107 protein-coding genes (2 of these 107 only partly in view) are annotated in these 113,548 nt (G+C 60.4%); 65 read left to right on the top strand and 42 right to left on the bottom strand.

What is annotated here, in order from left to right; all coding sequences use genetic code 11:
- From MJP36_RS24005 to MJP36_RS23970, 8 genes are all read left to right on the top strand, one after another.
- Positions 1–617 carry the 3' portion of a response regulator gene (locus MJP36_RS24005; RefSeq protein WP_060754003.1) on the top strand. 385 nt of this gene lie to the left of the window's left edge, so the window shows 617 of its 1,002 coding nt (coding positions 386–1,002); its start codon lies beyond the left edge, outside the window; its stop codon occupies positions 615–617.
- 110 nt (positions 618–727) lie between these two features.
- Positions 728–1,823 (top strand): peptide chain release factor 2 gene (gene prfB / locus MJP36_RS24000; RefSeq protein ID WP_104995687.1). Its coding sequence is split into 2 segments (ribosomal slippage): positions 728–799 and positions 801–1,823, totalling 1,095 coding nucleotides; the frame shifts between segments, so codons are not numbered across the junction.
- Between the two features lie 63 nt (positions 1,824–1,886).
- The gene (lysS, locus tag MJP36_RS23995) at positions 1,887–3,389 is read left to right on the top strand and encodes a lysine--tRNA ligase (RefSeq protein ID WP_104995688.1); all 1,503 of its coding nucleotides are present in this window, start codon (positions 1,887–1,889) and stop codon (positions 3,387–3,389) included.
- 106 nt (positions 3,390–3,495) lie between these two features.
- On the top strand, positions 3,496–4,212 hold the full coding sequence (locus MJP36_RS23990; RefSeq protein WP_174554022.1) for a TetR/AcrR family transcriptional regulator: 717 nt from the start codon (positions 3,496–3,498) through the stop codon (positions 4,210–4,212).
- Positions 4,213–4,285: 73 nt separating this feature from the next.
- Complete coding sequence (locus MJP36_RS23985; RefSeq protein WP_060754006.1) at positions 4,286–5,563, top strand: flavohemoglobin expression-modulating QEGLA motif protein; 1,278 nt, start codon at positions 4,286–4,288, stop codon at positions 5,561–5,563.
- A 27-nt stretch (positions 5,564–5,590) separates the two neighbouring features.
- Entirely contained in the window at positions 5,591–6,496 is a 906-nt protein-coding gene (locus MJP36_RS23980) for an alpha/beta hydrolase (RefSeq protein WP_104995689.1), read from the top strand.
- The gene (locus tag MJP36_RS23975) at positions 6,493–6,819 is read left to right on the top strand and encodes a PA3694 family proteiin (RefSeq protein ID WP_244384135.1); all 327 of its coding nucleotides are present in this window, start codon (positions 6,493–6,495) and stop codon (positions 6,817–6,819) included. The genes MJP36_RS23980 and MJP36_RS23975 overlap by 4 nt, the downstream gene beginning before the upstream one ends.
- A gap of 152 nt (positions 6,820–6,971) precedes the next feature.
- On the top strand, positions 6,972–7,112 hold the full coding sequence (locus MJP36_RS23970; protein WP_161549869.1) for a hypothetical protein: 141 nt from the start codon (positions 6,972–6,974) through the stop codon (positions 7,110–7,112).
- 50 nt (positions 7,113–7,162) lie between these two features.
- On the opposite strand, the gene lptF is transcribed toward MJP36_RS23970, so the two are convergent.
- The 3 genes from lptF to MJP36_RS23955 all read right to left on the bottom strand — a co-directional run bounded on the left by lptF (position 7,163) and on the right by MJP36_RS23955 (position 9,058).
- Positions 7,163–7,948, bottom strand: a complete 786-nt coding sequence (gene lptF, locus MJP36_RS23965) for a lipotoxin F family OmpA-related lipoprotein LptF (RefSeq protein ID WP_060754009.1) — start codon at positions 7,946–7,948, stop codon at positions 7,163–7,165.
- A 56-nt stretch (positions 7,949–8,004) separates the two neighbouring features.
- The gene (locus MJP36_RS23960; protein ID WP_090366425.1) at positions 8,005–8,430 is read right to left on the bottom strand and encodes a DUF4398 domain-containing protein; all 426 of its coding nucleotides are present in this window, start codon (positions 8,428–8,430) and stop codon (positions 8,005–8,007) included.
- 283 nt (positions 8,431–8,713) lie between these two features.
- Positions 8,714–9,058 carry a hypothetical protein gene (locus tag MJP36_RS23955; protein WP_060754011.1) on the bottom strand — a complete coding sequence of 115 codons (345 nt, stop codon included), beginning with the start codon at positions 9,056–9,058 and terminating at the stop codon, positions 8,714–8,716.
- A 183-nt stretch (positions 9,059–9,241) separates the two neighbouring features.
- On the opposite strand from MJP36_RS23955, the gene ppc reads away from it, so the two are divergent.
- From ppc to MJP36_RS23925, 6 genes are all read left to right on the top strand, one after another.
- A complete protein-coding gene (gene ppc / locus MJP36_RS23950) occupies positions 9,242–11,869 on the top strand; it encodes a phosphoenolpyruvate carboxylase (RefSeq protein ID WP_244384134.1) in 2,628 nt (875 codons plus the stop codon).
- A 297-nt stretch (positions 11,870–12,166) separates the two neighbouring features.
- Positions 12,167–12,814, top strand: coding sequence for an adenylate kinase (adk, locus tag MJP36_RS23945; protein ID WP_010212617.1), 648 nt, complete (start codon positions 12,167–12,169; stop codon positions 12,812–12,814).
- Positions 12,815–12,904: 90 nt separating this feature from the next.
- Positions 12,905–13,591 carry a tRNA (adenosine(37)-N6)-threonylcarbamoyltransferase complex dimerization subunit type 1 TsaB gene (gene tsaB, locus MJP36_RS23940; RefSeq protein ID WP_104995692.1) on the top strand — a complete coding sequence of 229 codons (687 nt, stop codon included), beginning with the start codon at positions 12,905–12,907 and terminating at the stop codon, positions 13,589–13,591.
- Positions 13,592–13,751: 160 nt separating this feature from the next.
- Positions 13,752–14,054, top strand: coding sequence for a hypothetical protein (locus MJP36_RS23935; protein ID WP_060754014.1), 303 nt, complete (start codon positions 13,752–13,754; stop codon positions 14,052–14,054).
- The gene (locus MJP36_RS23930) at positions 14,054–14,914 is read left to right on the top strand and encodes a DUF72 domain-containing protein (RefSeq protein ID WP_244384133.1); all 861 of its coding nucleotides are present in this window, start codon (positions 14,054–14,056) and stop codon (positions 14,912–14,914) included. The genes MJP36_RS23935 and MJP36_RS23930 overlap by 1 nt, the downstream gene beginning before the upstream one ends.
- A 27-nt stretch (positions 14,915–14,941) precedes the next feature.
- Positions 14,942–15,769 carry an isocitrate lyase/PEP mutase family protein gene (locus MJP36_RS23925; protein WP_244384132.1) on the top strand — a complete coding sequence of 276 codons (828 nt, stop codon included), beginning with the start codon at positions 14,942–14,944 and terminating at the stop codon, positions 15,767–15,769.
- 1 nt (position 15,770) lies between these two features.
- Here MJP36_RS23925 and MJP36_RS23920 read toward each other — a convergent pair whose 3' ends face one another.
- Entirely contained in the window at positions 15,771–16,391 is a 621-nt protein-coding gene (locus MJP36_RS23920) for an energy transducer TonB (RefSeq protein ID WP_244384130.1), read from the bottom strand.
- Positions 16,392–16,487: 96 nt separating this feature from the next.
- On the opposite strand from MJP36_RS23920, the gene MJP36_RS23915 reads away from it, so the two are divergent.
- Positions 16,488–17,270: a class I SAM-dependent methyltransferase gene (locus MJP36_RS23915; RefSeq protein ID WP_244384129.1), complete on the top strand. Its 783-nt coding sequence runs from the start codon at positions 16,488–16,490 to the stop codon at positions 17,268–17,270.
- A gap of 121 nt (positions 17,271–17,391) precedes the next feature.
- Here MJP36_RS23915 and MJP36_RS23910 read toward each other — a convergent pair whose 3' ends face one another.
- Complete coding sequence (locus MJP36_RS23910) at positions 17,392–18,027, bottom strand: TetR/AcrR family transcriptional regulator (protein WP_060754019.1); 636 nt, start codon at positions 18,025–18,027, stop codon at positions 17,392–17,394.
- A gap of 93 nt (positions 18,028–18,120) precedes the next feature.
- Here MJP36_RS23910 and MJP36_RS23905 point away from each other — a divergent pair, with 93 nt between their 5' ends.
- Positions 18,121–19,221 carry an efflux RND transporter periplasmic adaptor subunit gene (locus MJP36_RS23905; RefSeq protein WP_060754020.1) on the top strand — a complete coding sequence of 367 codons (1,101 nt, stop codon included), beginning with the start codon at positions 18,121–18,123 and terminating at the stop codon, positions 19,219–19,221.
- Positions 19,222–19,227: 6 nt separating this feature from the next.
- On the top strand, positions 19,228–22,293 hold the full coding sequence (locus tag MJP36_RS23900) for an efflux RND transporter permease subunit (protein WP_244384128.1): 3,066 nt from the start codon (positions 19,228–19,230) through the stop codon (positions 22,291–22,293).
- Between the two features lie 108 nt (positions 22,294–22,401).
- On the opposite strand, the gene MJP36_RS23895 is transcribed toward MJP36_RS23900, so the two are convergent.
- Complete coding sequence (locus tag MJP36_RS23895; protein WP_244384127.1) at positions 22,402–22,971, bottom strand: Lrp/AsnC family transcriptional regulator; 570 nt, start codon at positions 22,969–22,971, stop codon at positions 22,402–22,404.
- Positions 22,972–23,049: 78 nt separating this feature from the next.
- Between MJP36_RS23895 and MJP36_RS23890 the strand changes: the two genes are divergently transcribed.
- From MJP36_RS23890 to MJP36_RS23875, 4 genes are read left to right on the top strand one after another with little or no spacing between them, the layout of a single operon-like run.
- On the top strand, positions 23,050–23,787 hold the full coding sequence (locus MJP36_RS23890) for a HalD/BesD family halogenase (RefSeq protein WP_244384125.1): 738 nt from the start codon (positions 23,050–23,052) through the stop codon (positions 23,785–23,787).
- Positions 23,788–23,813: 26 nt separating this feature from the next.
- Positions 23,814–25,130: a serine hydroxymethyltransferase gene (locus MJP36_RS23885; protein ID WP_244384123.1), complete on the top strand. Its 1,317-nt coding sequence runs from the start codon at positions 23,814–23,816 to the stop codon at positions 25,128–25,130.
- 33 nt (positions 25,131–25,163) lie between these two features.
- Entirely contained in the window at positions 25,164–25,778 is a 615-nt protein-coding gene (locus tag MJP36_RS23880) for a LysE family translocator (RefSeq protein ID WP_244384121.1), read from the top strand.
- Between the two features lie 51 nt (positions 25,779–25,829).
- The gene (locus MJP36_RS23875) at positions 25,830–26,423 is read left to right on the top strand and encodes a LysE family translocator (protein WP_244384119.1); all 594 of its coding nucleotides are present in this window, start codon (positions 25,830–25,832) and stop codon (positions 26,421–26,423) included.
- Between the two features lie 63 nt (positions 26,424–26,486).
- Here the strand turns inward: MJP36_RS23875 and MJP36_RS23870 are convergent, their stop codons facing one another.
- Genes MJP36_RS23870 through plsB form a run of 3 tightly spaced genes read right to left on the bottom strand, consistent with a single transcriptional unit; the run spans position 26,487 to position 30,158 of the window.
- Complete coding sequence (locus MJP36_RS23870; protein ID WP_090366411.1) at positions 26,487–27,176, bottom strand: DUF4197 domain-containing protein; 690 nt, start codon at positions 27,174–27,176, stop codon at positions 26,487–26,489.
- Positions 27,177–27,199: 23 nt separating this feature from the next.
- Positions 27,200–27,601, bottom strand: coding sequence for a YbaY family lipoprotein (locus tag MJP36_RS23865; protein ID WP_161549862.1), 402 nt, complete (start codon positions 27,599–27,601; stop codon positions 27,200–27,202).
- A 52-nt stretch (positions 27,602–27,653) separates the two neighbouring features.
- Complete coding sequence (gene plsB / locus MJP36_RS23860) at positions 27,654–30,158, bottom strand: glycerol-3-phosphate 1-O-acyltransferase PlsB (protein ID WP_244384117.1); 2,505 nt, start codon at positions 30,156–30,158, stop codon at positions 27,654–27,656.
- Between the two features lie 180 nt (positions 30,159–30,338).
- Between plsB and MJP36_RS23855 the strand changes: the two genes are divergently transcribed.
- The gene (locus MJP36_RS23855) at positions 30,339–30,548 is read left to right on the top strand and encodes a cold-shock protein (protein WP_017844724.1); all 210 of its coding nucleotides are present in this window, start codon (positions 30,339–30,341) and stop codon (positions 30,546–30,548) included.
- 132 nt (positions 30,549–30,680) lie between these two features.
- On the opposite strand, the gene MJP36_RS23850 is transcribed toward MJP36_RS23855, so the two are convergent.
- The 4 genes from MJP36_RS23850 to MJP36_RS23835 all read right to left on the bottom strand — a co-directional run bounded on the left by MJP36_RS23850 (position 30,681) and on the right by MJP36_RS23835 (position 35,923).
- A complete protein-coding gene (locus tag MJP36_RS23850) occupies positions 30,681–31,058 on the bottom strand; it encodes a hypothetical protein (protein ID WP_060754025.1) in 378 nt (125 codons plus the stop codon).
- Positions 31,059–31,113: 55 nt separating this feature from the next.
- On the bottom strand, positions 31,114–31,923 hold the full coding sequence (locus MJP36_RS23845) for a putative RNA methyltransferase (RefSeq protein WP_060754026.1): 810 nt from the start codon (positions 31,921–31,923) through the stop codon (positions 31,114–31,116).
- Positions 31,923–33,074 (bottom strand): succinyl-diaminopimelate desuccinylase, encoded by a 1,152-nt coding sequence (gene dapE, locus MJP36_RS23840; protein WP_161549860.1) that lies wholly within the window; start codon positions 33,072–33,074, stop codon positions 31,923–31,925. Before dapE ends, MJP36_RS23845 begins: the two co-directional genes overlap by 1 nt.
- 257 nt (positions 33,075–33,331) lie before the next feature.
- Complete coding sequence (locus MJP36_RS23835) at positions 33,332–35,923, bottom strand: glycosyltransferase (RefSeq protein ID WP_244384116.1); 2,592 nt, start codon at positions 35,921–35,923, stop codon at positions 33,332–33,334.
- A 211-nt stretch (positions 35,924–36,134) separates the two neighbouring features.
- On the opposite strand from MJP36_RS23835, the gene tcdA reads away from it, so the two are divergent.
- Positions 36,135–36,950, top strand: coding sequence for a tRNA cyclic N6-threonylcarbamoyladenosine(37) synthase TcdA (tcdA, locus tag MJP36_RS23830; protein ID WP_244384115.1), 816 nt, complete (start codon positions 36,135–36,137; stop codon positions 36,948–36,950).
- A gap of 85 nt (positions 36,951–37,035) precedes the next feature.
- On the opposite strand, the gene MJP36_RS23825 is transcribed toward tcdA, so the two are convergent.
- The 4 genes from MJP36_RS23825 to MJP36_RS23810 form a co-directional block, all read right to left on the bottom strand.
- Entirely contained in the window at positions 37,036–37,461 is a 426-nt protein-coding gene (locus tag MJP36_RS23825; protein ID WP_244384114.1) for a SufE family protein, read from the bottom strand.
- Entirely contained in the window at positions 37,458–38,663 is a 1,206-nt protein-coding gene (locus tag MJP36_RS23820) for an aminotransferase class V-fold PLP-dependent enzyme (RefSeq protein ID WP_244384113.1), read from the bottom strand. Before MJP36_RS23820 ends, MJP36_RS23825 begins: the two co-directional genes overlap by 4 nt.
- A gap of 69 nt (positions 38,664–38,732) precedes the next feature.
- Positions 38,733–39,767: a 2,3,4,5-tetrahydropyridine-2,6-dicarboxylate N-succinyltransferase gene (dapD, locus tag MJP36_RS23815; protein WP_060754031.1), complete on the bottom strand. Its 1,035-nt coding sequence runs from the start codon at positions 39,765–39,767 to the stop codon at positions 38,733–38,735.
- A 32-nt stretch (positions 39,768–39,799) separates the two neighbouring features.
- Entirely contained in the window at positions 39,800–40,108 is a 309-nt protein-coding gene (locus tag MJP36_RS23810) for an arsenate reductase (protein ID WP_232965865.1), read from the bottom strand.
- A gap of 267 nt (positions 40,109–40,375) precedes the next feature.
- On the opposite strand from MJP36_RS23810, the gene MJP36_RS23805 reads away from it, so the two are divergent.
- Positions 40,376–42,019 carry a Na+/H+ antiporter gene (locus MJP36_RS23805; protein WP_205344425.1) on the top strand — a complete coding sequence of 548 codons (1,644 nt, stop codon included), beginning with the start codon at positions 40,376–40,378 and terminating at the stop codon, positions 42,017–42,019.
- Between the two features lie 12 nt (positions 42,020–42,031).
- Here the strand turns inward: MJP36_RS23805 and dapC are convergent, their stop codons facing one another.
- The 3 genes from dapC to map form a co-directional block, all read right to left on the bottom strand.
- Positions 42,032–43,231, bottom strand: coding sequence for a succinyldiaminopimelate transaminase (dapC, locus tag MJP36_RS23800; protein WP_104995703.1), 1,200 nt, complete (start codon positions 43,229–43,231; stop codon positions 42,032–42,034).
- Between the two features lie 58 nt (positions 43,232–43,289).
- Positions 43,290–45,992: a [protein-PII] uridylyltransferase gene (locus tag MJP36_RS23795; RefSeq protein ID WP_060754034.1), complete on the bottom strand. Its 2,703-nt coding sequence runs from the start codon at positions 45,990–45,992 to the stop codon at positions 43,290–43,292.
- A gap of 64 nt (positions 45,993–46,056) precedes the next feature.
- Positions 46,057–46,839 (bottom strand): type I methionyl aminopeptidase, encoded by a 783-nt coding sequence (gene map / locus MJP36_RS23790; RefSeq protein WP_060754035.1) that lies wholly within the window; start codon positions 46,837–46,839, stop codon positions 46,057–46,059.
- A 388-nt stretch (positions 46,840–47,227) separates the two neighbouring features.
- Here map and rpsB point away from each other — a divergent pair, with 388 nt between their 5' ends.
- From rpsB to ispD, 23 genes are all read left to right on the top strand, one after another.
- Positions 47,228–47,965 carry a 30S ribosomal protein S2 gene (rpsB, locus tag MJP36_RS23785; protein ID WP_003172263.1) on the top strand — a complete coding sequence of 246 codons (738 nt, stop codon included), beginning with the start codon at positions 47,228–47,230 and terminating at the stop codon, positions 47,963–47,965.
- A 203-nt stretch (positions 47,966–48,168) separates the two neighbouring features.
- Entirely contained in the window at positions 48,169–49,032 is an 864-nt protein-coding gene (tsf, locus tag MJP36_RS23780) for a translation elongation factor Ts (protein WP_060754036.1), read from the top strand.
- Between the two features lie 211 nt (positions 49,033–49,243).
- Positions 49,244–49,987 (top strand): UMP kinase, encoded by a 744-nt coding sequence (gene pyrH / locus MJP36_RS23775; RefSeq protein ID WP_060754037.1) that lies wholly within the window; start codon positions 49,244–49,246, stop codon positions 49,985–49,987.
- Positions 49,984–50,541 (top strand): ribosome recycling factor, encoded by a 558-nt coding sequence (frr, locus tag MJP36_RS23770; protein ID WP_016974404.1) that lies wholly within the window; start codon positions 49,984–49,986, stop codon positions 50,539–50,541. Before pyrH ends, frr begins: the two co-directional genes overlap by 4 nt.
- Before the next feature lie 17 nt (positions 50,542–50,558).
- Positions 50,559–51,314 carry a polyprenyl diphosphate synthase gene (uppS, locus tag MJP36_RS23765; RefSeq protein WP_060754038.1) on the top strand — a complete coding sequence of 252 codons (756 nt, stop codon included), beginning with the start codon at positions 50,559–50,561 and terminating at the stop codon, positions 51,312–51,314.
- Complete coding sequence (locus MJP36_RS23760) at positions 51,315–52,124, top strand: phosphatidate cytidylyltransferase (RefSeq protein WP_090366395.1); 810 nt, start codon at positions 51,315–51,317, stop codon at positions 52,122–52,124. It abuts the gene before it with no gap.
- A complete protein-coding gene (gene ispC, locus MJP36_RS23755) occupies positions 52,121–53,311 on the top strand; it encodes a 1-deoxy-D-xylulose-5-phosphate reductoisomerase (protein WP_244384112.1) in 1,191 nt (396 codons plus the stop codon). The genes MJP36_RS23760 and ispC overlap by 4 nt, the downstream gene beginning before the upstream one ends.
- Positions 53,312–53,364: 53 nt before the next feature.
- Positions 53,365–54,717 carry a sigma E protease regulator RseP gene (rseP, locus tag MJP36_RS23750; RefSeq protein ID WP_060754041.1) on the top strand — a complete coding sequence of 451 codons (1,353 nt, stop codon included), beginning with the start codon at positions 53,365–53,367 and terminating at the stop codon, positions 54,715–54,717.
- Between the two features lie 74 nt (positions 54,718–54,791).
- Positions 54,792–57,179 (top strand): outer membrane protein assembly factor BamA, encoded by a 2,388-nt coding sequence (gene bamA, locus MJP36_RS23745; protein WP_104995708.1) that lies wholly within the window; start codon positions 54,792–54,794, stop codon positions 57,177–57,179.
- 45 nt (positions 57,180–57,224) lie between these two features.
- Positions 57,225–57,728 carry an OmpH/Skp family outer membrane protein gene (locus MJP36_RS23740; RefSeq protein ID WP_060754043.1) on the top strand — a complete coding sequence of 168 codons (504 nt, stop codon included), beginning with the start codon at positions 57,225–57,227 and terminating at the stop codon, positions 57,726–57,728.
- A gap of 3 nt (positions 57,729–57,731) precedes the next feature.
- On the top strand, positions 57,732–58,787 hold the full coding sequence (gene lpxD, locus MJP36_RS23735) for a UDP-3-O-(3-hydroxymyristoyl)glucosamine N-acyltransferase (RefSeq protein ID WP_244384111.1): 1,056 nt from the start codon (positions 57,732–57,734) through the stop codon (positions 58,785–58,787).
- Between the two features lie 111 nt (positions 58,788–58,898).
- Positions 58,899–59,339, top strand: coding sequence for a 3-hydroxyacyl-ACP dehydratase FabZ (gene fabZ / locus MJP36_RS23730; RefSeq protein ID WP_003172281.1), 441 nt, complete (start codon positions 58,899–58,901; stop codon positions 59,337–59,339).
- Positions 59,336–60,112 carry an acyl-ACP--UDP-N-acetylglucosamine O-acyltransferase gene (gene lpxA / locus MJP36_RS23725; protein WP_060754045.1) on the top strand — a complete coding sequence of 259 codons (777 nt, stop codon included), beginning with the start codon at positions 59,336–59,338 and terminating at the stop codon, positions 60,110–60,112. Before fabZ ends, lpxA begins: the two co-directional genes overlap by 4 nt.
- A gap of 2 nt (positions 60,113–60,114) precedes the next feature.
- A complete protein-coding gene (gene lpxB, locus MJP36_RS23720; RefSeq protein WP_060754046.1) occupies positions 60,115–61,254 on the top strand; it encodes a lipid-A-disaccharide synthase in 1,140 nt (379 codons plus the stop codon).
- A complete protein-coding gene (rnhB, locus tag MJP36_RS23715) occupies positions 61,251–61,883 on the top strand; it encodes a ribonuclease HII (RefSeq protein ID WP_060754047.1) in 633 nt (210 codons plus the stop codon). The genes lpxB and rnhB overlap by 4 nt, the downstream gene beginning before the upstream one ends.
- 76 nt (positions 61,884–61,959) lie before the next feature.
- Positions 61,960–65,481 (top strand): DNA polymerase III subunit alpha, encoded by a 3,522-nt coding sequence (gene dnaE, locus MJP36_RS23710; protein ID WP_244384110.1) that lies wholly within the window; start codon positions 61,960–61,962, stop codon positions 65,479–65,481.
- A gap of 128 nt (positions 65,482–65,609) precedes the next feature.
- A complete protein-coding gene (locus MJP36_RS23705) occupies positions 65,610–66,557 on the top strand; it encodes an acetyl-CoA carboxylase carboxyltransferase subunit alpha (RefSeq protein WP_060754049.1) in 948 nt (315 codons plus the stop codon).
- A gap of 162 nt (positions 66,558–66,719) precedes the next feature.
- Entirely contained in the window at positions 66,720–68,039 is a 1,320-nt protein-coding gene (tilS, locus tag MJP36_RS23700; protein ID WP_244384109.1) for a tRNA lysidine(34) synthetase TilS, read from the top strand.
- A gap of 273 nt (positions 68,040–68,312) precedes the next feature.
- Positions 68,313–69,944 (top strand): CTP synthase, encoded by a 1,632-nt coding sequence (locus MJP36_RS23695; RefSeq protein WP_060754051.1) that lies wholly within the window; start codon positions 68,313–68,315, stop codon positions 69,942–69,944.
- A 5-nt stretch (positions 69,945–69,949) separates the two neighbouring features.
- Complete coding sequence (kdsA, locus tag MJP36_RS23690) at positions 69,950–70,795, top strand: 3-deoxy-8-phosphooctulonate synthase (RefSeq protein ID WP_060754052.1); 846 nt, start codon at positions 69,950–69,952, stop codon at positions 70,793–70,795.
- Between the two features lie 157 nt (positions 70,796–70,952).
- On the top strand, positions 70,953–72,242 hold the full coding sequence (gene eno / locus MJP36_RS23685) for a phosphopyruvate hydratase (protein ID WP_060754053.1): 1,290 nt from the start codon (positions 70,953–70,955) through the stop codon (positions 72,240–72,242).
- A 184-nt stretch (positions 72,243–72,426) separates the two neighbouring features.
- Positions 72,427–72,705, top strand: a complete 279-nt coding sequence (ftsB, locus tag MJP36_RS23680; RefSeq protein WP_057723188.1) for a cell division protein FtsB — start codon at positions 72,427–72,429, stop codon at positions 72,703–72,705.
- Positions 72,702–73,409, top strand: coding sequence for a 2-C-methyl-D-erythritol 4-phosphate cytidylyltransferase (ispD, locus tag MJP36_RS23675; RefSeq protein ID WP_104995712.1), 708 nt, complete (start codon positions 72,702–72,704; stop codon positions 73,407–73,409). The genes ftsB and ispD overlap by 4 nt, the downstream gene beginning before the upstream one ends.
- A 113-nt stretch (positions 73,410–73,522) precedes the next feature.
- Here the strand turns inward: ispD and MJP36_RS23670 are convergent, their stop codons facing one another.
- On the bottom strand, positions 73,523–74,419 hold the full coding sequence (locus MJP36_RS23670; protein WP_104995713.1) for a LysR substrate-binding domain-containing protein: 897 nt from the start codon (positions 74,417–74,419) through the stop codon (positions 73,523–73,525).
- A 108-nt stretch (positions 74,420–74,527) separates the two neighbouring features.
- Here MJP36_RS23670 and MJP36_RS23665 point away from each other — a divergent pair, with 108 nt between their 5' ends.
- From MJP36_RS23665 to rpoS, 8 genes are all read left to right on the top strand, one after another.
- Positions 74,528–75,640, top strand: a complete 1,113-nt coding sequence (locus MJP36_RS23665; RefSeq protein ID WP_025855143.1) for an S-(hydroxymethyl)glutathione dehydrogenase/class III alcohol dehydrogenase — start codon at positions 74,528–74,530, stop codon at positions 75,638–75,640.
- A gap of 8 nt (positions 75,641–75,648) precedes the next feature.
- Positions 75,649–76,494, top strand: a complete 846-nt coding sequence (fghA, locus tag MJP36_RS23660) for an S-formylglutathione hydrolase (protein WP_060754056.1) — start codon at positions 75,649–75,651, stop codon at positions 76,492–76,494.
- A 54-nt stretch (positions 76,495–76,548) separates the two neighbouring features.
- Entirely contained in the window at positions 76,549–77,022 is a 474-nt protein-coding gene (gene ispF / locus MJP36_RS23655) for a 2-C-methyl-D-erythritol 2,4-cyclodiphosphate synthase (RefSeq protein ID WP_060754057.1), read from the top strand.
- Positions 77,019–78,077 carry a tRNA pseudouridine(13) synthase TruD gene (truD, locus tag MJP36_RS23650; protein WP_244384108.1) on the top strand — a complete coding sequence of 353 codons (1,059 nt, stop codon included), beginning with the start codon at positions 77,019–77,021 and terminating at the stop codon, positions 78,075–78,077. The genes ispF and truD overlap by 4 nt, the downstream gene beginning before the upstream one ends.
- A complete protein-coding gene (surE, locus tag MJP36_RS23645) occupies positions 78,065–78,814 on the top strand; it encodes a 5'/3'-nucleotidase SurE (RefSeq protein WP_060754059.1) in 750 nt (249 codons plus the stop codon). Before truD ends, surE begins: the two co-directional genes overlap by 13 nt.
- A 41-nt stretch (positions 78,815–78,855) precedes the next feature.
- Positions 78,856–79,491 (top strand): protein-L-isoaspartate(D-aspartate) O-methyltransferase, encoded by a 636-nt coding sequence (locus tag MJP36_RS23640; protein ID WP_169850588.1) that lies wholly within the window; start codon positions 78,856–78,858, stop codon positions 79,489–79,491.
- Between the two features lie 209 nt (positions 79,492–79,700).
- A complete protein-coding gene (locus tag MJP36_RS23635; RefSeq protein WP_060754060.1) occupies positions 79,701–80,540 on the top strand; it encodes a peptidoglycan DD-metalloendopeptidase family protein in 840 nt (279 codons plus the stop codon).
- Positions 80,541–80,646: 106 nt separating this feature from the next.
- Complete coding sequence (gene rpoS / locus MJP36_RS23630) at positions 80,647–81,660, top strand: RNA polymerase sigma factor RpoS (RefSeq protein WP_060754061.1); 1,014 nt, start codon at positions 80,647–80,649, stop codon at positions 81,658–81,660.
- Between the two features lie 200 nt (positions 81,661–81,860).
- On the opposite strand, the gene MJP36_RS23625 is transcribed toward rpoS, so the two are convergent.
- Positions 81,861–82,070, bottom strand: a complete 210-nt coding sequence (locus MJP36_RS23625; protein WP_002554837.1) for a cold-shock protein — start codon at positions 82,068–82,070, stop codon at positions 81,861–81,863.
- 402 nt (positions 82,071–82,472) lie between these two features.
- Between MJP36_RS23625 and dcd the strand changes: the two genes are divergently transcribed.
- Positions 82,473–83,039 carry a dCTP deaminase gene (dcd, locus tag MJP36_RS23620; protein WP_016973172.1) on the top strand — a complete coding sequence of 189 codons (567 nt, stop codon included), beginning with the start codon at positions 82,473–82,475 and terminating at the stop codon, positions 83,037–83,039.
- Positions 83,040–83,146: 107 nt separating this feature from the next.
- The gene (locus MJP36_RS23615; protein ID WP_060754062.1) at positions 83,147–83,353 is read left to right on the top strand and encodes a hypothetical protein; all 207 of its coding nucleotides are present in this window, start codon (positions 83,147–83,149) and stop codon (positions 83,351–83,353) included.
- Positions 83,354–83,369: 16 nt separating this feature from the next.
- Here MJP36_RS23615 and pdeM read toward each other — a convergent pair whose 3' ends face one another.
- From pdeM to MJP36_RS23540, 15 genes are all read right to left on the bottom strand, one after another.
- Positions 83,370–84,020 (bottom strand): ligase-associated DNA damage response endonuclease PdeM, encoded by a 651-nt coding sequence (gene pdeM / locus MJP36_RS23610; RefSeq protein WP_244384107.1) that lies wholly within the window; start codon positions 84,018–84,020, stop codon positions 83,370–83,372.
- A complete protein-coding gene (locus MJP36_RS23605; protein WP_244384106.1) occupies positions 84,020–86,500 on the bottom strand; it encodes a ligase-associated DNA damage response DEXH box helicase in 2,481 nt (826 codons plus the stop codon). Before MJP36_RS23605 ends, pdeM begins: the two co-directional genes overlap by 1 nt.
- A gap of 54 nt (positions 86,501–86,554) precedes the next feature.
- Positions 86,555–87,319: an ABC transporter ATP-binding protein gene (locus MJP36_RS23600; protein WP_060754065.1), complete on the bottom strand. Its 765-nt coding sequence runs from the start codon at positions 87,317–87,319 to the stop codon at positions 86,555–86,557.
- Between the two features lie 13 nt (positions 87,320–87,332).
- The gene (locus MJP36_RS23595) at positions 87,333–88,451 is read right to left on the bottom strand and encodes a succinylglutamate desuccinylase/aspartoacylase family protein (protein WP_161549842.1); all 1,119 of its coding nucleotides are present in this window, start codon (positions 88,449–88,451) and stop codon (positions 87,333–87,335) included.
- Positions 88,452–88,477: 26 nt separating this feature from the next.
- Entirely contained in the window at positions 88,478–89,188 is a 711-nt protein-coding gene (locus MJP36_RS23590; protein WP_060754067.1) for an ABC transporter permease, read from the bottom strand.
- Positions 89,185–89,913 (bottom strand): ABC transporter permease, encoded by a 729-nt coding sequence (locus MJP36_RS23585; protein WP_060754068.1) that lies wholly within the window; start codon positions 89,911–89,913, stop codon positions 89,185–89,187. The genes MJP36_RS23590 and MJP36_RS23585 overlap by 4 nt, the downstream gene beginning before the upstream one ends.
- A gap of 59 nt (positions 89,914–89,972) precedes the next feature.
- On the bottom strand, positions 89,973–90,752 hold the full coding sequence (locus MJP36_RS23580) for a transporter substrate-binding domain-containing protein (protein WP_060754069.1): 780 nt from the start codon (positions 90,750–90,752) through the stop codon (positions 89,973–89,975).
- A 216-nt stretch (positions 90,753–90,968) separates the two neighbouring features.
- Positions 90,969–92,603 carry an ATP-dependent DNA ligase gene (locus MJP36_RS23575; protein WP_244384105.1) on the bottom strand — a complete coding sequence of 545 codons (1,635 nt, stop codon included), beginning with the start codon at positions 92,601–92,603 and terminating at the stop codon, positions 90,969–90,971.
- The gene (locus MJP36_RS23570; protein WP_244384104.1) at positions 92,600–93,604 is read right to left on the bottom strand and encodes a ligase-associated DNA damage response exonuclease; all 1,005 of its coding nucleotides are present in this window, start codon (positions 93,602–93,604) and stop codon (positions 92,600–92,602) included. Before MJP36_RS23570 ends, MJP36_RS23575 begins: the two co-directional genes overlap by 4 nt.
- A gap of 299 nt (positions 93,605–93,903) precedes the next feature.
- The gene (locus tag MJP36_RS23565; RefSeq protein ID WP_104995719.1) at positions 93,904–96,345 is read right to left on the bottom strand and encodes a penicillin acylase family protein; all 2,442 of its coding nucleotides are present in this window, start codon (positions 96,343–96,345) and stop codon (positions 93,904–93,906) included.
- Between the two features lie 194 nt (positions 96,346–96,539).
- Positions 96,540–97,184: a glutathione binding-like protein gene (locus MJP36_RS23560; protein WP_090366367.1), complete on the bottom strand. Its 645-nt coding sequence runs from the start codon at positions 97,182–97,184 to the stop codon at positions 96,540–96,542.
- Between the two features lie 106 nt (positions 97,185–97,290).
- The gene (locus tag MJP36_RS23555; RefSeq protein WP_244384103.1) at positions 97,291–98,076 is read right to left on the bottom strand and encodes an ABC transporter ATP-binding protein; all 786 of its coding nucleotides are present in this window, start codon (positions 98,074–98,076) and stop codon (positions 97,291–97,293) included.
- Positions 98,073–99,131 (bottom strand): FecCD family ABC transporter permease, encoded by a 1,059-nt coding sequence (locus MJP36_RS23550; RefSeq protein WP_161550411.1) that lies wholly within the window; start codon positions 99,129–99,131, stop codon positions 98,073–98,075. The genes MJP36_RS23555 and MJP36_RS23550 overlap by 4 nt, the downstream gene beginning before the upstream one ends.
- A gap of 129 nt (positions 99,132–99,260) precedes the next feature.
- The gene (locus MJP36_RS23545) at positions 99,261–100,388 is read right to left on the bottom strand and encodes an ABC transporter substrate-binding protein (protein WP_244384102.1); all 1,128 of its coding nucleotides are present in this window, start codon (positions 100,386–100,388) and stop codon (positions 99,261–99,263) included.
- 25 nt (positions 100,389–100,413) lie between these two features.
- Positions 100,414–100,713: a hypothetical protein gene (locus MJP36_RS23540; protein WP_244384101.1), complete on the bottom strand. Its 300-nt coding sequence runs from the start codon at positions 100,711–100,713 to the stop codon at positions 100,414–100,416.
- 198 nt (positions 100,714–100,911) lie between these two features.
- Here MJP36_RS23540 and MJP36_RS23535 point away from each other — a divergent pair, with 198 nt between their 5' ends.
- Both MJP36_RS23535 and MJP36_RS23530 read left to right on the top strand, forming a co-directional pair.
- The gene (locus tag MJP36_RS23535; RefSeq protein WP_060753826.1) at positions 100,912–101,622 is read left to right on the top strand and encodes a response regulator; all 711 of its coding nucleotides are present in this window, start codon (positions 100,912–100,914) and stop codon (positions 101,620–101,622) included.
- The gene (locus tag MJP36_RS23530; protein WP_244384100.1) at positions 101,619–103,004 is read left to right on the top strand and encodes an ATP-binding protein; all 1,386 of its coding nucleotides are present in this window, start codon (positions 101,619–101,621) and stop codon (positions 103,002–103,004) included. Before MJP36_RS23535 ends, MJP36_RS23530 begins: the two co-directional genes overlap by 4 nt.
- A gap of 149 nt (positions 103,005–103,153) precedes the next feature.
- Here the strand turns inward: MJP36_RS23530 and MJP36_RS23525 are convergent, their stop codons facing one another.
- The 4 genes from MJP36_RS23525 to MJP36_RS23510 are packed head-to-tail and all read right to left on the bottom strand — an operon-like array spanning position 103,154 to position 104,821.
- Positions 103,154–103,348, bottom strand: a complete 195-nt coding sequence (locus tag MJP36_RS23525) for an SEC-C metal-binding domain-containing protein (RefSeq protein ID WP_134658085.1) — start codon at positions 103,346–103,348, stop codon at positions 103,154–103,156.
- Entirely contained in the window at positions 103,345–103,827 is a 483-nt protein-coding gene (locus MJP36_RS23520; RefSeq protein ID WP_060753824.1) for an LEA/WHy family protein, read from the bottom strand. The genes MJP36_RS23525 and MJP36_RS23520 overlap by 4 nt, the downstream gene beginning before the upstream one ends.
- Positions 103,828–103,848: 21 nt before the next feature.
- Positions 103,849–104,319: a YchJ family protein gene (locus MJP36_RS23515; protein ID WP_090366358.1), complete on the bottom strand. Its 471-nt coding sequence runs from the start codon at positions 104,317–104,319 to the stop codon at positions 103,849–103,851.
- Between the two features lie 4 nt (positions 104,320–104,323).
- The gene (locus tag MJP36_RS23510) at positions 104,324–104,821 is read right to left on the bottom strand and encodes a DUF6231 family protein (RefSeq protein WP_060753822.1); all 498 of its coding nucleotides are present in this window, start codon (positions 104,819–104,821) and stop codon (positions 104,324–104,326) included.
- Between the two features lie 190 nt (positions 104,822–105,011).
- Between MJP36_RS23510 and MJP36_RS23505 the strand changes: the two genes are divergently transcribed.
- Both MJP36_RS23505 and MJP36_RS23500 read left to right on the top strand, forming a co-directional pair.
- Positions 105,012–105,707 (top strand): PA1041 family peptidoglycan-binding anchor lipoprotein, encoded by a 696-nt coding sequence (locus MJP36_RS23505; protein WP_060753821.1) that lies wholly within the window; start codon positions 105,012–105,014, stop codon positions 105,705–105,707.
- Positions 105,708–105,848: 141 nt separating this feature from the next.
- Positions 105,849–106,607, top strand: coding sequence for a hypothetical protein (locus MJP36_RS23500; protein WP_060753820.1), 759 nt, complete (start codon positions 105,849–105,851; stop codon positions 106,605–106,607).
- A 124-nt stretch (positions 106,608–106,731) separates the two neighbouring features.
- Here MJP36_RS23500 and MJP36_RS23495 read toward each other — a convergent pair whose 3' ends face one another.
- Positions 106,732–107,196, bottom strand: coding sequence for a CopD family protein (locus MJP36_RS23495; RefSeq protein ID WP_060753819.1), 465 nt, complete (start codon positions 107,194–107,196; stop codon positions 106,732–106,734).
- A 99-nt stretch (positions 107,197–107,295) separates the two neighbouring features.
- Between MJP36_RS23495 and dinG the strand changes: the two genes are divergently transcribed.
- From dinG to MJP36_RS23475, 4 genes are all read left to right on the top strand, one after another.
- Complete coding sequence (gene dinG / locus MJP36_RS23490; RefSeq protein ID WP_060753818.1) at positions 107,296–109,440, top strand: ATP-dependent DNA helicase DinG; 2,145 nt, start codon at positions 107,296–107,298, stop codon at positions 109,438–109,440.
- A 97-nt stretch (positions 109,441–109,537) separates the two neighbouring features.
- A complete protein-coding gene (locus MJP36_RS23485) occupies positions 109,538–111,835 on the top strand; it encodes a beta-galactosidase (RefSeq protein WP_244384099.1) in 2,298 nt (765 codons plus the stop codon).
- A gap of 82 nt (positions 111,836–111,917) precedes the next feature.
- Positions 111,918–113,063 (top strand): serine hydrolase domain-containing protein, encoded by a 1,146-nt coding sequence (locus tag MJP36_RS23480; RefSeq protein ID WP_090372239.1) that lies wholly within the window; start codon positions 111,918–111,920, stop codon positions 113,061–113,063.
- A gap of 143 nt (positions 113,064–113,206) precedes the next feature.
- Positions 113,207–113,548 carry the start of an OmpA family protein gene (locus MJP36_RS23475; protein ID WP_244384098.1) on the top strand. 813 nt of this gene lie beyond the right edge of the window, so 342 of the gene's 1,155 nt are visible here — the first part of the coding sequence; the start codon lies at positions 113,207–113,209; the stop codon falls past the right edge of the window.

The raw sequence follows: 113,548 nt of genomic DNA, 5'->3' as shown, positions 1-113,548 counted from the left end.
GCATTCGCTATCACTCGCGCTCCTACATGACGCTGCTGCAACGGGATGCGGCCTACCGTGCGCTGCGGGTCAGCCAGCAACAGTTGCTGGACACCAACCTGGTGCTGCAACGCCTGATGAACTCCGATGGCCTCACCGGGCTGTCCAACCGTCGCCACTTCGACGAATACCTGGAGCTGGAGTGGCGCCGTGCCATGCGTGACCAGACCCAGCTCTCGCTGCTGATGATCGACGTGGACTTTTTCAAGAGCTACAACGACAACTTCGGCCATGTCGAAGGCGATGAAGCCCTGCGCAAGGTCGCTGCCACCATTCGTGAGGCCAGCAGTCGTCCTTCGGATTTGCCGGCGCGTTATGGTGGTGAAGAATTTGCCCTGGTGCTGCCGAGCACCTCGCCGGGCGGCGCCCGACTGGTCGCGGAAAAGCTGCGCATGGCGGTGGCGGCCCTGAAAATCCCGCACATCGCGCCGACCGAGGGATCGTGCCTGACCATCAGCATCGGCCTGTCGACCCTGACGCCCAAGCAGGGCACGGATTATCGGCAGTTGATCATGGCGGCGGACAAGGGGTTGTATATGGCCAAGCACAACGGGCGCAATCAGGTCGGTATCGAATAACCGGGTGGCAGGGAGCAAACCCTGCCTTTTCGCCAAGCGGGCTGCCGTTTCAGCCCGATTGCCGTTATACTCGCCGGCTTTCAAAAGTTCGCCAACGAGTGCTGCCCGCCATGGAAATCAACCCGATCCTTAACACCATCAAGGACCTGTCCGAGCGCTCCGAAACTATTCGGGGGTATCTTTGACTACGATCAAAAGCATGAGCGTCTGACCGAAGTCAATCGCGAGCTTGAAGATCCGAGTGTCTGGAACAAACCTGAATACGCCCAGGAACTGGGTCGCGAGCGCGCTGCGCTGGCGCAGATCGTCGACACCCTCGACGAATTGAATGCCGGTCTGGCCGATTGCCGAGACCTGCTGGACATGGCCGTCGAAGAAAACGACGAAGGCGCAGTGGGCGATGTCGTCGCCGAGCTGGCCCGTCTCGAGGAAAACCTCGCCAAGCTTGAATTCCGTCGCATGTTCAGCCACGAAATGGATCCGAACAACGCCTACCTGGATATCCAGGCCGGTTCCGGCGGCACCGAAGCCCAGGACTGGGCCAACATCCTGTTGCGCATGTACCTGCGCTGGGCCGACAAACGCGGTTTCGACGCCACCATCATGGAATTGTCGGCCGGTGAAGTCGCCGGTATCAAGGGCGCGACCGTGCATATCAAGGGCGAATACGCCTTTGGTTGGCTGCGTACCGAGATCGGCGTGCACCGCCTGGTGCGCAAGAGCCCGTTCGACTCCGGCAACCGTCGCCATACTTCGTTCTCTGCGGTGTTCGTCTCGCCGGAGATCGATGACAAGGTGGAAATCGAGATCAACCCGGCCGACCTGCGGATCGACACCTATCGTTCCTCCGGCGCCGGTGGCCAGCACGTAAACACCACCGACTCGGCCGTGCGTATCACCCATGTGCCGACCAACACGGTGGTCAGCTGCCAGAACGAACGTTCCCAGCACGCGAACAAGGACACCGCCATGAAAATGCTGCGGGCCAAGTTGTACGAGCAGGAAATGCAGAAGCGCAACGCCGCTTCCCAGGCGCTGGAAGACACCAAGTCGGATATCGGCTGGGGTCACCAGATCCGCTCCTATGTGCTCGACGCGTCGCGGATCAAGGATCTGCGCACCAACATCGAACGCAGCGATTGTGACAAGGTGCTCGACGGTGATATCGACGAATACCTGGAAGCCAGCCTGAAATCCGGCCTGTAATCCCTTGCCGGCGATCCCCGGCCGCAGGCCGGGGACAACGAACCTGATGGAAGATTTAAAGACATGAGCGACCAACAACTCGACCCGCAAGCCCTGCAACAGGAAGAAAACTCCCTGATCGCCCTGCGCAAGGAAAAGCTTGCTGCCGAGCGCGCCAAGGGCAATGCCTTCCCCAACGACTTCCGCCGCGACAACTACTGCGATGCCTTACAGAAACAGTACGCGGACAAGACCAAGGAAGAGCTGGCAGAGGCTGCAATCCCGGTCAAGGTTGCCGGTCGCATCATGCTCGACCGTGGCTCGTTCCTGGTGATCCAGGACATGACCGGGCGTATCCAGGTCTACGTCAACCGCAAGACCTTGCCTGCCGAAACCCTGGCCGCGGTGAAAACCTGGGACATGGGCGACATCATCGCCGCTGAAGGTACCCTGGCCCGTTCCGGCAAGGGTGACCTGTACGTCGAAATGACCAGCGTGCGCCTGCTGACCAAATCCCTGCGCCCGCTGCCGGACAAGCACCACGGCCTGACCGACACCGAACAGCGCTACCGCCAGCGCTACGTTGACCTGATCGTCAACGAAGACGTGCGCCAGACCTTCCGCGTGCGTTCGCAAGTCATCGCGCACATCCGCAGCTTCCTGATGAAGCGCGACTTCCTCGAAGTCGAAACGCCGATGTTGCAGACCATTCCTGGCGGCGCTGCAGCCAAGCCGTTCGAAACCCATCACAATGCGCTGGACATGGAAATGTTCCTGCGTATTGCCCCCGAGCTGTACCTCAAGCGCCTGGTGGTGGGCGGCTTCGAGAAAGTTTTCGAGATCAACCGCAACTTCCGTAACGAAGGCGTTTCGACTCGTCACAACCCAGAATTCACCATGTTGGAGTTCTACCAGGCTTACGCCGACTACGAAGACAACATGGACCTGACCGAAGAGCTGTTCCGCGAGCTGGCGCAGTTGGTCCTGGGCAGCACCGACGTACCGTACGGCGACAAGGTGTTTCACTTCGGCGAGCCGTTCGTGCGCCTGTCGGTGTTCGATTCGATCCTCAAGTACAACCCTGAGTTGACCGCTGACGACCTGAACGACATCGACAAGGCCCGTGCCATTGCCAAGAAAGCCGGCGCCAAGGTGCTGGGTTTCGAAGGCCTGGGCAAACTGCAGGTGATGATTTTCGAGGAGCTGGTGGAGCACAAGCTCGAACAGCCGCACTTCATTACCCAGTACCCGTTCGAAGTGTCGCCGCTGGCCCGTCGCAACGACGACAACCCGAACGTCACCGACCGTTTCGAGCTGTTCATCGGCGGCCGCGAAATCGCCAACGCTTACTCCGAGCTTAACGACGCGCAAGACCAGGCCGAGCGCTTCATGGCCCAGGTGGCCGACAAGGACGCCGGCGACGACGAAGCCATGCACTACGACGCCGATTTTGTCCGCGCCCTGGAGTACGGCATGCCGCCGACGGCGGGCGAAGGTATCGGCATCGACCGCCTGGTGATGTTGTTGACCAACTCACCGTCGATCCGCGATGTGATCTTGTTCCCGCACATGCGGCCACAAGCGTGACCGTAGCGTAATCCGAAGCCGCCTTATATAAGGCGGCTTTTTTATGCGGCGTCTATAAGCGTCAAGCGAACAGCGCCAGATTTTGATCAATGCAAGGATGTGTGTGGTGAACCGCGTAATGGCTCAAGAAGGCGCCGCCGGCATTGCGGCTGCCGTGGCTGAAAGTGTCCAGTACCAGGGCCGCAAGGCCAGTCGCCGGGGCAGCGAGCAACGTCGGCAAGACATTCTCGATGCAGCGATGCGCATCGTGGTGCGTGACGGCGTGCGCGCCGTGCGCCATCGCGCCGTGGCGGCGGAGGCGGGTGTGCCGCTGTCCGCAACCACCTATTACTTCAAGGATATCGATGATCTGCTCACCGACACGTTTGCCCAATACGTCGAACGCAGCGCGGCCTACATGGGCAAGTTGTGGGTGCGCAATGAGGGCCTGCTGCGCGAAATGGTCGCTTATGGTGACGGCAGCCCCGAATCCCGTTCGCAATTGGCCGATGATATTGCGCGGCTGACCGCCGATTACGTCTTGCGCCAGTTGACCAACCGTCGCGAGTACCTGATGGCCGAGCAGGCGTTTCGTCAGGAAGCGCTGCTCAACCCGCGCCTGGCCGAGCTGGTGCGTTCCCACCAGCAGATTCTGTTGCAGGGCACCGGGCAGTTTTTCCAGGTACTGGGCTCTCGCGAGCCGCAACAGGATGCCAAAGTGTTGACGGCGATTATCGGTCGGATGGAGTATCAGGGCCTGCTTGACGGTCTGGAGCCGCTGACCGGTGAAGAGATGCTCGCGATTCTCAAACGATACATGCATTTGGTGTTGGCCTCGGTCTGACACTACGCTCCAGGTAAAACTCACCTTGCACCTGCAGCGCGCGAGCCGATAACGTTTATAGAGGAAGCACCAGGTGGACGATTACCAGCAGACGATACGCACCTTGTCTGATCGCATTGTGCTGGCGCAAACACCGATTCGCGTCCTTGACGCCGTGAAGTGGGACGAAAATATTCGCCAGGGGTTTCTCAAGGCCAAGGGCAAGGCCATGCCTGCCGTGGATCGTGATTACTACCTCAACCGACCGTTGTCGTTCGATTCCAGCGCCGTGAAGCTGGAGTTCCAGAACATCGAGCGGGATATTACCCGCCGTCTCGGCCAATTCAGCCCGGTCGGGCAGATCATGCGCCGCATGTGCCGCGAGTACCGCATGGTCGTGCGCATGCTCGAAGCCCGCGGCACCGAGGATTTCGGCCTGATTTCCCAGGAGCTGTACGGCGCCGCCTCCGATGCGTTCCATGCCGGCGACCCGACCCTGGCGGACCTCGGCCTGATGCTCTCCGACTACCTGAACAATATCGACGGCCGTGGCGACCTCAAGGACGAAGCCAAGACCCTGACGGCCAAGGATGCCGTCGCCTTGCTGCAAACCCGCTTGAATAAAGTGTTTGGCGAGGCCGAGGAAACCATCCGTGTGTTCGAGTCCGACGGTATCGTCGCCGACGCTGCGGCGGGGGCCGACTACATCAAGATCCGCGCCGACGCGATGTTCAACGAGCGCGATGTGCGCGCCCTGGAGGTGCATGAAGGTCTGGTCCACGTCGGCACCACCCTTAACGGCCTGAACCAGCCGATCTGCACGTTCCTGTCCAAGGGCCCGCCGTCGTCCACCGTGACCCAGGAAGGCTTGGCGATTCTGATGGAAATCATCACCTTCGCCTCTTACCCAAGCCGCTTGCGTAAATTGACCAACCGCACCCGCGCCATCCATATGGTGGAAGAGGGCGCCGACTTCCTGCAGGTGTTCGAGTTCTTCCGCGAGCAGGGCTTTGAGATGGCTGAAAGCTACGGCAATGCCAGCCGGGTGTTCCGAGGTTCGGTGCCGACCGGCTTACCGTTTACCAAGGATCTGTCCTACCTCAAGGGCTTTATCATGGTCTACAACTACATCCAGCTCGCCGTGCGCAAAGGCAAGCTGGAACAAGTGCCGCTGCTGTTCTGCGGCAAGACCACCCTGGAAGACATGCGCACCTTGCGCCAACTGGTCGACGAAGGCCTGGTGGTACCGCCCAAATACCTGCCCGAGCAGTTTCGCGACATGAACGCGTTGGCGGCCTGGATGTGCTTTTCCAACTTCCTCAACCACTTGAGCCTGGACCGGATCGAGGCCGATTACTCCAATATTCTTTAGGGTATTGGCCTGTGGAGGCTTTAACGGATGAGAGTCCTCGGCATTCTGTGCCTGTTACTGACATTGAGCGGCTGCAGTTCGCTGCTGTTCTATCCCGAACCCGGCCTGCCGTTCACGCCGGAAAAAGCGCACCTGCACTACCGTGACGTCACCCTCACGACCGCTGACGGGGTAAAACTTCACGCCTGGTGGTTGCCGGCCAAGCCCGGCGTGCCGCTCAAGGGCACGGTGCTTCACCTGCACGGCAATGGCGGCAACCTGGCCTGGCACCTCGGTGGCAGTTGGTGGTTGCCGGAGCAGGGCTATCAGGTGTTGATGCTCGACTACCGTGGCTACGGGTTATCGGAGGGTAAACCGTCATTGCCGGCGATTTACCAGGATATCGATGCGGCCTGGCAATGGCTCGATCAAGCGCCTGAAACCCGGGGCCAACCCCTGGTTATCCTGGGGCAAAGCCTGGGCGGTGCGCTGGCGGTGCATTACTTGGCCGCGCACCCGGAGCGTCAAACCCAACTGAAGGCCTTGGTGCTGGATGGCGTGCCCGCCAGTTATCGTGACGTAGGGCAATTCGCCTTGAGCACTTCCTGGTTAACATGGCCATTCCAGGTGCCGCTGTCCTGGCTGGTGCCCGACGCCGACAGTGCGATCAACGCCATGCCGGCACTGACCGGTGTACCCAAGCTGCTGTTCCATAGCCTGGATGACCCGATTGTGCCGCTGGCCAACGGTATCCGCTTGTATCAGGCCGCGCCGCCGCCGCGTGTATTGCAACTGACCCGTGGCGATCATGTGCAGACCTTTGCCGACACGACCTGGCAGACCGTGATGCTGCGTTATCTGGACGACCCGCAGCACTTCAACGGCCTGCGCCGCCTGGGCGAGATCCCGAATTATCCGACTCCTAAAGTTGATTCATCAGAGAGCCCGCAATGAGTGAAGAACGCAACATGATCCCACTGATCCTCACCGGTATCGGCACCATCATCGGTACCGTCGGTTGCCTGTGGTTTTATGGCTACCTGCATTTCGCCAAGCCGGAGGACGCATTGCTTCTGAGCGATTTCACGATGCTCAAGACCGTGCCGGGAGAGGATTACAAAGTCTCCCTGACCCCGGCCGCGCAAGTGGCGCAGTGCGTTGACGGTGTGCTGGTGATGTTCGACACCGATCAGAAGGGCCTCAGCGGCGTGCTGGTCAACAACAAGAAACAGGCTGTGCGCTGCCTCGGCCAGGAAACACCGCAACTTCAGCAGTAAATCGCTCCAATTAACCGTTTCTGAAATATCTGGAACCGTATTCCGTAAGACGCCACTCAATGCCCAGTCAGCGGTGCTGACGGGTAACTTACGAATAGTCAGCCAGGGGGGAAGTCACGGTGAATATCGGTGCGATCAGTAGGATGTTGGACATGGCCCGGGCGCAGCAGATTCTGGATGAGTGCAGCGAGTGCGAGGCTGAGTCGCCCCTCGCGAAGCGAGATGAACTGAAGCGCAAGCTGGAGTTTGATCCTTTCGGCGCCGACGAAAATAAACCCCAGATCCAGTACTGAACGAAAAAACCCACCGTCTCCGGTGGGTTTTTTTATCCAGCTTCAATCAATCAGTTAGCCAGGCTGGAGCGCGGCTTGACTGGCTGGTTGTCGTTGGAGATGGTCACTTCAACGCGACGGTTCATGGCACGGCCCGATGCGCTGCCGTTGTCGGCAACCGGGTATTCCTTGCCGTAACCCTGGGTCACGATGCGCGAGATATCCACGCCTTGTTGCGCCAGTGCACGTTGTACCGAAGCGGCACGACGCTCGGACAGGCTCTGGTTGTACGAATCGGAACCGGTGCTGTCGGTGTAGCCTTCGACGATCACTTTACGGTCCGGGTTATCGCGCAGGAACTGCGCCAGTTTGGTGATGTTGACCAGGCCGCTGGATTTCAGGTCGGACTTGTTGGTGGCGAACAGCACGTCACCGAAAGTCACCAGGGTGCCACGATCGGTCTGCTTGGCGTTCAGGCTGTCTTGCAGTTGCTTGATCTGCGCATCACGGGCTTGCAGCAGGGCGCGGGCACGTTCGTCACCGGCGTTTTTCAGCTTGGCTTCGGATTCACGCAGCACGATGGTGTCTTTGGCCACTTCAACGCGCTGGTTGGTCAGGTAGGCCAACTGGTCGACTTTCTTCTCGTCTTCCTTGTCACGGTAGGCTTTTTCAGCCTTGTCCAGCCAATCGCTGGCGTCCTTGGTTTCCAGGGCCGCCAACTTGGTGGCTTGCGGGTTGGTCTGCAAAGCCGCGAAATTGGTCTTGGCGTTTTCCAGGTTCTGGTTCGGTGGGGTGGAGCAGGCCGCCAGAGCAACGCTCATTGCCAACAGGGCAGGGATCATCAGTTGTTTACGCATAATCGTGTCGTCCTTTCAGTTCGATTTCGGGTGCAATGCAATCAGGGGCAGCGGGCTTATTTCTGCTGGATAACAGCCGGGCGCATACCTTCCTGACGCAGCTCCTGAACAGCTTTCTGGGAATCCTTCACGGCCTGTTGAGCCTTGGCTGCCTGGGCCTTGCGCTCTGCAACGCGAGCGTCCCATTCGGCTTGTTCAGCCAACTGACGGGCTTTGTCGTAGTTCTTGTCGTGCATGGCGATTTCGGCTTCTTTGAGCTTGTCCTGGGCCGATTTCATTTCCACAGCCGCGAACTCGGTACCGCCAGCGCTGACTGCGCTGTTAACAGCCGATTGAGTCACCGCGTATTGCTCAGTCGGAGGGTTGCCTGCGCAACCCGCCAGTACGAAGCTGGTGCCGATCGCCAGCGCGGCCAATTTGAGCCCGCGCAGGTGGTTAAACGAGGATTTGGCAGTGCTGGTTTTCATCGTCTTCAACTCCATTGGATAACTCCTGAAAAACATCAAAATCCACTTCGTTGGTCAGCGGTTGGGGCCCGGCGGTAAAGCTCGAAATGCCCTTTCAAACGGCCGTTCCAAGTTGATGGCTTACTGGCTGTGACCTGAGGCTTTTTTCAAAAGTTCAGAGAAGATGGCGATTTGCCTAAAAAAATATTTGACTGACTGGTCAGCGTTTTGAAGAGGGAACTTTCGTCGCGCGCAGCGGTACTCCGAGCCTGTGAAAGGCCCGGAATACAAAGGGTTTACCAGTTTTTAGAGTGGATCGTCAGTGCTTCTGTTTATCGGCACTCGCTGAAAAATCATGCAGATAGCGCCGCGACAGGCTGAGAAAACGTGGGGTAGGGCCGACGTCCTCATACAACGGATCGCCCTCTTCATCGGTGGCAATCACCTGTTGACCCTTGATGTACGGAAAGCTGGCTTCGAGCTCTTCAAGGGCGGCGCCGATCAGTTCGCCGAGCAGTTCTTCGGTGTGGCGCTTGGGGTACATCTCGGCAATGGCGGCCAGTCTCGCGGCGGCCTCCACATCCAGATGGATCGCGTATTCGGTTTTGGTCATGCGACCCTTGGCGGTTTCTTCCCAATGCTGGGCCAGTTCTCGAATTTTCATGGCTACCTCAATATGCTCGCGGGTTGCGGGCGCTGATGAGTGACCAGTCGCCGATGTGGATAACACGGCGACTCATAGTTGAGACTAGCTGCAATTGATAAGGTTTAAAGCCTTGTCAGAAACCGACGTCGGCGGCACTCTTGAACCCCTGCGCGTCCCGGATTTCTGGCTGGAGATTGGCTGATGAGTGATATCGATGCACGCTTGCGCGAGGATGTTCACCTGCTGGGTGAGCTGTTGGGCAACACCATTCGAGAGCAGTACGGTGATGATTTTCTCGACAAGATCGAGCAGATCCGCAAAGGCGCCAAGGCTGACCGGCGAGGGGCTGGCGATGAATTGAGCGCCAGCCTGAACCAGTTGCAGGAAAATGAACTGCTGCCTGTAGCGCGAGCCTTCAACCAGTTCCTTAACCTGGCCAACATCGCCGAGCAGTACCAGCTGATTCATCGACGCGATGAGTCGCAGCCGGCACCCTTCGAGTCCCGGGTGCTCCCGCAATTGCTGGCCCGCCTGCAACGCGAAGGTCACAGCAACGAGTCCCTGGCCCGCCAATTGGCGCGGCTGGAGATCGAACTGGTGCTCACGGCCCACCCCACCGAAGTCGCCCGTCGTACCCTGATCCAGAAGTACGATGCGATTGCCGCGCAACTGGCCCTGCAGGATCACCGTGATCTCACCACGGCCGAGCGCGAGCAGATCCGCGAGCGCCTGCAACGGCTGATCGCTGAAGCCTGGCACACCGAAGAAATCCGCCGCGTACGACCCACCCCGGTGGATGAGGCCAAATGGGGCTTTGCGGTGATCGAACATTCGTTGTGGCACGCCATTCCCAATTATCTGCGCAAGGCCGACAAGGCGTTATTCGCCGCTACCGGATTGCATCTGCCCCTGGAGGCGGCGCCGATTCGTTTTGCCTCGTGGATGGGCGGGGATCGCGACGGTAACCCCAACGTCACCGCACCGGTCACCCGTGAAGTGCTGCTGCTGGCACGCTGGATGGCGGCCGATCTGTATCTGCGTGATGTCGATCACCTGGCCTCGGAGCTGTCGATGCAACAAGCCAGCCCGGCATTGCAAGCCAGGGTCGGTGACAGCGTCGAACCCTATCGCGCCTTGCTCAAGCAACTGCGTGAACGGCTGCGCGCCACGCGCCAATGGGCGCACACCGCGTTGACGGCCGCCACGCCGGCCACCGCCGAAGTGCTGCAAAACAACCGCGAGCTGCTGGAGCCGTTGGAGCTGTGCTACCAGTCGCTGCATGAGTGCGGCATGGGCGTGATCGCCGATGGACCGCTGCTCGATTGCCTGCGCCGTGCGGTGACATTCGGCTTGTTCCTGGTGCGTCTCGATGTGCGTCAGGATTCCAGTCGCCATTCGGCGGCCATGACCGAAATCACCGATTACCTTGGCCTGGGTCGTTATGAGGACTGGGACGAAGAGGCCCGTATCGCCTTCCTGATGAAGGAGTTGGCCAATCGCCGGCCCTTGTTGCCGGGCTACTTCAAACCCTCTGCGGAGACCGCTGAGGTGTTGAATACGTGCAAGGAAATCGCTGCCGCCCCGGCGGCGTCGCTGGGCTCCTATGTCATCTCCATGGCGGGCGCCGCGTCGGATGTGCTGGCGGTGCAGTTGCTGCTCAAGGAGTCGGGCGTTCAACGCCCGATGCGTGTGGTGCCGCTGTTTGAGACCCTGGCCGACCTGGATAACGCCGGGCCGGTGATGGCAACGCTGTTGCAGTTGCCGGGCTACAGGGCGCGCCTGCAAGGGCCGCAGGAAGTGATGATCGGCTACTCGGACTCGGCCAAGGACGCGGGCACCACAGCCGCTGCCTGGGCGCAGTACCGGGCGCAGGAACGCCTGGTGGATATCTGCCGCGAGCAACAGGTGGAACTTCTGTTGTTCCATGGTCGCGGCGGCACCGTCGGCCGTGGCGGCGGCCCGGCTCACGAGGCGATTCTGTCGCAGCCGCCGGGTTCGGTGGCGGGGCGCTTTCGCACCACTGAACAAGGCGAAATGATCCGCTTCAAGTTCGGCCTGCCCGACATTGCCGAGCAAAACCTCAACCTTTACCTGGCGGCCGTACTGGAAGCCACCCTGCTGCCTCCGCCGCCACCCGAGCCTGCCTGGCGTGATTTGATGGACGAACTGGCCGCCGACGGTGTCAGCGCCTACCGCGCCGTAGTGCGGGAAAATCCGCAGTTCGTCGAGTACTTCCGCCAATCCACGCCGGAGCAGGAGCTGGGGCGTCTGCCACTGGGCAGTCGCCCGGCCAAACGGCGTGCGGGGGGCATTGAAAGCCTGCGCGCCATTCCGTGGATCTTCGGCTGGACCCAGACCCGCCTGATGTTGCCGGCCTGGCTGGGCTGGGAGGCCGCCTTGAGCAAGGCGCTGGAACGCGGCGAAGGTGAGTTGCTGGGGCAGATGCGCGAACAGTGGCCGTTCTTCCGCACGCGCATCGACATGCTGGAAATGGTGCTGGCCAAGGCCGATGCCGACATTGCCCGCCTGTATGACGAGCGTTTGGTGCAGCCTGACCTGTTGCCGCTGGGTGCGCACTTACGCGACCTATTGTCGCAGGCATGCAGCGTGGTACTTGGCCTGACCGGTCAGTCGCAACTGCTGGCCCATAGCCCGGACACCCTGGAGTTCATCCGTCTGCGTAACACCTACCTCGACCCTCTGCACCTGCTGCAGGCCGAGTTGCTGGCACGCTCGCGTCAACAGGAAGCCGAGCAAGACAGCCCTCTGGAACAGGCGCTGCTGGTGTCCGTGGCCGGTATTGCCGCCGGCTTGCGCAATACCGGCTGAAGTTTTCCAAGTGTTCTCAACGGCTTGCAGATGAACCACGACGGCCGCCCGGAAAGGGGCGGTCGGCGTTTGTGCCGGCGGGTTGCACTCAGGCATACCCTACCTATGACGCATGTCCGGCGCGGGTTCCTGCGACTTTTGGCGGCTTGTATGGTGACGGCCCGCTGTGTATCTTGATCAGCCTTTGGCCGTTTGATTCGGCCTGGACCCACATATTCAAGCTTCATATTTCTACGAGATTTGCCCCTACGCGGCGAATCCGGGCACCATCTCTATAAAAAATTGAGGAGCACATCGATGCGCGTCATTCTGCTGGGAGCTCCCGGGGCCGGTAAAGGTACTCAGGCGAAGTTCATCACTGAGAAGTTCGGCATTCCACAAATCTCCACCGGCGACATGCTGCGTGCTGCCGTCAAGGCCGGCACCGAGCTGGGCCTGATCGCCAAGAGCGTGATGGACAGCGGCGGCCTGGTCTCCGATGACCTGATCATCAACCTGGTCAAGGAACGCATCAGCCAGGAAGATTGCAAGAACGGTTTTCTGTTCGACGGCTTCCCGCGCACCATTCCCCAGGCTGAAGCCTTGGTGAAGGCCGGCGTAGAGCTGGACGCGGTGGTTGAAATCGCCGTCGAGGACGAAGAGATCGTGCAACGTATCGCCGGTCGTCGCGTTCACGAAGCCTCGGGTCGCGTGTACCACACCGTCTACAACCCGCCCAAGGTTGAAGGCAAGGACGATGTCACCGGCGAAGACCTGGTGCAGCGCAAGGACGATACGGAAGAAACCGTGCGCCATCGTCTCTCGGTCTACCATTCCCAGACCAAACCGCTGGTGGATTTCTACCAGAAGCTGTCCGCTGCACAGGGCAAGCCGAAGTACAGCCACATCCCTGGCGTCGGTTCGGTAGAAGCCATCACCGCCAAGGTGCTGCAGGCTCTGAGCTGATTCATTGATCAGCTTCATCTACAACGGCCCGCTTGCGGGCCGTTGTTGTTTATACTGGCGCACTTTTTTTCGACTTGGACACCCACACCGATGAGCACCCTGCTGGCCTTGGACACCGCGACTGAAGCTTGCTCCGTCGCCTTGCTGCACGATGGCAAGGTAACGAGCCACTACGAGGTGATCCCGCGCCTGCATGCGCAGAAGCTGTTGCCGATGATCAAGCAACTGCTTGAGGAGGCGGGCACCACGCTTGCTGCCGTGGATGCCATCGCCTTCGGCCGTGGCCCTGGTGCATTCACTGGCGTGCGTATTGCCATCGGCGTGGTACAGGGCCTGGCGTTTGCGTTGGAGCGCCCGGTGTTACCGGTTTCCAATCTCGCGGTGCTGGCCCAGCGCGCGCTGCGTGAGCACGGTGCGACCCAGGTCGCGGCGGCCATTGATGCGCGCATGGATGAAGTGTATTGGGGATGCTATCGCGAAACCGCCGGGGAAATGCGTCTGGTGGGGAGTGAAGTGGTTCAGGCACCAGAGGCGTCCGTATTGCCCGATGATGCCCAAGGCGATTGGTTCGGTGCCGGCACCGGCTGGGGTTACGGTGAGCGTCTGGGCGTGAAGACCGCCGGCCAGGCCGCCGATATGTTGCCCCATGCACAAGACTTGCTGACCCTGGCGCGTTTCGCTTTCGAGCGCGGCGAAGCGATCCCGGCCGATCAGGCGGCACCGGTTTATCTTCGCGATAAAGTGGCGCAGACCAAGGCCGAACGCGGGATTATTTGACGTCAAAAAGGCGGGATTTGGCCGACAAATTTCGCCAATCGTCAGAATTTGCGCGGGTTTCTAAACCTTTTACAAATTATGTGTTCTAGTTAGCACCAGAGCATTTGCGCGCCATGGAAAGTGCCGCTAAATTGCCATCATCGATTCCGAGTCTGCATGTATGCGTATAGACGGATTTTCCTCACAGTCCTACCCCATCAAGCGCAAGCCACGTAAGGCGAGCGTGACGGTAGACGAGTCCGTTGAAGATTCGCCGGACTTCATTGAGTTACAGTCCGACTCGCCCTCCAACGCCCAGGGTTCCACAGGCTCGCGTATCGGCGGTCTGCCTGCCCGCCAGCAAGACATGGTCTTCCCGCGCTCCATGAGCAAAAGCGTCGCCACCGCCCTGGCCAGCTACTTGACCACCGCCGGCTTTGTCGAATGGGATATGGAAGTGCTGGGTCTCGATATCCACATCTGATGCGCCTGCCTTACTACATCGGTTGCCCTTCCTGGAGCGAAAATGCCTGGCGCGAGTACCTGTACCCGGCCGATGCGCGTTCCGGCGATTACCTCGCGCTGTACTCCCAGGTTTTCAACGCCGTTGAAGGCAACACCACATTTTATGCCCGCCCCTCGGCCGCCACGGTGCAACGCTGGGCTGAAATCATGCCTGCGGATTTTCGCTTCACCGCCAAGTTCCCCGGCGATATCAGCCACGGTGGTGACTTGCGTGAGCAATTGCCGGCGGCGGAAAGCTTTGTCGGCTTGATGAGCTCGTTGGGCGAGCGCATTTCACCGTTGTGGCTGCAACTGCCGGCGACCTTTTCGCCACAGCGCCTGGGTGAGTTGGCCGGCTTTATTGATGGCCTGGAGCGCCCGCTGGCGGTGGAAGTGCGTCATCCGGAATTCTTCGCCAAGGGTGATGCCGAGCGGATGCTCAACCGTTTGTTGCGTGACCGTGGTGTCGAGCGTATCTGCCTGGATCCCCGCGCCCTGTTCAGTTGCACCTCCACCTCGGCCGCGGTGCTGCATGCCCAATCGAAAAAGCCCAAGGTGCCACCGCGCCCGGCGGCGCTCACCCAGTTTCCTCAAGTGCGGTTTATCGGCCATCCGGAACTGGAGGCCAATGACCCGTTCCTGGTCCCTTGGCTGGAAAAGGTCGCCGGCTGGATCGAGGAAGGACGCACGCCCTACGTGTTTCTGCACACGTCGGATAATCGCCTGGCCGCGCAACTGGCACTGCGTTTTCACGCCAAATTGATGGTGCGCCTGCCAGGCATGCCGCCTTTGCCGACCTTGCATCGAGAACCCGCAGCGGAGCAACTGGGGTTACTCTAAGGCTCCTTTTTCCGACAGGAGTGAGCCATGGACGCACAAGCCCTGCGCGCCGATACCTTCAAGGCCCTGCATGAACGTGATCGCGCCTTCGTCATGCCCAATCCGTGGGACGCCGGTTCCGCCATCATGCTTGCCAGCCTGGGTTTTGAAGCCTTGGCCACGACCAGTGCCGGGTTTGCGTTCAGCCTGGGACGGCCGGATGCCGAGGGCGCGCTATCGCTGGAAGACACCCTTGGCAATGCTTCAATGATTGTCCGGGCGACTTCCCTGCCGGTGGCGGCCGACCTCGAAAACGGCTTCAGCGACACCCCCGAAGGCTGCGCCCAAACCATTTTGCGGGCGGCGGCCACTGGCATCGTCGGTGGCTCTATCGAAGACGCCACCGGCATCGCGGCCGACCCGATCTACCCATTCGATTTATCGGTTGAGCGTGTTGAGGCGGCTGCCGCGGCTGCGCGCAGCTTGCCCTATGCCTTCACGCTGACGGCTCGCGCAGAAAACCTCCTGCACGGGCGCCTGGATCTGCCTGACACCATTCGCCGCCTGCAAGCCTACGCCGAAGCCGGCGCCGATGTGTTGTATGCCCCGGCGTTGCGCACAGCCCAAGAGGTGTTGGCAGTGGTCAAGGCGGTCGCGCCCAAGCCGGTGAATGTGTTGATGTCCGGTGGCTTGAAATTGAGCGTGGCGCAGTTGAGCGAGATGGGAGTGCGGCGTATCAGCGTCGGTTCGGCTTTGGCCCTGGCGGCCTATGGCGAGTTCTACCGGGCGGCGCAGGAAGTGTATGGGGCGGGCACGTTCGAGTTCACCGAACGCAAGATGCCGTTCAGCCAGGCCAATGGGTTTTTCAAGCGTTGAATCAGGCGGCCAGGCGCAGGTTGTTGAGGATCAGTGGGCGCGCCCAGTGGTAATCGAAGTCCAGCGCCTTCTGTTGCGCCTCCAGCTCTTGCGGTGGGTACGGCGTGGCTGGCGGTGGCAGCAGGTCCAGTTCGAACTCGGCAATCGGCAGGTGCAGTGGGCGCGGTTGCGGTGCGGGGCCAGGTTCAGGCAGTGGTTGGCCGGCGTTCAGCACGAGCGGGCGAACCCAGCCGCTGTCGAAATTCTGTTGGCGCTGCTGGGCGACAATTTCTTCTGGCGCAAAGGGCGTGGCGGGGGGCGGCAGCAACTCGGTTTCGAATTCGGCGATCGGCAGGAACAGCGGCTCAGGTGGGGCGATTTCGGTGTCTTTTACTTCGCATTCACGCTGGGTGAGGATCTGCGCCAACAGATCGGCGCCTTCGCTGGGTTCTACCGCAGGGTCCAGGGTTGCAGGCGCCTTGATGGCCAGCGCGTTCGGTGAATCACCAAGCTGTTCGGCCAACGCGCGGGCGAAGAAGTCCTGCCACACATGACTCACCCCGGCCAGCGCTTGAGTATTGCGCAGGCCGTAATGGTTGTGGGTCGGCAGTACACCGATGGTTAGGGGAAGAATGTCTGACATTTTTCTCGGTCGACGCTCAGCTCTGGCAAAATACCTGACTGTTGGTTTTATCGGCCAGTGTTGGCCGATCCTTAATATTTTTGAGCGTAGCGATTGATGAGCGAACAACCAGCGGCCAGCCGCATTCGGGTCGAGGCCTTGGCCGAAGGTTTCCAGGCGCGTGCCGAGCAATGGGCTGAGCAGCTTGGGCTGCCGTTGCAGCTGGAGGAGGCGGACTTTTCCCTGCAGGTCGGGGAACAGGGACTGCAACTGCAACAGCTTGGGCCCGACGCACCGGGGCCGGTGCGTGTGGATTTTGTCGAAGGCGGCGCGGCGCACCGGCGCTTATATGGCGGTGGCAGTGGGCAGATGATCGCCAAGGCCGTGGGCATCGCCCAGGGCGTGCGCCCGCGTGTGCTGGATGCCACGGCCGGGCTGGGCAAGGATGCGTTCGTACTGGCGAGCCTGGGCTGCGAGATGAGCCTGATCGAGCGTCAACCGCTGATCGGCGCTTTGCTCGAAGATGGCCTGGCACGTGGCGCGGATGATTTCGAGGTGGCGCCGATCGTGGCGCGCATGCAGTTGCTCAAGGGCAACTCCATCGACGTGATGCTCAATTGGCAAGGCGAGCCACCCCAGGTGATCTACCTGGACCCGATGTTCCCCCACCGTGAGAAAACTGCCCTGGTAAAGAAAGAAATGCGCCTGTTCCGCCCCTTGGTGGGCGATGATCCGGACGCGCCGGCGTTGCTCGCGGCCGCACTGGCCCTGGCCAGCCACCGTGTGGTGGTCAAGCGCCCACGCAAGGCGCCGTGTATTGAGGGGCCCAAGCCGAGCCATGCGTTGGATGGCAAGTCCAGCCGGTATGATATTTACCCGAAGAAAGCGCTCAAGCCCTGACTCTTCATTGGCCTTGAGGGCCTCATCGGGAGCAAGCCCCCTCCCACACTTGAGTGTATTCACAAATCAAATGTGGGAGGGGGACTGCCCCCCGATGAGGCCACCCGGATAACACCCGGGCTCAGGCCCGATAAGCCCGCATAAACAACCCCACCACTTCCTGCACATGGGCTTCGGCGGCTTCCTCGCTCAGTTGTCCGCCGCAGCCGTATAGCAAACAGAAGTTCGCCGTGCCCTTGAGCAGGCAGAAGAAATGTTCGGCTGCCGTAAACGGCTTATCGATGCTCAGGGCGCCGCTCTGGTCGATCTTGCCGAGCAGGCGCTCCATCCCCTGGAGCATGCGCATGGGGCCGGCTTCGAAGAAGATCTGTGAGAGTTTCACGTCCTGATTGCCGGTGGTCATCATCAGGCGGTGCAGGTTCACCGATTCTGCGCTGTTGATCAGCCGATGAAAGCCCCGTGCGATGTTCAGCAGCACGGTCTCCACGGGCACACCTTTGGGGAGCTCGAAATACATCACCGGTAACTGTTCTTCGCACGTGGCCACCACGGCAGCGGTGAACAGGGTTTCTTTGTCGGTGAAATGGCTATACACGGTCAATTTTGACACGCCGGCCTCAAGGGCCACGGCATCCATGCTGGTACTGGTGTAGCCATTGCTCAGAAACAGGGTTTTCGCTGCTTCGAGGATTGCCTGGCGTTTTGCCATGTCCTTGGGACGCCCGGGGCTATTGGTGTTCACAGGATTGTCGGACATTTTCACCTTTAATACTGGACTGGCGAGTTTGGTATTAATAACATACTGGCCAGTATAATTATTCCTAGCTTCATTTGCGAAAGGTCCTTCAGCATGCGCAGCACTTTCCTGCCCCTTGCGTTGCCTGCCAGCCTGGCCTTCCTGTTGGCCGCCTGCGGCCATGAGGAAGCGGCCCAAACCACCATCCGCCCGGCCATGGTGGTGCAACCACAGCCATCCGCACAGGCGATGGAAAGTTATCCGGGTGAAGTGCGTGCCCGTTACGAGCCGGACCTGGCCTTTCGCATCGGCGGTAAAGTCAGCAAACGCCTGGTGGAGGAGGGTGAGCGGGTCAAGGCCAATCAACCCCTGGCCGAACTCGACCCCCAGGACGTGCGCCTGCAACTGGAAGCCACCCGCGCCCAGGTGGCCGCCGCCGAGGCCAACCTGAGCCTGGTGCGTGCCGAGCGTGATCGCTACAAGACCCTGATGGATCGTCAGATGGTCAGCCGCTCACAGTACGACAATGCCGAAAACCTCTACCGATCCGGTGAGGCGCGCCTCAAGCAGATCAAGGCCGAGTTCGACGTGTCCAGTAACCAGGCCGGTTACGCCGTGTTGCGCGCGCCGCAGGACGGTGTGGTCGCCAAGCGTGCAGTGGAAGTCGGGCAAGTGGTGTCAGCCGGCCAGACCGTGTTCACCCTGGCCACCGATGGCGAGCGCGAAGTGTTGATCAGCCTGCCTGAACAAGGCTTTGGCCGGTTCAAGATCGGTCAGCCGGTGTCGGTCGAATTGTGGAGCCAGCCGGACCAACGCTTCACCGGGCACATCCGTGAACTGTCCCCCGCTGCAGACCCCAAGTCGCGGACCTTCGCCGCCCGTGTTGCCTTCACCGGCGGCAAAGTCCCGGCCGAATTGGGCCAGAGCGCTCGCGTTTTCATCCAGGCCGAGGGCGCGGTCGCGCTGTCGGTGCCGTTGTCGGCCCTCAGTGCAGAGAATGGCGCCTCCTACGTCTGGCGCGTGCAACCCGACAACACCCTTAAGCGTACTCCGGTGCGCATCGGTGCCTTCGGCGAAAAAACCGTACCGGTGCTGGAAGGCCTGGCGCCCACCGATTGGGTGATTGCGGCGGGCGTGCATGTCCTTCATGAGGGCCAGCAAGTGCGCCCGGTGGACCGCTCCAACCGCGTTGTGAATCTGGCGACCAAGGAGTAGTCCCCGATGGGTTTCAATCTTTCCGAATGGGCGTTGCGTAATCGCCAGATCGTACTGTTCCTGATGATCCTGCTGGCGGTGGTCGGCACCCTGTCCTACACCAAGCTGGGGCAAAGCGAAGACCCGCCGTTTACCTTCAAGGCCATGGTGATCAAGACCAACTGGCCCGGGGCCACGGCCCAGGAGGTTTCGCGGCAGGTCACCGAGCGCATCGAGAAAAAACTGATGGAGACCGGCGACTATGAGCGCATTGTCTCGTTCTCGCGCCCCGGCGAGTCCCAGGTCACCTTTATGGCCCGCGACTCGATGCACTCCGCGCAGATTCCGGAGTTGTGGTATCAGGTGCGCAAGAAGATCAGCGACATTCGCCAGACGTTGCCGCCGGATATCCAGGGGCCGTTTTTCAACGATGAATTCGGCACTACTTTCGGCAACATCTACGCGCTGACCGGCGACGGCTTCGACTATGCCGTGCTCAAGGACTACGCCGACCGTATCCAGATTCAACTGCAACGCGTGCCGGATGTGGGCAAGGTCGAGCTGCTGGGCCTGCAGGACGAGAAAATCTGGATCGAGCTGTCCAACCTCAAGCTCGCCACCCTCGGCCTGCCCTTGGCGGCAGTGCAGCAAGCCTTGCAGGAGCAGAATGCGGTCTCCACGGCGGGCTTCTTTGAAACCCCGACCGAGCGCGTACAGCTGCGAGTGTCAGGCAACTTCAAGACCGTGGAGGAGATTCGCAACTTCCCGATTCGCGTCGGTGACCGTACCTTCCGTATTGGTGACGTGGCCGACATCCACCGCGGCTTCAACGATCCACCGGCGCCGCGTATGCGCTACATGGGCGCCGACGCGATCGGCCTGGCCGTGGCCATGCGTGACGGCGGCGACATTCTGGTACTGGGCAAGGCCCTCGAAGGGGAGTTCGCGCGCCTGCAGAAGAACCTTCCCGCAGGTATGGAACTGCGCAAGGTGTCGGACCAGCCGGCGGCGGTGAAAACCAGCGTCGGCGAATTCGTCCAAGTGTTGGCCGAGGCATTGGCCATTGTATTGCTGGTGAGCTTTTTCTCCCTTGGTCTGCGTACCGGCATGGTGGTGGCCCTGGCGATTCCGCTGGTGTTGGCGATGACCTTTGCCACCATGTATTACCTCGGCATCGGCCTGCACAAGATCTCCCTTGGCGCTCTGGTACTGGCGCTGGGCTTGCTGGTGGACGACGCGATCATCGCCGTGGAAATGATGGCGATCAAAATGGAGCAGGGCTACGACCGGCTCAAGGCGGCGAGCTTTGCCTGGACCAGCACGGCGTTTCCGATGCTTACGGGCACGTTGATCACGGCGGCGGGCTTCCTGCCGATTGCCACTGCGCAATCGAGTACTGGCGAATACACCCGCTCGATCTTCCAGGTGGTGACCATCGCACTGTTGGCGTCATGGGTCGCCGCCGTGGTGTTTGTGCCGTACCTGGGGGAAAAGCTCCTGCCGGACCTGGCAAAGATTCACGCAGCCAAACACGGCGCCGATGGCCCTGATCCCTACGGCACACCCTTCTACCAACGCGTAAGAGGTCTGGTTGAGTGGTGTGTGCGTAGGCGCAAAACCGTGATCGTCCTGACCTTGCTGCTGTTTATCGGCTCGGTTGCGTTGTTCCGCTTCGTGCCGCAGCAGTTCTTTCCGGCTTCGGGGCGCCTGGAGCTGATGGTCGACTTGAAACTGGCCGAAGGCGCGTCCCTGAGCAACACGGCCGACCAGGTCAAACGCCTGGAAGCCTTGCTCAAGGGCCACGCCGGCATCGACAACTATGTGGCCTATATCGGCACCGGTTCGCCGCGTTTCTACCTGCCGCTGGACCAGCAATTGCCGGCGGCCAGCTTTGCGCAATTTGTGGTGTTGGCCAATACCATCGAAGAACGTGAAACCCTGCGCACCTGGCTGATCGAAACCCTCAACGAACAATTCCCCGAGCTGCGTTCGCGGGTCACACGCCTGGAGAACGGCCCGCCCGTGGGGTACCCGGTCCAGTTTCGCGTGACGGGCGAGCACATCGAAGAAGTGCGTGCCCTGGCGCGCAAAGTCGCCGCCAAGGTTCGCGAAAACACCCACGTGGTCAATGTGCACCTGGACTGGGAAGAGCCAAGCAAGATCGTCTACCTCAACATCGATCAGGACCGCGCCCGTGCGCTCGGTGTCAGCACCGCCAACTTGTCGAAGTTCCTGCAGAGTTCGCTGACTGGTTCCACCGTCAGCCAGTACCGTGAGGACAACGAGTTGATCGAAATCCTCCTGCGCGGCACCGTGCATGAACGCACCGAACTGTCGTTGCTGCCCAGCCTGGCGGTGCCGACCGACAACGGCAAAAGCGTAGCATTGTCGCAGATCGCCACCCTTGAATATGGCTTTGAAGAGGGCGTCATCTGGCACCGCAACCGCCTGCCGACCGTGACCATCCGTGCCGACATCTATGGCAAGGAACAACCTGCGACCCTGGTCCAGCAAATCCTGCCGACCCTTGAGGGTGTGCGTGCCGAACTGCCGGATGGTTACCTGCTCGAAGTGGGCGGCACCGTTGAAGACTCCGCCCGTGGCCAGAACTCGGTGAAGGCCGGCGTGCCGTTGTTCATCGTAGTGGTGCTGACCTTGCTGATGTTGCAGCTGCGCAGTTTCTCACGCACCGCCATGGTGTTTCTGACGGCGCCACTGGGCTTGATCGGCGTGACGCTGTTCCTGCTGGTATTCCGCCAGCCCTTCGGCTTCGTGGCCATGCTGGGCACCATCGCCCTGTCGGGGATGATCATGCGTAACTCGGTGATCCTGGTGGACCAGATCGAACAGGACATCAAGGCGGGTCTCGCGCCGTGGCAGGCGATCATCGAAGCTACCGTGCGACGCTTCCGACCGATTGTACTGACTGCGCTGGCGGCAGTCCTGGCGATGATCCCGCTATCGCGCAGCGTGTTCTTCGGGCCAATGGCCGTGGCGATCATGGGCGGGTTGATAGTGGCGACGGCGTTGACACTGTTGTTTCTGCCGGCCCTTTACGCGGCTTGGTTCCGTGTGAAAAAGGACGTCCGATAATTAATAATGGAATGACGTGAAGGCTTTTTCAGATGAGGATGAAGGGTGTGGGAAAAGCCTGAAATCCGATAGCTGCTGTTAAAGCCTGAATGTCTCCCACCGCGTTACTTAAAATGCAGGTAATTTCTTTTCGACGGTTTTTATAATCGACGTATTGGTGTCTGCCAGTGGTGTTATTTTTTGCAACGTCTGGTCGAGGTGACTGACAGAGTCTGTGTAGAGATGGCAGACAAAACTGTCTTCGCCGGTGATTTTATAGCACACAACACATTCCACCATCTGTGAAAGTAACTGTTCAACTTCCTGGAACTTTCCTGTCAGCGGTTTCACCCGCACAAGTGCTTGTAAGGCAAACCCCAATGCTTGGGCGTCCAACTCTACGCTGAAGCTGCTGATGACCCCCGCAACTTCCAGACGCTTCAGGCGTTCACTGCAACCTGGAGCGGACAATCCCACCTGGCGGCCGAGTGCGCGGATCGATGCGCGGGCATTCTGGTGCAAAGCAGTAATCAGCGCACGGTCAATCGGGTCGAGTTTGTGATCGGTTTTTGTAAGCCTTTTCATTAGATGGACCTTACGAACATTGATGAAATAGCGCAAAAATATTACATACCACAGATCCATGAAAAAAGAATGGATTTTTCGAATTTCCCTCTCTATCGTTCTGCCTGCAGTCATATGCAGTACTGTGTCGTAATTTCAACTTGATCTATTTGTCGAGGGATTGAAATAAACTACGTACTTGATGGGGCCTGTTTGCAAGAACATCTTGATAATAACTTTCCTGAAGAGAGGCTTTTTTCACTGCGTCATGAATTTTTCCGCAATGGGTTTATAAAGTTGCGGGACGTTGTCGATAATGATTTGCGCGGAAAGATTATCCGTGAAGTACACAGCCTGATTGATCGCCAATTGGAACGTCGAGATTTACATTTGGCCACCACCGATAATACGCCGCGTTTCATGAGTGTGGTACGCAGCGAATTCATCGCTGAAAACAGTCCACTGATCAATACGCTATCAAAGTCCGATGTACTACTCGGCACATTGGCCAAGATTGCAGATACACGGATTGTGGCGTCGGTTTCCAAAGACGAGGAGTACCTGATCACCAAGCAGGAGCGAAAAGGTGACACCCACGGTTGGCATTGGGGGGATTACAGTTTTGCACTGATCTGGATCATCGAAACGCCGCCCATCGCCAAAGGCGGCATGCTGCAATGCGTGCCGCACACCTCATGGGATAAAACCAATCCCAGGATTCACGAGTTGCTGTGCAGTAACCCCATTGCAACCTACGGCTTTGAGACGGGCGATATCTATTTCCTGCGTACGGACACCACTCTGCACCGAACCATTCCCCTCAATCAAGACGCCACCCGGATCATTCTCAACATGACATGGGCCGCTGAAAAAGATCTTTCTCGAGGTTTGCACGGTAATGATCGCTGGTGGGAAAACCAGCATGCCGAGGCTGCCAAAAGTCTGACTTAGGTACGTTAACCCGCGGGAGGATGATCATGCATGATATTCAGTGTCTCCAGCGCGCCAGTACGTTGCTCAAGCAGGCGCAATCACACGCAGCCATGGCTGACCTGGTCAGGGCGGCAGTCATTCGTAATGAGCGGTGGCGGGCACAGCAATGTATCAATCTCGTGGCCGCCGAGTCCCCTACCAGCCCTTCCGTGCGCGCGCTGCTGTCCAGTGAAGTCGGCACGCGCGCATCGGGTGGGCATATCGGGCGGGACAACCGTTTTTTTTCAGGCATGAAAAATATCGACGAGTTGGAATCGCTCTGTGTTGAATTGTTGAAAATCACGCTGCGCGCCCAGCATGCCGACCATCGACTGATGGGCGGTATGGCAGCAGTGCTTGCAGCCTACACGGCTCTGGCCCGCCCCGAAGACAATGTCATGACTGTGCCGGTGATCAGGGGCGGTGACACCAGCAATCGCACCAACGGCCCGCCTGGTGTGCGTGGGCTCAAGGTCTGGGACATTCCCTTTGTGCACAAAACCGCAGACATCGATCTTACGCGTTTCAGTGAGGTCGCCCGAACACTGAAGCCGGCGGTGATTGGGTTGGGCATGACGCTGACCCTGTTTCCGCTGCCGGTGGCCGACATCAAGGGCATCGTTTCGCCTTGGGGGGGCAAAGTCTATTTCGACGCTGCCCATCAATTGGGTTTGATCAGTGCCGGATTGTTCCAAGATCCGTTGGCGGAGGGGGCTGACCTGATGACGGGATCTTCCGGGAAGACCTTCAGCGGCCCTCAGGGCGGGGTGGTTGTATGGAACGACGCAACATTGACCTCGGCGCTGCATGACACCATTTTTCCCACACTGACCGGCAGCCATCAGATTAACCGCGTGGCGGCGCTCGCTGTCGCCGCCACCGAAATGCTGGAGTACGGGCAAATTTATATGAAGCAGGTGGTCAGCAACGCACAAGCGCTGGCTATTCAATTGGAACGCAGGGGGGTGACTGTCTTTTATCGAGAACAGGGGTACACCCGCACCCATCAGATCGTAATCGATTCAAAGCCCAATACCTGTGGTCGCGAGGCGGTACAGCGTTTGGAGGCGGCCAACATCATTGCCAATGAAATGCCGTTGCCCTGGGACACGGACCCCTATAAGGAAACGGGTATCCGGCTCGGTACCGTCGAGGTCACTCGGCTGGGTATGAAAGAGCCGGAGATGGCTTGGATTGCCGAGCAGATAGCCAAGGTGTTGTTGCACAAAGAAGACCCGATGGCGATCGCCAATGGCGTGATCGACTTCATGAAAAACCATCGGACTGTCTATTACTGCCATGAAAATGGGCTGCCTCGCTAAGTCGTCGCGAACACTGTTGTAGAGGAGGCTTGTATGCCCGACGCCGTGCTTTCCATTTACCAGGCGACACTCACTTTTGCCATCGCCGCCATCGCCTTGCTCGCCAGTCCAGGCCCGGCAACCTTGGCGCTGGCGGCGAGCGGTGCGGCCTATGGCATGAAGCGCTCGACAGGGTTTTTCGCCGGGATCACTTTGGGGCTGATAATTGCCATGACACTGGTCGCCACGGGGCTGTACGTGGTCTTGCACAGCTTCCCAGCATTGGCCGCGGCACTGACAGTGATCTCCGTTGTTTATATTTTTTGGCTGGCTTACCGCATTGGCACCGCCCCTCCCATCAAGGATGAGCAATCCTTGGTTACGCCGGGCTGGGGCGCCGGGTTTGTGTTAGGGGTGGCGAACATCAAAGCTTATGCAGCGTTTGCGGCGTTACTTGGCAGTTTCACCTTGGGCACGCCGCCCGCCTGGGAGCAGGGGGTGAAAGCGCTGATCTGCCTGTTGGTGTGTGTGGTGTTCGATTTTTTATGGTTGTTTGCAGGCAGTCGGATGCGCAAGTTGTTCATTCATCCGATTTGGAACCGACGACTTAACGTAAGCTTCGCGATTTTGATGGTGGCGACCGTTGCGTGGTCGTTCACTCTGTCGTGATTGTGCCGGCGCCGCAAAGTCATTGCTCATGCCCAGCAGAGGATAACCTTCATGTTTGCAACCGTTTGCGTGCTGGTGCTGCTATTGGTTGTGCCAGGGCCGACGAACACCCTGTTAATGCGTGCGGGAATGTTGTTCGGATTTGTTGCTTCGTGGCGCATGGCCCTTATCGAGTGCCTGGCTTATCTGCTTCAGATCTCGCTCTGGGGTGTGGCGTTGATCTATCTATCGGCGTGGTCGCCGTGGGCCGTGAAAGCTACGCAGTTGGCTGCAGTCTGTTACCTGCTCAAACTGTCCTTCACGTTGTGGCAGCACAAGAACAGTGCCGTCGATCAGAGGCGTGACCGTTTCTCCGGACTGTATTTCTTCTGGCTTACCGTAATGAACCCCAAAGGGCTGTTGATTGTTTCGTTTATCGCCCCGGCCAGTGCATTCGCCACGCTGCCGGGGTATATCGCGTTCATGGGCTCATTCGCGCTGGTGGTGATACCCGTGGGCTTTGCCTGGATCGCGTTAGGCAGTCGTTTCGAAGGGATTCAAAAAACCTGGCTGACACCGTTGAAGATCAATCGCGCAACTTCAGTCGCTATCGGCTGCTTCGCCACGCTGATGATGGGACGGTTGGCTGATTCGGTCATTCATTAAACCGTTTGCTTTAAACAGCTACGCCCTGGCCAATGACAGGGCCTGGGCGCAGCCAGGGGGACGTTACAGCGCGCCGAACACCTTCTTCGCCAAACTGGTGGCTGCTGCCGCCGGGTTCTTGCGGATGGTTTCTTCCTGCTGCGCAATCATCTTGAACAGCCCGTCCAGCGCCTGCTCGGTCACGTAGTTTTCAACGTTGGCATTCTTGGCATCGAGCGCGCCGAAGGCCGCGGCCTTGCCGGCCAGGGCGTTGTACTGTTGGGCCACGCCCACCTTGTCGGTGGCGGCCTTGACGATCGGCAGGAACTTGGCACGGATCTGGTCACGGCTGCTTTTGTTCAGGTACTGAGTCGCCGAATCCTGGCCGCCGGTGAGGATGCCTTTGGCGTCGGTCACGCTCATGTTCTTCACCGCATTGACCAGGATCGGCTGCGCCTGGGTCACGGCGGTTTCTGCCGCCTTGTTCATGCTGGTTTCCAGTTGCGTGACCTGATCACCCATGCCGAACATCTTCAGCTTATCGGCGACTTTGCCGAGCTTGCCGGGCAGGCCGATCCTGACTTCAGGGTTGTTGCTGAAACCACCGGGTACGCCCAGTTGTTTCACGGCGATCTGTGCACCCTGGGTCAGTGCGTCCTTGAGGCCGCCGTTGGCGTCGCCCTGGGACAGGCTGCCAAGGTCCAGGGCCATGGCGTTGGCACCGAGCAGCAGGCCGGCACACAGGGCGGTAAGGCGAAGGGAGTTACGGAGCATGGGCGCTTCCTTGAGTTCGTGAATCAGTGGGCGACGGCATCAACACGCAGGCGCAGCGGTGGTTGAGCCTGGCCGTCGAGCTGTACGGCGTGCCGCTCGGTGGTGACAAACAGTAGCTTGCCCTCCAGTTCGATGCGAGCGCTGACCGAGTAACTGTGGCCCGGCTTGACTTGCGCAGGGTCGTAGCTCAGGTGAAAGGGCAGCGGGACCTGGCCTTTGACCGGGCCTTTCTGTTCGGCGAGCGTCACGGCCGGGGCGTCCATCAGGGACACGTCTTGCAGGCTCACGCTCAAGGTGGCCGCAGGCGGCAAGGCAATGCGTTGCAGGTAGAACACTTCGCCGTCGAGGCTGGCCTTGGGGGCTGGGGTCATGGACTGGCAGGCTCCGAGCAGGGCGGTGAGGCCCAGGAGGATGATTTTTTTCATGGTGCAGCTCCTTTTTCAACGGCGCCGGAAACCGCCCGGCGCCTGATTCAATCTAGCGGGTTTCTGGCGTGTCGACGGATGCCTCGGCCGCGCCGTCAACCCGATGCAGGGCCACTTGCCGGATCGACAGGCGAATGTCTGCCGGCAGCACGCGTTTCGCCGCGCCTTCGGCCAACTCACCGAGCAGGTCGTGGTAACTCAACTTGCCTGCCTCATCACGGCGCAGCACATCTTGCTCCAGCAATGTCTGGATGAAATGTCGGAAAAGGCTTTTGTCGAAGAATTCCGGAGCGTTCAGGCCATGCAGGATCGACAGGCGCTGGGCCATGATCGTGCACAGGTCTTCCAGTTCTTCGGCGCTGATGCTGTTCTGGCCGCTGTTGAGCAGCAGCGAGATGGCCATGTAGAAGCGCTGCAGGGTCTGGGCAATGCTTTTGGACAGCAGTGTCAGCAGCACAAAGTGCCGTGAACTCGGGGCCGGGCGCAGGTAGACGGCGTTCTCGAAGCGCAGCAGGCCCTGTTCCACAAACGCTAGCAGCCATTGATCGACGACGGCGTCCAGCTCTTCCAGTGACCAGCGGATAAACAGCTCCGATTGCAGGTACGGATAGAGCGCGCGGGTGTAGCGCAGGATCTGTTCGCGGCTCATCCGCGAGCTGCTCTGGAAGAAGCTGGCCAGCAATGCCGGCAGGGCGAAGATGTGCAGCACGTTATTGCGGTAGTAGGTCATCAGGACGGCGTTCTGTTCGTCCAGATACAGGATCTTGCCCAGGGCGTCGCTCTGCTCCGACAACAGGGCCATGTCCTTGACGTGCTTGATCAATGCCAGGCCGTTGCCCTCGGGCAGGGTGGTGTGGGGCGAGTAGGGCACGCTGCGCAGCAACGCCAGGTACAGGTCCAGTTGGCGCGCCATGGCCTGTTCATCCAGGGCCAGGCGCGTGGTGGACAGCAGTGCCAGGGCCACCAGGTTCACCGGATTCACCGCCGCAGCTTCGTTCAAGTGGCGCGCCACCTGTTCACCTAGGCGGTGCGTGGTTTCATTGAGCCATGCCGGTTTGTAGTTCGGGCCCAGTTCCTGGGCGCGCCAGTCCGGTTGCTCGCCGTCGAGGAACTCGGCCAATTTGATCGGCTCGCCGAAGTTGACCGCGACCTGGCCGAAACGCTGCTTGAGCGCGCCGACGACTTTGAAAATATCGAAGATCGACTCTTTTTTCTTGCTCGCCCCACGCAGTTCGCCCAGGTAAGTACGGCCTTCGAGCACACGTTCGTAGCCGATGTACACCGGTACGAAGACGATCGGCGTGCGTGATGAACGCAAGAAACTGCGCAGGGTGATCGCCAGCATCCCGGTTTTCGGTTGCAGCATGCGCCCCGTACGTGAACGACCACCTTCGACGAAGTATTCCACCGGGAAGCCTTTGGTAAACAAGGTATGCAGGTACTCGTTGAACACGGCGGTGTACAGCGGGTTGCCCTTGAAGGTGCGGCGCATGAAAAACGCACCGCCACGGCGCAGCAGGCTGCCGATCACCGGCATGTTCAGGTTGATGCCGGCGGCGATGTGCGGCGGGGTCAGGCCGTTCTTGAACAGCAGGTACGACAGCAGCAGATAGTCGATATGGCTGCGGTGGCAAGGCACGTAGATGACCTCGTAGCCCTGGGCAACCTTTTGCACGCCTTCGATGTTGTTGACCTTGATGCCATCGTAGATTTTGTTCCAGAACCAACTGAGCACCACTTCCAGGAAGCGGATCGCGGTGTAGGTGTAGTCCGAGGCGATTTCGTTGCCATAGTGCAGGGCCAGTGCCTTGGCTTTTTCCGGGGCTATTTTTTCCCGCTCGGCTTCTTCCGCAATGGCTTGGCGCACCAGCGGCATATTGACCAAACCCTTCACCAGGTTACGGCGGTGGGACAGATCGGGGCCGATCACGGCGGTCTTCAGGTTACGAAAGTGCACACGCAGGATGCGTTGAGCCATGCGTACGGTGCGTTCGTGACCTTTATTGTGCTCGATCAATTCACGCAGGTTAATTGGCGCAGAGAATTGCACACGGGTCTTGCGACCGAGGATCAGGATGCTCAGCAGCCGGCGCAGACGCCCGGTGACGGCCCAACTGTCGGCAAACAGCAGCTTCCACGGGCTGGACTCGCTCTCGGGCGATTGGCCCCAGAACACGCTGACCGGAATGATTTGTGCATCTTCCTCGGCGCGTTCGCTCAGGGTATCGACCAGCCGGGTCAGGGTCGGCGGTGCGCCTCGCTTGTCCTGGCGGCCGAGCCAGTCGGGGTCCGGCGTGAGGTAGAAGAACGCGGCGGGTTCGATCAGTGGGCCTACCGAGACCGGCAGCACCGGGCGCGGCAGGCCGGCCTTGGTGCATTCGGCATCGACCACGGCCAATTCGGTGAGAGAAGGCGATTGCAGGACATAGAACACTGGCCGGCTGCGGTCGAGGTTAAGGGTTAGGGACGACTGGTTGATCGTCTCCGAGCGAACCCAGAGGTACAACAGTCGGCGCAAGGTGCCAAACACCAGACGGCGGAACGGGGAGCGGGTCATAGGCGTGCTGCTTCAAGTGGGAAAAACCGAGCAGATGCTCGGGCGGGTAGTGTGCCGTATTCGCCGAAAATCGGCAAAAAGCGGCTAAATAAACTTGAGTTGAAGCTTTTTGAGCCTGCCATATACTCGGCAGTTCAATGCGGCTCACTCAACAATAAAAAGCATGTGGGAGAAAAACAGATGACAACGCGCGAAACCGGCAATGTGAAGTGGTTCAACGATGCCAAGGGCTATGGTTTTATCCAACGCGAAGATGGCAAGGATGTGTTTGTGCACTACCGCGCCATTCGGGGTGAAGGCCACCGCTCCCTGGCTGAAGGCCAGCAGGTGGAATACGCCGTCGTGAGCGGCGAGAAAGGCTTGCAGGCAGAGGATGTGGTCGGCCTCTAAGCCCACCGCTGAACAACTGTGGGAGGGGGCTTGCTCCCGATAGCGATGGGCCTGTCAGCTTAATGTGCAACTGACCCACTGCAATCGGGAGCAAGCCCCCTCCCACTTTTTGATTCGGTTCACACTGGCGGATCAGGCCGTTTTCCAAGTGATCTGCTCTTCACCGTCGGCGCTGATGCGAATCCAGGTGTCGGCGCTTTCCTCACCTTCTTCCTCAACCCAGGTGCCCGGTGCACAACGCACTTCCACGTTCAGCGCGGCAAAGGCTGCGCGGGCGCAGGCAATGTCGTCGTCCCAGGGTGTCTGGTCGCTTTCCAGGTACAGGCTGTTCCATTTGCCCACGGCTTTGGGCAGCCAGGTCACGGGTACAGTGCCGGCTTTGCACTTGTAAGTCTGACCTTTCTGGACCCAGTCGGTGCATGGGCCCAGGGCGGCGCCCAGCCAGGCGGCAATGGCCTTGTGGTCGACGTCGGCGTCCTTCAGGTAAATCTCGATATCAGGTTGGCGCATGGATGTTCCTCGTTGCGGGATTTAAAAAATCCATTCGCGGATACTAAAAAGTCGGTTATTGAAGCACGAAATAATCGTAGCGCATTGACACCGTCACCTGCAGCGGCTCGGCCGCCTCGATCACCTGTGCGCGGCGCTCGGCGCTGGCGCGCCAGCCGTGTGGCGTCATGGCCAGCAGGTTGGCACGGTCTTCGGGCCTGGCCAGGCTCAGGGTGAACGTCAGGGTTTCGCTGTGCGCCAGGTGCATGCCGTCCGGCACCAGGGCCAGATGCTTGTCGTCGGTGTACTCGCGCACTTCGTCATACAGGCGCTCGCGCAGCTCCATCAAGTGGCCGCTGGTCGGGCCGACCTTCATCAGGCCGCCGCCAGGGCTGAGCAGGCGTTTGGCTTCCTGCCAGTCCAGCGGGCTGAACACGCTGGCGAGGAACTGGCAACTGGCGTCCGCCAACGGCACGCGAGCCATGCTGGCGATCAACCAGGTCAGCGCCGGGTTGCGCTTGCAGGCACGTTTGACGGCTTCCTTGGAGATATCCAGCGCGTAGCCGTCGGCATGCGGCAGCGCCTCGGCGATCTGCGCGGTGTAGTAACCCTCGCCGCAACCGATGTCGACCCAGCGTTGCGGCGCCCGTTCGGCGGCCAACTCGGCCAGGCGCCTGGCGACCGGCGCATAGTGCCCGGCGTTGAGGAAGTCGCGGCGCGCCTCGACCATGGCCAGGTTGTCGCCAGGGTCGCGGCTGTTCTTGTGCTGTACCGGTAGCAGGTTCAGGTAACCCTGGCGCGCACGGTCGAAGCGGTGCCCGGCCGGGCAGGCCACGCCGTTGTCCACCGCGTTGAGCGGTGCGCTGCAAATGGGGCAGGCGAGCATCAGGCGAGCAACTTGATCAGGGTCTGGTAATAGATTTCGGTCAGCACGTCGAGGTCACTGGCCAGGATGCGCTCGTTGACCTGGTGAATGGTCGCGTTGACCGGGCCCAGTTCGACGACTTGAGTGCCGAGCGTTGCAATGAAGCGCCCGTCCGATGTACCACCGCTGGTGGACGCCTGGGTGTCGCGCCCGGTAATCGCCTTGATGCTGGCTGAGACCGCATCCAGCAAGGCACCCGGTTCGGTCAGGAACGGCAGGCCCGACAAGGCCCAGTCCACATGCCAGTCCAGCGCGTGCTTGTCGAGGATGGCCGCCACGCGTTGTTGCAAGCCTTCGACGGTGGATTCGGTGGAGAAACGGAAGTTGAACACCGCCTTCAGCTCACCTGGGATCACGTTGGTGGCACCGGTGCCGGAGTTGAGGTTGGAAATCTGAAAGCTGGTCGGCGGGAAAAACGCATTGCCGTCATCCCAGTGCTCGGCAGCCAATTCGGCCAGGGCCGGAGCCGCCAGGTGAATCGGGTTCTTCGCCAGGTGCGGGTAAGCCACGTGACCTTGTACGCCGCGCACGGTCAGGGTAGCGCCGAGGGAACCACGACGGCCGTTCTTGACCACATCGCCCACCAGCGTGGTGCTCGACGGTTCGCCGACGATGCACCAGTCCAGGCGTTCCTTGCGGGCCGCCAGACGTTCGATCACGGCCTTGGTGCCGTGGTGCGCCGGGCCTTCTTCATCGCTGGTGATCAGGAAGGCCACCGAGCCCTTGTGGTCCGGGTAGTCGGTGACGAAGCGCTCGGAGGCCACGAGCATGGCCGCCAGGCTGCCTTTCATGTCTGCCGCGCCACGGCCGCAGAGCATGCCGTCTTCGTCGATCAGCGCATCGAACGGGTCATTCTGCCAGGCCTGCACCGGGCCGGTTGGCACCACATCGGTGTGACCGGCAAAACACAGCACCGGGCCGTCGTGCTTGCCATGGGTGGCCCAGAAGTTGTCCACGTCTTCAATGCGCATCGGCTCAAGCTTGAAACCGGCGTCACCCAGGCGCTGCATCATCAGCTTCTGGCAGTCGGCATCGATCGGTGTGACCGAGGGGCGACGGATCAGGTCGATTGCGAGTTGAAGGGTCGGCGAAAGGTCGGCATGGGCCGTCATGGGAAAACTCCGGAAGCGTGTCGTGGCGCAGAACGAATGTGAAATACGGCACCGATTCAGTGTGGGGGGGCGGTGCGACGATTCGACTTGCTCCCGATTGAGGGGTGTCAGTCGCTGTCTATGTTGACCGGTACACCGCTATCGGGAGCAAGCCCCCTCCCACATAAAGCATTGGCGCAAGGCTGGCGCATAAAACGGCCGTTATCTTATAGCAAAACGGCGGCCAGAGGCCGCCGTTTAGTGCATTGCGCAAGTTTTTACGCGGCCGGCGCGGGTTCCGGTTTCGGCGCAGGTTTTGGCAACGAAGACAGGAACGCCATGATCAAGGCCGCCACATACGGCAGCGATTGCACCAGCAGCATCAACACCCAGAAGCGCATGTCATTGCTCGGCAGGCCCTGCACCAGGTAGATCCCCAGCGCCGCGCCCCACAACAGCAGCATGATGAACATCTCTTCACGGGCTTCCGAGATCGCGACCCAGAAGCCGTGGTTATCCGCGTTTTTCGGTGTACGAAAGAACGGAATACTGCTGGTGAAGAAACCATACAGCACCGCCTTGGCGATGGTATGGGACAACGCCAGGCCGGCCAGGGCTGCGCAGAACGCGTCCTTGAGGTTCACGCCTACCGCACGGCGGTAGAGGAAGATGATCTTGCCGACCTTGAACACGAACAACGCCAACGGCGGGATCGCGAAAATCAGCAACGGCGGGTCGACCCGCGTCGGCACGATGATCATCGCGGCCGACCACAACAGCGCGCCGACGGTGAAGAAGATGTTCATGCCATCCGCCACCCACGGCAACCAGCCCGCGAGGAAGTGGTAGCGCTGGCCACGGGTCAGCTCGGTATCCTTGCCGCGCAACAGGCTGGCGGTGTGACGCTTGATGATCTGGATCGCGCCATAGGCCCAGCGGAAACGCTGTTTCTTGAAGTCGATAAAGGTATCCGGCATCAAGCCTTTGCCGTAGCTGTCGTGGTAGTACGCGGCCGACAGACCTTTTTCGAACACCCGCAGGCCCAGTTCGGCGTCTTCACAGATGCACCAGTCGGCCCAGCCCAGCTCTTCGAGCACCGAGCGACGGGTCATGGTCATGGTGCCGTGCTGGATGATCGCGTCGCGGTCGTTGCGGGTGACCATGCCAATATGGAAGAAACCCTTGTATTCGGCATAGCAGAGCTTCTTGAAGGTGCTTTCGTTCTGGTCGCGGTAATCCTGCGGCGACTGCACCACGGCGATTTTCGGGTCGGCGAAGTGCGGCACCATGTGCTTGAGCCAGTTGGGCGACACGCAGTAGTCCGAGTCGATCACCGCGATCACTTCGGCATCCTTGGCGGTATGCGGGATCAGGTAATTCAATGCGCCGCCCTTGAAACCGGCCAGGGGCGAGACATGGAAGAACTTGAAGCGCGGGCCCAGGGTTTCGCAGTAGTCGCGCACCGGCTCCCACACCGCCGGGTCCTTGGTGTTGTTGTCGATGATCAGGACTTCGTAGTCCGGGTAATCGAGGGCGGCCAGGGCGTCGAGGGTCTGTTTGACCATCTCCGGCGGCTCGTTGTAGCACGGCACGTGGATCGATACTTTCGGGCGGTAGTGCGAATCCCCTTCCACCGGCAGGAATTCACGCCGACGCTTGTGGGTCCATACCGCTTCGGCCAGTTCGTGGGCCTCGGTCAGCAACACGATAAACACGCCGAGTGCACCGAGTGCCAGCAAGATACCGACGGTCACGCTGAACCAGGTGCTGTATTGCTGGCTGTAGTCGTAGCCGATCCATACCAGCACCGAACCGCACAGGAACGCGATAAAGGTCAGGAAGGTACGGCCACGCTGGCGCAGGGCCGAGCCGTCGATCATCAGCAGGGTGAGGGACAACAGCGCAAGCACCACCGAGCCGATGGCCAGAACGCGCCATTGCGGGATCGCCACGACCGGGCCTTCGAAATTGAATTTCTGCTGGCGTGCCGCGTTATAAACGCCCCAATAGGCGCCCGCCGAACCTTCGTCGCTGACTTTCCACGGCTGATCGAAGGCCTCGATCACGAAGTAGTTGTAGCCTTGGCGGTTCAGCTTGTTCACCAGGGTGCGCAGGTAGATGGCCTGGTCCGCCGGGGACGTTTCGTTGCCACCGCGCATGCGTCCGTTACTCGGCCAGCCAACCTCCGACAGCAGCAGCGGCTTTTTCGGGAACAGTTTCTTCAGGTCCCGGGCACGGTCGAGTACGTACTGGCCAGCCTTGTCCATCGGAATAAATTCCCAGAACGGCAGGATGTGCGCGGCGATCAGGTCGACGTGCTTGGCCAGTTGCGGGTTCTTCTCCCAGATGTGCCATTGCTCGGAGGTGGTCACCGGCACTTTCACGGCGGCGCGCACCCGGTCCAGCAGCACGATCAGTGCTTGCGGGGTGATTTCCTCGCGGAACAACGCCTCGTTACCGACCACTACGCGCACGACACTGCGCGAGCTGTTGGCAATCTCGATGGCGCGCTGGATTTCGCGTTCGTTACGCTCAAGGTCCGGGCTGATCCAGATCCCCAACGTCACGCGCAGGCCGAATTCTTCGGCCAGTTTGGGGATGTCGCCCAAGGTGCCGTCGACCGAGTAAGTACGGATGTTGTCCGTCAGCTTGCTCATGATCGCCAGATCCTGGCGCATCTGGTCGTCGGTCGGGTACTGGTCTTTCTGTGGGAACTGGCCTTGCTGGAACGGCGAGTAAGAGAACCCGGAGATCTGTTCAGGCCAGTTGGGGGTAGTGACCGGGCGATTGATCAGCGCCCAGAAGCCGGTGAACAGCGCGGCAATTGCCAGCACTACCACCAGGTTGAGTCCAAATTTACGCGATGACATGGCGGTTTCGGGTTCCAAAGGCTGTGGAACGAAAAGAGGTGTCGGCCAACGCCGAACGGCGCGCATCCTACACTGGCACTTCCCTGAGCGTACAGCGGACAGAGAAAAGCCGGACGTTAGTCAGCGAAAGCCCTCCTAAGTTCTTTACTTGTAGCTTGTCGCTTCGAACTTGTCGCTGCGTAGTCCATAATGCGCGCCGGTTTTTGGGGTAATGGTCATGAGTACAGAAGATCCGCGGTTTGCAGGCGTCGCCCGCTTGTATGGCATTGAGGGCCTGGAACGCTTGAAGGCGGCCCATGTGGCCATTGTCGGCGTGGGCGGCGTTGGCTCCTGGGCGGCGGAAGCCATGGCCCGTTGCGGGGTGGGCGAAATATCGCTGTTTGACCTGGACGATGTCTGCGTGAGTAACAGCAACCGCCAGTTGCATGCCCTGGACAGCACCGTGGGCAAGCCCAAGGTCGAGGTAATGGCTGAGCGCCTGCGCGGTATCAACCCGCACTGCACGGTCCATGCGGTGGCCGACTTCGTGACCCGCGACACCATGGCCGAGTACATCACCCCGCAGATCGATTGCGTGATCGACTGCATCGACGCCGTCAACGCCAAGGCTGCGCTCATTGCCTGGTGCAAGCGCCGCAAGATCCAGATCATCACCACCGGTGGCGCCGGCGGGCAGATCGACCCGACGTTGATCCAGGTATGCGATTTGAACCGCACGTTCAACGATCCGCTGGCCTCCAAGGTTCGCTCCACCTTGCGCCGCGACTACGGGTTCTCGCGTACCGTGACCCGCCATTACAGCGTGCCGTGCGTGTTTTCCACCGAGCAACTGCGCTATCCCAAGCCGGATGGCAGCATCTGTTTGCAGAAGAGCTTCGTCGGGGATGGGGTCAAGCTGGACTGCGCCGGTGGGTTCGGCGCGGTGATGATGGTCACGGCCACGTTCGGGATGGTGGCGGCGACCAAGGCAGTGGACAAGATTGTGGCCGGGGTACGCCGGCCTTCCGAGCGGACCAAACCCACTTAGCGTTCACTGCTAAAAAAGTGTTCAGTGTGGGAGGGGGCTTGCTCCCGATAGCGGTGGATCAGCCAATATATCGAGTGACTGACACTCAGCAATCAGCAGCAAGCCCCCTGCCACAAAGTTCGCGCATACGTTGCAACACCGCATTCAAGCCGTTGCTGCGCGACGGTGAAAGTTGACGGGAAAGCCCCAACTGGTTGAACCAGTCGGGTAGGTCTACCGTTTGCAACTCTGCCGCCGACAAGCCATTGACCCGCACCAGCAGCAAGGCCACCAAGCCACGGATCATGCGCGCATCGCTGCTCGCGGCAAATTGCCAATGCCCATGCTCCAAGCGTCCCACCAACCACACCAGGCTCTCACAGCCCTGCACCAGGTTGGCCTCGACCTTGTCCTCATCTGCCAATGCGGGCAGCCGCTCGCCCCATTGCATCAGCATCCGCGCGCGCTGTTCCCAGCTGCCGACCGACTGAAAGGCTTCCAGCGCAGCCAGCGCTGCCACCGGCATGCTCATCGCAACATATCCAGCGCCTGGTCCAACGCTTCAAAAAAGCGCTCCAGGTCATCCGAGTCGTTGTACAGCGCCAGGGATACACGGATCGCCCCGGACAAGTGCATCTCCTTGAGCAGCGGCATCGCGCAGTGGTGCCCGGCGCGCACGGCGATGCCCTGCTCGGTCAGCAGGTGCGCCAGGTCGGCGTTGTGCACGCCGTCCACGACAAAGCTGACCAGCGCGACCTGCGGTGCTCCGAGCACGCGCACGCCGTTTCGCGCTTTCAGCCCGCGCAACAGATAGTCATGCAGCGCGGCCTCATGGGCGAGCACTGCCGGTTGATCCAGCGAACTCAGGTAATCCAGGCTGGCGCCCAGGCCGATCACACCGGCAATCGGTGGCGTGCCGGCTTCAAACCCCAGCGGTGCGCTGCGAAAGCTCGCGCTGTGGTAGTCCGCCTGTTGCACCATCTCGCCGCCAAACTGCCAGTGGCGCAGGTGATGCAGGGCTTCATTGCGCCCGAACAACACCCCGACACCGTCCGGGCCGTACAGCTTGTGACTGGAAAAAACGTAGAAGTCGCAGCCCAGTGCCTGCACGTCATGACGGCCATGGACGATCCCTTGGGCGCCATCCACCACGGTCAGTGCGCCGTGTGGGTTGGCCAGTGCCAGCAGGGCTTGCAGTGGCTGCCAGGCGCCGAGCACGTTGGACAGCTGGCTTACCGCCAGCAGCCGCGTGCGTGGGCCGATCAGTTCGGCGGCGGCTTGCAGGTCGATCACGCCATCATCGTCCAGCGGCAAGACCACCAGGGTGAGTGCGCGGCGCTTGGCCAGTTGCTGCCAAGGCAGCAGGTTGGCGTGATGTTCCAGGGCGCTGATGACTATCTCATCGCCCGCATTGAATAAGTGCTCCAGGCCGTAGGCCAGGAGGTTCAGCGCAGCAGTCGCGCCATGGGTAAACACGATTTGCCCGCTGTCACCTGCGTTCAACCACTGTGCGACTTTGCTGCGGCTGTCTTCGAAAGCCTGCGTCGCATGGGCGCCGGGCAAATGCTGGGCTCGATGCACATTGGCTGCGCCGTTGGCGTAGTAATGGCTGATGGCATCCAGCAAGGCCTGGGGTTTTTGTGTGGTGGCGGCGTTGTCCAGATAGGTCTGGTCTTGCCGTTGCAGGGTGGCGATGGCCGGGAAATCGGCGCGCCAGGGAGAGGGCACAAGCATGGTGTTCAAGACTCGTATAAGCGAGCCGCAACCCGAAGGCGCGGCCCGCTAGTGGCATCGAGTGGCTGCTTAGTTGTGAGCGTGCAGCGCTTCGTTCAGTTCGATGGCCGATTTGTGGGTTTTGCACTCCACGGCACCGGTCTCGGAGTTGCGGCGGAACAACAGGTCCGGCTGGCCGGCCAGCTCGCGAGCCTTGACCACCTTGACCAGTTGGTTGTGCTCGTCCAGCAGGGCAACCTTGGTCCCGGCGGTCACGTAGAGGCCCGACTCCACGGTGTTGCGGTCGCCCAACGGGATGCCGATACCGGCGTTGGCACCGATCAGGCAGCCTTCGCCGACCTTGATCACGATGTTGCCGCCACCCGACAGGGTGCCCATGGTCGAGCAACCGCCGCCCAGGTCCGAGCCTTTGCCGACGAACACGCCTGCCGAGACGCGACCTTCGATCATGCCCGGGCCTTCGGTGCCGGCGTTGAAGTTGACGAAACCTTCGTGCATCACGGTGGTGCCTTCGCCCACGTAGGCGCCCAGGCGCAGGCGTGCCGCGTCAGCGATACGTACGCCGCTCGGCACCACGTAGTCGGTCATTTTCGGGAACTTGTCCACCGAGAACACTTCCAGCAGTTCGCCACGCAGGCGCGCTTCCAGTTGGCGTTCGGCCAGCTCGTTGATGTCGATGGCGCCCTGGCTGGTCCAGGCCACGTTCGGCAGCTGTGGGAACACGCCGGCCAGGCTCAGGCCATGCGGCTTGACCAGACGGTGGGACAGCAGGTGCAGCTTGAGGTATGCCTCAGGCGTGGAGGTCAGCGCAGCGTCTTCGGCCAGCAGGGTGGCAACCAGCGGAGTGTGGCTTTCCGCCAAGCGGTTGAGCAGCGCAGCTTGGGTCGCATCGACATTCTTCAGCGCATCGGCCAGTTGCAGCGCTTGGCTGATGGTGAAGCTGATCGCCTGGTTGCCGCCGGTGTAACCCAGGATCGGTTTGATGGCGGCGACGATTTCGGCCGATGGGTTGAGCAGTGGCTGTGCGTAAAACACTTCCAGCCAGGCGCCTTGACGGTTTTGAGTGCCGACGCCGAAGCCCAGGCTGAACAGGGAATTGGACATGCTGTTACCTCTACAAAAATGGAAGGGCTGGCCTACTTCAGGGCCGCCGAATAACTATCTGGCTTGAAGCCAATCAGGGTTCTGTCTCCGAGATCCAGCACCGGGCGCTTGATCATCGAGGGTTGCGCGAGCATCAATTCAATGGCTTTCGACTGATCGAGATCGGCTTTGCATTCGTCTTCGAGTTTGCGAAAGGTGGTACCCGCACGGTTCAAAACCACCTGCCAACCGTGCTCGTTGCACCATTGGGTCAAGTGTTCGCGGTCGATACCGGCCGTTTTGTAGTCGTGGAACTCATAGCTCACCCCGTGCTCGTCGAGCCAGGTGCGCGCTTTTTTCATGGTGTCGCAGGCTTTGATGCCGAAAAGGTGCAACGTTTTGCTTGAAACGGTCAAGGAATTGCCCCCTTTGAGCGTGTGAAAACGGAAGGTCACGGATTATGCCACGACCAGCGGCCTCTGGTGCCCCTCGTCGTGCTGACGTGCGACTTATGGGCAAATGCCGGTGACGGCATAGGTGCGTACCATAGCGGGGTAATATGGCACTTCAACGGCCAGTTGTTGCCTGATGTGTGTCGTTGCAAGTCGATTGTCCGGGAACCCCGCGTTATGCAAACCGCCTACACCGTTCTTATCCTGCTGATGCTGGTCAGCGTTTCGCGTCTTGTCGGGCGTGTCATTCCCCTGCCGTTACCCTTGGTGCAGATTGCCGCCGGAGCCCTGCTGGCCTGGCCTACGCTGGGGTTGCACGTGGCACTGGACCCGGAGCTGTTCCTGTTTCTGTTCCTGCCACCGTTGTTGTTCTCCGATGGCTGGCGCATGCCCAAGCGTGAGTTGTGGCGGCTGCGTGGCCCGATCCTCACGTTGGCGGTGGGGCTGGTGCTCTTCACCGTGGTGGGTGCCGGATACTTTATTCATTGGCTATTGCCTTCGATCCCGCTGCCGGTGGCCTTTGCCCTGGCGGCCGTATTGTCGCCAACGGATGCCGTGGCGGTGTCGGCCATTGCCCAGAACCGTTTACCCAAGCCGCTGATGCACATGCTGCAGGGCGAAGCCTTGATGAATGATGCTTCGGGTCTGGTGACGTTCAAATTCGCCCTGGCGGCGGCATTGACGGGGGTGTTTTCCCTGGCGGATGCCAGCCTGACGTTCGTCCTGGTGGCCTTGGGTGGCCTGGCGATTGGTGTGGCGTTGAGCTGGCTGGTGGGGCGCCTGCGCGCCTGGATGATCGCGCGAGGCTGGGATGACCCGGCCACCCACGTGGTGTTCATGTTGCTGCTGCCATTTGCAGCTTATGTGCTGGCCGAGCGGCTAGGCGCGTCGGGCATTTTGTCGGCGGTGGCGGCGGGCATGATGCAAAGCTGGCTCGACCTGTTGCCGCGCCAGACCAGCACCCGCTTGCTCAATCGCAGTGTCTGGTCGCTGCTGGAATTTGCCTTCAACGGTTTGATCTTCCTGCTGCTGGGTCTGCAATTGCCGGACATCATCAAGGCGGTGGTGAGCCATGAACCGACGCTATGGCCGACGTTGCTGTATCGCTGCCTGGATGTGGCCGCGATCTTTCTGGTGCTGGTGATCCTGCGATTCATCTGGGTGCAGAGCATCTGGCGGTTGTCGGGCTTGTTGCGCAGGCTGCGTGGGAAAAGCGAACTGACCCTGGTACCTACAGCCCGCTCCTGCTGGTTGCTGACCGTCGGTGGGGTACGCGGTGCGGTGACCTTGGCCGGTGTGATGTCGGTGCCTTTACTGCTGGCGCCGGGGCAAGACTTCCCTGAGCGTGACCTGCTGATCTTTATCGCCGCCGGCGTGATCCTGCTCTCATTGGTCGCTGCCTGCATTGCCTTGCCGTTGCTGCTGCGCGGCATCGAGCAGAGTCCCGATGAAAAGCGCCATCGCGAAGTGCGTGAGGCTTGGAAGAAGACCGCTGTGGCGGCGATTCATGCCCTGGAAGCCGAGGAACCGACAGAAGCCGCGGCTCCCGACGCTGCCCAGGCGGCGCTGGCTACGGAACTCAAGGCGCGGCTGATGTCGGAATATCGCCACCAGTTGGAGGTCTTCAACGACTCAGCCGAAGCCCAGGCGTTGGCGCAGCAGATGGACTTGCTGGAGCGCAAGTTGCGGCTCAAGGCCTTGCGGGCGCAGCGGTTGGAGTTGTACAGCTTGAGCCGTCATCACCAGATAGGTGATGACGTGTTGAGGGAGGTGTTGGCGGATCTGGATATGAGTGAGGCGAACCTGGGCCATGTGAAATGACCCAGAAAGCGCTTAGCGTCGACGCTGGATGAACGCGCGAATCCGCTCGGCGGCTTCCACACACTCCGCCAACGGCGCAACCAGCGCCATGCGCACACGGCCGGCGCCGGGGTTGAAGCCTTGCACTTCGCGTGACAGGTAGGAGCCCGGTACTACGGTCACATGTTCTTCCATGAACAAGTCACGGCAGAATGCGGCATCGTCGCCGTTCACGTTCGGCCACAGGTAGAAACCGCCATCCGGACTTTGCACGTCCAGCACCGGCTTGAGAATCGCCAGCACGGCATCGAATTTCTCACGATACAGGTCGCGGTTGGCCTGCACATGGGCTTCATCCTGCCAGGCGGCAATGCTCGCCAGCTGGGTTTGTACCGGCATTGCGCAGCCGTGGTAGGTACGGTACAGCAGGAAGGCCTTGAGAATGTCGGCGTCGCCGGCCACGAAACCGGAACGCAGGCCCGGCAGGTTGGAGCGCTTGGACAGGCTGTGGAACACCACGCAGCGTTTGAAGTCCTGGCGGCCCAGCTCGACGCAGGCGCTCAGCAGGCCCGGCGGCGGGGTTTGTTCATCGAAGTACAGTTCGCTGTAGCACTCGTCTGCGGCGATGACGAAGTCGTATTCGTCTGCCAGGGCGATGAGTTTTTTCAGGGTTTCGACGGGGATCAACGCGCCAGTCGGGTTGCCGGGCGAGCACAGGAACAGGATCTGGCAGCGCTTCCAGATGTCCGGCGTCACGGCATCGAAGTCCGGATTGAAACCGTTGGCGTCCAGGCACGGCAGGTAGTGCGGTTTGGCACCGGCCAGGAACGCAGCGCCTTCGTAGATCTGGTAGAACGGGTTCGGGCTGACCACCAGGGCGTCGTCACCGCGGTTGACCACGGTTTGGGTGAAGGCGAACAGCGCTTCACGAGTACCGTTCACCGGCAGGATATTGCGCGCCGGGTCCAGCCAGCCCTTGGGCACGTTGAAGCGCCGCTCGCACCACGCGCCGATGGCCTCGCGCAGGGCCGGGATGCCCAGGGTGGTCGGGTAGACCGCCATCTGGTCGAGGTTGTCAGCCAGGGCCTTGGCCACGAATTCCGGGGACTTGTGCTTGGGCTCGCCGATGGACAACGCAATCGGGCGCTTGTCCGGGTTCGGCGTGACGCTGCCCAGCAAGGCGCGCAGTTTCTCGAACGGGTAGGGCTGCAACTGGTTCAGGGCGTTGTTCATGTAAGCCTCAATCACCGTAAACACCGACCTGTGGGATCGTGTTCACAAAGTTAAAAATTCAAAAGGTCAGGCGTGTCAGTTCGACACCGGGTTCCTGGGTCACGCTCAGTTGCTGCACGATGGCTTCCTGCAAGCGCAGGCACAGCTCGGGGTCGGACAGCGGGTGGTTGTCGGCATCGGTGATGAAGAACACGTCTTCCACGCGTTCGCCCAGGGTCGCAATCTTGGCGTTCTGCAGCGACAGGTCGAACTCCAGGAAAATCCCGCCGATACGTGCCAGCAGACCGGGACGGTCCGGCGCGCTGAGCTCCAGTACGGTGACCGGGCGCTGGGCGTCGTTGGAGATGGTGACCTGGGGTGCAAAGGCAAAGTGCTTGAGCTGGCGCGGTACCCGGCGCTGGATGATCGTCGGGTAGTCGGCAGGGTTGCGCAGGGCTTCGGTCAGGCCTTCGCGGATCTTTTTCACTCGCACCGGGTTATCGCCAATCGAGTCGCCATCGGTATCGAGCACGATGTAGGTGTCGAGGGTGAACTGGCTGCTGGAGGTGATGACCCGGGCGTCATGGATGTTCAGGTTGAGCTGGTCCATGGCGGCCACCGTCACGGCGAAGAAGTCGTGTTGGTCCGGCGCATAGATGAAGATCTGTGTGCCGCCTTCGAATTCGCGCTGGGTGGTTTCCTTGATCAGCACCAGCGGGCCGCCATCGGCCGGCTGCTGCAGGATGGCGTCGGTGTGCCAGGCCACATCACCGGCGGTGTGGCGCAGGAAATAATCATCGCCCAGTTGCGACCAGAGCTGCTCGACGTCGTCGGGGTCGTTGCCACCGCGCACCAGGATGTCCAGGGCCGCGCTTTGGGTGCGGCGGATCTGTTCTTCGCGGTCCACCGGGTTTTCCAGGCCACGGCGCAGGGCGCGCTTGGTCTCGGTGTACAACTGGCGCAGCAGGCTGGCGCGCCACGAGTTCCACAACGTGGGGTTGGTGGCATTGATGTCGGAGACGGTCAGCACATAGAGGTAGTCGAGGCGAGTTTCATCACCCACGATGCCGGCGAAGTCGTGGATCACCTGCGGGTCGGACAAGTCCTTGCGTTGGGCCGTGGTCGACATGACCAGGTGGTTCTGCACCAGCCAGACGATCAGGCGGCTGTCCCACAGCGGCAATTGGTGGCGCTGGCAAAAAGCCTCGGCATCCACTGCACCGATTTCCGAGTGATCGCCATGCCGGCCCTTGCCGATGTCGTGGTACAGGCCCGCCAGGTAGATCAACTCGGGCTTGGGCAGCTTGGCCATGAGCTTGCTGGCCAGCGGGAATTTCTCCGACACCTGAGTGTACTGCAGCTTACGCAAGTGCTTGATCAGGTTCAGGGTGTGGGCGTCTACCGTATAAATGTGGAACAGGTCATGCTGCATCTGCCCGACGATAAAACCGAACTCCGGCAGATAGCGCCCGAGAATGCCGTAACGGTTCATCCGGCGCAGGTTGCGGTGGATGCCGATCTTGCACTTGAACAGTTCGATAAACAGGCTGGTGTTGCGGATGTCGTTGCGAAACTCGTCGTCGATCAGGTGACGGTTTTCTCGCAGCAGGCGAATAGTGTCGGCGCGTACGCCTTTGATTTCCGGCTGCTGGGCCATCAGTACGAAAATCTCCAGCATCGCGAACGGGGTACGACGGAACACGTAATCGTTGCGTGCCTCGATATAGCCATCGTGCAGCTGGAAGCGTGCATTGATCGGTTGCGGCGGCGCTTCGTCATCGGGAGCCAGGATCACTTCTTCGAAGTGCTGGATGATCAGGTCGCTGAGCTGGGCAATGCTCATGACGACGCGGTAGTACTGCTGCATGAAGCTTTCAATGCTGGTCTTCGCGTCTTCGCCTTCAAAGCCCAGCAGGGCGGCGATGGAGCGTTGATGATCGAACAGCAGGCGGTCTTCGGCGCGTCCGGCGAGCATGTGCAGGGCGTAACGTACTTTCCACAGGAATTCCTGGGAGGACGCCAACAGCGCGTTCTCACTCTCGACGAGGAAGCCTTCACCCGCCAGTGCCCGCAGGTTCAGGGTGCCGTACTGGCGGCGGGCGACCCACAGAATGGTCTGGATATCCCGCAAGCCGCCCGGTGAGCCTTTGACGTTGGGCTCCAGGTTGTATTCGGTGTCGTTGTACTTGTGGTGCCGGGCTTTCTGCTCGGCGCGCTTGGCCAGGAAGAAGTCCTTGCTTGGCCACATATGTGCAGTGCTGGTGACTTCCAGCATGCGCTGGCGTAGACGTTCGGGGCCGGCGATGGTGCGGCTTTCCATCAGGTTGGTGATTACCGTCAGGTCGGCGCGGGCCTCTTCGGCGCATTCGTCAACCGAGCGCACGCTCTGACCGACTTCCAGGCCGATGTCCCACAGCAAGGTCAGAAAACGCTCGATGGAATCGCGAAAGATCTCGTGGTCGGCGCCGTCCATCAGGATCAACAGATCGATGTCGGAGTAGGGGTGCAATTCGCCGCGCCCGTAGCCGCCAACGGCCACCAGGGCGATATCGGCGTCTTCACTCCAGCTGAACTGTTCCCAGGCTTTCTGCAGGATATTGTCGACGAACCAGGCGCGGTCCTCGATCAGCCGGCGGATGTCCCGGCCTTTGCGAAAGCGCTCATCGAGCACCTCGCGGGCCTGGCGGATAGCCTTCTTGAAGGCGGCGATGGGGCTTGCCTTCAGTGCCAGCTCCGCCTGGAACTGGCCACGGTCGAAGAGTTCGGGGTCCACCTGGGGCATCGATTGGCTTTCCTTTCTATCTATCAGTCAGTCACAACAGTGTTTGGGAAAACCAAACCAGGCCTTACGCCGAAAGGCGCGGGATGGTGTCGTCCGAGCGCAGGGTGAAGATCTCGTAGCCGGTTTCGGTGACCAGCAAGGTGTGTTCCCACTGGGCGGAAAGCTTGCGGTCCTTGGTGATTGCGGTCCAGCCGTCGCCCAGCACCTTGGTATCGGCCTTGCCCTGGTTGATCATCGGCTCGATGGTGAAGGTCATGCCTGCCTTGAGCTCCATGCCGGTGCCGGCGCGGCCGTAGTGCAGTATCTGCGGCTCTTCGTGGAACACCTTGCCGATGCCGTGGCCGCAGAACTCGCGAACCACCGAGAAGCCGTTCTTTTCGGCGTGCTTCTGGATCACTTCGCCGATGTCGCCCAGGCGGCAACCGGGCTTGACGATCTCGATGGCCTTGTACATGCATTCCTGGGTGACCTGGGACAGGCGTTCGGCCCAGACCGGCACATTGCCGACGTGGAACATGCGGCTGGTGTCGCCGTGGTAGCCGTCTTTGATCACGGTGACGTCGATGTTCAGGGTGTCGCCGTCTTTCAACGGCTTGTCGCCTGGAATGCCATGGCAGACCACGTGGTTGATCGAGGTGCAGATCGACTTGGGGAAGCCCTTGTAGTTCAGTGGGGCCGGGATCGCCTTCTGGACGTTGACGATATAGTCGTGGCAGATGCGGTCCAGCGCCTCGGTGGTTACGCCGGGCTTTACGTGTTCGGCGATCATTTCCAGCACGTCGGCAGCCAGTTTGCCGGCAACGCGCATGCCTGCGATGTCTTCGGCGGTTTTCAAGGTAACGGTCATACAGGCTCTCTCTAGCGCGATGCGCTGAAATCAATACGGTTCACGGTGTGCGGCAATAAAGGTTACAAAAAACGCACAAACCCCAAGAAACGCGATTCTAACAGACGATGGCGTCAAATCATGAGCCTCTGATGATCGCTTCTCTCTATAAGGTTGGGCCTTGCCGGCGCGATTCAAAGGCTCAGGTATAGGCGATAGGCGGCAAATGTCATTGCGGGTTTCGTTTTTTGACTGCGTGTGGTATAAAATGCGCCGCTTTCCGGGGATGCCCCGTGAAGCTTAAATCCACACACGTGTCGACACGATGACCTGGGTGCCGGAGGCCTTGATGCCGCTGGTTGGTCATTGGGATACGTGGAGGCCAAACCCGACTTATTAAGGAACTATCATGTCCCAAGTCAACATGCGCGATATGCTGAAGGCCGGTGTGCACTTCGGTCACCAGACCCGTTACTGGAACCCGAAAATGGGTAAGTACATTTTCGGCGCGCGTAACAAGATCCACATCATCAACCTTGAAAAAACCCTGCCAATGTTCAACGAAGCTCTGACTTTCGTAGAGCGTCTGGCCCAGGGCAAAAACAAGATCCTGTTCGTCGGCACCAAGCGTTCCGCTGGCAAGATCGTTGCTGAAGAAGCAGCACGTTGCGGTTCGCCGTACGTCGATCACCGCTGGTTGGGCGGCATGCTGACCAACTTCAAGACCATCCGTGCTTCCATCAAGCGTCTGCGTGACCTTGAAGTACAAGCCGAAGACGGTACTTTCGCCAAGCTGACCAAGAAAGAAGCGCTGATGCGCTCCCGTGACCTGGAAAAGCTCGATCGTTCCCTGGGTGGTATCAAGGATATGGGCGGTCTGCCTGACGCACTGTTCGTAATCGACGTTGATCACGAGCGCATCGCGATCACCGAAGCCAACAAGCTGGGCATCCCGGTTATCGGCGTAGTCGATACCAACAGCAGCCCGGAAGGCGTTGACTACATCATCCCAGGCAACGATGACGCAATCCGCGCTATCCAGCTGTACATGGGTTCGATGGCTGACGCTGTAATCCGTGGTCGCAACCACGTTGCTGGCGGTACCGAGCAGTTCGCTGAAGAAGCTCCGGTAGCTGCCGCTGAGTAATTGACGCCCTGGCGTTGACTCAGTAAGCAAAAAGGGGGCTTGGCCCCCTTTTTGCCACCTCGAAAACCATTTGTCGGCGCCCACTTGTGGCAGTGCAACATAGCGACTGTAACGTGCAGCGGCCTACAAGGGAGATTCGGGAAGAATTGAACGCCCGTTTGATCGGGTGGAATGGTTGAAAACCTATCCAAGAGGATTTTGAAATGGCAGAGATTACTGCAGCGTTGGTTAAAGAACTGCGTGAGCGTACTGGCGAAGGCATGATGGATTGCAAAAAGGCCTTGACCAAGGCTGGCGGCGACATCGAAAAAGCCATCGACGACATGCGTGCTTCCGGCGCCATCAAGGCTGCCAAGAAAGCAGGCAACGTGGCTGCTGAAGGCGCAATCGCTCTGAAAGAAGACGGTAAATCCGCAGTGCTGCTGGAAGTGAACTCGCAGACCGACTTCCTGGCTCTGCAAGACGACTTCAAGGCATTCGTTGCTGAAAGCGTTGAAAAAGCGTTTGCCGACAAGCTGACTACCGTTGAGCCTCTGATCGAAGCTCAAGAAGCAGCTCGCCTGGTACTGGTCGGCAAGGTTGGCGAAAACGTCAACATCCGTCGCCTGACCCGCGTAGAAGGTGATGTGGTTGGTGGCTACCTGCACGGCAACAAGATCGGCGTAGCCGTTGTTCTGAAGGGCGGCGACGTTGAGCTGGCCAAAGACATCGCTATGCACGTAGCGGCAACCAACCCTGAGTTCCTGCTGCCATCGGAAGTTTCCGCTGAAGCGATCGAGCGTGAGAAGGGCGTGTTCCTGACCCTGAACGCCGACAAGATCGCCGGCAAGCCGGAAAACATTGTTGAGAACATGGTCAAAGGCCGTATCAGCAAGTTCCTGGCTGAAGCGAGCCTGGTTGAGCAGGCGTTCGTCAAGAACCCTGAAATCAAGGTTGGCGAACTGGCTAAGAAAGCCGGTGCTGAAATCGTTTCCTTCACTTACTTCAAAGTAGGTGAAGGCATCGAGAAGCCGGTCGACAACTTCGCTGAAGAAGTTGCTGCCCAGCTGGCTGCCGCCAAGCAATAAGACAGTTTTCAACTGTCGCCGAAAGAGGCTGCCCGCTCACGCGCGCAGCCTCTTTTCAAATGGGAAGGCCAATTTTATTTGGTTTCCTTTCGGAACTGGCTTACAAAGCCGTGTTCCGATGGCGCTGTGATAGCGTCCAGCTAGAGTGAACGCAAGCCGTAAACGGCTCGCCAAGAATTTTTTAAAAAATACGCCGCAGGAGAGATTCGCAATGGCTCAGCAGGGCAGTGGTTATCAGGCTCGCTATAAACGCATTCTACTCAAACTTAGCGGCGAGGCCCTGATGGGCTCGGAAGAGTTCGGGATCGATCCCAAGGTGCTCGATCGCATGGCGCTTGAAGTCGGCCAGTTGGTCGGTATCGGTGTTCAGGTTGGCCTGGTGATCGGTGGTGGTAACCTGTTCCGTGGTGCGGCGCTGAGTGCCGCCGGTATGGATCGGGTCACTGGCGACCACATGGGCATGCTGGCCACTGTGATGAACGCCTTGGCCATGCGTGACGCCCTGGAGCGTGCCAATATCTCGGCTATCGTGATGTCGGCTATTTCCATGGTCGGCGTGACCGATCACTATGATCGTCGTAAAGCCATGCGTCACCTGAACTCCAAGGAAGTGGTGATCTTCGCCGCCGGCACGGGCAACCCGTTCTTCACGACCGATTCGGCTGCGTGCCTGCGCGCTATCGAGATCGATGCCGATGTCGTGCTCAAGGCGACCAAGGTGGACGGTGTGTACACCGCAGACCCATTCAAAGACCCGCATGCCGAGAAGTTCGATCATCTGACCTACGATGAAGTGCTGGATCGCAAGCTGGGCGTGATGGACCTGACCGCTATTTGCCTGTGCCGCGACCACCAGATGCCGCTGCGCGTATTTAACATGAACAAGCCCGGCGCCCTGCTGAATATCGTACACGGCGGCGCAGAAGGGACTTTGATCGAGGAAGGCCAACAATGATCAACGAAATCAAGAAAGACGCCCAAGCGCGTATGCAGAAATCCCTGGAGTCTCTGAGCCACGCATTTGGCCAGATTCGTACCGGCAAGGCGCACCCGAGCATTCTGGGCAGCGTCATGGTGCCTTACTACGGCGCTGACACTCCGCTGAGCGGCGTGGCCAACGTGACGGTCAAGGACTCGCGCACCCTGCAAGTCGTGGCGTTCGAGCGCAACATGCTCGCCGCGGTCGACAAGGCCATCCAGAGCGCCGGCTTGAACCTCAACCCGACCAACCTGGGTGAGTTGCTGTTGATCTCCATGCCGGCACTGACTGAAGAAACCCGCAAGGGCTTCACCAAGCAGGCCCGCAGTGCAGCCGAAGATGCGCGTGTTGCCGTGCGCAATATCCGTCGCGATGCGCTGGGTGACCTGAAGAAGCTGGTCAAGGACAAGGAAATCAGCGAAGACGAAGAGCGTCGTGCCGTCGCCGATATCGACAAGTTGACCAAGGACGCCGAGGCGCAGATCACCAAGGCTACCGAGGAAAAAGAAAAGGACCTGATGGCCGTATAAGGGGTCAGGACGCCTTCATGGAAAAGACCAAGCAGACTGTGCCCTCCGTGGTACCGCGCCATGTCGCGATCATCATGGATGGGAATAATCGCTGGGCGAAAAAACGCTTTATGCCGGGTGTCGCCGGGCATAAAGCGGGTGTCGATGCGGTGCGCGCCGTGATTGAGGTGTGTGCCGAAGCCAAGGTTGAAGTGTTGACGCTGTTTGCCTTCTCCAGCGAGAACTGGCAGCGGCCCGCCGACGAAGTCAGTGCCTTGATGGACCTGTTCTTCAAGGCGCTGCGGCGTGAGGCCAAGCGCCTCAACGATAACAACATCAGTCTGCGCATCATTGGTGATCGCTCGCGGTTCCATCCGGAACTGCAAGCGGCCATGCGCGAAGCCGAGGCAATGACTGCTGGCGCCAACCGTTTTGTGCTGCAGATTGCAGCCAACTACGGTGGCCAGTGGGATATCGCCCAGGCTGCGCAACGGCTGGCCCGCGAAGTGCAGGCCGGGCATCTGCGGCCGGAAGACATTACGCCCGAACTGTTGCAAACCTGCCTGGTAACCGGCGACCTGCCGTTGCCTGACTTGTGCATCCGTACCGGTGGCGAGCACCGCATCAGCAATTTCCTGTTGTGGCAGTTGGCCTACACCGAGTTGTACTTCTCCGACCTGTTCTGGCCGGACTTCAAACACGATGCCATGCGTAATGCGCTGGCCGATTTCGCTTCCCGTCAGCGTCGCTTTGGTAAAACGAGCGAGCAGATCGAAGCTGGAGCCCGGGTTTAAATGCTTAAACAACGAATCATCACGGCACTGATCCTGCTGCCGATTGCCTTGTGCGGTTTTTTCCTGCTCGACGGTTCCGGCTTTGCGCTGTTTATCGGCCTTGTCGTAACGCTTGGGGCCTGGGAATGGGCGCGCCTGGCGGGTTTCAATGCCCAGGCGCCACGTGTGGCGTACGCGGCATTCGTGGCGCTGTCGCTGTTCCTGATGCATACCCTGTCGAGCATCATCGTGCCTTGGGTGTTGGGGGCAGCGGTGCTGTGGTGGGCGCTGGCGACCTACCTGGTGCTCACCTACCCACGAACCAGTGGCCAGTGGTCCAGCGTGGCATGCAAGCTGGTGATTGGCTTGTTGATCCTGCTGCCCGCCTGGCAAGGCCTGGTGGAGATCAAGAATGCGTCCATGGGCAACTGGTTGATCATGGCGGTGATGGTATTGGTCTGGGGCGCGGATATCGGCGCCTATTTCTCCGGTCGGGCGTTCGGCAAGCGCAAGCTGGCGCCGGCGGTCAGCCCGGGCAAGAGCTGGGAGGGCGTGTACGGCGGCCTCGCATTGACGCTGGCGATCACGCTGGTTGTCGGCGTTGTGCGCGACTGGTCGGTGAAGGAAATCTTCCTGGCACTGTTGGGTACGGCCATTGTCGTGTTCATTTCGGTAGTGGGTGACCTCACCGAAAGCATGTTCAAGCGCCAGGCCGGCATCAAGGACAGCAGCAATCTGCTCCCGGGGCATGGCGGTGTATTGGACCGTATCGACAGTCTCACCGCGGCGATTCCGATCTTTGCCGTGTTGTTGTGGATGACTGCCTCGTGAGCCGTCTGCAGCAAGTCACCGTACTGGGGGCGACCGGTTCGGTAGGGCTGAGTACCCTGGATGTGATTGCGCGTCATCCCGATCGCTATCAAGTATTTGCCTTGACTGGTTTTACCCGCCTGAGCGAGTTGCTGGCCCTTTGCGTTCGCCACTCGCCACGCTTTGCTGTGGTGCCCGAGGCGGCGGTGGCGCGTGGTTTGCAGGATGACCTGCGAGCTGTCGGCCTCGCCACTCAGGTATTGGTGGGGGAGGCGGGGTTGTGCCAGGTGGCGGCCGATGCCGAAGTGGACACCGTCGTGGCTGCCATTGTCGGCGCAGCGGGTTTGCGTCCGACGCTGGCGGCGGTCGATGCAGGCAAGAAGATTCTGCTGGCCAATAAAGAAGCGCTGGTTATGTCCGGCGCGCTCTTTATGCAGGCGGTGCGCAAGAGTGGCGCGGTGTTGCTGCCTCTCGACAGCGAACATAACGCGATTTTCCAGTGCATGCCGGGTGATTTCTCCCGTGGCTTGAGCCAGGTTGGCGTGCGTCGGATTCTGTTGACCGCTTCCGGTGGGCCGTTCCGGCAGACGCCTCTGGCTGAATTGGAGCATGTCTCTCCGGATCAGGCCTGTGCACACCCCAACTGGTCCATGGGGCGCAAGATCTCCGTGGATTCGGCGAGCATGATGAACAAAGGGCTGGAGCTGATCGAGGCTTGCTGGCTGTTTGATGCCCGGCCGGATCAGGTCGAGGTGGTGGTTCACCCGCAAAGTGTGATTCATTCCCTGGTCGATTACGTGGATGGCTCGGTGCTGGCGCAGTTGGGCAACCCAGACATGCGTACGCCCATCGCCAACGCCCTGGCGTGGCCGGAACGCATTGATTCCGGTGTGGCGCCGTTGGACCTGTTTGCAATTGCGCGCCTGGACTTCGAAGCGCCGGACGAGCAGCGTTTTCCTTGTCTGCGCCTGGCGCGTGAGGCGGTCGAGGCGGGTAACAGCGCGCCGGCGATGCTCAATGCGGCCAATGAGGTGGCGGTCGCGGCCTTTCTTGAGCGGCGCATCCGTTTTCCGCAGATCGCGAGTATTATCGAGGATGTCCTGGCTCGGGAGCCGGTAGTGGCTGTCAACGACCTGGGCGCCGTGTTTGAAGCGGATAGGAAGGCCCGCGGCCTGGCCGAGCAATGGTTGGAACGCAATGCGCGTTAGCCTGTAGGTGCGGTTGAGCCCACAGGCACTGGATTGAAAGGCGGAGAAATTAGATGAGTGCGCTTTATATGATTGTCGGCACCCTGGTTGCTCTGGGTGTGTTGGTGACCTTCCACGAATTCGGCCACTTTTGGGTGGCGCGTCGTTGCGGCGTCAAAGTACTGCGCTTTTCAGTCGGTTTCGGCATGCCCTTGTTGCGTTGGCATGACCGTCGTGGCACCGAGTTCGTGATTGCCGCCATACCATTGGGTGGCTACGTCAAGATGCTCGACGAGCGCGAAGGTGAAGTGCCGGCCGACCAGTTGGATCAGTCTTTCAATCGCAAGACCGTTCGTCAGCGTATCGCGATCGTCGCCGCCGGTCCGATCGCCAACTTCCTGTTGGCGATGGTGTTTTTCTGGGTGTTGGCCATGCTGGGCAGTCAGCAGGTGCGTCCGGTTATCGGTGCGGTCGACGCAGACAGCATGGCGGCCAAGGCTGGCCTGGCCGCGGGGCAGGAAATTGTTTCCATTGATGGCGAACCAACCACCGGTTGGGGAGCGGTCAATTTGCAGCTGGTGCGGCGTCTGGGCGAGAGCGGTACCGTCAGTGTTGTGGTTCGCGACCAGGACTCCACGCTTGAGACTGCGCGCGAACTGGCCCTGGATCACTGGCTCAAGGGCGCGGATGAGCCTGATCCGATCAAGTCCCTGGGGATTCGCCCGTGGCGACCGGCTTTGCCGCCAGTGCTGGCGGAGCTGGATCCGAAAGGTCCGGCCCAGGCCGCAGGTCTGAAAACCGGTGATCGCCTGTTGGCCCTGGATGGCCAGGTGCTCGGTGACTGGCAGCAAGTGGTCGATCTGGTACGTGTACGGCCCGATACCAAAATTGTGCTGAAAGTTGAGCGTGATGGTGCTCAAATCGACGTCCCCGTAACCTTGTCGGTTCGTGGGGAGGCCAAGGCCGCCGGGGGTTACCTGGGGGCGGGGGTCAAGGGTGTCGAGTGGCCGCCATCGATGGTGCGAGAGGTCAGCTTCGGGCCGCTGGCCGCGATTGGCGAGGGCGCGAAACGCACCTGGACCATGAGCGTGCTGACCCTCGAATCCCTCAAAAAAATGTTGTTCGGCGAGCTCTCGGTAAAAAACTTGAGTGGGCCGATAACCATTGCTAAAGTGGCGGGCGCTTCTGCCCAGTCGGGTGTCGCGGATTTCCTGAATTTCCTGGCTTATCTGAGTATCAGCCTTGGGGTTCTGAATTTGCTGCCTATTCCAGTACTGGATGGGGGGCATCTGCTGTTTTATCTGGTCGAGTGGGTGCGTGGTCGCCCCTTGTCGGATCGGGTGCAGGGTTGGGGGATACAGATCGGTATCAGTTTGGTGGTTGGAGTGATGTTGTTAGCTCTGGTCAACGATCTGGGACGACTGTAACGCTTCGCTGAATTGCGAATCTGCCGCATTTTGCGGCAGTTTGTTTATTGCCAGTTGGAATAAGAAAGGACTTCATGAAACGTCTGCTGCTAACTGCGGTTCTCACCGTATTGATGATCGCCGAAGTTCACGCCGAGTCCTTCACTATCTCCGATATTCGCGTCAACGGCCTCCAGCGGGTTTCCGCAGGTAGCGTCTTTGGTGCCTTGCCGTTGAACGTCGGGGAACAGGCTGATGATCGTCGCCTGGTGGAATCCACTCGTGCGCTGTTCAAAACCGGGTTCTTTCAAGATATCCAGCTGGGTCGCGAAGGCAACGTCCTGGTTATCACGGTCGTTGAGCGGCCTTCCATCTCCAGTATCACGATCGAGGGCAACAAGGCGATCTCCACTGAAGACCTGATGAAGGGCCTCAAGCAATCCGGCCTGGCCGAGGGCGAGATCTTCCAGCGCGCTACCCTTGAGGGTGTGCGTAACGAACTGCAGCGCCAGTACGTTGCCCAGGGCCGCTACTCCGCGACCGTGGAAACCGAAGTTGTCCCCCAGCCGCGTAACCGTGTCGGCCTGAAGGTCAACATCAATGAAGGTACGGTAGCGGCCATTCAGCACATCAACGTGGTGGGCAACACCAAGTTCGCTGATGAAGACCTGATCGACCTGTTTGAACTCAAGACCACCAACTGGCTGTCGTTCTTCAAGAACGACGACAAGTATGCTCGTGAAAAACTGTCCGGTGACCTGGAGCGTCTGCGCTCCTACTACCTGGACCGCGGCTATATCAACATGGATATCGCTTCGACCCAGGTGTCCATCACCCCGGACAAGAAGCACGTCTACATCACCGTCAACGTCAACGAAGGCGAAAAGTACAAGGTTCGTGACGTCAAGCTCAGCGGCGACCTGAAAGTACCTGAAGACCAGGTGAAGTCGCTGTTGCTGGTGCAGAAGGACCAGGTGTTCTCGCGCAAGCTGATGACCACCACGTCAGAGCTGATTACCCGTCGCCTGGGTAACGAAGGCTATACCTTCGCCAACGTCAACGGCGTACCGACCCCGCATGATGATGACCACACCGTGGACATTACCTTCGTGGTCGACCCGGGCAAGCGTGCCTACGTGAACCGCATCAACTTCCGTGGCAACACCAAGTCTGCGGACGAAGTGCTGCGCCGTGAAATGCGCCAGATGGAAGGTGGCTGGGCGTCGACCTACTTGATCGACCAGTCCAAGACCCGTCTTGAACGCCTGGGCTTCTTCAAGGAAGTCAACGTCGAAACCCCGGCCGTCCCTGGTGTGGATGACCAGGTTGACGTGAACTACGCCGTTGAAGAGCAAGCCTCGGGTTCGATCACCGCCAGCGTCGGCTTCGCACAGAGCGCGGGCCTGATTCTGGGTGGCTCGATCACACAGAACAACTTCCTCGGTACGGGTAACCGTGTGTCTGTCGGCCTGACCCGAAGCGAATACCAGAGCCGTTATAACTTCAGTTATACCGACCCCTACTGGACTGCCGACGGTGTGAGCCTGGGCTACAACGCCTTCTATCGCACCACTGACTACAAAGACCTCGACGTCGACGTTGCAAGCTATGCAATCGACAGCATGGGTGTGGGTGCCAACATTGGTTACCCGATCAGCGAGACGTCGCGCCTGACCTTTGGTTTGACCGCGCAACAGGACAAGATCAAGACCGGTGTGTACACCGTGGATGAGATCTTTGACTTTACTCGTAAGGAAGGCGATCAGTTCCTGAACTTCAAGGCATCGGCCGGCTGGTCCGAGTCGACCCTGAACAAAGGCGTGCTGGCGACCCGTGGTCACTCCCAGAGCTTGACGCTGGAAGCCACTACGCCGGGCAGCGACCTGTCGTTCTTCAAGCTCGACTACCGTGGCCAGTTGTTCCAGCCGCTGAGCGATAACTACACCATGCGCCTGCACACTGAGCTGGGCTATGGCGATGGCTATGGTTCCACCAGTGGTCTACCGTTCTACGAGAACTACTATGCAGGTGGTTTCAACTCGGTTCGTGGCTTCAAGGACAGTACCTTGGGTCCACGTGGTACGCCGAGCCGTGGTTTCGCGAACACCGGTAACGTAGGGACTCAGCCGGATAGCGACGATAAGCCATTGCCATTCGGTGGTAACGTATTGATCCAGGGTGGTGCGGAGATTCTGTTCCCGCTGCCGTTCGTCAAGGACCAGCGTTCCCTGCGTACTTCGGTTTTCTGGGATGTGGGTAACGTGTTCGACTCCAAGTGCGAGCAGGTGACCAACCCGAATGGTTCGAAGTCCAACACGCAGTGTAACGATGTGAGCTTCAGCAACCTGGCGAGCTCCGTGGGTGTTGGCGTGACATGGGTGACTGCATTGGGCCCGTTGAGCTTTGCTCTGGCCATGCCGGTCAAGAAACCGGATAACGCTGAAACCCAGATTTTCCAATTCTCCCTCGGCCAGACGTTCTAAGCGTCTGACCCAAGATAACGACAACGGATTCTGTAGGAGTGCATCGTGCGTAAGTTGACTCAATTGGTTCTGCTGGCAACTGTGCTGGTAACCACCCCGGCCTTCGCCGAAATGAAAATCGCCGTCCTGAACTATCAGATGGCTCTGCTGGAATCCGATGCGGCCAAGAAATACGCCGTGGATGCCGAGAAAAAATTCGGTCCGCAGCTGACCAAGCTCAAGACCCTGGAAAGCAGCGCCAAGGGCATCCAGGATCGCCTGGTAGCCGGTGGCGACAAGATGCAGCAGCCTGAGCGCGAGCGTCTGGAGCTTGAATTCAAGCAAAAGGCCCGTGACTACCAGTTCCAGTCCAAGGAGCTGAACGAAGCCAAGGCCGTTGCTGACCGTGAAATGCTCAAGCAGCTCAAGCCGAAACTCGACAGCGCTGTGGAAGAAGTCATCAAGAAAGGTGCCTTTGACCTGGTGTTCGAGCGTGGCGCCGTGATCGACGTCAAGCCTCAATACGACATCACCCGCCAGGTGATCGAGCGCATGAACCAGCTGAAGTAACCCATGACCGCGACTATCAAGCTCGGCGAGTTGGCCGAGTTCCTGGGGGCCGTCTTGCACGGCTCCCCGGAGAAGGAAATCACTGGGCTAGCCACCTTGCAGGAGGCTGGCCCAGCTCAGTTGAGCTTCCTCGCAAATCCTCAATATCGTAAGTACCTCGTCGGTTGCCAAGCCGCAGCCGTGTTGCTGAAGGCTGCTGATGCCGAGGGTTACGCCGGGGACGCGCTGGTGGTGGCCGACCCGTACCTGTCGTACGCGAAAGTGTCGCACCTGTTCGATCCAAAGCCCAAGGCCGCCGGTGGTATTCATCCCAGCGCGGTGATTGCCGATGATGCCCAGGTTGACCCCGCTGCCAACATTGGTGCGTTTGCCGTGATCGAAAGTGGCGCACGTATTGCCGCTGGCGTCACCGTGGGTGCCCATTGCTTTATCGGGGCGCGCTGTGAAATCGGCGCCGATGGCTGGTTGGCTCCGCGGGTCACCCTTTACCACGATGTGCGTATCGGTGAACGCGTGGTTATTCAGTCGGGCGCAGTGATCGGCGGTGAAGGTTTCGGCTTTGCCAATTCCAAAGGCGTTTGGCACAAGATTGCCCAGGTTGGCGGTGTCTTGATTGGGGATGACGTGGAAATCGGCGTTAACACCGCCGTGGACCGTGGCGCCCTGGCCGATACCGTAATCGGTAACGGCGTGAAGCTCGACAACCAGATCCAGATCGCCCACAACGTGCAGATCGGCGACCACACCGCCATGGCGGCGTGTGTCGGTATCTCCGGCAGCACCAAAATCGGCAAGCATTGCATGCTCGCCGGTGGCGTAGGGCTGGTGGGGCATATCGATATTTGCGACAACGTTTTCATCACCGGCATGACCATGGTCACCCACTCGATCACCGAGCCAGGGGCCTACTCTTCCGGTACCGCCATGCAGCCGGCGGCTGAGTGGCGTAAAAGTGCAGCGCGCTTGAGACAGCTTGACGACATGGCCCGACGCCTCAAACAGCTTGAAAAGCGTGTTGGAGACGTGACCCCTGGCGGTAATGCTTCATCAGAAGGCTGATACCATTTCCATATCAAGTGTGCACAGCCGCTGGGCGGCTTCCTTGATTTGCTAGCGGGGCGTGCTTTTAGTTCGCCCGCCCCCAATCTTTATTACAGGCTTCCCCCCGAAATGATGGACATCAACGAGATTCGCGAATACCTGCCTCACCGTTACCCGTTCCTGCTGGTGGACCGCGTAGTGGACCTCAATGTCGAGGAAAAGCGCATTCGTGCCTACAAGAATGTCAGCATCAACGAACCGTTCTTCAACGGCCACTTTCCCGCGCATCCCATCATGCCAGGTGTGTTGATCATTGAAGCAATGGCCCAGGCTGCCGGTATCCTTGGTTTCAAAATGCTCGACCTCAAGCCTGCCGACGGCACGCTCTACTATTTCGTGGGCTCCGACAAACTGCGTTTCCGCAATCCGGTCACGCCGGGCGACCAGTTGATCCTGGAAGCCAAGTTCATCAGTTGCAAACGCCAGATCTGGAAGTTCGAATGCCAGGCCTCGGTGGATGGCAAGCCGGTGTGCTCGGCTGAGATCATCTGTGCGGAACGCAAACTATGAGTTTGATTGACCCTCGCGCAATCATCGATCCGTCGGCCGTACTGGCCGCCGACGTTGAGGTCGGCCCTTGGTCGATCGTCGGCGCAGGTGTTGAAATCGGCGAGGGGACTGTCATCGGGCCGCATGTGATCCTCAAAGGCCCGACGCGCATTGGTAAGCATAATCGTATCTACCAGTTTTCCTCGGTAGGCGAAGACACCCCCGACATGAAGTACAAGGGTGAAGAAACACGCCTGGTAATCGGTGACCACAACATCATCCGTGAAGGTGTGACCATTCATCGTGGCACCGTGCAGGATCGTGCCGAGACCACCTTGGGTGATCACAACCTGATCATGGCCTATGCGCATATCGGCCATGACAGCGTGATCGGCAACCACTGCATCCTGGTCAACAACACTGCATTGGCAGGCCATGTGCACGTTGACGACTGGGCAATTCTGTCCGGCTTCACCCTGGTCCATCAGTACTGCCATATCGGTGCCCACGCCTTTTCCGGCATGGGGACCGCAATCGGCAAGGATGTTCCGGCATTCGTCACGGTATTCGGCAACCCGGCCGAAGCCCGCAGCATGAACTTCGAAGGCATGCGCCGTCGTGGTTTCAGCGAAGACCAGATCCATGCCCTGCGTCGAGCCTACAAGGTGGTCTACCGCCAGGGGCTGACGGTTGAGCAGGCATTGACCGAACTGGCCGAGTCGGCTGCACAGTTTCCGGAAGTGGCCGTGTTCCGGGACTCGATCCAGGCGTCGACTCGCGGCATCACCCGTTAATCATGGCCAATCTGCGTATAGCGTTGGTGGCCGGGGAAGCTTCCGGCGATATTCTGGGGGCAGGCCTGATGCGTGCGCTCAAGGCCCAGCATCCTGCCGTCGAGTTTATCGGGGTGGGTGGGCCGTTGATGCAGGCCGAGGGTCTCACGTCCTACTTTCCCATGGAACGCCTGTCCGTCATGGGGTTGGTGGAAGTGCTGGGGCGACTGCGAGAGCTGCTGGCTCGCCGCAAACTGCTGATCCAGACGCTGATTGAAGAAAAGCCCGACGTCTTTATCGGAATCGACGCGCCGGACTTCACTCTTAACATCGAACTCAAATTGCGCCAGGCCGGGATCAAGACCGTGCATTACGTCAGCCCGTCCGTGTGGGCATGGCGGCAAAAGCGCGTGCTGAAGATCCGCGAAGGCTGCGACCTGATGCTGACCTTGCTGCCCTTCGAAGCCCGATTCTATGAAGAGAAGGGTGTACCGGTGCGCTTTGTGGGGCACACGTTGGCCGACACCATCCCTCTGCAGGCCGATCGCGCAGCGGCACGTGCCGAGCTGGGCTTGGCCGATGGCCCGCTGGTTGCACTGATGCCGGGCAGCCGCGGTGGTGAAGTCGGGCGGTTGGGCGCGCTGTTTTTTGATGCCGCCGAGCGCTTGATGGTCTTGAAACCGGGTGTGCGCTTCGTGCTGCCGTGTGCCAGCCCGCAACGTCGTACGCAGATCGAGGCCTTGCTTGACGGTCGCAACTTACCGCTGACGCTGCTGGATGGTCAGTCGCACCTCGCGCTCGCGGCCTGTGATGCGGTGCTGATCGCTTCAGGCACTGCCACTCTCGAGGCGTTGTTGTACAAGCGTCCGATGGTAGTGGCCTATCGTCTTGCACCACTGACGTTCTGGATTCTCAAGCGCATGGTCAAAAGTCCCTACATCTCCTTGCCCAATCTGCTGGCCCAGCGCCTGTTGGTGCCGGAGTTGCTACAGGACGACGCGACCCCTGAAGCCCTGGCGCAGACCGTACTTCCCTTGATAGAGGGTGGCGAAGAGCAGACCCGTGGCTTTGACGATATTCACCGCACGTTGCGCCGTGATGCGTCGAACCAGGCGGCGGATGCCGTGCTCACCTTGATCGGCCATCGACAGGAAACCCTATGAAGACGCAAATGGGCCTGGATTTCAGCCTGGTTGCCCACGCCGATGAGCTGGTGGCCGGCGTGGATGAAGTAGGGCGCGGGCCGCTGTGCGGCGCCGTCGTTACGGCGGCCGTCATTCTTGACCCGAACCGTCCGATCCTGGGTCTTGACGATTCGAAGAAACTCACCGAAGCGCGCCGCGAAAAGCTCTACGATGAGATCTGCGAGAAAGCTCTGAGCTGGCATATCGCCCGGGCCGAGGTCGAGGAAATCGATGAGCTGAACATCCTGCACGCCACCATGCTCGCCATGCAGCGTGCGGTGGAGGGCCTGCACATCACGCCAAAGATGGCGATGATCGATGGTAATCGCTGCCCGAAACTGGCGATGCCGTCGGAAGCGGTGGTGAAGGGTGATAGCAAGGTGCCTGCTATTGCGGCGGCTTCAATCCTGGCCAAGGTCAGCCGAGACCGTGAAATGGCGGCTTTCGAATTGATCTACCCCGGCTATGGCATCGGTGGTCACAAGGGTTACCCAACGCCCGTTCATCTGGAAGCCTTGGCCCGTCTGGGGCCTACGCCGATCCATCGTCGCTCGTTCGCCCCGGTGCGCCTGGCTTACGAGGCGCGGGAGAGCCTCAGCGAGGTGTAGTCGCGAGGCTGATGTTTTGCTCAAGGCCCGGTACAATCCGGGCCTTGTTGTTTCCACGTATCTAGACAGGATCACTATGCCGGCTTCATTCGTTCACCTACGCCTGCACACTGAATACTCCCTGGTCGATGGCCTGGTACGGATCAAACCGCTGGTCAAAACCCTGGTGGGCATGAACATGCCTGCGGTGGCGGTGACCGACCAGAACAACATGTGTTCCCTGGTCAAGTTCTACAAGAACGCCATGGGCGCCGGCATCAAGCCGATTTGCGGCGCCGACCTGTGGCTGTCCAACAAAGACCCGGATAACTCCCTGAGCCGCATCAGCCTGCTGGCGATGAACGGCGTGGGTTATCGCAACCTCACCGAACTGATTTCCCGTGGTTTTATCGACGGCCAGCGCAATGGCTCGATCATCATCGAGCGCGAGTGGGTGGCCGAGGCCAGCGAAGGGCTGATCATGCTGTCGGCCGCCAAGGAAGGCGAGATCGGCATTGCGCTGCTCGGTGGCAACCCCCAGGAAGCCGAAGTACTGGCCCGCGAGTGGATGCAGGTCTTCCCCGACCGTTTTTACCTGGAAGTCCAGCGTACCAATCGGCCTAACGATGAAGAACACCTGCACGCCGCAGTGGCGCTGGCCGACAAGTTGGGCGCACCGCTGGTGGCGACCAACGATGTGCGCTTCATCAAGCGAGAAGACTTCGAGGCCCACGAAACCCGCGTGTGCATCGGTGAAGGCCGGGCGCTGGATGACCCGCGCCGCTCGAAAAACTACAGCGAAGAGCAATATCTCAAAAGTGCCGAGGAGATGGCCGAGCTGTTCAGCGACCTGCCCGAGGCCCTGGAAAACTCCGTCGAGATCGCCAAGCGCTGCAACATTGAAGTGAAACTGGGCAAACACTTCCTGCCCAACTTCCCGATTCCCGATGGCATGACCATCGATGAGTACTTCCGCAAGGTGTCGTTCGATGGCCTGGAAGAGCGGTTGGCCGTTCTGCTGCCCAAGGACACCACCGAAGATTACGAGGCCAAGCGCCAGGTCTACGTGGATCGGCTGAATTTCGAGCTGGATATCATTATCCAGATGGGATTCCCCGGTTACTTCCTGATCGTGATGGACTTTATCCAGTGGGCCAAGAACAACGGCGTGCCGGTTGGCCCGGGCCGAGGCTCAGGCGCCGGCTCGCTGGTGGCTTATGTACAGAAGATCACCGACCTCGACCCGCTGGAGTATGACCTGCTGTTCGAGCGGTTCCTGAACCCGGAACGGGTTTCCATGCCCGACTTCGACGTCGACTTCTGCATGGATGGCCGTGACCGCGTGATCGAGTACGTGGCCGAGAAATACGGCCGCAACGCCGTCAGCCAGATCATCACTTTCGGTTCCATGGCGGCGAAGGCGGTAATCCGTGACGTGGCGCGCGTACAGGGCAAGTCTTACGGCCTGGCGGACCGCCTGTCGAAGATGATCCCGTTCGAAGTCGGCATGACGCTGGAAAAAGCCTACGAGCAGGAAGAAATCCTGCGCGACTTTATCAAGGTTGATGAAGAGGCCGCCGAGATCTGGGACATGGCCCGCAAGCTCGAAGGTGTGGTGCGTAACGTGGGTAAACATGCCGGTGGCGTGGTTATCGCACCGACCAAACTAACCGACTTTTCGCCTATCTACTGCGATGAAGAAGGCGACGGCCTGGTTACCCAGTTCGACAAGGACGACGTGGAAGCCGCCGGCCTGGTGAAGTTCGACTTCCTGGGCCTGCGGACCCTGACGATCATCGATTGGGCGCTCAAGACGATCAACCGCGACCGCGCCAAGGCTGGCGAGGAGCCGCTGGATATCGCGTTCATCCCGTTGGATGACAAGCCGACCTATTCGTTGCTGCAAAAAGCCGAAACCACGGCAGTATTCCAGCTTGAATCCCGGGGCATGAAGGAGCTGATCAAAAAGCTCAAGCCCGACTGCCTGGAAGACTTGATCGCACTGGTGGCCCTGTTCCGTCCGGGGCCGCTGCAATCGGGCATGGTGGATGACTTCATCAACCGTAAGCACGGGCGTGCCGAGCTGGCGTACCCGCATTCCGATTATCAGTACGAGGGCCTCAAGCCAGTACTGGCACCGACCTACGGCATCATCCTGTATCAGGAACAGGTGATGCAGATTGCCCAGGTGATGGCGGGCTACACCCTGGGTGGTGCGGACATGCTGCGTCGCGCCATGGGTAAGAAAAAACCCGAGGAAATGGCCAAGCAGCGCGGTGGTTTCATTGAGGGGTGTGCCACCAATAATATTGACGCCGATCTGGCCGGTAACATTTTCGACCTGGTGGAAAAATTCGCCGGTTATGGCTTCAACAAATCCCACTCCGCTGCCTACGGCCTGGTGTCGTACCAGACCGCCTGGCTGAAAGCCCACTACCCGGCGCCCTTCATGGCTGCGGTACTCTCGGCGGACATGCACAACACCGACAAGGTCGTGACCTTGATCGAGGAAGTGCGCACCATGAAGCTGCGCCTCGATGCGCCGGACGTGAACGCCTCGGAGTTCAAGTTCACGGTGAATGACGAAGGCCGCATCATCTATGGCCTGGGCGCGATCAAGGGGGTCGGCGAAGGCCCGGTGGAAGCGATCACCGAAGCGCGGCAGGACGGGCCATTCAAGGATCTGTTCGACTTCTGTGCCCGGGTTGACCTCAAGCGCATCAACAAACGCACCCTCGATGGCCTGATCCGCAGTGGCGCACTTGACCGTCTCGGCCCCTATTTCCATGATGAGCCGAAGGCTTACCAGGCCAATATCGACCGCAACCGGGCGGTACTGCTGGCCGCCATGGAAGAGGCGATCAAGGCCGCCGAACAGACTGCCCGCACCCACGACAGTGGCCATGCGGACCTGTTTGGGGGGCTGTTCGTCGAAGACGATGCGGATGTGTACGCGAACCACCGCAAGGCCAAGGAATTGACCCTCAAGGAACGTCTCAAGGGTGAGAAAGACACCTTGGGTCTGTACCTTACCGGTCACCCGATCGACGAATACGAAGGAGAGATCCGTCGTTTTGCCCGTCAGCGCATCATCGACCTGAAGCCGGCGCGCGACACCCAGACCGTCGCCGGCATGATCATCGCCCTGCGGGTGATGAAGAACAAGAAGGGCGACAAGATGGGCTTTATCACCCTCGACGACCGCTCGGGGCGAATCGAGGCGTCGCTGTTTGCCGATGCGTTCCACTCGGCGCAATCGTTGCTGCAGACCGATGCCATGGTGGTGGTGGAAGGGGAGGTCAGTAACGATGACTTCTCCGGTGGCCTGCGTCTGCGGATCAAGCGGGTCATGAGTATGGAAGATGCCCGTACCAACCTGGCCGAAAGCCTGCGCTTGAAGGTCAAGACCGAAGCGCTCAAGGGCGATCAGCTACGCTGGTTGGGTGATTTGCTCAAGCGTCACCGTGGCGCTTGCCCTGTGACCATGGAATACACCGGCAACGACGCCAAGGCGATGTTGCAATTTGGCGAGACGTGGCGAATTGATCCGGCGGATGGCTTGATTCAAGCTTTGCGTGACCAGTTCGGGCGAGACAACGTCTTCCTCCAATACCGCTGATGGTCAGCACACCTGACCTCGGCTGAACATTTAATCTCGACCTAAACGCGCCTCTCCCTTAAGGTAGGGCGCGAATAGACAACCGGCTGGCCAGGCACTCCTTGGCCGTCGACCCAAGACGGACGCTTATGAACCCGAATTTTCTTGATTTCGAACAGCCGATCGCTGACCTGCAAGCCAAGATCGAAGAACTGCGCCTGGTCGGCAATGACAATTCGCTGAATATCGGCGATGAAATCTCCCGCCTGCAAGACAAGAGCAAGACGCTGACCGAAGACATCTTCGGCAAGCTGACCAGCTGGCAGATCGCACGCCTGGCTCGCCATCCGCGTCGCCCATACACCCTGGACTACATCCAGCACATCTTCACCGAATTCGACGAGCTGCATGGCGACCGCCATTTCTCGGATGACGCCGCCATCGTTGGTGGTATCGCCCGCCTGGATGACCAGCCGGTCATGGTGATCGGTCACCAGAAAGGCCGTGAAGTCCGCGAGAAGGTGCGCCGCAACTTCGGCATGCCGCGTCCGGAAGGCTATCGCAAGGCTTGCCGCCTGATGGAAATGGCCGAGCGCTTCAAAATGCCGATCCTGACCTTCATCGACACGCCGGGCGCCTACCCGGGTATCGACGCTGAAGAGCGCAACCAGAGCGAAGCGATTGCCTGGAACCTGCGCGTCATGGCTCGCCTGAAAACCCCGATCATCGCGACTGTGATTGGTGAAGGGGGCTCCGGCGGCGCATTGGCCATTGGCGTTTGCGATCAATTGAACATGCTGCAGTATTCGACCTACGCGGTGATCTCGCCGGAAGGTTGCGCCTCGATCCTGTGGAAAACCGCAGAAAAGGCGCCGGACGCTGCCGAAGCCATGGGCATTACTGCCGATCGCCTCAAAGGCCTGGGTATCGTGGATAAAGTGATCGCCGAGCCATTGGGCGGCGCTCACCGCGACCCGGCTGCCGCTGCTGCGACCATCCGCGCCGAACTGGGTTCGCAACTGGCGATGCTCAAGAAGCTGGATAACGAAGCGCTGCTGACCCGTCGTTATGAGCGCCTGATGAGCTACGGCCTGTAAGATCGTCGCAATACTCAATGTGGGAGGGGGCTTGCTCCCGATTGCGGAGTGTCAGTCAATGGGTCCATTGACTGACCCACTGCTATCGGGAGCAAGCCCCCTCCTACATTTGCTTTGTGTATGCTGGGTTGTCGCATTCCAGTTTGATGGCGGTATTTTCCGATGAAGCCAGCGCTAGCCGCCAAACTCCTTCAAGCCCTTGCCCCGTGGCGCAATGCCCCGGCCTGGCACGTCGCTTTCTCAGGTGGGCTGGATTCCACCGTGCTGCTGCACCTTCTGGTCTCTTTGGCAAAAACCGAAACGTTCCCGACGCTCAGTGCCGTGCATGTCCACCATGGCCTGCAAGCTGCCGCCGACGCGTGGCCCGGTCATTGCCAGTCGGTGTGCGACAGCCTTGGCGTGCCCTTGTGCGTCATGCGTGTGCAGGTCCGGCCCGGAGCGAGCCTTGAGCGCGCCGCCCGCGACGCACGTTATCAGGCGTTTGCCGAAGTCACGGGGGCAGGGGGGGTGTTGCTTACGGGCCAGCATCGCGAAGATCAGGCCGAAACCCTGTTGTTTCGCCTGCTGCGTGGGGCCGGTGTGCGTGGCTTGGCGGCGATGCCTGGTCATCGCCCCCTGGCGGGAGGCCATCTGCTGAGACCCTTGCTCGACGTATCACGTGGTGAGCTGGAAGCCTACGCCCATGAACATCAATTGCTATGGGTCGAAGACCCTTCCAATGCCGACCCGCATTTTTCGCGCAATTACTTGCGCCATCGCGTTTTCCCGACACTGACGCAGCGCTGGCCGCAAGCCGCCAGCCGCCTGGCCCGTACCGCCGAGCAGCTCGGCGAGGCCCAGGGGCTGCTGGACGACTTGGCGCGGATGGACTTGCAGGCTGCGGACCAACCTTCACCAGTCCCCTGGCTGCCTTTACCGTCACTGGCCCTTGCGCCATTGCGTGAGCTTTCCGACGCTCGCCAGCGCAACGCCTTGCGTCATTGGCTGACCCCGCTGACCCGTTTGCCCGACAGTGATCACTGGGCCGGTTGGCATTCCCTGCGCGACGCCAAGCCGGATGCGCAACCTCTATGGCGCATGGCCGATGGCGAGTTGCACCGTTGCGGCGAGCGCATCTGGTGGTTGCCGGGTGCCTGGGCGGAATTTTCCGACGCAACGTTGAGCTGGCCCGATCCGCAAAACCCACTAAAGTTACCCGGCAATGGCCGGCTGGAGTTGGTCGGCAAGGCGCCCGAAGGTCCTCTGGAGGTTCGTTATCGCCGGGGCGGTGAAGTGCTCGAGGTACCGGGGCGAGGGCGCCGTGATCTGAAGCGTCTGCTTAACGAAAGCGCGCTGCCGGGCTTCGTCCGTGGCAGATTGCCGCTCCTGTATCGGGGCGAGCAATTGCTGGGTGGCCCCAGCGTCGCTGGACGCTGGGCAGTACCGAGTGAAGATTGGCAATTGCATTGGTTGCCACAGAACTGCGATCAAGGTTTGAGCTGATAGAGCCTTTCCGGTAGACTACGCTCCCTTCTTGATACAACTTCTGTGGATTCTCCTGAATCGCAGCAGTTGCCGATTACCAAGCAGTCTTTGCTGGGCGATTCCAAAAAATGTGTAGCGATCAACGTACCGGTGTTTCATTGCTGGTCTGTCACCACGCGGCGGTTTTTTTGAAAGGTGCACTGTGATTAATGCAGGTGATCGGGGGCTTCGGCCTTCCTTCGCTTTCCCCGGCGGCTCGGACCGCTTTAACGCAGACTTCTAGGGTTTTTCATGACGCGCTACATATTCGTCACGGGCGGTGTTGTTTCTTCATTGGGGAAAGGCATTGCCTCCGCTTCATTGGCGGCCATCCTGGAGGCGCGGGGGCTTAAAGTCACCATGCTCAAGCTGGACCCGTACATCAACGTCGACCCGGGCACCATGAGCCCGTTCCAGCACGGTGAAGTGTTCGTCACCCATGACGGCGCCGAGACCGACCTGGACCTGGGCCACTACGAGCGGTTCATCCGCACGACCATGACCCAGAACAACAACTTCACCACCGGCCGTGTCTACGAGCACGTGCTGCGCAAGGAGCGCCGTGGTGACTACCTGGGTGCAACCATCCAGGTGATCCCGCACATCACCGACGAAATCAAGCGCCGCATCATCAAGGGTGCAGGCGATGCCGACGTGGCGATGGTCGAGATCGGTGGCACCGTGGGTGACATCGAATCCCAACCGTTCCTCGAGGCGATCCGCCAGCTGCGTTTCGAAGTCGGCGCCAAGCGCGCGATGCTGATGCACCTGACCCTGGTGCCGTACATCGCCACCGCCGGCGAAACCAAAACCAAGCCTACCCAGCATTCGGTCAAGGAACTGCGTTCCATAGGCCTGCAGCCGGACGTGCTGGTATGCCGCTCCGATCACCCGATCGATATTTCCTCGCGCCGCAAGATCGCGCAATTCACCAACGTTGAAGAGCGTGCGGTGATTGGCCTGGAAGACGCCGACACCATCTACAAGATCCCGGGCATCCTGCATTCGCAAGGCCTGGATGATTTTGTGGTCGAGCGTTTCGGCTTGCAGTGTGGCGGCGCGGACCTGTCCGAATGGGATGCCGTGGTCGACGCCAAGCTCAACCCCGAGCACGAAGTCACCATCGCGATGGTCGGCAAGTACATGGAACTGCTGGACGCGTACAAGTCGCTGATCGAAGCGATGAGCCACGCCGGTATCAGCAACCGTACCAAGGTCAACCTGCGCTACATCGATTCCGAAGACATCGAGAACCAGGGCACCGCGCTGCTCGAAGGTGTCGATGCGATCCTCGTTCCTGGCGGTTTCGGCCTGCGTGGCGTGGAAGGCAAGATTACTGCCGTGCAGTACGCCCGTGAGAACAAGGTGCCGTACCTGGGGATCTGCCTGGGCATGCAAGTGGCCGTTATCGAGTTCGCCCGTAACGTGCTGGGCTGGAAAGACGCCAACTCCACCGAGTTCGATCACAGCAGCGGCCATCCGGTCGTGGGCCTGATCACCGAGTGGGAAGATGCCACCGGCGCCGTTGAAACCCGTACCGAAACCTCCGACCTGGGCGGCACCATGCGCCTTGGCGCGCAGGATTGCCTGCTGGAGCCGGGCTCGCTGGTACACGACTGCTATGGCAAGGACGTGATCGTCGAGCGTCACCGTCACCGCTACGAGGTGAACAACAACCTGCTGCCGCAGATCAAGGAAGCCGGCCTGAAAATCTCCGGTCGCTCCGGTGACGGCGCGCTGGTTGAAGTGGTCGAAGCACCGGATCACCCATGGTTCGTCGCTTGCCAGTTCCACCCTGAGTTCACCTCGACTCCGCGTGACGGTCACCCGTTGTTCAGCGGTTTCGTCAAGGCAGCACTGACGCAACATCAGAAGAAGGCGTAACCCTGATGGCCCAGAAGATCATTCGCGTAGGCGACATCGAGATTGCCAACGACAAGCCCATGGTGTTGTTTGGCGGCATGAACGTGCTGGAAAGCCGCGACATGGCGATGCAGGTCTGTGAAGAGTACGTGCGGGTCACCCAGAAGCTGGGCATCCCCTACGTGTTCAAGGCCAGCTTCGACAAGGCCAACCGTTCGTCCGTGACCTCCTATCGCGGCCCGGGCCTTGAAGAAGGCATGCGGATCTTCCAGGACATCAAGCAAGCCTTCGGCGTGCCCATCATCACCGACGTCCACGAGCCTGAACAGGCTGCCGTGGTCGCCGAGGTGTGCGACATCATCCAGTTGCCGGCCTTCCTGTCGCGCCAGACCGACCTGGTCGTGGCGATGGCCAAGACCGGCGCGGTGATCAATATCAAGAAAGCCCAGTTCCTTGCGCCCCAGGAGATGAAGCACATCCTGAACAAGTGCGTGGAAGCGGGTAACGACCAGTTGATCCTCTGCGAGCGTGGTTCGAGCTTCGGCTACAACAACCTGGTGGTGGACATGCTCGGTTTCGGCATCATGAAACAGTTCGAATACCCGGTGTTCTTCGACGTGACCCACGCGCTGCAAATGCCCGGTGGTCGCTCGGACTCCGCCGGTGGGCGTCGTGCCCAGGTCACCGACCTGGCCAAGGCGGGCATGAGCCAGTCCCTGGCCGGCCTGTTCCTGGAAGCCCACCCGGACCCGGACAACGCCAAGTGCGATGGTCCTTGCGCCCTGCGCCTGGACAAGCTGGAGCCGTTCCTGGCCCAGCTCAAGCAGTTGGACGAACTGGTCAAGAGTTTTCCGACGGTAGAAACCGCGTAAGCACCGTTTCTCCGGTAGACTTTCCCTCGTTTTATGCTCAGGCCCGCGGGCCTGAGCCTTGTCGCCTGCAAGCCTGCCCCGTTGTTCCACCCTTGCGGTCGGTCAAAAGTTTTCCTTCAGCTGCGTCGTTTTCGTCAACTTTGGAGTGTTTACAACAATGGCAAAAATCGTCGACATCAAAGGTCGTGAAGTTCTCGACTCCCGTGGCAACCCCACCGTCGAAGCCGACGTGCTTCTCGATAACGGCATCATCGGTAGCGCCTGCGCGCCGTCCGGTGCTTCCACCGGTTCGCGCGAAGCGCTGGAACTGCGTGATGGCGACAAGAGCCGTTACCTGGGCAAAGGTGTACTGAAGGCCGTAGCCAACATCAACGGCCCGATCCGTGACCTGTTGCTGGGCAAGGATCCGGTAGACCAGAAAGCCCTGGATCACGCGATGATCAAGCTCGACGGCACCGAAAACAAAGGCAACCTGGGTGCCAACGCCATCCTCGCCGTGTCCCTGGCCGCTGCCAAGGCTGCTGCCCAGGACCAGGACCTGCCGCTGTACGCTCACATTGCCAACCTGAATGGCACGCCGGGTGTGTACTCAATGCCGGTGCCGATGATGAACATCATCAACGGTGGCGAGCATGCCGATAACAACGTCGACATCCAGGAATTCATGGTGCAGCCGGTTGGCGCCAAGACTTTCTCCGATGGCCTGCGCATGGGCACCGAGATTTTCCATCACCTGAAGGCTGTACTGAAGGCTCGTGGCCTGAGCACTGCCGTGGGCGACGAAGGTGGTTTCGCGCCGAACCTGGCGTCCAACGAAGATGCGCTGAAAGTGATCTCCGAAGCCGTGGCCAACGCCGGCTACAAGCTGGGCACTGACGTGACCCTGGCCCTGGACTGCGCAGCCAGCGAGTTCTATGAAGACGGCAAATACAACCTGTCGGGTGAAGGCCACGTATTCACTTCCGAAGGTTTTGCCGACTACCTCAAAGGTCTGACCGAGCGCTATCCGATCATCTCGATCGAAGACGGCCTGGATGAGTCCGACTGGGCCGGCTGGAAAGTCCTCACCGACAAGATCGGCGAAAAAATCCAACTGGTGGGCGACGACCTGTTCGTGACCAACACCAAGATCCTGAAAGAAGGCATCGACAAAAAGATCGCCAACTCGATCCTGATCAAGTTCAACCAGATCGGCACCCTGACCGAAACCCTGGAAGCCATCCAGATGGCCAAGGCTGCAGGCTATACCGCCGTGATCTCCCACCGCTCCGGCGAAACCGAAGACTCGACCATTGCCGACCTGGCTGTGGGCACCTCGGCGGGCCAGATCAAGACCGGTTCCCTGTGCCGTTCCGACCGCGTTTCCAAGTACAACCAATTGCTGCGTATCGAAGAGCAACTGGCGGGTAAAGCCAAGTACAACGGTCGCGGTGAGTTTCGCGGCTGATCGCTACTTGATGGTAAAGCATGGTAAAAAGTCGTTGGATTGCGTCGGAAAAACCACGATAGGGTGTTTTTCGACGCTAACCTGATGGCTATCTAGCACAAGCCTGGTCCTTCCAGGCTTCGTGCTATCAGTTGCTGCAAAAGTTTTACATGGCTGGCTTTTTTCACTGGATACCCGGATTTCGATGCGCAGTCCCAATTGGTTATTCCTCGTCTTGCTCTTGTTGCTGGCTGGCCTGCAGTACCGCCTATGGGTCGGTAATGGCAGCTTTGCGCAGGTAGAAGAACTGACCCAGCAGATTGCCGACCAGCACGCCGAAAACGAACGCCTGCTGGAGCGTAATCGCGTCCTTGACGCCGAAGTACTTGAGCTGAAAAAAGGTACGGAGACCGTTGAAGAGCGGGCTCGTCATGAATTGGGCATGGTCAAGGAGGGTGAAACCCTCTACCAGTTGGCCCAATGAGTTACCGTCTACCGGCCTTCTGGGCCGTGATTCCTGCCGCGGGCGTCGGTGCCCGTATGGCCGCTGACCGTCCCAAGCAGTATCTGCAACTGGGCGGGCGCACCATTCTCGAACACAGCCTTGGCTGTTTTCTCGACCATCCATCGCTCAAGGGCCTGGTGGTCAGTCTTGCTTCTGATGATCCTTATTGGCCTGAACTGGCGTGTGCCGGCGACGCGCGTATCCATCGTGCGGACGGTGGCTCGGAACGTTCGGGGTCGGTGCTCAATGCACTCTTGCAACTCAACGCCCTGGGCGCCAGCGACGACGATTGGGTGTTGGTGCACGATGCCGCGCGGCCAAACCTGAGCCGTGACGATCTCGACAAACTCTTGAGCGAACTGGCGGATGACCCGGTCGGGGGCCTGCTGGCCGTGCCGGCGCGCGATACCCTCAAGCGTGTCGACAAGCATGGGCGGGTGATGGAAACCGTCGACCGCAGCCTGATCTGGCAGGCCTATACCCCTCAGATGTTCCGCCTGGGGGCATTGCATCGTGCGTTGGCCGACAGCCTGGTGGCCGACGCCGTGATCACTGACGAAGCCTCGGCCATGGAATGGTCCGGCCAGGCGCCGCGCTTGATTGAAGGGCGTTCGGACAATATCAAGGTGACCCGGCCAGAGGATCTGGAGTGGTTGCGCTTGCGCTGGGCTAATCGCAGGTAGGCCGCTGGACTGCAGCGGCCCCATCGGGAGCAAGGCCCCTCCCACATTTGAAATGCATTCCAAATGTGGGAGGGGGCTTGCTCCCGATGGCGATAGGTTCAATCACTGATTGTTCAACTGATGTACTCCGGCCTTTCAGCCAGCCCCGCCTTCAAGAAATCGACCAACTTGCGCACCTTCGGCGATAAGTGCCGCTGCTGTGGATACAGAGCCCACACCGCCGTATTCGGCGGCTGATGCGCCTCCAGCAATGACACCAGCGCGCCACTGTGCAAATGCTCAAGCACGTAATAGTCCGGCAATTGGCACAACCCAACCCCTTGCAGCGCCGCATCCAGTACCGCCTGGCCACTGTTGCAACGCCAGTTACCCTGCACCCGTTGAGAAAATTCGCGCCCGTCCTGAGCCAATTGCCAGATATCCGAGCTGCCGATCAGGCAGTTATGCCGACTCAATTCCGACAAGCTATGTGGCCGACCATACCTTGCAAGGTAGGAGGGCGACGCGCACAGGTACATGCGTCGGGGGGCCAGCCGACTGGCGACCATGCGCGAGTCTTGCAGGCGCCCCAGGCGAATCGCCAGGTCGAGGCCTTCGTGCACCAGGTCCAGTTGGCGGTTGGTCAGTTCAATATCCACGCGCAATTGCGGGTACAGCGCCATGAATCGCGTTACCAGCGGCACGATAAACCGTTCGCCGTAAGCCACCGCGCAGGTCATGCGCAACATGCCCTTGGGTTCACTGGTGAGGTCACCCACGGCGCGCAGGGCCTCTTCGCGACCGTCTTGTAAACGCTGGCAGTGCTGCAGGAAGGTCTGGCCGGCTTCGGTCAGGGTGACCTTGCGTGTACTGCGATACAGCAACCGCGTTTGCAGTCGTTCTTCCAGGCGTGCCACCTGCCGGCTGATATGGGATGACGATACGCCCAGGCGTTCGGCCGCTGCCGTGAACTGGTTGCATTCGGCGACGGCGACAAATTCATCGATGCCTTCCCAACGGTTTTCCAGCATGTTGATTATCCCTGTACAGCAATAAAGTTTTGCTTTTGTCTGGATTATTCATCACCGGGCCATGTTTTACACTCACCGCCTCAGTTTTTAACCCATGGAGAAACCCGGATGATCAAGTCCCGCGCCGCCGTAGCCTTTGAAGCCAAGAAGCCCCTTGAGATCGTTGAAGTGGATGTGGCCATGCCCAAGGCCGGCGAGGTGCTGCTGCGCGTGGTCGCGTCCGGCGTGTGCCATACCGACGCCTACACCCTGTCGGGCGCTGACCCGGAAGGTATCTTCCCGTCGATCCTCGGCCATGAGGGCGGTGCGGTGGTTGAAGCCATCGGCGAGGGCGTGACCTCAGTGGCCGTGGGTGACCATGTGATCCCGCTGTACACGCCGGAGTGCGGCAAGTGCAAGTTCTGCCTGTCGGGCAAGACCAACCTGTGCCAGGCGATCCGCTCCACCCAGGGCAAAGGCTTGATGCCTGACGGCACCACGCGGTTTTCCTACAAGGGCCAGCCGATTTTCCATTACATGGGCACCTCGACGTTCTCCGAGTACACCGTGTTGCCGGAAATCTCCGTAGCCAAGATCCCAAAAGAAGCGCCGCTGGAAAAAGTCTGCCTGCTGGGCTGCGGCGTCACCACCGGTATTGGTGCGGTGATCAACACCGCCAAGGTCAAGCCGGGTGACACCGTGGCGATCTTCGGCCTGGGTGGCATCGGCCTGTCGGCGGTGATTGGCGCGGTCAAGGCCAAGGCGGGTCGTATCATTGCGATCGACATCAACCCGGCCAAATTCGAAATCGCCAAGCAGTTGGGCGCCACCGACTGCATCAACCCGAAAGACTACGATCGCCCGATCCAGGACGTCATCGTCGACTTGACCGACGGCGGTGTGGACTTTTCCTTCGAGTGCATCGGCAACGTGCAACTGATGCGCGCCGCCCTTGAGTGCTGCCACAAAGGTTGGGGCGAGTCGGTGATCATCGGCGTTGCCGGTGCCGGCCAGGAAATCGCCACCCGCCCATTCCAGCTGGTCACCGGACGCGTCTGGCGCGGTTCGGCTTTCGGCGGCGTGCGCGGCCGTACCGAGCTGCCAAGCTACGTGGAGATGGCTCAGACCGGCGAGATCCCGCTGGATACCTTCATCACTCACACCATGGGGCTGGAAGACATCAACAAAGCGTTTGACCTGATGCATGAAGGCAAGAGCATTCGTACCGTCATCCACTTTTGAGGTCGGCCATGAGTCTGGAGAACCTGTCATGCCAGAAGAGCTTCGGCGGCTGGCATAAACGCTACAAGCATCATTCCGATGTCCTCGGCTGCGACATGACGTTCGCAGTCTACCTGCCGCCGCAAGCGGAGCAGGGCGGCAAGTTGCCGGTGTTGTACTGGTTGTCCGGGCTGACCTGCACCGACGAGAACTTCATGCAGAAGGCCGGCGCCCAGCGCATGGCCGCCGAGTTGGGGTTGATCATCGTCGCGCCGGACACCAGCCCCCGTGGGCCGGGTGTGCCCGGTGACCCGGACAACGCCTGGGATTTCGGCCTGGGCGCAGGCTTCTACCTCAATGCCACCCAGGAACCGTGGGCCAAGCACTATCGGATGCATGACTACGTGGTGCAGGAATTGCCGGCGTTGGTTGAAGCACATTTCCCCGCATCGGATAAACGTGGCATCAGCGGGCACTCCATGGGCGGGCATGGCGCGTTGGTCTGCGCGTTGCGCAACCCGGGGCGTTACCTGTCGGTGTCCGCGTTTTCGCCGATCAGCAATCCGATGGATTGTCCTTGGGGGCAGAAGGCATTCTCGCGCTATCTGGGCGAGGAGCGCTCGAAATGGCGTGAATGGGATGCCAGCGTGCTGATCAGTGAAGCGGCGCAAAAGCTGCCATTGCTGGTGGATCAGGGCGACCGCGACGATTTTCTCGCTGTGCAACTCAAGCCTGAGGCCCTGATACAGGCGGCGAAGGTGGCCAACCACCCACTGGAGTTGCGCCTGCAGCCCGGTTACGACCATAGCTACTTTTTCATCGCCAGCTTCATCGAAGACCATTTGCGACATCATGGTCGTGCTTTGCTCGGTTAATGTGAGGCAAAAGTAGGTAGAATCACGCCCTGAATTAAATCGGGGCGTTTTTTTATGCGTATTGGCCACGGCTACGATGTGCACCGTTTCGCCGAAGGCGATTTCATCACCCTGGGTGGCGTGCGGATCGCGCACCACCATGGGTTGCTGGCTCATTCCGACGGCGATGTCTTGCTGCATGCCTTGAGCGATGCGTTGCTGGGGGCTGCGGCGCTGGGCGACATCGGCAAGCATTTCCCGGACACTGACCCGACGTTCAAGGGCGCGGACAGCCGTGTCTTGTTGCGCCATGTGGTCGGTCTGATCCACGCCAAGGGCTGGAAGGTCGGCAATGTCGACAACACCATCGTGGCCCAGGCGCCGAAAATGGCCCCGCATATCGAATCGATGCGAGCGTTGATCGCCGCTGACCTGAACATTGAACTGGATCAAGTGAACGTGAAAGCCACCACTACCGAAAAACTCGGGTTTACCGGTCGTGAAGAAGGCATTGCGGTGCACTCCGTTGCGTTGTTGCTGCGCGCATGAACGACCTGCAATTGCTGGGCCCACGGGCCTATGGCGAGGCGTTGGGCCGCGCTGTACTGAAGGCGACGGCTGAAGACTTCCAGGTCGACGAAGTGCTGGATATCCCGCTGACGGGTGACGGCGAGCACCTGTGGTTATGGGTGGAAAAACGCGGCCTGAATACTGAAGAGGCGGCCCGACGCATTGCCAGGGCGGCTGGCGTGCCATTGCGCACCGTCAGTTATGCTGGCCTCAAGGACCGTCAGGCGTTGACTCGCCAGTGGTTCAGCGTGCAATTGCCGGGTAAGGCCGACCCGGATATGAGCGGTGCTGAAAACGACACCCTCAAGATTCTCAAGATGGCCCGCCACAAGCGCAAGCTGCAGCGCGGCGCGCATTCGGCCAACGGCTTCACATTGCGCCTGACCCAACTGGAGGGCGATACCGCCGCCATCGATGCGCGCTTGCAGATGATCGCGTCGCATGGCATTCCCAACTACTTCGGTGCCCAGCGTTTCGGCCATAACGGCGGCAACGTGGTGGACGCCCGTGAGTGGGCGGCGCGCAAGGCCCTGCCGGAGCAGCGCAATGTGCGCTCGCGGCTGCTGTCCACGGCGCGCAGCTTCCTGTTCAACAAGGTGTTGGCTGCGCGTGTTGCGGACGGTTCCTGGCAGCGTGCCCAAGTGGGTGACCTGCTGGCGTTTACCGACAGTCGCAGTTTTTTTCCGGCGGGGGAGGCTGAATGCAGCGATCCGCGCCTGGCCATTCTGGACCTGCACCCGACCGGGCCGCAGTGGGGCGAGGGTGACTCGCCCGCCACGGGAGCGACCTTTGCCTTGGAGCAGGCGGTCGCCGCCGAGGAAGCCGATCTGCGTGACTGGCTGGTGAATGCCGGTATGAGCCAGGAACGTCGCATTCTGCGACTGCCCATTGGCGGGTTGACGTGGCATTATCCCGCACCTGACATTCTGCAATTGGAATTCGTCCTGCCGGCCGGATGCTTCGCCACTGTCTTGGTGCGCGAGCTTGTTGATCTGGTGCCGGTGGGGCCGACGGACAACCCATGCGTATTCTGATATCAAACGATGACGGTGCCACCGCACCCGGTCTTGCCGCGCTCTATGGTGCGCTGCAGGATTACGCCGAGTGCGTGGTGGTCGCCCCGGATCAGGACAAGAGCGGCGCCAGCAGTTCGCTGACGCTCGACCGTCCGCTGCACCCGCAGGTTCTGGCCAATGGCTTTATCAGCGTAAACGGTACTCCCACCGACTGCGTGCACCTGGCGATCAACAGTTTGTTGGATCAAGAGCCGGATCTCGTGGTATCGGGCATCAACCTCGGTGCAAACCTGGGGGATGACGTGCTGTATTCCGGCACCGTGGCGGCGGCCCTTGAGGGGCGTTTCCTCGGTCGGACTTCGTTCGCTTTTTCCTTCGCCTCGCGGCAACTGGATAACCTGTCGACCGCCGCCTATTTCGCGCGCAAGCTGGTGGAGGCTCATGGTTCCCTGGAGTTGCCGCCGCGTACCGTGCTCAACGTCAACGTGCCCAATTTACCGCTCGATCATATTCGCGGCATCCAGCTCACTCGCCTGGGCCATCGTGCCCGTGCGGCGGCGCCCTTGAAGGTGGTCGATCCGCGTGGCAAGGAAGGGTATTGGATTGCCGCCGCCGGCGACGCCGAAGACGGTGGCCCCGGCACGGACTTTCATGCGGTGATGCAAGGTTATGTTTCGATTACCCCGTTGCAACTTGATCGCACCTTCAGTGATGCCTTCAGTAGCCTCGATGGCTGGCTTGAGGGGCTGCGTTGATGGCGCGTGAACAAGACGACCTGTTGCGCCGTGGCATCGGGATGACTTCCCAGCGTACCCGTGAGCGCTTGATCCAGCGCCTGTACGAAGAGGGCTTGTCCAATGCCCAGGTGCTGGAGGTGATCCGGCGTACGCCTCGGCACCTGTTTGTCGATGAAGCCCTGGCGCACCGTGCCTATGAAGATACCGCGTTGCCCATCGGCCACAACCAGACTATCTCCCAGCCCTATATGGTTGCGCGCATGAGCGAACTGTTGCTGGCGGCGGGGCCGTTGGACAAGGTGCTGGAGATCGGCACCGGTTCCGGCTACCAGACGGCGGTGCTGTCGCAGCTGGTGGAGCGGGTGTTCTCGGTGGAGCGCATCAAGGTGCTGCAGGATCGCGCGAAGGAACGCCTGGTGGAGTTGAACCTGCGCAACGTGGTGTTTCGCTGGGGCGATGGTTGGGAAGGCTGGCCGGCCCTGGCGCCGTATAACGGCATTATTGTCACGGCGGTGGCCACCGATGTGCCGCAAGCCTTGCTGGATCAACTGGCGCCGGGTGGGCGCCTGGTCATCCCCGTGGGTTCCGGTGAAGTGCAACAATTGATGCTCATTATCCGGGAAGACGAAGGCTTTTCTCGGCATGTATTGGGTGCCGTGCGCTTTGTGCCCTTGCTCAATGGCCCGCTGGCCTGATCATTTATTTGCGGGCAGTGAATTCTGTTGGCGGCGATGTGTCTTACGGCGGGGTCTATCGTGTCAACATGATCGGAAGCCGGAATTAAACAGGGTGAGTTTTTCGTTTCATCCCTGTGCCGGTATCAATCCAATGCCCAGTTATACTTGCGTCATATTTCAGGCCTGGTACAGGCGTTAACGTTCAGCCACCACAAAGGGAGCGGCGGGTGAGTCTCACAGGTCTTGCGCAGCGTATGAGTAAAACAAGTTTTCAGCGACTGGTGCTTGGCCTTGTCTTGAGTTCCTTATTGGCGGGCTGTTCAAGCTCACCCTCAAGTGGCGCGCGGGTTGTCGATCGCAACGCCAGTTCAGTCCCGCAAAAGCCCATGGTTACCACCGGCCAGTATGTCGTGCGAAAGGGCGACACGCTGTTCTCGATCGCCTTTCGTTACGGTTGGGACTACAAAGCGCTCGCTGCGCGCAACAGTATCCCTGTGCCCTATACGATCCATCCGGGGCAGACCATTCGTTTCGATGGGCGCACCGGTTCCACGCCTACGACAGTTGTGACAAACACTGGATCTTCGCCTTCGTCTTCGAGCAAAACCACCATCATCACGCGGCCTGCCGGTACCGCCGCGCCTTCGACGGCGAGCAAGCCGGCACCCGCGCCGTTGCCACCTGCGGGCCCTGCGCCAACGGGTTGGGGATGGCCCTCGAACGGTGTGTTGATTGGAAAATTCTCTTCAAACGGTAGTTTGAATAAAGGCATTGATATCGCCGGGGATTTGGGACAGCCTGTTTTAGCTGCGTCTGATGGGACAGTGGTGTACGCCGGGAGTGGTTTACGGGGCTACGGCGAGCTGGTCATCATCAAACACAGCGACACCTACGTCAGTGCCTACGGTCATAACCGCAGGTTGTTGGTTCGGGAGGGGCAGCAAGTCAAAGTCGGACAGACAATTGCCGAAATGGGATCAACTGGCACAGACCGGGTGAAACTGCACTTTGAGATTCGCCGTCAAGGGAAGCCTGTAGATCCGCTGCAATTCCTGCCCCGTCGTTGATGTGTTGCACAGCCTGTTCCCTCACGTAGAAGGAACAGGCTCCAGCGTTGCCAAGGATAAAGGCGTCGCTTGAGCTTGAGGTCGAACTCACCAAAGGACTATAACAATGGCTCTCAGTAAAGAAGCGCCGGAGTTTGACATCGACGATGAGGTTCTCCTTGAAATGGAGATTCTCACCGAGAAGGAATCATCGATGTCGAATCATGAAGGAAACGCACCACCTTCAGTTCGCACCAAATCCAAGAACTCCACAGCGTTAAAGCAACACAAGTACATTGACTACACGCGGGCGCTCGATGCGACCCAGCTGTACCTCAATGAAATCGGCTTTTCCCCTCTGTTGACTCCCGATGAAGAAGTCCATTTTGCGCGCTTGTCGCAAAAGGGTGATCCGGCTGGGCGTAAGCGCATGATTGAAAGCAACCTGCGCCTGGTGGTGAAAATCGCCCGACGCTACGTCAATCGTGGCCTTTCCCTGCTGGATCTGATCGAGGAAGGCAACCTGGGCTTGATCCGGGCAGTGGAGAAGTTCGACCCGGAGCGGGGTTTCCGCTTCTCCACCTACGCCACCTGGTGGATTCGCCAGACCATCGAACGGGCGATCATGAATCAGACCCGCACGATCCGTTTGCCGATCCATGTGGTCAAGGAGCTCAACGTCTACCTGCGGGCGGCGCGTGAGCTGACACAAAAACTCGATCATGAACCTTCGCCTGAAGAAATCGCCAACCTGCTGGAAAAACCGGTAGGGGAGGTCAAGCGTATGCTCGGCCTGAACGAGCGCGTGTCTTCGGTCGATGTCTCGCTGGGTCCGGATTCGGATAAAACCCTGCTGGACACCCTGACGGATGATCGTCCGACGGATCCTTGTGAGCTGTTGCAGGACGATGATCTTTCCCAAAGCATTGACCAGTGGCTGTCGGAGCTTACGGACAAGCAGCGTGAGGTGGTGATTCGCCGCTTCGGCCTGCGTGGCCACGAGAGCAGCACCCTGGAGGATGTAGGCCTGGAAATTGGCCTGACCCGTGAGCGGGTGCGGCAGATCCAGGTGGAGGGGCTCAAGCGCTTGCGTGAGATCCTTGAGAAGAATGGCTTGTCGAGTGAGTCGTTGTTTCAATAACGCCGTAGCTTGCATGTGAGAGGGGGCTTGCTCCCGATAACGGTAGATCGGTCACTGGATGCATTGACTGAGGCGCCGCTATCGGGAGCAAGCCCCCTTGCGCATTTTTGTGCCTGGCATAAAGGGTGGTAAGACCAAATCCCAGGCATAAAAAAACCCCGCTATTAAAAGCGGGGTTTTTTCGACTAAGTCAGTACAAGTTAGATAACTTGAACTTCTTCAGCTTGCATGCCTTTCTGACCGCGGGTAGCGATGAAAGAAACCTGTTGGCCTTCTTTCAGGCTTTTGAAGCCGTCGGACTGGATAGCTTTGAAGTGTACGAACAGGTCGTCACCGGATTGTGGAGTGATGAAGCCGAAGCCTTTTTCATCGTTGAACCACTTAACGGTACCAGTTTGGCGATTAGACATGGTGTATCTCCTTGGACAAAGTTAACTGCGACTCAGGAAAAGCCCTGGCCGAGACTGAGTGCAAAGAGCAGGAAAAATTCTTGGAGATGGTTGGATCGAAATTCAACATATCGTGTAGAGATTCTCAGTGACACAAGCAACACAGTGGCGCCACCTTAACCCTTTTTCCGGAACGTGCCAATGATATTTCCGTAGGTTTCTCTATTTTCGTGACTGGCGGTGGTATTTACCGTCACCAACGGCGCCAACCCGAGGCCCGGCCCCGCTGGCGGCGGCTTTATACAGGCTTGCAGGTAAGCGCAGGCATCATCAAGAAAAGCCCCACGCCCTTTGAACCCTAAGGCTGGCCCCGGTAAGATGCCCCACAGAATTTCTCCACCTCGTTATTTCAGGACACCCGCCATGAGCATCAAATCGGACAAGTGGATTCGCCGCATGGCGCAAGAGCACGGCATGATCGAGCCCTTCGTAGAGCGCCAGATGCGTGGCGAAGGCGCCGAACGCCTGATCTCGTACGGGGTTTCCAGCTACGGCTACGACGTGCGTTGCGCTGACGAATTCAAGGTGTTCACCAACATCAATTCGGCGACCGTCGATCCGAAAAACTTCGACGAGAAAAGCTTCGTCGACATCAAGAGCGACGTGTGCATCATCCCGCCGAACTCCTTCGCCCTGGCGCGCACCGTGGAGTTCTTCCGCATCCCACGCGACGTGTTGACCATCTGCCTGGGCAAAAGCACCTACGCCCGCTGCGGCATCATCGTCAACGTGACGCCGCTTGAGCCTGAGTGGGAAGGGCATGTCACCCTGGAGTTCTCCAACACCACCACCTTGCCGGCGAAGATCTACGCCAACGAAGGCGTGGCGCAGATGCTGTTCCTGCAATCCGACGAGGCCTGCGAAGTGTCTTACAAGGACCGTGGGGGCAAGTATCAGGGCCAGCGTGGCGTTACTCTCCCACGCGCTTGATCGAAAGCTCTTACACGTAAAGGGAATTAGTCCGCGGGAAGTGACTCTATTAGGTGTACAGCCTCGGCGTGTGTAAAACGCGCCGGGCCATGCTTGAGGAGTGCTTTATGAAGATCGACCCGCGAATCAGCGCCGAACTTGCCCGGCTGGAACCCAACCAGATTGGCGTTCTGGCCTGGTCCCTGATGGCCGACCCTGCTTATGCGGGCGGTATCCCTGGCCAACCTGATCCAGACTCTCCGCAGCCTGATGAGCCGAATGAGCCGGCTGGCGTTCCACCTCACGATGAGCCGCCACCTGTGCCGGTGGCATGAGCCGGGTGGCCAGTTCTCAGCGAACTGGCCATACGCCCTGATCGGCTACGACAAAGATCTGCTCATCGTCACTCGGCGAAACCGGATAGCCGCCGGTAAAAGCGCCAAACGCCGGCAGCAGGCTGATCCGCCTGCCAATCTGGAAGCACGCCAGGCGCAGACTTTGCCGGCCCTTGCCGCGCAAGCGATACACCGGGTGCACGTGCCCCGCCAATACATGGTGGCTGGCATGGGCGTCCGGTTCGTGCTGCAGGGCAAACGGACCCATCAGCAGCGGCTCCCCTACCACCTCTATGCGCAGGTCGGCCGGCGGGTCGCCCGCGCGCTTATCGTGATTGCCGCGAATCAAGGTCAGGCTCAGCTCGCGATGGCGTTCACGCCAGGCCCTGAGTACGCCCAGCGTGCTGCTGGCGTGTGAACCGGGCCCATGCAGGAAATCTCCCAGAAAGATCACCTGTTCACAGGCAAAGGCTGTCAGCAGCTGGTCCAGCTTCTTCAGGTTTTCTTGGGTGGTGCCTTGTGGCACCGGCTGGCCGAGGCTGCGATAAGCCGACGCCTTGCCGAAATGCGCATCGGCAATCAACAGGCAGCGGCGCGCAGGCCAGTAGATCGCTTTGTCAGCCAGCAGCCACAATTCTTGTTTCTCAAGGGTTATCGAGCAAACCATCAGCGCTTCCCGTTATCGGCGACCTTTTCCAGATCCTTGACCATCCGCGCAATACGCTCCGAGAGTTTTTCCGAACTCATGCTTTCGCGCATGCGTTCAACCAGCAGGGGAAAGGCCAGTGGTGTCGGCCGTTCTATACGGTGCAGCTCCAGTTGCAGTGCGGACAAATGCAGCAACGTGTCCTCCAGCCGGCGAATATCCAACTCATCACGCAGGACTTCTTCGCCGGCCTGGCTTAGCAGCAGGTTCTGCGGGTCATATTGCTTGAACACTTCGAAGAACAAGCCACTGGAGGCCTGCACCTGGCGCGTGCTTTTTGGCGCACCAGGATAGCCGGCGAATACCAGTCCGGCGATGCGTGCGATCTCGCGAAAGCGGCGCAGGGCCAGTTCCCCGGCGTTCAGGCTGGCCGCCACATCCGCCAGCAGGTTTTGCGGGCTCAGCAATGCGGGGCAGAGCAAACCTGGCCAGTCCAGAGGCGTGGCACTCAACAGTTCCAGCCCATAATCATTGACCGCAATCGAGAACGTCACCGGTTGCTGTTGGCTGACCCGCCACGCCAGCAGGCTCGCCAAGCCCAAATGCACTTGGCGCCCGGCAAAGGGATAGAGAAACAGGTGCCAGCCTTCCCGCGACTTCAACGCCTCTGCCAGCAGGTGATTGCGTGTGGGCAGGCCCGACCAGCGCAGCTGGGTTTGCAACAAGGGTTGTACCGCTTGCATTTCCGGCCCGTCGAAATGCCCGTGCGCCGCCGCATCAAAACGCTCGATCACCGCCTGGGCCAGTTCATTGGAAAGCGGCATGCGCCCGCCATTCCAGCGCGGTACCGCAGCTTTTTTGGCGGTGCTGCGCTTGACATAGGCGGTCATGTTTTCCACGCGCACCAACTCCAACAGCCGCCCGGCAAACAGGAAGCCATCCCCCGGTTTGAGCCGAGCAATAAAACCCTCTTCCACGCTGCCCAGGTGCTTGCCGCCGCCGCCTTTGCTCCAGAACTTCAACTGGATGCTCGCGTCACTGACGATGGTGCCTACGCTCATGCGATGCCTCCGCGCCAGGCGCGCGTCGGGAACGCGCCAGATGCCGTGCTCATCCGGCTCCACCCGGCGGTAATCCGGATACGCCGTCAGCGACAGCCCGCCATGGCGCACAAAGCCCAAGGCCCAGGCCCAATCCTCATCGGTGAGGTTGCGGTAAGCCCAGGCTCCCTGTACTTCGGCCAACAAGGCCTGCGGGGTAAAGCCGCCGCCCAGGGCCATGCTCACCAAATGTTGTACTAGCACGTCCAAAGGCTTTTCAGGCGATTGGCGCGCTTCGATGCGTCGCTGGGCGATTGCGTCCTGGGCGGCGGCGGCTTCCACCAGCTCCAGGCTATGGGTGGGCACCAGCGTCACCCGCGATGGGCGGCCGGGCGCGTGGCCGGAACGTCCGGCGCGCTGCATCAGGCGCGCCACGCCTTTGGCCGAACCGATTTGCAGCACACGCTCCACCGGCAGGAAGTCCACGCCCAGATCCAGGCTGGAGGTGCAGACCACTGCCTTGAGCTGGCCGTCTTTCAAGGCTCGCTCGACCCAGTCGCGGGTCTCCCGGGACAGTGAGCCGTGATGCAGGGCAATCACACCGGCCCAGTCCGGGCGGGCGTCCAGCAGCGCCTGATACCAGATCTCCGACTGTGCCCGCGTATTGGTAAACACCAGGCAACTGCTGCTGGCGTCGACTTCGGCGACCACTTGCGGGAGCATTTTCAGGCCGATATGCCCGGCCCAGGGAAAGCGCTCGGCGATGGGGGGCAACAGGGTGTCGATTTTCAGTAGCTTGGCCGTTTGCCCCTGCACATTGATCCCGTCGCCGTGTGGGACCAACACCTCAAGCGCGTGGGCCTGGTTCCCCAAGGTGGCGGAGATGCCCCACACCATTAATTCCGGATGCCAGCGGCGCAACCGCGCCAGCGCCAGTTGCAACTGCACGCCGCGCTTGTTGCCGATCAGTTCATGCCATTCATCCACCACCACCATGCGCAAGTGCGCCAGGCTCGTTTCGCTGTCGGCGCGGGCGAGCATCAGGGTCAGGCTTTCCGGGGTGGTCACCAGCGCGGTGGGCTGACGTCGGGTCTGGCGAGCGCGCTCGCTGCTGCTGGTATCGCCGGTACGCAGGCCGACACTCCAGGGAATCTGCAAGGCCGCAAGCGGCGCTTCCAGGGCGCGTGCCGTATCGGCGGCCAATGCGCGCATCGGCGTGATCCAGAGGACGGTCAGCGGCGGTGCCGGCACTTTGCGTTTACCCGTCGCGGGCGGGCGCGTGCCGGCGAAGCGATTGAGCGCGGCAAACCACAACGCATAGGTTTTACCGGCGCCGGTGCTGGCGTGCAGCAAACCCGATTGGCCGGCCTTGACGGCAGCCCATACGTCTTTCTGGAAGGTGAACGGCTTCCAGCCCTGGGTGGCAAACCATGTCTTGGCGAAGTCGAGGGGTTTTGCCATGGGGCAGGTGCTCTGGAGGCTCTAAGTCAAAGACCCTCCAGGCGCCCCAAAGGTTTACTTCAAGTTGCCACTCAAGAACTGCTGCAGGCGTTCGCTCTTCGGGTTGCCCAACACGTCTTCCGGCGCACCTTGCTCTTCCACCAGGCCCTTGTGCAGAAACAACACCTGGCTCGACACCTTGCGCGCAAAACTCATCTCGTGGGTCACCATGATCATGGTGCGACCTTCTTCGGCCAGGCCCTGAATCACCTTCAACACCTCACCGACCAGTTCCGGGTCGAGGGCCGAAGTCGGTTCGTCGAACAACATCACCTCAGGCTCCATGGCCAGGGCGCGGGCGATGGCCACTCGTTGCTGCTGGCCGCCGGACAGGAACGCCGGGTACTGGTCGGCCACACGTGCCGGCAAGCCCACCTTGTCCAGGTAGCGACGGGCGCGGTCTTCGGCGTCCTTCTTGCTGCAGCCCAGCACCCGGCGCGGGGCCATGGTGATGTTTTCCAGCACGCTCATGTGACTCCACAGATTGAAGTGTTGGAACACCATCGCCAGGCGCGTGCGCAAGCGTTGCAGTTCGGCGTCATCGGCCACGCGCATGCCGTGGCGGTCGCTGACCATGCGGATCTGTTGACCATCCAGGGTCATGGCCCCGTCATTGGGCGTCTCCAGGAAGTTGATGCAGCGTAAAAAGGTACTTTTGCCGGAGCCGCTGGCGCCGATCAGGCTGATCACGTCGCCGGTCTTGGCCTTGAGCGAAACACCTTTGAGCACTTCATTGTCGCCATAGCTTTTATGCAGGCCTTCAACAGTCAATTTGTACATGGAGCGTGCATCCTCAAGGCGAAAGTAGGTAGCCACTGCGGTAGGCCTCAATGCCGGCGACATGGCTGATCACCATCCCGGCAGTGGCCATCCGCCGTAGCGAACGGGCGTAAAGCAGGCCGGCGTTTTTACAATGCACGGGTGTTACGCGGTCGGTAATGGGGTCGATGATTTCGGCGATCAGTTGCCCGGCTTCCAGGTACTCACCGGGCAGGGCGCTGAACACCAGCAGGCCGCCGACTGGCGTGGCCACAGGCTCTACACCTGCCAGCGGAGTGGCCGGGTAGGGCAGTTCGGGCAGTGGCGCGATGTCACCTTCAATCGCACCGAAGTGAATCAAGTAGTCGATGATCGCCTGGCAGTCGAGGGCCGCGAGGCCGTGGTTGACGTCGCCCTGGCCACGCAACTCGACGGTCACCGAAAAGCTGCCCATGGGAATCGGGAAGCGCTCGCCAAAACGTTGCTGCAACTGCCACCAGACCAGGGTGAAACACTCATCGAACGACTGCCCACCGGAATCGGTGGCGAGCAGGTTGGCCTCCGAGCCGAGATAGCGCGCCAACGGCTCCACCTGCGGCCAGGCTTGCGGGGTGGTGTACAGGTGCGCCACGGCTTCGAAATCGCAATGCAGGTCGAGCACCATGTCGGCATCGCAGGCCAGGCGTTGCAGCACCAGGCGTTGGCAGTGCAATTGGGTGTCGGCTGTTTGCGCGGCGAGGGCGCCGCGCAGCGCGGTGCGGATCAGCTCGAGGTTGTGCTGTGGGTCATCCCCGAGCCGCTCCTCGATCTGGTTGCCCACTTCGTCACTGAGGTCGACAAACCGGCGGTTGAAGTTCTGCCCGCTTTCCAGTTCGTAGCGACCCAGGGGCGTGTCCATCAGCACCTGTTCCAGGCCCGCCGGGTTGGCAATGGGTACCAGCACGATCTCACTGCGCAGGCGGCCGGCCGCTTCCAGTTGCCCCAGGCGCGCCTTGAGGTGCCAGGCCACCAGCATGCCCGGCAGCTCATCGGCGTGCAGCGATGACTGGATGTAGATCTTGCCTTCAGCCTGTTCCGGGCCGAAGTGAAAACTGTGAATCTGCCGCGCCGTGCCTGGCACCGGTGCGATCAGATCATGTACCTGATGTCGCATGACTGCTCCTACACATGAAAAGCGGCTTAATGGCTGGGGCCCAGGAAGGCCAGCCAACGGCGCTCCGCCAGACGAAACAGACCCACCAGGGCAAAGGTCACAGTCAAGTAGATCAGTGCAGCGATACCGAATGATTGAAAGGTCATGTAGGTGGCCGAGTTGGCATCCCGGGCCACCTTGAGAATGTCGGGCACCGTTGCAGTGAAGGCCACCGTGGTCGAGTGCAGCATCAGGATCACTTCATTGCTGTAATACGGCAACGAACGACGCAGGGCCGAGGGCATGATCACGTAGGCATATAGCTTCCAGCCGGTAAGGCCGTAGGCTTTGGCGGCTTCGACTTCGCCATGGGCCATGCTGCGGATCGCTCCGGCGAAAATCTCGGTGGTGTAGGCGCACGTGTTGAGGGCGAAGGCGAGGATGGTGCAGTTCATCGCATCGCGAAAAAATGCATCCAGTACCGGCTGCGCGCGCACGGCCGCGATGCTGTAGATGCCGGTGTAGCAAATCAGCAACTGGATATACAGCGGCGTGCCGCGGAACAGGTAGGTGTAGAACTGCACCGGCCAGCGCACCCAGCGCTTGGATGATACGCGGGCGATGGACAGCGGGATCGACACCAGAAAACCGAAGACCAGCGACAGGCTCAGCAACCACATCGTCATCGCGAGCCCGGTGATGTGCTGGCCGTCGCTGTACAGGAAGGGCCGCCAGTATTGCTGCAGAAGTTCGATCATCGCACGGCCTCCCGGGACCCAGCGGAGTAGCGACGTTCAAGCCGACGCAGGACGAAGTTGGAAGCGCTGGTGATCAGCAGGTAGATCAACGCGGCAAGCACCAGGAAATAGAACAGTTGATAGGTACTCTTGCCGGCATCCTGGGCCGCCTTGACCAGGTCCGCCAGGCCAATGATGGAGACCAGCGCGGTGGCCTTGAGCATCACCATCCAGTTATTGCCGATGCCCGGCAGGGCAAAGCGCATCATCTGCGGGAAGGTCACGTAGCGAAACCGTTGCCCGCGCTTGAGGCCATAAGCGGTAGCCGCTTCCAACTGCCCACGGGGCACGGCGAGGATGGCGCCGCGAAAGGTCTCGGTAAAATAGGCACCGTAGATGAAGCCCAGGGTAATGACCCCGGCGCTGAATGGGTCGATCTCGATGTAGTCCCATTCCATGAAGTCGGTAAAGCCGGTCAGCCAGATTTGCAGGCTGTAGAAAATCAGCAGCATCAGCACCAGGTCGGGCACGCCGCGAATCAGGGTGGTGTAGAGCTGGGCGGGAATGCGCAACAGGCGCACGCTGGACAATTTGGCGCTGGCGCCGAGCAGGCCCAGCAGGACACTGACGGCCAGGGAGGCGACCGACAGTTTCACGGTCATCCACGTACCTTGCAGCAACAGCGGGCCGAACCCCTTCAAACTGAAGGCACTGAGCCCCAGGGTTTGTAAAAGATCTTCAAACATGAATTCAGGACCTATGGCGATAAAAAAGCGCCCACCTGAAAACGGTGGGCGCCAGGGTGTTATTTACCGCTGTACAGGTTCAGATCGCCGAAGTGTTTCTTCTGGATGGTGGCGTAGGTGCCATCATCGTGTAACGCTTTGATACCTTTATCGAGAAGCGCCTTCAGCTCTTTGTTACCTTTTTTGATACCGACCGCAGTTTTAGACGGCAGCAATGGGTCGTCGATAGGCTTGCTGACTTCGTAGCCAGCGCCCGCCGGCGACTTCAGGAAGCCCAGTTCGGCTTGCAGCATGTCTTGCACCGAAGCGTCGAGACGCCCGGAGGTCAGGTCGGCGTAGACCTGGTCCTGGTTGGCGTAGGCTTTGGTGGTCACACCGGCTTTATCCAGTACGGCCTTGGCGTAGGCTTCCTGGATGGTGCCTTGCTCGTAGCCTACGGATTTGCCCTTGAGGGATTCAGGCGTGGAGAAGTTCGCGCCTTTCTTGAACACCAGCGAGGTCGGGCCGGAGAACAGTTCGCTGGAGAAATCGATCGCCTTTTCACGGGCTTCAGTCACGGTCATGGAGGAAATCACGCCATCGAACTTGTTGGCGTTGAGGCCTGGAATCATGCCGTCGAAGTCACTTTCCACCCACTTGCACTTCACTTTCAGCTCGGCGCAGATCGCATTGCCCAGGTCGATATCGAAGCCCACCAGGCTGCCGTCGGCGGCCTTGGACTCGAATGGTGCGTAGGACGGATCGACACCAAAACGCAATTCCTTGTATTCCTTGGCCAGCGCGGTACCAGCAGCCATGCACAGAGCCAGTGCAGAAAGGGTCAGCAATGCTTTTTTCATTATGTATTCCCTGGAAACCAAGATAAGCGCTTGTGGCGCGTTTAGGACTGTTACTGAACGGTGTCAGACGGATCACAAGTAGCAATTTCTGCACCATAGTTCCGGATGATCGGTTTAAAAGGTGGGATAAGGGAGTTGTGAGTGTAGGATATGCCCGAAAATGGGCATTGAATTTTCAATGCACCATCTTGGAACGCATGTGGTTGGAAATACCTGTCAGCTGAGCAAGTCTTGCAGGATGACCAGGGTGTCAGCCTCGTCCACCGACTTATCCTGCCGCCACCGCAACATCCGCGGAAAACGCACCGCGATGCCACTCTTGTGCCGTTTGGACAAGGCGATCCCCTCAAACCCCAGCTCAAACACCATGCTCGGCGTCACGCTGCTGACGGGACCGAATTTTTCCACCGTAGTTTTGCGCACGATCGCATCGACTTTGCGCATTTCTTCGTCGGTCAGCCCCGAATAAGCCTTGGCGAATGGCACCAATGTGCGTTCCGTGCCCGGCGGGCCGTCCCACACCGCAAAGGTGTAGTCGCTGTACAGGCTGGCGCGCCGCCCGTGGCCGCGCTGGGCATAGATCAACACCGCGTCGACGCTGAAGGGGTCGACTTTCCATTTCCACCACACGCCCATGTCCTTGGTGCGACCCACGCCGTACAGGCCATCACGCGCCTTGAGCATCATGCCTTCCACGCCGAGGCGGCGAGAGTCTTCGCGTTGCTCGGCCAACTGCTCCCAACGCGTGGCCGTCAGCAAGGGCGAGGGCAACAGCACGGGGCTGTTGCACTGAGCAATGACCTGCTCAAGTTGGCTGCGCCGCTCGGCCTGGATGTGGTTGCGCCAGTCGTGGCCCTGGTATTCCAGCAGGTCGTAGGCCAGCACGGCGACGGGCGCGTCCTCAAGGACTTTTTTGCTCAGGGTTTTGCGGCCGATACGCTGTTGCAGCAAGGCAAAGGGTTGCACCGTGTCCTTCCACACCACGATTTCGCCGTCGATCACCGTGCCATCCGGCAGGCTACCTGCGAGGCTGTGTAGCTCGGGAAAGCGCTCGGTGACCAGTTCTTCGCCGCGTGACCAGATCCATAACCGACCCTCGCGCTTGACCAACTGCGCGCGGATGCCGTCCCACTTCCACTCCACCTGCCACTCGCTGGGTGAGCCAAGCAGCGCGTCGAATTGCTCGAGCGGTTGCGTCAACCCGTGGGCGAGAAAAAATGGATAAGGCTGCCCGCCGCGTTGCGCATGTTCGTCGGATGATTCGGCGGCGATCAGCTTGAGGTAGCCTTCGGCGGTCGGTCGGTTGGACAGGTCGGTGTAGCCCACCAGGCGCTGGGCCACGCGTTTACTGTCCAGGCCGGCCATGGCGGCGAGGGCCCGGGTGACCAGCAACTTGGAGACGCCGACACGAAAGCTGCCGGTGATTAACTTGATGCAGACCATCAAGCTTGGTTGATCCAGTTGCGCCCACAACGCGGGCAGGCGTTCAGTCAGCTCTTCCGGCGGCAGGCCGCGCAGGGGCAGGAGCTTGTCTTCAAGCCACGTCGCCAGGCCGTCCTCTGAGGTGTAGGCGGATTCCGGTAATAGCAAGGACACCGTCTCGGCCAGATCGCCCACCGACTGGTAGCTTTCTTCGAATAACCAAGGCTCGATCCCCGATGCTTGCGTGGCCATGTCCCGTAGCAGGCGTGTGGGTACCAGTTGCCGTGGCCGGCCGCCGGATAAAAAGTACACGGCCCAGGCGGCGTCTGCCGGCGATGCCTGCACAAAATAGGCTTGCAGCGCCGCGAGCTTGGCGTTGCTAGAGGTCGTGGCGTCGAGGTTGGCGTACAGCTCGGCAAAGGCTTTCATGCCGTGGCCTCTTCTTCGTCATCGCCATATTCGGTAGTGAAACCCTGGGCATCCAGGCCTTTTTCCCTCAGGTAGCGCACCAATACGTCGACGGAGCCGTGGGTGACCATCACCCGTTCGGCACCGGTTTGCTCGATGGCCCACAGCAGGCCCGGCCAGTCGGCGTGGTCCGACAATACAAAACCCCGATCGACGCCGCGCCGCCGCCGGGTACCGCGCAGGCGCATCCAGCCGCTGGCGAATGCATCGCTGTAGTCGCCGAAGCGGCGTATCCAACTGCTGCCACCTGCGGAGGGCGGAGCGATAATCAGGGCCTGACGCAACAGCGGGTCGGTCTTGTTGAAATCACCGGCATACAGGGTTTCAGGAATATAAATGCCGGCCTCGCGATACACCCGGTTCAACGGCTCGACCGCGCCGTGGCTGAGGATGGGGCCGATACTGGCGTCGATGCCATGCAGAATGCGCTGGGCCTTGCCGAAGGAGTAACAGAACATCACGCTGGCCTTGCCTTGCGCGATATTCCCCTGCCACCAGTGGTTGATCCCGGCAAAAATCTGCGCCTGCGGCTGCCAGCGGTAGATCGGCAATCCAAAGGTCGATTCGGTGATGAAGGTATGGCAACGCACCGGCTCGAACGGCGCACAGGTGCCATCGGGCTCGACCTTGTAGTCGCCGGACGCCACCCAGACTTCGCCCTGGTATTCCAGGCGCACCTGGGCCGAGCCGAGCACATGACCGGCCGGGTGGAAACTCAAGGTCACGCCGTGGTGCACCAGTGGCTCGCCGTAGGCCAGGGTTTGCAGGTTGATGTCCTGGCCCAGCCGCGAACGCAGGATGCCTTCGCCGGGTGCGGCCGCCAGATAATGCTGGTTACCGGTGCGGGCGTGGTCGCCGTGGGCGTGGGTGATCACGCAGCGCTCTACCGGGCGCCAGGGGTCGATGTAGAAGTCTCCGGCGGGGCAGTAAAGACCCTCGGGGCGAGCGATGACAAGGTCCATGGACGTGCCGGGGGAGATGGGCTTATCAGGTAGGAGGCGGGCGCGGAAGGATAAGTTCGATCGATTGTAGTGAGCGGGCCCGCCCTAATGCCTGTCAGTTAAGCGACAGAGTGGACGATGGATAACCTGTGGGAGGGGCGGTGCGACGACTCGACTTGCTCCCGATAGGCCGCGCAGCGGCCTCAAAAATGGGCCTGCTACGCAGTCCATCGGGAGCAAGTCGAATCGTCGCACCGCCCCTCCCACAGTGACAGCGTTAAGCCTTAACTGACTGGCATTAGGGCGAGCCCGCTCACTACCTATTTGGCGGGGGTGAGGGTCAGGCGGGTCTTGCCGTAGGCCTTGTCAAAGTTCTGCGGTTGCATCGGGAAGCTCAGGTATTGCGCCTTGAGCGACGCGTCGATGCCATTGGCATAGTTCGGGCTGGCCGGGTTGCCGGACTGGCCGATGCCGCCTTGACCCATCATCGGTTCCGCCTGGCCGAAGTCGACGATCATGCGCAGCGCCGGCACCTGGGTGGTGTTGAAGTCCTGCCCCCAGCTGTACGGCGCCGGGTTCAAGGTGTTGTGGTCGCCACCACTGGCCAGCGGGCCGCGAATCACTTGGCCTTGGGTGTTTTTCCAGGTGGTGCTGTGCAACTTGCCCCATTGCCAGGCTTTGTGATCGCCACCCAGCAGGCTGTCGCCGGCGCTGATCGCAGCGGCGAGGCTGCGGGCGAGAATGGCCGGTTTATCTTCTTTTTGCGACGTGCGCGTGTCATCCCAGAACGGGCTGTCTTCGCGGCCCAGCAAGTGGTCGGCCGTGGCGGAGTAAGACAGGCCGGCGTTGCTGACGAAGGCTTTCCAGGTGGCGCTGTTTTCCGGGCCGAGCTTGTCGAGGAAGATCTGCTTGGCGCTTTCCTGCAGGAACAGTTCATAGATCGCCGCGTCGGCGGAGCTGGACGTGAGGCGCCCATCGAAGGCCATCAGGCGATCCAGCGCTTCGCGTGCCTTGGCCCGCTCGGCGGCGGGTAGCGCGTCAATGGCCTGCTTCAGCGGCTGGGCCATGCCCGGTGCCTGGAACAGGGTCTTGAGCTTGGCGGCAAAAGTGGTGGTCTGGTCGTACTGCATGGCGATCATGCTGCGGCTGTCATGCTTGCCGGCGTTGGCCAGTTGCGCCAGGCGCTCGCTGCGTTCCGGTGCATCCCACGAATTGGACAATTGCATGCCGTAGCCGCGCGGCGCGGTGCGCTGGTTGGCCGTGCCGATCCAGCCTTGAGGCGGGTCCTGGTCATAGGGGTGCAGCATCGCATCGGCGTAGCCGTCCCAGTCAAAACGCGCATCCCAGCCCGGTGAAGGCAGCAAGCCTTCGCCTTCGCGACGGTTGGGGAAGCGGCCGGTCACTTGCCAGCCGATGTTGCTGGCGTCGGCGAAGATCATGTTCAGCGCAATGGCGCGGATTTCCCGGGTGGCGTCCGAGGCCTTGCCGGCGTTCTGCGCGCGGGACAGGTCGAAGAATGCGTCCAGGCTCTTGTCGTCCTTGAGGTCGGCGGTTTGCAGGGCCAGCCCGAAACCGCTGGTCAGCGCCTGGCTGCTGTTGAGCAGGGCACCGTGACGCGTTTCATACACCACTTCGCGAATCGGCCGCTGACCCTTGGCGAAGAAGGTTTCGTTGCGCACGCCTGCCGGCAGCCATTTGCCGTTGCTCTCGTAGTACAACGCGCTGCCTTGGCGTTTGACCTTTTCCAGGAACAGGTCCTGGGTGTCGCCTTTCACCGCGCTCATGCTCCATGCGACTTTGCCGTTGAAGCCGGACAGCAGCGTCGGCAGGCCGGCAATCGAGGCGCCGACGGCCTGGTATTTCGGCGCACGGATCTGCACGTAGCTCCACGCCGAGGGAGCTTGCGGCTGGGCCGCCAGGTCGCCGGCCAGCAGACTTTTACCGCTGCGGCTGCGCTGGGGGCCAATCGCCCAGTTATTGGAGGTGGTGACGCCCAGTGCATTGAGGCTGCCCAACTGCTGGCTGACCGCATCCAGGCCGGCGAGGCCGGTGATCTGGCTCAGGTTCAGCCCCTTGAGTTTCTCGGCTTCTGCCGTCGGGATCGCCTCATCCGGCGCGCTTGGAATGAGCCAGGCGAGTTTGTCGACGCCGACTTTTTGCGCCAGCACCAGGGACGACAGTTCTTCCTGCAGGTTGCTCGACTCGCTGAAATTCAGCAGGCAGAACAACAGCGCCGAGTCCTCCGGCTTCCAGTACTCGGGCTTGTAACCCGTCTGGGCCAGGTCCGGCGGCAGCTTGTCGCGGTAGCGGAACAGGTAGGCGTTGACGCCGCGGGCATACACTTCGAAGAAGCGCTTCAGGCGCGGCGATGAGGCGTTGTACAGCTCACCGGCGCTTTTTTTCAGGTTGACCGCACGCATGAAGCGGTCGACATCCAGCACTTCAGGGCCGGACATTTCCGCCAGTCGGCCCTGGGCCAGCAGGCGCAACGTGACCATTTGCGTGATGCGGTCGCCGGCGTGCACGTAGCCCAGGCTGAACAGCGCGTCATGAAAGGTGTTGCTCTCGATCAGCGGCATGCCTTGGGCATTGCGGCGTACCGACACATTCTGCGCGAGCCCCTTGATCGGCTGCACACCGGCGACCGGCGGCAGCGTGTCCTGGGTGCTCTGGAGTTGGCAACCGGCCAGGCTTAATGCACTGGCCACTGCCGCGGCAACGCCGAACCGGGGAAGAAAATGTGAGAAGGCTGGCGAGGCCATGGCAAAGCTCCTGCGGGGGGTAGCGTCAGTAAAGGCGCTACGTTAGTGAGCGCGGCGAAACGACGCAAGCGTGAGCGCAAAACTAATGTGGGAGGGGCTTGCCCCCGATAGCGGACTGCCAGTTAATAAATCTGTGACTGACCCACCATCGGGGGCAAGCCCCCTCCCACATTTAGACTGTACATGCCTTTCGATCAGGACTGGGGCGGGTTGACCTTTTGCACCAGTTCATAGGCCCGAACCGTCGCCGGCCGCGCCTTGATGGTGTTGAACCAGCGCTGCACGTGGGGGAAGTCTTCCAGGCGCTGGCTCTGCCGCTGGTAGGAAGCGATCCACGGGTAGATTGCCATGTCGGCAATGCTGTAGTCCTCGCCCGCCACAAAGGCTCGGTCGGCCAGGCGCCGGTCCAGCACGCCGTAGAGGCGGGCGGTTTCATCGACATAACGCTTGATCGCATAGGGAATCTTCTCGGCTGCGAACTGGCTGAAATGATGATTCTGCCCTGCCATCGGCCCGAGTCCGCCCATTTGCCAGAACAACCACTGCAAGGTTTCCTGACGGCCGCGTAGATCACGGGGAATGAACTGGCCGGTTTTTTCCGCGAGGTACAGCAGGATGGCGCCCGATTCAAACAGCGAAAGCGGCGCGCCACCGTCGGTCGGGGTGTGATCGACGATGGCGGGGATGCGGTTGTTGGGAGCGATCTTCAGGAAGTCCGGCTTGAACTGCTCGCCCTGGCCGATGTTGATCGGGTGCACCGTGTAGGGCAGGCCGGCTTCTTCCAGGAACAACGAGACTTTGTGGCCGTTGGGGGTAGTCCAGTAATACAGGTCGATCATGAAGCTCTCCAAAAAGTGGTGATGCTTGAGCGAATGCCTGTAGGTATAGGTAACGTTCGGTGTACGAAAACTCAATGAAACATTTGCGCATATCCTTAGAGAGTTTTCACACTGCGCTGTCCACCAACACTTGCAACGACCGCTGCGAACAGCGCTCGATGCGCGCCTGCACGCCATACACCTCGGCGAACATCAGTGGGTCCAACACCTGATCCGCTGCGCCGCTGGCGTATAACCGACCCTGGCGGAGCACGGCGATATGGTCGGCAAAGCGTGCGGCAAGGTTGATGTCGTGCAACACCACCACTGCGATCAACTGGTGTTCGCGCACCAGCCCACGCACGCAGTCCATGACTTTCAATTGGTAGTTGAGGTCGAGGGCGCTGGTGGGTTCGTCGAGCAACATGACCTGGGGGCGACGGGCGATGAGCTGGGCGAGGCTGACCAATTGGCGCTGGCCGCCGGACAACGTGCTCAACCACTGATCGGCCAAATGCGCGATACCGATGCGCCGTAGCGCCTCGAAAGCCTCGCGCAGGCAGGCTTCGCTGGACAGGGGAATGCCGTCCACACGCGCCACGCGCAGGGCTGCGATCACGCTTTCCATCACGCTGAGGCTCAGGCCCGGTGGCAGGTTTTGCGGCATGTAGGTCACCCGGCGGGCGCGCTCGCCCACGGACATGGCCGACAGGTCGAGGTCGCCCAGGCGTACGACACCGTGCATCTTTTCCAGCCCGGCCACGGCCCGCAGCAATGTCGATTTGCCCGCACCGTTGGGGCCGATCAAGGCGGTCAGGCTGCCGTGGGGCAAGGTGGGCAAACTGAGGTCATGCACAATCTGCCGACGCCCGTAGCTGACATTGGCGTGCTGTACGGTTAAACCTTCACTCATAGCTGCCTCCCGCGCTTGAACACCAACACCACGAAAATCGGCACACCCACCAGGGCGGTGACGATGCCCACCGGTACGATCACGCCGGGCATGAGCCATTTACTGGCGATCGACGACAGCGACAGCAACAAGGCGCCGGTCAAGGCGCTGGCGGGCAGCAGGAAGCGTTGGTCTTCGCCGACCAGAATCCGTGCGATATGCGGGCCGACCAGGCCGATAAAGCCGATGGTGCCGACAAACGCCACGGCGGTGGCCGACAGCAGGCTGATGCGCAGCAGCGAGAAAAACCGTAGGCGTTTCACGTCCACGCCGAAGCTTTGTGCACGGTCTTCGCCCATGCGCAGCAGGGTCAGGCGCGGGGCGGCGGCGAAGGAGAACGGCAACACCAGCGCCACCACCAGCGCCAGGATGCCGAGTTTGTCCCAGTTGGCCCGGGTCACGCTGCCCAGGGTCCAGAACACCAGTTGTTGCAGCACGTCTTCGGTGGCGACCAGCTGCAGCAAGGCCACCACGGCGTTACAACTGAACACCAGCGCGATGCCGAACAACACCAGGCTTTCAACACCGGCCCCGCGCAGGCGTGACATGGCCTGCAGCAGAAAAACCGAGGCGGCGGCGAAGATAAAGGCCGAGATGGAAATCGCCGTATTGGCCGACACCCACACCGTGGTCACCGGAAACACGATGACCAACGATGCTCCCAGCGCTGCCGCTGAGGACACGCCCAGGGTAAATGGGCTGGCCAGCGGGTTGTTCAGGATGGCCTGCATCTCGGCTCCGGCCAGGGATAACGCGCAACCGACCAGTACCGCCATCAGTGCGTAGGGCAGGCGCACGTTCCAGATGATCACTTGGTCGGTGGCGCTCAGGTGGGACGGGTGCAGGATGCCATCCAGCAGGGCCAGCAGGCCCATACCCGACGGACCGCTCGCCAGGTCCACCAGAATCGCGCAGGCCAGCGCCGTACCGAGCAACGCCAATAGCCAGGCACGCCGAGTCAGCAGGCGGCGATAGCCGTGGGTGGCGCTGGCGAGGTCAAGGGTTTGAGTGGTCATGGGGCTCACACACTATTGAACATGATGAAAGTCCAACGGTGGGAGGGGGCTTGCGCCCGATGGCGGTGTGTCAGTGAACGAGTCTTTGGCTGACACACCGCCATCGGGAGCAAGCCCCTCCCACAATGTTTACTGGGTTTCTACGGAGGTTTTTGCGTCGATCCAGTAGGCGCCTTGCAGTGGCATCTTCAGGAACTGCTGGTTGATCTGGTCCATGGTCGCGTGCGGGTCGAGCTTGGCGAACAACTCTGGATGAATCCATTTGGCCAGGGCTTCAATGGCCAGCAGGTTGTACGGCGAGTTGTAGAAGTCATGCCACAAGCCGTGGGCATTGCCCTCGCGGATGGCCCGCAGGTTGGCGAATTCCGGACGCGCCAATACGCGTTCGAGCCCCGCGCGTGCTTCGTCGTGGCTTACGCCCGCGCCCAGGATCAGGCCAGGCTGGCGGTTGCCGGTGGCGATATACACATCCGGGTCCGCCTTGAGGGCATATTCCACACTGATATCGCCCAGTGCGCCCGGCACCACGCCGGCGGCGATATTGCGTCCGCCGACCAAGCTGATCAGCTCGCCCATGCCGCTCTTGCCGGTGGTATGCCCCGGTGCCTGCCACACGCCGGCCAGCAACTCGAGGAAGACGCTGGGGCGTGGGCCGGCGGGCAGGGTGGCGACGGCATCGGTGATGGCCTTGAGGTGCTGATCATAAAAATTCAGGAACGCTTGCGCCTGGGGCTCACGGCCAAGGGCTTGGCCCAGAGCGGTCATGCTGGTGTGCGTGCCTTGGACCGGGTTGAGGCGAAAGTCGACGAACACCACCGGGATACCGGCCTTGGCCAGCACATCCGCCACCGGGCTGTGCTCGGTGGGGCCGTGCCCGGAGATGCTGAACACCGCCAGGTCGGGTTTGAGCGAAAGAATTTCCTCGGCGCTGACGCTCTGCTCTGAGGCTTGCCCGATCAACGGGATGTTTTTAACTGATGGAAACTTCGCTACATAGGCGTTGTAGGTGTGCTGGTCGAGCAGGCGCAGGTCATTCTGCCAGCCCACGATGCGCTGGAATGGCGCGTCCTGGTCGAGCAAGGCAAAGGCTGAAATCAGCCGGCCTTCGCCGAGCACCACGCGCCGGACGTCATCCTTCACCTCGACCTTGCGGCCGAGCACGTCAGTGACTTCATGGGCGGCGGCGGTTTCGGCGTGGCCGAAGAGCAGCGCGGCGCACAACACGCCGAGTTTGAACAGGTGGCGGGGCTGCAACATGGCAAGGGCTCCTGGAAGGGGAAAGTCAGAATTCATAATCAACACTGGCGGTTAGGGTGCGCCCGGCGCCCGGGATGCCGTAGAGCTGGAAGCCGTCGAGCAGCAGTGGCTGGCTGATCTTGGCGGAGGTGACCCGGTCCACCTTGAAGGTCGAGGAGGCTTCGCCGTCGATCTTGATTTGCGGCAGGTTCAATACCGAATCCTGGGGTGTTGCGGTGGTTGCATCGGCCCACGTCGTCGGCGTGACACTGCCGGCGGCCAGCAGCCCGAACATCGGTGCGAGGGTAGAGTGCAAAGGGTGACGCTGGGGGGTAGGCAAAGTCATTCAGAGCGGCCCGAACTAAATTACAATTAATCTCATTTAGATTCGGTAGTCTAAAGACCGCTTCCCGATGCGGGACCGTGGCTTTGTATCGCTGATGCGCGATTATTGCGGCCCACAACATTCCATTACATTTGCGTGTGCGGCCGGCTGAACTTTCGGCTATTTCCTGCGCTTTGAGTATTTTCGGACTGACTGCCCATGGCCAAGCAAGACCACCTACTAATCGTTGATGACGACCCGCAGATCCGCCAGCTGCTTTGCGAGTACCTCAGCGACGCCGGTTTCCAGGTGTCCACGGCCGCCGATGGCAAGGAAATGCGCCGCCGCCTGGCGTTGAGTGTCATCGACTTGATCGTGCTCGACCTGATGCTGCCCGGTGAAGACGGCCTGAGCCTGTGCCGTGAGCTGCGGGTGAGTTCCAACACGCCGGTGGTCATGCTCACCGCCAAGGGCTCGTTGATCGACCGCATCGTCGGCCTGGAAATCGGCGCCGACGACTATCTGCCCAAGCCGTTCGACCCCCGTGAGTTGCTGGTGCGGATCAAGGTGGTGTTGCGCCGGGTGCAGAGCTTCCCGGACCGTGCGCGCCTGGATGAGGCGCCGAGCATTCGTTTCGCCGGCTGGCAGCTCGACACGCGGGCGCGGCAATTGTTGTCGCCGCAGGGCGTGGTGGTGAGCCTGGGCAATTCGGACTACCGCGTGTTGCGTCTGCTGTTGCAGCACCCCAATCGTCCATTGAGCCGTGACTTCCTGCTCAACCATGTGTTCGACAAGGACAGTACGCCGTTCGACCGTTCTATCGATGTGTGCGTCAGCCGCCTGCGCTCGCAATTGCCGGCTGGGTTGATCAAGACCGTGCGCAACGAGGGTTACATGCTCACCGCCGAAGATGTGGTATTGGAGTCGTGAGGCTGCTGCCGCGCTCGCTGTTCGGGCGGCTGGTGCTGATTCTGGTCAGCGGCATGCTCGCGGCCCAGGCCCTGACCAGTAGCATCTGGTACGACCGGCGCCATGGCCAGGTGCTGGAAATCCCGGCGCGGCTGATCGCGACGCGGTTGGCGGATGTGGTGCGGCTGGTGCACAGAGCCCCGCCGCAGGCCGATCAACTGGTCCAGTTGTTCGACAGCCCGCACTTTCATCTCACGCTCAGCGAGCATGCCAGCGATACGGTCAGCACCCTGACCGACAGCGACTTGCCCACCGAACGCTTGATCAAGAAAGTCCTGTCGGAAAAAACCGGCTATGCCCCAACCCTGAATCTGCTGCGCCTGTCGCTGGTCGATGGTGACGGGCAAGCGGCGGGGCTTTCCACGCTGCTCGGTTCCCGGCCGGTGGTGGGGCAGTTTCTGATCGACCTGCGCCTGCCCGATGGGCGCTGGTTGCAGGTGGATGCCAGCGAGGAACAAGGCTGGACGAGCACATCGCCCCTGGACCTGCTGTTCGACTACGTGATGCGTATCTATTTGCTGCGGGTAGTGGTGCTGGTCGTGATCGCCCTGGTGGCGGTACGCCTGGCTATCCGCCCGCTCAATGCGTTGGCCAAGGCCGCCGAAGCGCTGGGCCGCGACATCCAGCGGCCGCCGTTATCGCTGGATGGCCCGACGGAAGTGCGTCGGGCGGCCCAGGCCTTCAACGCCATGCAGCAACGCCTGATTGCCAATATCGCCGAGCGCACGCGCTTTCTCGCGGCCATTTCCCACGACTTGCGTTCGCCGATCACACGTCTGCGCCTGCGCACGGAAATGCTCGACGACACCCGCACCCGGGAGCGTTTTCGCGCCGACCTGGAAGAAATGGAGCACATGGTGGCCAGTACCCTGGATTTCGTCAGCAGCGGCGAAATCAACGAGGCGCGGCAGAACATCGACATCAATGCGTTGCTGCAAAGCTTGCAGGCGGACCTGCAGGATGTGGGGGAAAGCGTGACCCTTGAAGGCCGTGCGAAACAGCCACTGCCCGGTTATGCCCGCAGCCTGAAACGCTGTGTGCAGAACCTGCTGGAAAACGCCGTGCGCTATGGCCAAGAGGTGGTGGTACGGGTCGAGGACCAGGCGGACAGCTTGAAGATCATCATTCGCGACCGTGGGCCGGGAATTCCCGAGGAGCAGTTGGCACAGGTGATGGAGCCGTTCTATCGCGTGGAAGGCTCACGCAATGCCCAAACCGGTGGCTATGGGTTGGGGTTGAGCATTGCGCACACGATTGCTCGGGCGCATGAGGGGCGGTTGAGCTTGAAAAACCGCGAGGGTAGAGGATTGGAAGTGGAGCTGCTATTTCAGCGCAAATCCTGAAATTCGGCGTGCGATCAAACCTGTGGGAGGGGGCTTGCTCCCGATAGCGGCAGGTCTGTCAGCCGATACAGTGACTGACACTCCGCAATCGGGGGCAAGCCCCCTCCCACATTTGGATCTTCAGTGTGGCCGGCGCCAGGGGAAGTCGCTTACGCGCCGTGGCACTTCTTGAATTTCTTCGCGCTGCCGCACGGGCAAGGGTCGTTGCGACCCACGTCCTTCAAGGCGTTGCGTACCGGCTCCTGGTGGGCGTGGCCGCAGTTCGGGCCGTGGACATGGCCGTGGTCGTGATCATGGTGATCGTGATTGCAGTCAGGACCATGGACATGGGGTTGCTGGGTCATCGATGTCGCTCCGGAATAAAATCGCCGGGTATTATCTCGCCATTGTGGGCCACCTGCACGTCATTACCGATGAATAATCCGGTTTTCAACTCGCCCTCCAGCCGATAGGGCACGGGTTTGGTAGGGTTTTTCAGCATCTGCACCACATCACGAACCTGCGGCCAGAGGTTGGTGCGCACCGTCACCCGGAAAAAACTGTGGCTGCGTGGCGGTACGGTCAGCCATTCGTTGGATTCGCCTTCGGTCAGCACGAAGTTGCCCAGGGTGACCTTGTAGACCAGGCCGCGCACCGTCAGGTCGGCGTCATCACGGTTGTCCACGCGAAAGTACAGTTTGAACTTCTGCTCCAGCAACTTGGCGCGCACCACCTCGACTTTTACCAACGCCACATGGGGCGGTGGTGCGTCGTCCTCGAACCACGAGGCACAGCCGGTGAGCCCCAGGGTCAACGCCAGCATCAAGCTGTAAATCCGAAGCATGGCGTTATCCCTGTCAGGTGATTAAAGGTAGCTTGCGCAACACTTCTTGAACTTCTGTCCGCTGCCGCACAAACATACATCATTACGCCCGGCCTTCACCTCAACTGTCGGATCGATGAAGTACCAGCGTCCCTCGTTCTGTACGAAAGAAGATTGCTCACGGTGGCTGTGTTCGCCGGCGCTGTCATGCCAGCGTGCCGTAAAGGTCACGAAGGCGTGTTCCGGTTGGCCGCCAAACACCTCGGAGTTTTCCACTTCGAGGCCCAGCCAGGTGCTCTGGGCACTCCAGGCGGCGATGGCCGCGCGGTCCAGGCCGGCCTGTTGCGCGGGCAGGGTGGTGGCCACCAGGTAATCCACCAGGCCCAGCACATAGGCGCTGTAGCGCGAGCGCATCAGCGCGGTGGCGCAAGGCGCCGGATGGCCTGCGTGATAGTGGCCGCAGCAGGCATCCAGCAGGTTGCCGCTGCCGCAAGGGCAAATGGATGTGCTCATAGGGTTACCACCAATACTTTCCGAAGTTTTCCGGGTTGGCCCAGAAGCGGGCGTTGAGCCAGTCCGGCACCTGTTTATAGTCAAGCAGATCATAGGTGAACAGCGTCAGCACCTGCTCGTCGCGCTGGAACCGCTCGCCGGCCTGCAGGGCCAGGGAGAAGAAGTCGGTTTCTTTCCAGCCGCAGACGCTCAGATCCACCAGCACCACAATACGGCTGGCATTGAGGTTGCGAATGCCTCCGAGCAGGGTCAGGCCCTGCGGTTTTGACAGGTGCTCCAGGCAGTCGACCACCAGGGCCAGGTCAAACCGCTGCGCGGCCAGCTCTGGCGGCAATGGCCCTGGAGCGGCGCAAAACACCTGGGTATCGGGATGCGCCTGCTTGAAGGCGTCCAGCGCCGGCAACTGGCTGGCCCCCAATAGCAGCAGGCGTTTCGGAGCATGCAGGTCAAGCAGGGCAGCCAAGGCTTGCTGGGGTGTACGAGAAGAAATACCGGCGGTCATCACAGATCCTCACATCAGGACCGTAGAGACTAGCGCGGCTGAGCGTGCGGGCCTAGAGCGGGTGGGCGCGAAAACCCGAGCAACTGCGCCGATCTTCAATGAATACGGGGGTGTGGCGTACTGGCGCAGATGAAAAGAGCCGTCTTTACTCCACCCATCGGCCCCCGCCGATCCCCTCAGGAGAAATCAGATGAGCATCATGCGGACAGCTCTACCCTTGGTTCTGCTAACCGGAGTATTGACAGGTTGCGCAGGCTTGCAAAAAACCGATTGGCCCACCTGTGCCGCCGTCGGTGGCGTGACCGGTGCGGCGATCGGTGCAACTGAAAGCTCGGCCTACGCAGGCTATGGCGCGCTGCTGGTCGGCGGCATGGCGGGTGCCTATTGCTGGGTGCACGGCGATGGCGACGAAGATGGCGATGGGGTGCCGGACAGCCGCGACAAGTGCCCGGGCACACCTAAAGGCGTACAGGTCGATGCCAATGGTTGCCCGCCTGTCGTGCAGCCGGCGGTGGTGGAGGAGGTGGTCGTCGTCAAGGAAGAAACCATCGTGATCCGTGATGTGCACTTCCAGTTCGATTCGGCCAAGCTGACCGCCGCGGACAAAACCAAGCTCGATGTCATTGCCACTCGCCTGAAAAAAGAAGCGCCTGGTGCGCAACTGCGCGTCAGCGGGCATACCGACAGTGTCGGCAAAGATGCCTACAACCAGAAACTCTCGGAAAAACGCGCGCATTCGGTCGTCGAGTACTTGATCAGCCAGGGCGTGCCGCGCAGCAATTTCGTCTCGGTGAGCGGTGCGGGTGAAAGCCATCCGGTGGCCGACAACAAAACCGCTGAAGGCCGCGCTTTGAACCGCCGCGTGGAAATCCAGATCAACCGCTGACAGCCCAGGCCCCTGTGTCAACCACAGGGGCCTGGCTGGCGATCTTCGTCGAAATCACGGCTTTTTTTATCCTTCACTGGCATATCGCCTGTAGAAGTCGTTACTGTGCGTCCGTCCATGCACAAAATAAGAAGGCCATTCATGCGTAAGGTTTTCCTGTTGGCCTTGTTGGCCAGCCCCATTGCTCTGGCCCAGAGCGTCAGCGTCGAAACCAATTCCTTGATGCGTCTGCCCAGCAGCACCAGCGTTTTACAGCTGGAGCGCTTGAGTGTGGCGGACTACGGCACGCTATTGATTCCGCCCTCTATCAGCCAGGTCTCGGTAGATGAACTGCACTTGGGGCGTGAGGCCCGTATCGCCATCGCCCCGGGCAATACAGGGTTGCAATTGCAGGTACGCCACGCGCAACTGGAGCATGGCAGCCAGATCACTTCGCGCGGCGCCCCCGGCACCCATGAGCGCCCTGCCAAGGCGGGGCGTGACCTGACCTTGCGCATCGATGCGTTGACCGCCGACGAGTTGTCGGTGGATGCCCGGGGTGGCGCCGGAGCCCAGGGTTATGCCGGCCTGGATGGCGCCAACGGCGTAGACCCGGGTTGTACCTGGGGTTCGGCCGGGCGCGGGGCCAACGGTGATAACGGTGGCGATGGCCTGCCGGGTGCGGCGGGTGCGCAGGTGCGAGTGGAGCTGCCGCAAAGCTACCCGGCGCAACAGATCAAGGTCTGGGTGGATGGCGGGGCGGGTGGCGCGGCCGGTACGGCAGGCAAACCCGGCAAAGGTGGGCAAGCCAAAGGCTGCCTGGTGTACCGCGCCGAGGGTGGCGACAAGGGCCGGCCAGGGCTGGAAGGCCAGCCGGGGCCGGCCGGGCCCGCAGGTACCGTCACCATCCAACGCCTGTAGTGAGCGGGCTTGCCCCGCGCTGGGGGGCGAAGCCGCCCCAATAAGAACGCCGCGGTGTTTCAGAGAGACCGAGGTGTCTGGTTTTAGGGCGGCTTCGCCCCCCAGCGCGGGGCAAGCCCGCTCACTACAGGAGCGGCCGGGCCGAAGCGATCGCCACTACCACCAACCCGACGATCAGGTTGATGCCCACCAGCCTGCGGATCTGCCCTAACACCGCTGCGCCCGCCGGCCAGTCCTCAGCGGCCACCGCCGCGCGCAATGACGGCAGCTTCAGTGCCTGGATACGGATAAACAGTGCCGTCATCACCAGGTACAACCCCATCATCACCTGCACATAGCGCGGCGCCGTCTCAAAGCCGTTGAAGCGCAGTTGCAGCAGGCCGATACCGCTGATCGGCAAAACCAGCACCGCGACCCAGACCCACACAAAAAAACGTTGAAACACATTTGCCCACAACTTGAGCCGGGCGGGGCCCTCAAGTGCCGCCATGGCGGCGGGGCGCAGGATCATCCAGGCGAAAAACATACCGCCGACCCAGATCAGGGCGGCCAATACATGCAGGGTATAAGCGAGGCTAAACACGGTCATTGTGGTACTCCGTTCTGCGCGGGATTAATTAGCGGGTTATGATAGCGGCCGATCCGAACCACTGAAAATTTATCCAGCGTTTTTTGCGCCCGACTATTCATGATCAGCACTGAACTCAAAACCACGATCCAGGGCGCCTATTCGCGTTTTCTCGAAGCCAAGAGCTTGAAACCGCGGTACGGGCAGCGCCTGATGATCGCCGAAGTGGCCAAGGTCCTCGGGGATATCGACACCGACGACGAAGGCCGCCGCGAAGGTGAGCCTGCGGTCGTGGCCGTCGAGGCCGGAACCGGTACCGGCAAGACCGTCGCCTACAGCCTGGCTGCGATCCCCACCGCCAAGGCCGCCGGCAAGCGCCTGGTGATCGCCACCGCGACCGTCGCCCTGCAAGAACAGATCGTCTACAAAGACCTGCCCGACCTGATGCGCAACAGCGGCTTGAACTTCAGCTTCGCCCTGGCCAAAGGGCGTGGCCGCTACATGTGCCTGTCCAAGCTCGACGTGTTGTTGCAGGAAGGCCATGCCCAAACCGCCACTGCGCAACTGTTCGAAGAAGAAGGCTTCAAGATCGAAGTCGATGAAGCCAGCCAGAAGCTGTTTACCAGCATGATCGAGAAACTGGCCGGCAACAAATGGGACGGCGACCGCGACAGTTGGCCTACCGCCCTGGAAGATGCCGACTGGGCACGCCTGACCACCGACCACAGCCAGTGCACTAACCGTCATTGCCCCAACTTCGGCCAGTGCGCCTTCTACAAGGCCCGCGAAGGCATGGGCAAGGTCGATGTGATCGTCACCAACCACGACATGGTCCTGGCCGACCTGGCCCTGGGCGGCGGCGCCGTGCTGCCGGACCCGCGCGACACGCTCTACGTCTTCGACGAAGGCCACCACCTGCCGGACAAGGCCATCGGCCACTTCGCCCATTACACGCGCCTGCGTTCCACCGCCGACTGGCTGGAAACCACCGCCAAGAACCTCACCAAGCTGCTGGCCCAGCACCCATTGCCTGGCGACCTGGGCAAGTTGATCGAACAGGTGCCGGAGCTGGCGCGGGAGATCAAGACCCAGCAGCAATTCATGTTCAGCGCCTGCGAACAGGTCGCCGACTTCAAGCCCGGCGAAGACGTGGAGGGCCGCGAGCGCCCACGCCATCGCTTTGTCGGCGGGTTGATCCCCGAGCATATGCGCGAAATGGGCATCGAACTGAAAAAGGGCTTTTCACGCCTGACTGACCTGTTCACCCGCCTGACCGATTTGCTCAAGGAGGGGATGGATGGCGAGGTCAACATCGGAATCGCCAGTAACCAGGCCGAAGAGTGGTACCCCCTGTTTGGCAGCCTGTTGTCCCGTTCCCAGGGCAACTGGGAGTTATGGACCGCCTTTACCGTCGAAGACCCGGAAGACAACCCGCCGATGGCCCGTTGGCTCACCTTGTCGGAAAGCGGTGCGTTGTTCGATATCGAGGTCAACGCAAGCCCCATCCTCGCCGCCGAAATGCTGCGCCGCAACCTGTGGAACGTGGCCTACGGCTGCCTGGTGACCTCGGCCACGCTGACCGCCCTGGGCACCTTCGACCGCTTCCGCATGCGCGCCGGCCTGCCGAAAAAAGCCGTCACCGCAGTGGTGCCGAGCCCGTTCCATCACGCCGATGCGGGTGTGCTGCGGGTGCCGGACCTCAAGGCCGACCCACGGGATGCGGCGGGGCATACGGCAGCGATCATCCGTGACCTGCCGGAACTGGTAGAGGGTTCACGTGGCACCCTGGTGCTGTTCTCCTCGCGTAAACAAATGCAGGATGTGTTCGATGGCCTGGACCGTGACTGGCGCAAGCAGGTGTTTATCCAGGGCAACCTGTCCAAGCAGGAAACCCTGAACAAACACAAGGCCCGGGTCGATGGCGGCGATTCCAGCGTGCTGTTCGGCCTGGCCAGTTTCGCCGAAGGCGTGGACTTGCCCGGCGCCTATTGCGAACACGTGGTCATCGCCAAGATCCCGTTCTCGGTGCCGGATGACCCGGTTGAAGCGGCCCTGGCCGAATGGATCGAAGCCCGGGGCGGCAACCCGTTCATGGAAATCTCGGTGCCGGATGCCTCCCTCAAACTGGTGCAGGCCTGCGGGCGCTTGCTGCGCACGGAGCAGGACCGGGGCACCATCACCTTGCTTGACCGTCGCCTGGTCACCCAGCGCTACGGCAAGGCCATTCTGAATGCCTTGCCACCATTCAGGCGCGAAATTTCTTAAGCCACTGTGGGCGGATTCGCCCATTTCGTGGTCTATGTCGTCGCTGTCGATTTAAGTCATCAGGCCATTCACCGGCCGATTGGAGAGCCTTGTTCGTATGATTCGCACGCTGCCTGCCCTTTTTGCCCTGCTGTTCGCTGCGCCCTTGATGGCCGCGCCTGCCGGGCAACAAACGCTGTTCAACTTCGTCCGGCCTGCCGACGTGGTCAAGGTGGCGACCCAGGACGCCAGCCTGCCGCAATACAACGCCGAGCAGACCCCCGAAGGCGAGGTGTTGCGCCGCATCACCTTCAACCCCGCCGCTGAACCGAGCCTGGTGCTCAGCCCGCAGTCCGGCGTCTGGGACTGGTCCCAGAGCAGTGCCATGAGCCTGCGCATCCAAAGCGCCATGGACTGGGCGTTGACGCTCTACGTCAAAGTGCAGAGTACCGATGGCAAGACCCTGGTCAGCCGTATCGATCTGCCGGCCGGCCCGGCCCAGACCCTGTTGATCCCGTTGCAGGCCAATTCGCCGCTGAGCCAGGGCATGAAGGCCGGCCCGCCGATGCCGATCACCGTGGACGGCCAGCGTGTGCTGCTCGCCGCCAGCGCCGGTGACGTCGACCGCAGCCAGGTGGCGTCGGTGACACTGTCGATGATCAAGCCCAATGCGGCCCAAAGTATCCTGCTGGAACGTTTTGGTGTGCAGGACAGCGAGCCGGTATTGAAGGCGGCCTACAGTGACCTGGTGGATGCCTATGGCCAGTCCACGCGTGCGCGCTGGCCGGAAAAGGTCGGCAGCGACGAGCAACTCAAGGCCGCGGCCGCCAAGGAGCAGCAGCAACTCAAGGGCTGGCTGGCGGAGCGTGACAAAGCGTCCCTGGACCGCTACGGCGGCTGGAACAAAGGCCCGGCATTCGAGGCCAGCGGCTTTTTCCGCACCGAGAAGCGCGACGGGCGCTGGTACCTGGTGACGCCGGAAGGTCACCCGTTCTACTCCTTGGGCGTCAACACCGTCGCACCGGATAACAGCCAGACCTACGTGGCTGGCCGTGAATGGATGTTCGCCGCGTTGCCCAAGGCCGGCGAGCCCTTCGACAAGTACTACGGCAGCGCCGATAACCGCACCGGCAACGGCTCGGGCGAGGGGCGCGGCTTCGCGGCCGGGCGTTGGTACGATTTCTACGGCGCCAACCTGCAACGGACCTACGATACCGAAGGTTTCGACCAGAAGCGTTGGGTGACCCACACCCTGGATCGCCTGCAAGCCTGGGGTTTCAACACCGTGGGCAACTGGAGCGATCCGGACCTGGCCAGCGCCGACCGCGTGCCTTACACCTTGCCGCTGTCGATCGTCGGTGATTACGCCAGCATCAGCACTGGCACCGACTGGTGGGGCGGCATGCCCGATCCGTTCGACCCGCGCTTCGCCATGGCCACCGAGCGTGCCGTGGCCATTGCCGCCCGCGATCATCGTGATGACCCCTGGTTGATCGGTTATTTCGCCGACAACGAACTGGCCTGGGCCGGCCCGGGGGATGACCCGAAGGCGCGTTACGCCCTGGCCTACGGCACGTTGCGCATGACCACCGACGTACCGGCCAAACGTGCGTTCCTCAAGCAATTGCGCGACAAGTACCGCAACGAAGAGGGGCTTTCGAAAGCCTGGGGCATCCACCTGTCCGGCTGGGAGCTGATGGAAGATCCAGGTTTCGAGCCGCCGCTGCCGAGCCCTGAACACCCGGAAATCGAAGCTGACTTCAAATATTTCCAGAAGACCTTCGCCGACGCCTACTTCAAGACCATTTCCGACTCGCTGAAATGGCACGCGCCCAACCAGTTGCTGCTGGGCGGGCGCTACGCTGTGAGCACCCCGGAAGCCGTGGCGTCCTGCGCCCAGTATTGCGATGTGCTGAGTTTCAACATGTACACGCTCAAGCCTCAGGACGGTTATGACTTCGCCGCCTTGCGCGCTCTGGATAAACCGGTGTTGATCACGGAGTTCAATTTCGGCTCGGCGGACCGGGGGCCGTTCTGGGGTGGCGTAACGCAACTGGCCAAGGAAGAAGACCGCGGCACGGCTTACGGCACCTTCCTCAAGCAGGCCATGGCCGAACCGTCGATTGTCGGTGTGCACTGGTTCCAGTACCTGGATCAACCGGTGACCGGTCGACTGCTGGACGGCGAGAACGGCCACTTCGGCCTCGTCGGCATCACTGACGTGCCGTACCAGGGTTTTGTCGAAAGTGTGCGTAAAAGTAACCTGGCGACCGTCGACCAACTGGGCAAGGAGGCGCTGAAAGCCAAGGTGGACAGCGCAGTGCGTGAAAGTGAAGGCGGCAAGTCGGGGCACGACGGCAAAGGTGCGGGACAGGGCGCCGGGCATGCCGGCGGGCACTCTGGAAATGGTCACTGATTGAGCGTTGACGGGTTCACAAAAGCCACAATGGCTGGAACAATGTCGGCCACTTTTTACGGTGTTTTTCGAGGGCGCGCAGGTGCAGATTCAGGGTCATTACGAACTCCAGTTCGAAGCGGTACGCGAAGCGTTTGCCGCGTTGTTCGATGACCCGCAGGAACGAGGTGCGGGGCTGTGCATCCAGATCGGCGGCGAAACCGTCGTCGACCTGTGGGCCGGCACTGCCGACAAGGACGGGGCCGAGGCCTGGCACAGCGACACCATCGTCAACCTGTTCTCCTGCACCAAGACCTTCACCGCTGTCACGGCTTTGCAGCTGGTGGCCGAAGGCAAGCTGAAGCTGGATGCCCCCGTGGCCGATTACTGGCCGGAGTTTGCCGCGGCGGGCAAGGAGATGATTACCCTTCGCCAGTTGCTCTGTCACCAGGCCGGGTTGCCGGCGATCCGCGAAATGCTGCCTGCCGAAGCCCTGTATGACTGGCAGTTGATGGTCGACACCCTGGCAGCCGAGGCCCCATGGTGGACGCCCGGCCAAGGGCATGGCTATGAAGCCATCACCTACGGCTGGCTGGTAGGCGAACTGCTGCGCCGCGCCGATGGGCGTGGGCCTGGAGAATCCATCGTGGCGCGGGTTGCACGACCGTTGGGCCTGGACTTCCATGTGGGGTTGGCGGACGCAGAGTTTTATCGTGTCGCCCATATAGCGCGTAGCAAAGGCAACATGGGCGATGAAGCGGCACAAAGGTTGTTGCAAGTAATGATGCGCGAACCTGCGGCACTGACAACGCGTGCATTCGCCAATCCACCCTCTATTCTCACCAGCACTAATAAGCCTGAATGGCGACGCATGCAGCAGCCAGCGGCAAATGGTCACGGTAATGCACGAAGCCTGGCGGGGTTTTATAGCGGTTTGTTGGACGGTAGTTTGCTGGAAAGCGACATGCTCGAACAATTGACCCGTGAACACAGTATCGGGCCGGATAAAACCTTATTGACCCAAACCCGTTTCGGCCTGGGTTGCATGTTGGATCAACCGCAGTTGCCCAACGCGACCTTCGGCCTTGGCCCGCGTGCGTTTGGGCACCCTGGGGCGGGAGGCTCGGTGGGTTTTGCCGACCCGGAACATGATGTAGCGTTCGGTTTTGTGACTAATACGCTGGGCCCCTATGTACTTATGGACCCGCGTGCGCAGAAGTTGGTCGGAATATTGGCCGGTTGTCTGTAAACCGCTTGCTGTTTCACAATTTTTTGTTACAAAGGCACGTATAAGAAGACGCTGAACGAAATGACGTAACTTAAATGTTCATTAAGTGTCTGTTTAACGGGTCATCCAGACCCTCCGGTTTTTTCTCATTTTGTGGATATCTCATGTTATCGAACAAGTCCTTGGCACTGGCGCTGTGCCTCACTATTACTGGTTGCGCACAAACTCCACAGAATGATGCCGAAGGTGGGCATTGGTGGTCATTTGGATCTGACAAGGCTGCTACCAAGGACGCAGTGAGCCAAACCGACGCCAAACCGGATGCCAAGCCTGCCGCCGGCGCCAAGCCTGCCGCACCTGTGGCCGCTGCAGCCGACGCTCCAGCGCCTGCCCCGGTAGCCAAGGCCGACACCGGTTCCAGCTGGTGGCCGTTCTCCTCCAAAAGCGCCGACGAAAAAGCTGCCGATGCCAAGGCCGACCTGAAAGCCGACCTCAAGGCCGCCACT

The sequence above is a fragment of the Pseudomonas palleroniana genome (assembly GCF_022836895.1).
Taxonomy (GTDB): domain Bacteria; phylum Pseudomonadota; class Gammaproteobacteria; order Pseudomonadales; family Pseudomonadaceae; genus Aquipseudomonas; species Aquipseudomonas palleroniana.
This window is presented reverse-complemented; position numbering and strand designations above follow the sequence as displayed.

Excerpts from the sequence above, each read along its gene's own strand:
- dinG (WP_060753818.1), top strand. The coding sequence starts at position 107,296 with ATGATCAGCACTGAACTCAAAACCACGATCCAGGGCGCCTATTCGCGT.
- MJP36_RS23910 (WP_060754019.1), bottom strand. The coding sequence starts at position 18,027 with ATGTCCGACAATCCTGTGAACACCAATAGCCCCGGGCGTCCCAAGGAC.
- MJP36_RS23520 (WP_060753824.1), bottom strand. The coding sequence starts at position 103,827 with ATGCTTCGGATTTACAGCTTGATGCTGGCGTTGACCCTGGGGCTCACC.
- MJP36_RS23925 (WP_244384132.1), top strand. The coding sequence starts at position 14,942 with ATGGACGCACAAGCCCTGCGCGCCGATACCTTCAAGGCCCTGCATGAA.
- MJP36_RS23905 (WP_060754020.1), top strand. The coding sequence starts at position 18,121 with ATGCGCAGCACTTTCCTGCCCCTTGCGTTGCCTGCCAGCCTGGCCTTC.
- MJP36_RS23875 (WP_244384119.1), top strand. The coding sequence starts at position 25,830 with ATGTTTGCAACCGTTTGCGTGCTGGTGCTGCTATTGGTTGTGCCAGGG.
- MJP36_RS23980 (WP_104995689.1), top strand. The coding sequence starts at position 5,591 with ATGAGAGTCCTCGGCATTCTGTGCCTGTTACTGACATTGAGCGGCTGC.
- MJP36_RS23895 (WP_244384127.1), bottom strand. The coding sequence starts at position 22,971 with ATGACTGCAGGCAGAACGATAGAGAGGGAAATTCGAAAAATCCATTCT.
- ppc (WP_244384134.1), top strand. The coding sequence starts at position 9,242 with ATGAGTGATATCGATGCACGCTTGCGCGAGGATGTTCACCTGCTGGGT.
- MJP36_RS23665 (WP_025855143.1), top strand. The coding sequence starts at position 74,528 with ATGATCAAGTCCCGCGCCGCCGTAGCCTTTGAAGCCAAGAAGCCCCTT.
- MJP36_RS23760 (WP_090366395.1), top strand. The coding sequence starts at position 51,315 with ATGCTTAAACAACGAATCATCACGGCACTGATCCTGCTGCCGATTGCC.
- MJP36_RS23850 (WP_060754025.1), bottom strand. The coding sequence starts at position 31,058 with ATGCGCCAACCTGATATCGAGATTTACCTGAAGGACGCCGACGTCGAC.
- dcd (WP_016973172.1), top strand. The coding sequence starts at position 82,473 with ATGAGCATCAAATCGGACAAGTGGATTCGCCGCATGGCGCAAGAGCAC.
- MJP36_RS23930 (WP_244384133.1), top strand. The coding sequence starts at position 14,054 with ATGCGCCTGCCTTACTACATCGGTTGCCCTTCCTGGAGCGAAAATGCC.
- MJP36_RS23525 (WP_134658085.1), bottom strand. The coding sequence starts at position 103,348 with ATGACCCAGCAACCCCATGTCCATGGTCCTGACTGCAATCACGATCAC.
- MJP36_RS23510 (WP_060753822.1), bottom strand. The coding sequence starts at position 104,821 with ATGACCGCCGGTATTTCTTCTCGTACACCCCAGCAAGCCTTGGCTGCC.
- MJP36_RS23885 (WP_244384123.1), top strand. The coding sequence starts at position 23,814 with ATGCATGATATTCAGTGTCTCCAGCGCGCCAGTACGTTGCTCAAGCAG.
- MJP36_RS23705 (WP_060754049.1), top strand. The coding sequence starts at position 65,610 with ATGAACCCGAATTTTCTTGATTTCGAACAGCCGATCGCTGACCTGCAA.
- tcdA (WP_244384115.1), top strand. The coding sequence starts at position 36,135 with ATGGTCATGAGTACAGAAGATCCGCGGTTTGCAGGCGTCGCCCGCTTG.
- MJP36_RS23960 (WP_090366425.1), bottom strand. The coding sequence starts at position 8,430 with ATGGAGTTGAAGACGATGAAAACCAGCACTGCCAAATCCTCGTTTAAC.
- lpxB (WP_060754046.1), top strand. The coding sequence starts at position 60,115 with ATGGCCAATCTGCGTATAGCGTTGGTGGCCGGGGAAGCTTCCGGCGAT.
- MJP36_RS23560 (WP_090366367.1), bottom strand. The coding sequence starts at position 97,184 with ATGATCGACCTGTATTACTGGACTACCCCCAACGGCCACAAAGTCTCG.
- rpsB (WP_003172263.1), top strand. The coding sequence starts at position 47,228 with ATGTCCCAAGTCAACATGCGCGATATGCTGAAGGCCGGTGTGCACTTC.
- uppS (WP_060754038.1), top strand. The coding sequence starts at position 50,559 with ATGGAAAAGACCAAGCAGACTGTGCCCTCCGTGGTACCGCGCCATGTC.
- MJP36_RS23820 (WP_244384113.1), bottom strand. The coding sequence starts at position 38,663 with ATGCTTGTGCCCTCTCCCTGGCGCGCCGATTTCCCGGCCATCGCCACC.
- MJP36_RS23975 (WP_244384135.1), top strand. The coding sequence starts at position 6,493 with ATGAGTGAAGAACGCAACATGATCCCACTGATCCTCACCGGTATCGGC.
- MJP36_RS23835 (WP_244384116.1), bottom strand. The coding sequence starts at position 35,923 with ATGTCATCGCGTAAATTTGGACTCAACCTGGTGGTAGTGCTGGCAATT.
- MJP36_RS23540 (WP_244384101.1), bottom strand. The coding sequence starts at position 100,713 with ATGACTTTGCCTACCCCCCAGCGTCACCCTTTGCACTCTACCCTCGCA.
- surE (WP_060754059.1), top strand. The coding sequence starts at position 78,065 with ATGCGTATTCTGATATCAAACGATGACGGTGCCACCGCACCCGGTCTT.
- MJP36_RS23640 (WP_169850588.1), top strand. The coding sequence starts at position 78,856 with ATGACTTCCCAGCGTACCCGTGAGCGCTTGATCCAGCGCCTGTACGAA.
- map (WP_060754035.1), bottom strand. The coding sequence starts at position 46,839 with ATGACCGTTACCTTGAAAACCGCCGAAGACATCGCAGGCATGCGCGTT.
- rpoS (WP_060754061.1), top strand. The coding sequence starts at position 80,647 with ATGGCTCTCAGTAAAGAAGCGCCGGAGTTTGACATCGACGATGAGGTT.
- rnhB (WP_060754047.1), top strand. The coding sequence starts at position 61,251 with ATGAAGACGCAAATGGGCCTGGATTTCAGCCTGGTTGCCCACGCCGAT.
- MJP36_RS23795 (WP_060754034.1), bottom strand. The coding sequence starts at position 45,992 with ATGCCCCAGGTGGACCCCGAACTCTTCGACCGTGGCCAGTTCCAGGCG.
- MJP36_RS23590 (WP_060754067.1), bottom strand. The coding sequence starts at position 89,188 with ATGATCGAACTTCTGCAGCAATACTGGCGGCCCTTCCTGTACAGCGAC.
- MJP36_RS23955 (WP_060754011.1), bottom strand. The coding sequence starts at position 9,058 with ATGAAAATTCGAGAACTGGCCCAGCATTGGGAAGAAACCGCCAAGGGT.
- MJP36_RS23845 (WP_060754026.1), bottom strand. The coding sequence starts at position 31,923 with ATGCTCGCCTGCCCCATTTGCAGCGCACCGCTCAACGCGGTGGACAAC.
- dnaE (WP_244384110.1), top strand. The coding sequence starts at position 61,960 with ATGCCGGCTTCATTCGTTCACCTACGCCTGCACACTGAATACTCCCTG.
- MJP36_RS23580 (WP_060754069.1), bottom strand. The coding sequence starts at position 90,752 with ATGAAAAAAGCATTGCTGACCCTTTCTGCACTGGCTCTGTGCATGGCT.
- fghA (WP_060754056.1), top strand. The coding sequence starts at position 75,649 with ATGAGTCTGGAGAACCTGTCATGCCAGAAGAGCTTCGGCGGCTGGCAT.
- dapE (WP_161549860.1), bottom strand. The coding sequence starts at position 33,074 with ATGACGGCCCATGCCGACCTTTCGCCGACCCTTCAACTCGCAATCGAC.
- pyrH (WP_060754037.1), top strand. The coding sequence starts at position 49,244 with ATGGCTCAGCAGGGCAGTGGTTATCAGGCTCGCTATAAACGCATTCTA.
- dapD (WP_060754031.1), bottom strand. The coding sequence starts at position 39,767 with ATGTCCAATTCCCTGTTCAGCCTGGGCTTCGGCGTCGGCACTCAAAAC.
- MJP36_RS23880 (WP_244384121.1), top strand. The coding sequence starts at position 25,164 with ATGCCCGACGCCGTGCTTTCCATTTACCAGGCGACACTCACTTTTGCC.
- ftsB (WP_057723188.1), top strand. The coding sequence starts at position 72,427 with ATGCGCAGTCCCAATTGGTTATTCCTCGTCTTGCTCTTGTTGCTGGCT.
- MJP36_RS23970 (WP_161549869.1), top strand. The coding sequence starts at position 6,972 with ATGGCCCGGGCGCAGCAGATTCTGGATGAGTGCAGCGAGTGCGAGGCT.
- MJP36_RS23855 (WP_017844724.1), top strand. The coding sequence starts at position 30,339 with ATGACAACGCGCGAAACCGGCAATGTGAAGTGGTTCAACGATGCCAAG.
- MJP36_RS23695 (WP_060754051.1), top strand. The coding sequence starts at position 68,313 with ATGACGCGCTACATATTCGTCACGGGCGGTGTTGTTTCTTCATTGGGG.
- MJP36_RS23935 (WP_060754014.1), top strand. The coding sequence starts at position 13,752 with ATGCGTATAGACGGATTTTCCTCACAGTCCTACCCCATCAAGCGCAAG.
- MJP36_RS23555 (WP_244384103.1), bottom strand. The coding sequence starts at position 98,076 with ATGAGTGAAGGTTTAACCGTACAGCACGCCAATGTCAGCTACGGGCGT.
- MJP36_RS23595 (WP_161549842.1), bottom strand. The coding sequence starts at position 88,451 with ATGCGACATCAGGTACATGATCTGATCGCACCGGTGCCAGGCACGGCG.
- MJP36_RS23900 (WP_244384128.1), top strand. The coding sequence starts at position 19,228 with ATGGGTTTCAATCTTTCCGAATGGGCGTTGCGTAATCGCCAGATCGTA.
- MJP36_RS23545 (WP_244384102.1), bottom strand. The coding sequence starts at position 100,388 with ATGTTGCAGCCCCGCCACCTGTTCAAACTCGGCGTGTTGTGCGCCGCG.
- bamA (WP_104995708.1), top strand. The coding sequence starts at position 54,792 with ATGAAACGTCTGCTGCTAACTGCGGTTCTCACCGTATTGATGATCGCC.
- ispF (WP_060754057.1), top strand. The coding sequence starts at position 76,549 with ATGCGTATTGGCCACGGCTACGATGTGCACCGTTTCGCCGAAGGCGAT.
- adk (WP_010212617.1), top strand. The coding sequence starts at position 12,167 with ATGCGCGTCATTCTGCTGGGAGCTCCCGGGGCCGGTAAAGGTACTCAG.
- MJP36_RS23600 (WP_060754065.1), bottom strand. The coding sequence starts at position 87,319 with ATGTACAAATTGACTGTTGAAGGCCTGCATAAAAGCTATGGCGACAAT.
- plsB (WP_244384117.1), bottom strand. The coding sequence starts at position 30,158 with ATGACCCGCTCCCCGTTCCGCCGTCTGGTGTTTGGCACCTTGCGCCGA.
- kdsA (WP_060754052.1), top strand. The coding sequence starts at position 69,950 with ATGGCCCAGAAGATCATTCGCGTAGGCGACATCGAGATTGCCAACGAC.
- MJP36_RS23500 (WP_060753820.1), top strand. The coding sequence starts at position 105,849 with ATGCGTAAGGTTTTCCTGTTGGCCTTGTTGGCCAGCCCCATTGCTCTG.
- tilS (WP_244384109.1), top strand. The coding sequence starts at position 66,720 with ATGAAGCCAGCGCTAGCCGCCAAACTCCTTCAAGCCCTTGCCCCGTGG.
- frr (WP_016974404.1), top strand. The coding sequence starts at position 49,984 with ATGATCAACGAAATCAAGAAAGACGCCCAAGCGCGTATGCAGAAATCC.
- truD (WP_244384108.1), top strand. The coding sequence starts at position 77,019 with ATGAACGACCTGCAATTGCTGGGCCCACGGGCCTATGGCGAGGCGTTG.
- MJP36_RS23585 (WP_060754068.1), bottom strand. The coding sequence starts at position 89,913 with ATGTTTGAAGATCTTTTACAAACCCTGGGGCTCAGTGCCTTCAGTTTG.
- MJP36_RS23615 (WP_060754062.1), top strand. The coding sequence starts at position 83,147 with ATGAAGATCGACCCGCGAATCAGCGCCGAACTTGCCCGGCTGGAACCC.
- MJP36_RS23505 (WP_060753821.1), top strand. The coding sequence starts at position 105,012 with ATGAGCATCATGCGGACAGCTCTACCCTTGGTTCTGCTAACCGGAGTA.
- lptF (WP_060754009.1), bottom strand. The coding sequence starts at position 7,948 with ATGCGTAAACAACTGATGATCCCTGCCCTGTTGGCAATGAGCGTTGCT.
- MJP36_RS23565 (WP_104995719.1), bottom strand. The coding sequence starts at position 96,345 with ATGGCCTCGCCAGCCTTCTCACATTTTCTTCCCCGGTTCGGCGTTGCC.
- MJP36_RS23805 (WP_205344425.1), top strand. The coding sequence starts at position 40,376 with ATGCAAACCGCCTACACCGTTCTTATCCTGCTGATGCTGGTCAGCGTT.
- lpxD (WP_244384111.1), top strand. The coding sequence starts at position 57,732 with ATGACCGCGACTATCAAGCTCGGCGAGTTGGCCGAGTTCCTGGGGGCC.
- MJP36_RS23605 (WP_244384106.1), bottom strand. The coding sequence starts at position 86,500 with ATGGCAAAACCCCTCGACTTCGCCAAGACATGGTTTGCCACCCAGGGC.
- MJP36_RS23825 (WP_244384114.1), bottom strand. The coding sequence starts at position 37,461 with ATGAGCATGCCGGTGGCAGCGCTGGCTGCGCTGGAAGCCTTTCAGTCG.
- lysS (WP_104995688.1), top strand. The coding sequence starts at position 1,887 with ATGAGCGACCAACAACTCGACCCGCAAGCCCTGCAACAGGAAGAAAAC.
- MJP36_RS23625 (WP_002554837.1), bottom strand. The coding sequence starts at position 82,070 with ATGTCTAATCGCCAAACTGGTACCGTTAAGTGGTTCAACGATGAAAAA.
- MJP36_RS23575 (WP_244384105.1), bottom strand. The coding sequence starts at position 92,603 with ATGAAAGCCTTTGCCGAGCTGTACGCCAACCTCGACGCCACGACCTCT.
- MJP36_RS23495 (WP_060753819.1), bottom strand. The coding sequence starts at position 107,196 with ATGACCGTGTTTAGCCTCGCTTATACCCTGCATGTATTGGCCGCCCTG.
- eno (WP_060754053.1), top strand. The coding sequence starts at position 70,953 with ATGGCAAAAATCGTCGACATCAAAGGTCGTGAAGTTCTCGACTCCCGT.
- MJP36_RS23550 (WP_161550411.1), bottom strand. The coding sequence starts at position 99,131 with ATGACCACTCAAACCCTTGACCTCGCCAGCGCCACCCACGGCTATCGC.
- rseP (WP_060754041.1), top strand. The coding sequence starts at position 53,365 with ATGAGTGCGCTTTATATGATTGTCGGCACCCTGGTTGCTCTGGGTGTG.
- tsaB (WP_104995692.1), top strand. The coding sequence starts at position 12,905 with ATGAGCACCCTGCTGGCCTTGGACACCGCGACTGAAGCTTGCTCCGTC.
- MJP36_RS23865 (WP_161549862.1), bottom strand. The coding sequence starts at position 27,601 with ATGAAAAAAATCATCCTCCTGGGCCTCACCGCCCTGCTCGGAGCCTGC.
- lpxA (WP_060754045.1), top strand. The coding sequence starts at position 59,336 with ATGAGTTTGATTGACCCTCGCGCAATCATCGATCCGTCGGCCGTACTG.
- pdeM (WP_244384107.1), bottom strand. The coding sequence starts at position 84,020 with ATGGTTTGCTCGATAACCCTTGAGAAACAAGAATTGTGGCTGCTGGCT.
- fabZ (WP_003172281.1), top strand. The coding sequence starts at position 58,899 with ATGATGGACATCAACGAGATTCGCGAATACCTGCCTCACCGTTACCCG.
- MJP36_RS23485 (WP_244384099.1), top strand. The coding sequence starts at position 109,538 with ATGATTCGCACGCTGCCTGCCCTTTTTGCCCTGCTGTTCGCTGCGCCC.
- MJP36_RS23570 (WP_244384104.1), bottom strand. The coding sequence starts at position 93,604 with ATGGACCTTGTCATCGCTCGCCCCGAGGGTCTTTACTGCCCCGCCGGA.
- dapC (WP_104995703.1), bottom strand. The coding sequence starts at position 43,231 with ATGAACAACGCCCTGAACCAGTTGCAGCCCTACCCGTTCGAGAAACTG.
- ispD (WP_104995712.1), top strand. The coding sequence starts at position 72,702 with ATGAGTTACCGTCTACCGGCCTTCTGGGCCGTGATTCCTGCCGCGGGC.
- MJP36_RS23870 (WP_090366411.1), bottom strand. The coding sequence starts at position 27,176 with ATGCTCCGTAACTCCCTTCGCCTTACCGCCCTGTGTGCCGGCCTGCTG.
- tsf (WP_060754036.1), top strand. The coding sequence starts at position 48,169 with ATGGCAGAGATTACTGCAGCGTTGGTTAAAGAACTGCGTGAGCGTACT.
- MJP36_RS23810 (WP_232965865.1), bottom strand. The coding sequence starts at position 40,108 with ATGAAAAAAGCGCGCACCTGGCTCGACGAGCACGGGGTGAGCTATGAG.
- MJP36_RS23515 (WP_090366358.1), bottom strand. The coding sequence starts at position 104,319 with ATGAGCACATCCATTTGCCCTTGCGGCAGCGGCAACCTGCTGGATGCC.
- MJP36_RS23920 (WP_244384130.1), bottom strand. The coding sequence starts at position 16,391 with ATGTCAGACATTCTTCCCCTAACCATCGGTGTACTGCCGACCCACAAC.
- MJP36_RS23915 (WP_244384129.1), top strand. The coding sequence starts at position 16,488 with ATGAGCGAACAACCAGCGGCCAGCCGCATTCGGGTCGAGGCCTTGGCC.
- MJP36_RS23670 (WP_104995713.1), bottom strand. The coding sequence starts at position 74,419 with ATGCTGGAAAACCGTTGGGAAGGCATCGATGAATTTGTCGCCGTCGCC.
- MJP36_RS23535 (WP_060753826.1), top strand. The coding sequence starts at position 100,912 with ATGGCCAAGCAAGACCACCTACTAATCGTTGATGACGACCCGCAGATC.